Origin of the sequence: Bacillus sp. BHET2 (assembly GCF_005938125.1) — a bacterium.
In the GTDB taxonomy this organism is placed as follows: Bacteria; Bacillota; Bacilli; order Bacillales; family Bacillaceae_B; genus Rossellomorea.
Map to the genome: position 1 here is coordinate 1,035,415 of NZ_VCQN01000001.1, position 115,343 is coordinate 1,150,757.

Sequence of the window (115,343 nt, forward strand, 5' to 3'; positions counted from 1 at the left end):
GAATTTTTGGTGCATGATTCCCTTTTGATATCCTGTTTCTCACTGCCGTTGTGGCAAAGATTTGAACATGTTTTTGAATCTTTGTCACTCCATAGGATAAGAACTCATACTCTAATTCCTCGTTATGTAAAAAATAACCACCTTCTGTCTTACCAAATGAAAACTCCTCCATCCAATCAAGGATAGTATCCTCTTTCTCTACATCACGGATCAGCAGAGATCCTGAAGGGGGTTCCCGATTCTCCAACGGGTGTATAACGACTTGCTCATAATGAAATTCAAGTCCGGCTAACAAGCGATTCTTCACCCTGTCGAGATATAATTTTGCCACAAGGGGAGCCGTTTCCAATCTTCGGGCAATGTCTTCTGATATGTGGACCTTCCCTAATTTCTTCAATCCAACAGCCACTTTCTCAAGGAAAAAGCCAATCTGAGATTGTGGAATCGGAATATAATTTGATTCTGAACTGTCGAGCAGTCTTTTTAATTCAGCTAGCCTCTTGCAGTCCATGCTTTCGAGCCTTGTAATTGTTCCTTCATGTATAACAGTTAGATACTCATCCAGTACAGCGATTTCCCTTAACCCGGATATGTATAGGCGATATCCACCGTGTTTGTCTTGTCCAAATCGGAATTTCAACGGAAGAGGCAGTTCCTTCTCCCTTATGCCCTCAAAAATTTGATCATCTTGCTGTACTTTTACATGATTAGATCGCATCAATAACGGTACAATTTGCTCCCATGATGAGGGAGGGATAAGCAAACATTCACTGCTGTTCTTTTCTTTCGAAGAATCTTTAGACACTTTCACAAGATGTTGAATGACGGCATCGGTTGCATTTTCAAAGCAATGAAATTCCTGATTGAAGATAATGGAGTCTGAAAGATAAAAAGGTTTCCCTTCGTTTATGTTTTTCAGAAACGACCGAATTGGGTACACTTTTTTAGAATCTATTGTGAATTCGATCCCAATCATTACTTCCCCTGTATTCGCGGGTATTATTTTAATCAGGAATTCACCTTGCAGAATCTGTCTGTTTTCAAAATGCCGGAGCTTGCCTGTCGATCGAAAGGACTCCTCCTGAAAAAGGGTGAAAAAGTCTTCCGTCACGTTCTCATCAGCCTTTTTCCCGCTTTTCTGCTGATTCTGGATCATAAATAGGACTGCAGCAATATGCTGGCAATCCCTATCAAAGGATGCAAGCTTCGGACAACTGCAATGGGCTTCTAATTCACCCTTGACATCCACATGAATTGTGACTTGGAAATCTTCCTCCCCTACAACAGTTGCTTCACAATATTGACTAGTCAATTCGTCTATCTGCACTTTATTGGATCGGTAATACGCCTCTCCACGTTTGAAAGAAACGGTACCGCATCGATCTTTTATGAGTTTTTGATTTATAACCTTCAAGAGAATGGTTCCTTCCATAAATATATATCGTTGAGTATTTATTTCACTGTTGATCATACTTATGATAACAACAAAGTGGCAAATTAGAAACATTGAGGCATGATTACTATTTTAATAGAAACGTATATTATCTGGATGATCGACATAAAATAAAGGGGAAGGAATCCCAATAGAAAAAAATCCGCACTATGAGGCCAGTCATAGTCCGGAAAATGTTCATGGAGTTTTCTACTTTTCAATATGATTCAATAACGAAATGATGAAACTGCCCGCTTGAAACATGAGCATGAAAATATAGTAGTCCTCCATGTTCTCACCTCCTTTCAGAGGATCTATGAGAAAATATTTGTCCCCAATTGATATGTATGTAGGATTGACTCATTTCATGCGTTATTTTGTTGCGAATACCTTGTTCTAGTTGGGCAAAACGAAATCCCGGATGATCTTTTTTAAAATCATCCGGGATTTCGTTTATGGAGTGGCATTATTATTGAAATTTATATCTTCTGATGATGGTAATTAGATGCGATGGAACATTATATCGGCGATATTTTCAATTTATCGGCGAAATTCCAATTTTAACGGCGAAATCACGCTTATATCGGCGAACTGGTATTACCAAGCTAGATACAAAACACGAAGTAATTTATGAAAGTTTCGCTTACATCATATTTTCTATTGCATACCATGACTTTTTTATGTAAATTAGTCAAGTATGTTTTAATAGGAGGTATCATCATGAATCACACACAAACCACTCAACGGGTTCAAATAACTGCGGCCGATCCATCCGCGATTGGACTTTTCGGACTGGCTATGGTCACACTCGTAGCTTCTTCGGCAAAACTAGGATGGACAGACGGCGTTTCGTTCGTATTACCCTGGGCTATATTCCTTGGGGGCATTGCTCAACTGATCGCATGCTTTGGAGATGCTAAGCATAACAATACATTCGGATCCACCGCTTTTGGTGCGTTCGGATTATTCTGGCTTGGAGTCGGCACTTCATGGTTGATCTCATTCGGCGTATTCGGGGAAGCAGCAGCTGCCGCCGTCGATCCTCACCAACTGGGAATTGCGTATATTGGTTATCTGATTTTTAGTATTTTCATGACTGTAGGTGCGATGGAGACACATAAGGTATTATTCATAATTTTTGTACTGATTGATTTCTTATTTATCGGCCTTTCCCTCTCTACTTTGGGAATTGCACCTGAAGCTATGCATAAATTGGCAGCAATCTCTGAATTGTTCATCTCACTGTTTAGCTTTTATGGTTCTGCTGCAAGTGTCTTAAATACGCACTTTGGGAAAGAAACACTTCCAGTTGGGAAGCCATTCGGGATATTTAAATAAACACGAATTAAAGAGATAGACGAGTCACATGTCTATCTCTTTTTTTATCAAAAATCACTTTTTATTAACAGGAACCAAGATGTCAATATGAGGATCTGTCTTGCCTCGATCATGGGGATATCGTTCATGCTTGATAGGGAGATCATTGAAATACTCAATGAGGGGGTACTATATGGTTTGTAGCCCCTTCTTTGAACCACTGGTATATTTCCTGTAAATTTTTTTTCATATAAAAAATAACCACCTTAAATAGGCGGTTATTTCATCTCGCTAAGCCTCTTTGGAATGCAGCTAAATGATTCTGTGAAGCATTTCTTAATTGTGTGAAGACGATCATGACATCCTGTGGAAGATTAAAAGTCAAAAATCGATCATACATGGCAATATTATCAACCTCTCCTTTGACCCCTTCACCATAAGCACCTTTTAACGATTCAGGCGTCGTCACATAAGAATGCGATTGATCTTGAGGTAGGGGGATTCCGTATCGTTCGAACAGAGTCTGCAATGCCGTAATATGACGCATCTCTGCTTCTTTTACTTGCAAAAAGGTGCGGATATTACCGAAATTCTGAATGATTCGATCATATCTCGCTTGTGCCAGATATTCGTCCTGCATAGCATATACGAGCATTTGAGGAACCGAAAGTGTTGGCGCAGCGAGAGCACCTTTAGCCCCAAAATCCACTTGTCGCGCAGATCTGCTTCTTCCTTTATTCTGTATCATAAAAAACAAAAACCAAACTGCGTGATTTTGTTCATCTGCAGCTGCCCGCCGGAGTGTATCCTTAATGAATGTTTCTTGCACACCATCTGAGACGCTATAATAAAAATCAACCGTTTCCTGCTCATCCTTCATGGCAAATTCAAGTCCTTTTTTGTAAGAATCGGGACATCCTTCTTGCAATTGAGGACTAGGTTGAACTCCTGTCAGATGTATATAGATATCACTGAATGCCTTATAATGGCGTTTTTCGTCTTTTCGAATTTCAAGAATCCTCTCTCTTTCTTCCTTAGAAGTGGCTAACATAGCAAGTTTTTCATAGCAGGCAATAGCACTGTATTCGCCATTGATGGCCTTTTGAAGATTGTTCACCAGGGTAAGATTCTCTTGAGATCGAACATATCCATCCAGGTAAAAGGGTTTGAATTGTCGGTAAAACTCATATGGATTCATTAAAGGAACCACCTTTTCTTGGTCAGTTATACTCATAATATGAATGACCAAGAAATGGGTGTCTGTACAGGGCTACTGTTGTTCATTCTCCATCAACATAGAATTTTTTATATGAAAAGAGTGGTGTTTCAGTCTTTACCAGAGATCAACCATTCACCAATCTTAACTTCTTATACTTTCTCTTCCCTACTTGCACAACCATCCCATCCACAACGTCTACTTCTGTGTTTTCATCCAATACTTTTTCTGAATTAATCCTGATGCCTCCATTCTTTAACATCCGTCGTGCCTCACTCTTTGAACTTTGCATGTTTAAAGTCACAAGGAGGTCGACAACGGATATTTTCCCTATACCCTTCCACTCTTCTTCTGGAATGTCATTAGGGAGTGCCCCTTTTTGGAAGACTTCCTTGAATTGACTCTCAGCTTGTTCGGCAGCTTTTCTTCCATGGTACATCCTTACAATTGTTTTCCCTAAATGAATTTTGGCGTCTCTAGGATGAAGGGTGCCATCCTCTAATTTATTTGCTAACTTCATCTTCTCTTCTAATGATAAGTCGGTTATCAGATTAAAGTATTTGATAATTAACTCATCCGGAATCGACATCGTCTTTCCAAACATTTGATGAGGTTCTTCATCTATTCCAATGTAGTTATGTTTTGATTTTGACATTTTATTTACACCGTCAAGACCTTCTAGTAAAGGAAGTAATAAGACCACTTGTTTCTCCTGATTGTAATGTTCCTGGAGATGCCTCCCCATCAGGACATTAAACTGCTGGTCTGTTCCTCCAAGCTCTACATCACTCTGGAGGGCAACAGAATCGTACCCTTGCATCAACGGGTAGAACAACTCATGGAGTGAAACCGGTTTTCCTTCTGATAACCTATTAGAGAAATCATTTCGTTCAATTAATCGGGCAACCGTGATCTTCGATGCTAAGTGGATGACATCCTCAAGACTCAATGAAGACAACCATTTCGAATTGTAATGAAGCTCTACCTTTTCTTTATCAAGTACCTTCCCAAATTGCTCAAAGTATGTTTGGGCATTTCTCTTTACTTCTTCATCCGTCAATTGCTTTCTTGCAACCGATTTGCCGGTGGGATCCCCTATTTTACCGGTGAAATCCCCGATAATGAGCTGAACGATATGGCCGTTTTCCTGAAATTGTCTTAATTTATTCAGGACGACTGTATGACCAATGTGAACATCTGGAGCAGTTGGATCAAGACCCAGCTTGATTTTTAAGGGGGTTCCGGTCGAGATTGATTTCACTAGTTTTTGTTTTAATTCTGCTTCAGGAATGATTTCCTGGGCTCCATTTTTGTATTGAGCCAACTGCCTTTCGACTTCAATTTGCTGATTTTCTGAAAGTGCTTCCCACTTGTGATGCATAAAGATTCCTCCTTGTTTGAATGTATTAATTGGTTAGCGAAGTACATTTTCTTCAATTCGCCGATATATTTTGGATTTCGCCGTTAAAATTGAAATTCCGCCGTTATATTTTAGAATTCGCTGTTAAAATGAATATTTCGCCGTTAACTCTATACATCCGCTCATACCTACAAATCGAGCATCTAAAATCAACGCCAAAAAACCACGCCCCCTATAAAAGGGACGTGGTTTACGCGGTACCACCCTCATTGAAGATCACTCTTCCACTCGATTCGGATAACGGACCGGCCGTTCTTTGCTACTAATGCGTTCACAAAGAATGTTCAAGGAGGTAATTCGCGCTTATCTTTGGACTGATTCTCACCAACCATCAGCTCTCTAAACCAGGGAGATAAATCACTACTGATTCCTATCATGACATGTATGATTTTGAATTTTCATTTATTTTACTTAAAAATGCAACAAAACACAATATAAAATTTTATTCTTTAACAATTCCCATTACAAATCCGTCATAGCCTTTTGAGCCTACAGTTTGAACAACCGTTGATTCGATCCTGGTCTCTTTAGAAAGCATTTCGACAAATTGACGGACACCTTGAACACTTTCATCTTCGCTATTCTCATCAATCACTCTTCCGCTTCGAACCACATTATCGGTAATGATGACCGTTCCAGGCACAGATAATCGAAGTGCCCATTCTAAATAATGGACATTGTTTTGTTTATCAGCATCGATGAAGATAAAGTCAAATTCCCCTTCTAAAGTAGGTAATGTATCGAGGGCAGCGCCTATTTTGATTTCTACCTTCTCTGTCAATCCGGCGTTCCGAATATTTTCACCTGCGACCTTTGCATGCTCCTCGCTATATTCAAGGGTAACAATCCGACCATCTGCAGGCAATGCCCTTGCAAGCCAAATCGTACTATAGCCGCCGAGTGTCCCAATTTCCAGAATTCGTTTTGCCCCTTTCATTTGCGCTAATAATGAAAGGAATTTCCCCTGATTTGGTGAGACATCTATTGCTGGAAGTCCTGCTTCACTATTTGCTTTCAGTACAGAATCCATAATTGAATCTGAACTTTGTAGTTTACTAGTATAATAATGGTCTACTTCTGTCCATGTAGTGGCTGATGTCATCATCTTCACTCCTTATATATGTATGAACACATTCCATAATAGCACATTTTTCCATTTAATCAGTACTAATTATTTCACTTTTCTTAAAATTATCGATTAAAAATCAAACTTTCCTCTCAACTCTTCTTTGTGGTCTATTGAAAAATATTAAATGGAAAATTCTTTCGATATGACTACTTTTATAAAGTAATCCTTGGAGGATGAAAAAAATCGTCATTCGAAATTCCTATTGAGGAGAAGAAAAAACCATTCACCTATGTGAACAGCTTCTCCTTCGAACAACAAATTATTTTTTAAATCCTTTATACATCACACTTGCAGTTTCAATAAATATGGTCAGGACGAACCCGATGCGCACCCACTCTTTTGCAGATTCCCACATGCGATGAATCTCTCCTGCATGTGAGTCCAATGAACCCCATTCTCTCAAGCTCAAAAGTTCTTCAACGAAAGAAGGATTCCAGATTGCTCCGTCCCTTAATAGAAATAACCCAAGTAATAGGATAGCTGTGTTAATAACAAGGATAGAGACAGCTAACTTCCCGGTCCACCTTCCGACGACTAGCTTTAAACTTTCTTTTAGGATGCTTAAACCGACCATGATGTAGATTGCAGGAAGAAAGTATTGGAGAAAATCACTATTTAAAAAGAGGGCAACACCTTTTAATTCATCATGTTCAAAGACTAGTATACCGAGGTAACGAGTAAATGACATGAAGGCAATCCATATGAGAATGGAAAAAATGATCCCAAACAAAACTTCCCCCCGTTTAATTTGTTTTTTCTTATCGGGGACCACTGGAAGGTTTTCTGGTTTCCATTTTATAGTTATACCTTGTTTCACTCCTTCAGGTATGAGCTGTTTGTAATCGATCAGGGCAAACACAATTGTAATCCAGGCGAATGTCTGTAAACCAACCTGTACTATCGACCCAATCAATTCAGCAAAATGACCCATGATCGAGACTGGATTCATGATCGTTTCAATCACAAATGCGATGCTCAACCCAATGGTCAGGGAAATCAGTACAAGTTTCAATATGGTCGCATAGGATTGAAACAAAGATGGGCTAATCAGAAATCCTCTACTACCTCGGTATTTATCTGCCATTTCTTTCGGACTGCCGAGTTCCAAGAGAACCTCTCTGATATCCTCATCAGTTTTGCTCTCACCTCTTGCCTCAAGCATATCATGAATTAAGCCTTGCAATTCCCTGCCAATTTCCTCTCGTTGTGATTGAGGAAGTTTGGTTGTAACAGCATAAATATATCGCTCAATCATCTCCATATGTGATTCCTCCCTTATCATCGATTAATACATCCATGCTTTTCACTATCTTTCTCCATTCTCTTAGTAGAATCATATATACTTCTTTGCCTCTGGAACTCAATACGTAATATTTGCGTGGTCGCGCCTCATTTGTGTCCCATTCACTTTCCAGCAGTCCTTGCTTTTCTAATCTGCGAAGAAGAGGATATAACGTCCCCGGTTCTACTGTAATTCCCTTATCACCCAGCATCGTCACCAGGGAATAGCCGTATTGAGGACGGGAGAGCTGACTCAGGACCCCAATGGTTATGGTCCCCCTTCTCAATTCTTGTAATAATTTATCGACTAATTCATTCACATCGCTCATATCATCATCTCCTACTTTTTATTATAGTGTATGGCGCACACTATTGTAAATGATACAACAATATAAAAATAGACATTAATACGTACATTTTTTAATGTGTGTTCCAGTTTGCTTCGATTTTTAAAAATCCCCTTCAATTTTGCTCAATAAAAAAAGCACCCAACCTAAGTCGGGTGCCTCCACACAATTATTTCTCAATCTTATTTCCTTCATAAATCTTAACATCTAATGGAGCAGCTAGATATTCAGGTGCTCTTCCTACAAATGAAGTGAAATGTTCACTTGTATTATGACTTTCAACGGCAGCTGAGTCTTTCCAAACCTCCACCATCGTATAGACACTTTCTCTTTCAGTATCTTTCATTAAATCATATGAAATGTTGCCTTCCTCAGCTCTAGATGATGCCACTAGAGGACGGATCTCTTCTAAAAATGCTGATTCTTTGATTGGGTTAATTTGAAATTCTGCATGTATGATGAACATGTCATTTCTCCTTTTTTAATGTTATTTCCATTCCGTGATGGATTCTACTGGTAAACGGACTGATTTGTAGCCCGCATCTGCCGCTTCCCCGATTGAGATCAGCATGACTGGATAGTAACGTTCTTTGTCCATATTATAAGCTTCGGCAATTTGATCCTTTTCATAGCCACCAATCGGATTTGTATCATAACCGTGAGCTCGAGCAGCAAGCATTAACTGCATGGATACAAGCCCTGCATCAATGAGATTCATCTCTCTAAATTGTTCAGTCGGGATGTTTTCCAACAAACCTTTAATTGCTGGTAGCTGTCTGTCTCTTACTTCAGCAGGCATATATCCTTCATCAACTGCTTTATTATAAATTTTATCTGCATAGTCAAGGCTGTTCATATCTACAAATACAGCAATCACAGCTGAAGATGTTGTGACTTGTGTCTGATTGAATTTTGCAAGCGGTGCAAGGGTTTCTTTTCCTTCAGGGCTGTCAATTACAACAAAACGCCATGGTTGCAAGTTAACAGATGATGGTGCTAGCGTTGCCTCTGTAAGAATTTCGGTCATTTCTTCTTTGCTGATTTTAACAGATGGATCATAGCTACGAATTGAACGACGTCCTGTAATAATTTCATTAAAATCATTGATTTTTGTTTGGTTCATGTTGCATTCTCCTCTTGTGTAGGTTTTTAATATGTTATCTACTTTTCGATTTCCTGAACGTTACCTTGGATACGATTGAGCATCTCCGATAAAGTCGAGCGCTCTTCTTCTGTAAAGTCCTTAAAGACTTTTGAGATGAAAATTTCCTTTTCTTCACGATATGCTTCTATCTTCATTCGCCCTTCGTCACTTAAACGAACAAATGTAAATCGGTTATCATCAGGGTTTTTACGTCTGGAGACCATTCCTTTTCCTTCAAGCTGTTTTAAGTGCCTTGTCACGGCTGCACTATCAATGTTAACTACTTTTTGCAAGGCAGTCTGACTGATTTCTTCGACCTCAAACAATTTGTGTAATAGATCCAGGCGAGATTGACTGATTCCAGTACAGCGCTCAAACTTAGGACTCATTTGCTTATAAATATCATTTAGTTGAACAATGATTTTCTCTTCTTCACTACAATTGTGGGACAAAGCATCCTCCTCCTTTTATTTAATTGAGGGGTCAATCATTGACCTGTCAATTAATATAATACATTTCATTTCGGAAGTCAATCGTTTGAATTCGAAAAAAAAAAGCTAAGTGTAGGGCTTTCCCCTCCTACTTAGCCCTTACTATATCATCGCTAATTCTTCACTTCGCTATATTCTGTACATAGGATTTTCAATTTCGTAATGATGCCCTCTTCATAGTCACCCTTCAATTGGACCTGATCATCAGCAACTTTCGAAAGTTCTTCATGATACCCGATCATGACAGAACGCTTTGCGTTTTTGAACATTGAGACATCATTTGCATCATTTCCAAAAGCTATAAAGTCTCCCTCCCGCACTCCAAGTGTAGATAATGCACTCCATTTATGTATGTTTACCGGACTGATGTCCACAATATTTTCATTTGTATGTAAGTGTACGATTACATTCATTGTAGCCAATTGCTTCGTTAACTCAGGAAAGTTTGTAGACGTTAACAGCAATATCTTCACAATCGATTCCAATGACGTGACAGGGAGTGCTTGAGCAAGATTGGCAGGATCAAGAAAGTTCAGGATTGGGTGGTTATGTGGACCGGTAAAAGCATAATCCCACTCACTATCTATTAAATAAGTAGCCTCAAATTTGTTGATTAGAGAAAAAATCATGTCCAGGTCATTACGGCCAAATGCAGTTGAGTGTATGACCTCCCCATCTTTATAAAGGAGAGAACCGTTCCCTCCAATCAATGGAAATGAATGCAACTTCACATCTAATACGGGAAGCATATCCCGAATGGGTCTTGCAGATGCAAAAATAAGTTCATGACCACTCGACTTTAAATCAAGTAAACATTGCACGATTTTTTCTGAAACAGGTTTTCCCTTAAAGCAAATCGTTCCGTCTAAATCAAATACGAATTTCATGATTTCACTCCCTTTTTATATGTATTATTTTACCATATATAAGGAGTCACTGTTAGTAATTATTCTGCACTCTAGGGTCGTCTTTTGAGCTAATTCACAATAAAAAAAAAAGACTTACTCTTTTGGTAAGTCCAGCGCTTGATAGTCAGCCTGATATTTTCCACCTTCAGCGACTTCCGAATGATAGAGGGCTTTTAAAGCAAATGTACGTTCTAAATTCATTTCATCCATCAGCTCTTTTAAACGATCCTGCAATTCTTTATTATCCCTGATTAATTGTTTCATCTGCGACTTCATGTATTTCATCGGCGTTCTCACTCCTTTTTCTAATCGAACAATTCATAAAGTATAACACTCATACTCACACGACTAAAGGGATTTTTTCTTAAATAGACTACTCCCATCCATCAGTTCGCATTTAGTGGCAAAGAACGTTTTCTACATAGTAGTATGATTCTTAATTGTTCCATCGATATAATAAGTAGCATGAAAGGCTATTTTCAAATAAATTGAATGTCCGTTTACGAAGTACCCTGCTCTTCCACTTGCTTCTTAAACCGGGAATCAAGCTGAAATAAAACAGTCGTCTCTCCTTTTCGTACCAGGTGCTGTATGAGGCATTTTGAAGCCTAATGAGTCAACCATTATTTGTACCACGTCTATTACTTCTTTTCAGCACTTATCGCTACAGCAATACTTCCAAACATACAATAAAAATCGTTATCCATCTCCAGAAACTCATTTCATAACATCCTCCTACTGTAATACATAAATCACTTAAAAATCAAATCACTCGACACTGGTTTTTCTCCTATTTCCCGTGCCCAAACGGATAGTTGTCCAATATGGTGAATCTCATGCGTCACCACATGCTGCATTACCTTTTTATATGAAAAGCTGTATGTCTTACCTGACGGTGAAGTCATTTGAAATTCTTTCTTGTCGTATGCCGGTGTCCATAATGACAGAAAGAATTCTGTTTGCTGACGTGTCATTGCGGAAAATCCGATGACTTCGTCCAGGGTTGATATAGCGTGGAGATCCTTTTTCATTACGGGTTTACCTTGTAGTTGATTCATCCAAATCTGTTCACAATCGGCTACATGAAAGAGATTCTTCAGAATGCTCCCCCTCCCGCCTGTACGCTCCTTCGTAAGTTCTGACTGATTGACTCCTTTGCACCATTCAAACCATTCTTCTCGCACTTGCCAGTTATAAGAAAAGAGCTCCTGCATTTTATGACCCTTCCTCCCATTATTTTATGTATTTCATTTCCACTACTTACTATTAAATGTACACAATCCAAAATGATATCCCCCAACTAATACCGAGAAACAATAGGCTCGCTATCAAATAGGGACTCTTTTTTGAAGAACTTGTTGATTCATATTCATATTTATATTGGTTATTTGTAATGAATTTAGCTGCAGTTCCTGCCTGATTGATTCCAGCTCGTTTTGATATATTCGTGATCCACCCGAGTCCAAAGAAGCATAGGCTTGAAATGAATGCAGTATCCATTAAGTTCCATCCTTTCATTAGACTTATCATCATCGTAGCCCCCGCCATTAACGAAAAGAGGATTACAATAATCGAAAAGGATAAAAACCTAGAAGGAATCAACTTTTCTAGTTGTTTACTGAATTGGTCAATGAAAAATGCCAAACCGGTTCCTACAATCAGGATGACGATTGTTAATAAAACATTAAAATAGTAGTACAATTTGGTTGCCTCCAATCATTAATGATTCCCTTCGTTATTGAATACAAAATTTACAATACCAAGAAGAATAAGATGGCATCGCTTATACCAAGACACAATAAACTAATTAATACGATGGGTTTTCCCCGCGTTTTATTAAAATATAAATATAGCAATCCAAAATAAAGGAAGCCAACTGTGATCAAACATAGAAAAAATCTAAGTATCATTCCCCCATTTAAATGAATACCTCTCACATGAACCCATTCACCGTTTTGGTTGAAATCTAGTGGGACAGTGAAGATCAAGAAGCCCCATCCAATGAAAATGAATACCCCAAGTCGATTTAGCAACGAGTACATTTGCTTTTTCTGATGAATATCTACATTTTTTTCATATTCATACTCTTTTTTTCTGCGATTAAACCCATAAAAAAATTCTTTCTGTGCCTTCTTTTCTACTCATACGAAAGAAAGCTCAGAAAGGTTTCAAATTATTCTATTTTTATCATTTATTGGTAAAATATACTTTTGCAAGGTATTTCCCTACATACACACCGCTTGCAGCTGCCTGTGATAAGGAATGGGTTTCTCCAGAACAATCTCCAATTAAATAAAGGTCTTCTATATCAGTCTCAAAATGTTCATTGGTTCTAATTTTAGGCTCATAAAACTTTGCATCGAGTCCATACAAAAGCGTGTCCCCATGAATAGCTTCCCCTATAAGTCCTTCTAAAGCCACTAAGAACTCCTCAAGTGCTTCACAATACAATTCAGGAACTTCATCCCTCACATTACCACATTCAGCACGGAGGGACGGACCTACCTCATTCCCTTCTACTGTTTCCGTTGTGTGATGAGATTTGAAGTCCTCCAATCGTTGCATGACAATTCGGTCTTTTCCTCCATTAATTCCACCAATGACTTTCAAAGCATGCTCTATTGCCTCATCATGGGATTGAAAATACTCGGGAACGAATAAGCTGAAATTAAGATTGGCACTCGGAGTATCCTCTTCCCGAGCATTTTGCCCGTCAGGCATGACCATTCCAAACTGATGCTTCCTGAGAATTCTCCCACAAGGATTCATGCAATAGGTAGTGGCACTATAGGACTCTTTTTCTATTTTCAGCTTCGTCTCAAAAGTCTCTTTTAAAATCGAGGCTAGCTGGTCACCCTTCATCTCCACTCGAATCCCCAGATCAAGCCGTGTTTCTCCTGGATACAACCCAAGCGAAGTGGTCTGTTTCTTTAACCAACGGCTGCCGCTCATCCCCGTACCGATGACGACTTTATTGGCTGTAAATTCACCCTTATCCGTTTGTAACAGAAAACCTGATTCAATTTCAGAAATCTTATCAACTTTCGTCTCGAAACGGAAAGTAATACGCTCTTTGAGTACTTCATACATTTCTTGGAATACCTTATTCGCTAAGCGAGTCCCTAAATGTCGTACTTCTGTATAAAGCACCTTTAAATCGTAGTGACTGGCCCTGATTGAAAGTGCTTCATTTTTTGTATTATAGGCAGGGACTTTATCACCTCCATATAGACAGAGTATTTCGTCTACTTCCTTCATTAAATTGAGGCTCAGTTCGTCTCCGATCTTCCTTCCTAACTCTCCTCCAAAATCATTCGTATAATTGAACTTACCCTCTGATTTCCCCAAACCTGCGAACCCAGCGTATTTACTGCAAACCCCTTCACATGTGCATTCTTTTCCAGAATCCAAACCGCATACCCGTTCACTTAGTTCCTTACCCAGGTCGATCATATGTATAGATAGGTCCGTGTTCTCTTTCATTAAGGTGTAAGCAAGGAACACACTACTTACACCAGCTCCAATAATCGTAATATCATGATGATTTGATTGCATTCTTTGCCTCCTCACTTAGCTGAAATCGTTCCGATGCCATTTTTCCAACGTCGATTCAATATGATTTCCTTCCATTTCAGTCGAAAATAAAAGGTTTTCAGAAAATTTCCGATGTTCGTTTTCTCTCTAAAAAAAGACAACAAGAATCCATTCTCCCTACAACTACTGTTTATTGTTGTTGACAAATCTTTCGTCCATTCCAATAGAACATAAACGACGCATCTATTCATTCTCCTCACCCAAAAGTTTTCCATTTCCATCCTATCACAAAATAAAAAAGAAAGGTCCGTCCCTTGATAGTAAGAAACCCTGGAGGGACGGACCTCTTTCGTTATTCCTTTAGGCTCCAGTGAAGATAAGGAATGGACGCCAGGGTGGAAATGGCTCCGCCAAGCATGATGGTTGGACCAGTTCCCATTGATTCTGCCAGGAATCCTGCAAGAAATGCAGCGAGTGGCATGAGGATCCATGTCATAAACCTGCTAGTGGCCTGAACCCGCCCTAATAGGTGATCAGGTGTTAGGGTTTGCCGAATCGTAATGATGCACGGACTCATCATTGCTGCAGCATATGTTCCGATTGCGTTCATGATTATGAGCCAAAAATAGGACTCTGCATTCCCAAAAAAGAAGATGGACATCCCTCCGAAGACAGATGAGGTAAATAAGATCCTCCGATATGAAAACCGCTTCCGGAAAAAGGTCACCATGAAAGCCCCTGCAATGGCACCCACTCCCCCCATGGATAATAACCACCCAATGGAAGTCGCACTTAAATTCATTGAATCTTGTAAATGAAATACCATCAACGTGAGAAGCAGGGTCGTTCCGAACACAGACATAATCATTGCAAGATTCGTGAATAGGATCGGCTTCGTTTTAAGTACAAATTGAAAGCCCTCCTGGATATCTCGCCAGAAGGAAAAGGGAGAAGAAACCTTTTCAGCCTTCTTGCTCCGAATACTTAAAATCGCAAGGAATGATAGAAAGAAGCTTAAACTGTTCACCAACAGAGCATATCCAGGATTGAAAAAGGAGATAATCAGTCCACCAACACCAGGTGCTAGAAACAGAGCTAAATTAAAGATACCCGAATTCAATGAATTTACAGCCTGAAGATCTTCCCTTCTAACCATGCTTGGAATCGAAGCGAATTGTGACGTATTGTAAATCTGGCTCTGTACTCCGATACAAAACGCCCCGACATAAAGCATCCACATGTGTAATCCACCCAGAAGGAAAAGGACGCCGATCGCGCCTACTGTCATACCTCTCCCCAAATCGCAAATCAGGAGTAGCTGCTTTCGATTGAATCGATCAGAAAGAATTCCCGTGAACGGCTGCAACATTATCGGTAACCGTTCAAGTCCAGCCACAATCCCCATACTCACAGGGGATCCGGTCATTGAGAGCACCATAAGTGGAATCGCAATTAAATAGATCTGATCTCCGAAAAAAGAAATCATATTCCCTCCCATAAATCGAAAAACAGAATAATTTTGCTTGAGCGGAGGAGTATCGTTCATCGGTTCCTGCTTGATCCCAATCTCTTTCATACCTGACTCCCCTTTTATTCCTCAGTTAAATACTGCATCAATTCATTCGATAATGATTGTACTGCATTCTCTTTCAACCTGTACTTCCCATCTTGTGTTTCGACCAACCGTGCGGAGCGGAGTATTTTCAAATGATGATGAACCGTGGATTTACCCATAGTCAGTTCATTTGTGATTTCCTGGAGGCTGCGTTCGGAACCCTTCAACAATTTAACCATTCGGAGGCGCGCTTCATCACCAAGAGCTTTATGCTTTTGAACTAAGAAATAGCTTGGCATATCCAAATCATTCGGATAAATGCTTTCATTGGCTACAGGGTAATAAAACACTTTTACCCCTTCGACATCTCCTTCCACGTTCCAAGGGCGGTAGACCAACTGGGGAATCAACAGAACAGTATGAACACTCGGCTCCGGCAAATAAGTGATCCCACCGGTTGCCCATTCCACCAGCGCCTCTGGCTTCAATTTTTCACTCATTTTCTTTTTAGCCTGTTTATCCAGTGTAAGAATTCCTGTTAACGTCTCCGCTTGGGGAGCAGTCACTTCTTCATACCAATTAGTCATGACATTTTTTAGATGACTTTTTAACTTTAGAGGGTCAGTTGTACAGATGAATTCAATATAATCAGGAAAAAACAGATTATCTTCCGTCCGTTTCTTTAAGGTTTGACGGGATGCATTATCTCCTCGTGAAGCGAGGGTTCGAAGTTCTTGAAATTTGACACCTATGTAAGGCAGGCAGATATACCTGAATGTCTCATCGTCCAACTCATCCAGAAATGCCATGAACTCAGAAAGCTTTTGAAATTCTTTTTGATGTAACAACAGCAAGAGTGCTTTCCAAGTGTTTTCATTTTCAACAAATGTTAATTCACGTATCAACTGCTTTGAGAGAGACTTTTTCAACTGATCCCATGATTCTTTTGGTTTCTCCAACGTATCTATGAGTCTCTTATTCGTAATAGCTGCAATTCCTAAAGCAGTCTCCCATAAAAGAGAAGCTTCAATCTTTATCTCATATGTTTCTCTTCTTCTACTAGTCATTTGGAGCACATCCATTAAATACACCTCTTTCCCATAATTTTTATTTCTATATATATTCTACATTTATAGAATGCAATATTCAATAAATATAGAATTTTAATCAAAAAAAGCTCTTTTCGCCAAGATTGGTGGTTTCTAACATACGAGCTTCCAAGGCTTTGTCAATAAGTGTGTACGATATATGGTGAAGGTAACGACTCGCTTTTCTTGGACGAACGGCCAAAACCCCTCGCAATCGAAACACCAATCGCTACCTTAAATAGCAACAAAGTTTACGAAAACAGCAAAAAAAGCACACAAACCCCCACAGGAGTTCATGTGCTAATGGTGAATACCTTATGATTTAATCTTATCTTTCTTAATTTGCTTACTTCTTAACTGACCGCACGCTGCATCAATATCTGTACCTTGTTCTACACGGACTCCGCAATTGATTCCGTGTTCAAGTAATGTACCGTAGAATTCAACGATCGCTTCCTTTGTACTTCTTTGATATTGATTGTGTTCGTCAACCGGATTGTATGGAATCAAGTTGACATATGAAAGATGACGCTTGTTTTTCAGGAGTTTAGCTAGCTGAACTGCCTCTTCCTTATGGTCATTCACATCACTTAGGAGAATATACTCGAATGTGATGCGTCGATTCGTCTTCTCCAAGTAATAATCAATGGCCGGCATTAGTTTCTCTAATGGATAAGCACGATTGATTTTCATAATTTTTGTACGAAGTTCATTATTTGGTGCATGCAGTGACACAGCCAGGTTGATTTGAATATTTTCATCGGCAAATTTATAAATTTTATCTGCCAGTCCGCTTGTAGATACCGTAATATGTCGCGCTCCGATTGAAAGACCTTTCTGGTCATTTACCACTCGGAAGAAGTCCATCATATTATCATAGTTATCGAATGGCTCACCGATACCCATTACGACGATGTGACTAACACGCTCATCATTTCCAGCTTCATCAAGATGATGTTGAACATTCATGATCTGTTCGACAATTTCGCCACTACTCAGATCTCGATTCTTCTTCAGTAGTCCGCTTGCACAGAATGTACAACCGATGTTACAGCCGACCTGTGTCGTAACGCATACACTCAAGCCGTAATTGAAACGCATTAGAACTGTTTCAATGAGGTTACCGTCCTCAAGCTTGAATAAGAATTTGATGGTACCATCCTTGGATTCCTGTTTGATTTCCTGGGTGAGTGTGTGAATATAGAAATGCTCATTCAGCAGCTGGACACAGTCCGCGTTTAGATTTTTCATATCCGCAAAGTTTGTCACTCTCTTTTTATATAACCAATCCCATATTTGAGCCGCACGGAACTTCTTTTGTCCGTTTTCAACCAGCCAAGATGTCAGTTGATCTAATGTTAATCCGTATATGGATTTCTTTTCCATTTAAAACCCTCATTTCAAAACTCTACAATTTTCTACTTATCTATACTACTTAAAGTATGGTAATGTTTCAAGGGATTTATAAGTGTTGAGAAGAATTGGAATTCCGTAATAAAGTATATTTACCAAGAAAAGAAGCTGAATATTGGGTCTCTGCCCCCTTTTTTATGATTGAACAGTTGAAAAAATCATTCTGTTTTCTCTTTGCTTTTCATTCCTCTTATGATAAATATCATTTCCCTTTATTCGAGTTGGAAACGTATAAAATCAAAATATGGTATAATCTTCTAAATATTATAAAGGAGAGTGTTTCCATGTTTTCATTCACGGTAGATCCAGATATCTCAATCGAACTATTTCAGCAGCACCATAAAGAAGAGTTATACGAACTGATTAATTCAAATCGGGAGCATCTAAGAAGGTGGCTTCTTTGGGTGGATAAGCGCAGCTCCCCTCAGGATTTGGAACCGATCATCCCCATCTGGATCCGGAATTATGCCGATAACAACGGATTCGATGCAGGGATTCGTTATCAAGGGAAATTGGTCGGTATGCTCGGTCTCCATTATATTGATTGGAAAACGAGTAGTACCAGTATTGGATACCTTCTATCGCAAGAAGCCCAGGGAAAAGGCATTATCACAAGAGCGATTTCCTCTCTATTAAACTATCTCTTCACCGAAATGGACCTCAACCGGGTAGAAATCCAATGTGCGGTCAACAATACAAAAAGCATTGGTATTCCTGAACGATTGGGATTTACGAAAGAAGGGATCACTCGGGAGGGTCAATGGCTGTATGACCACTATGAAGACATTGTGACGTATAGTCTGCTAAAGAGTGATTGGGTGAATGCCTAAATGTAAACAACCAGCTTCGATGATCGAAGCTGGTTGTTCGGTTTGAATGGGCATTTCCCGTCAATCAAAATTCCGCTTTGAAGGTCATTTGAATGCACTAGAATACGTGTTGCGGATCAATTCTCCAATCTCATTCATGACTTTCTCAAGGTCTGTCCACTCAACAGCATCATCTTCACAGTGAAGGAGCCCAATCACTATCAATTTCCTATCAGCAGCTTCTACAAACCCTACATCATTACAAACACCATCTAAACCACCCGTCATATGATACCACTGACCTTCGAAACGAAACCCATCTGAATCTGCCTGTTGTTTCATACCTTCAATGATCGCACCCCTCCCATCCGGATTTAAGGCTTCCCTGGATAAAAGAATGTTCATCAATCTGAATAGACCCTTCGGCGTTCCATTATTATTCACAACATCCCTATTATAAGAAGATATTATACATTCAATATCTAACCCTTTTAAGATTTCATTCAAATGGGAATCGGGAAATACCTTGTTTAATCTCTCGTATGCCGTCCTGGAGTGTTCACTGATGGCCAGAAACAGATCTTTCCTGTCAACTGATCGATTAAGTATTGTAATAACCATTGACGTAATCCATTTTGTTACGCTTGCCAAAGGAAACCAATCATCCTCATTGATCATGATTGTTTTTTTTGATTTAGTGTCATAAAGATAGAAGCCCAGCTTCATATTGTGTGGAATTCGTTTCATTATTTCTTTCCGTAATGATTCAATCCTCTTATGTATCAAACAAGCGACCCTCTAAAGCCATCACATACCGCTCTGCCGACTTCTGCACCCTCTCATGTGCTAGCTTATCCACTACCCGGTGAAAGGCATTATATAAGCGTTCAAATTTCAACCCTTCCACTTTCATTGCCATCTCTTTCACCTTAGTGCCCGGGAGTGGGATCAGATTTGGATAGCTGTACATAAAACTGACCCACTCACAGTCTGCCACGACTTGGATAATATCTCCTGTAAGCAATATGCCCTTTCCTTCAAACCCCGATTTCCATTCAAGCACTGCCCCGCCCTTGAAGTGTCCACCTAATCGATGTATGGACAAGCCGTTCTGAAGCTCAAGGGAGTCACCGGTCCAATATATTATGTGTTCACTTTCTCTCATGACCCATTCCCTATCATCCTCGTGAATATAAATCGGTACTCGGAATGCCTCTGCCCACTCAACCTGAGTAGAATAATAGTGAGGATGAGACAAGGCAATCGCATCAAGACCACCTAGTCTTGTGATTTCACTAATCGTTTCTTCATCCAGATAGGAAATACAATCCCAAAGCAGGTTGAATCCATTTTCTTGAATGAGATAAGCGGTCTGTCCGATCGCGAATTCCGGTTTTGTTTTCACACTATATAATCCGGACTCCTCCAATATTATTGTATTTCTATAGGATTCTCTCTTCATATCCCCTAATGTAGTCCAGGTTTGGCCTGCAGGATTAACATATTGTCTTTCTTCCTCACAAATCAAGCATTGTGAGGGTACTTCAACTAACTCTTCATATTGCACTCCACACGTTTCACATATGTAACGTATCAAATGAAAACCCCCAATTTATAAATTATTACTTCATTATCTAAAGAAAAACCTGCTAAATGATTTTCCTCCTTTTCTTTTAACTTTCAGAAATCATTCCATACACACATGTATCCGTTAACCTTTCCCCGTCAACAGAGAGATCTTCATTTCTGAGGACCCCCTCCAATTCATACCCCAGTTGTTCAGGAATCGCCCGACTCTTCACATTGGTAGATTCACACCTGATTTCGACCCTTTTTCCTTTCAGTTCGGATATCGCTAATTCGGTTAGTCTCCCAACAGCTTCTTTCATGTATCCCTTTCCTCCCATTCGGGTATCAATCCAATACCCAATTTCAAATTTAGGGACACTCCAATCAATATTATGAAAACCTGTAGAACCGATAAATTCATTTGTGCCTTTTCTGAAAATAAGGTATCTCAAACTTTCCCGAGTTAGAAATTTAGCGTGAGCTTCACGGGTGTTGGTCTCTGTGTCTTCCACAGAAGGATCTTCTTGAGCAAACCCCAGCCAAGGCTTCAATTCAGACAAAGAAGCCTTTATGGCACTATTAACTACACTGCCATCACCAGGATTGGGCATCCTTAATTCTAATCTTTCCGTTTCAATCACCGTGGGAATTTCAAGCAATACAGGATTCAACGAAACCACTCCTTCTTGATCATTTAAAAAAACCCCCGTCCTCAAGAAATTAATCTTGAGGGCGAGAGTTTATCTTCGCGGTACCACCTCAGTTTATTGATATGTCACCACATCAACCTTTTCGGATACACGTATATCCTATCTCTATAACGGGAGAACCCGTTGCACTCACTAAAGAAAGCTGCTTCATGCATGGCTCCAAGTCTTTTATCATAATAATCCTGATGGCTCTATTTCAGCAGCTAAGAGCTCTCTGTACATCAATTCTATCAGTATGAATTTCTTTTCAACGCCAAAATGGAAATATTTTAAATTATTGAAATTATAAGGGAGCAATCCACCTTTTGTCAATATGTTCCACAAATTTATTTCTAGTGATTCCCTTCTATACGAAAAAAGATTAATACTCTATAATAAAGGAAAAAGATTCAACTGGAGGATGAAAATGACTTACCATATGATCACTGCATCAATTGGAGATCAATTGATCGAGAGAAAGGGAGAAATCGCAAATACTATTTTTTCCAAACTTTCATCTGCCTACCCTTCCCTTTATGTGGAAGAGAGAAGAAATGATACTCTGCCATATTTTGTTCAGCTAATTGAACTCCTTGGCACAAGTTTACTTAAAGGTGATAGTCACCATGGTGATACTAGGGAATGGGGAAAGGAAGTGGGAAGACTCGCTTCCGGTCAAGGCGTTCCACTCAATATGTCAATCAGTAAGTCCTCACTATATAAAAAAGTAGTATTAGAAGATATCGTCCTTCATAATGATGACTCTTTAACAAAGGACATCCTTCTTCAGGTTACACATGATATTGATCAATCATTTACGACGATGATTTCCGCTTTTTGTGAAGCTTATAGTGATTATGCAGACGAGCAGTTGAAAATTTCAGAAGAAAAGTATTTGTCATTATCCACTCCAGTCGTTCCCATTTTCTCAGATCTTGCTGTATTGCCTCTGATTGGACAGGTTGATGAAGTGCGTGGAGAAATGATGGCAGAACATGTTCTCCTTGAGTGCAAAAAACTTTCCATACACAAATTGATCATCGATCTCTCCGGTGTTTATGAAGTGAACCCATTATTCCAACAAGGAATCATGAAGCTGATTGATAGTTTGAAGTTACTTGGAATCGAGCCTATCTTGTCAGGAATGCGTCCTGAAATGAGCATCGAATTCGTACAAATGGGTATCAGTATTTCAAATATTAAAATCTATCAATCCTTAAACAAAGCAGTTGAAGCTCGTCAGCAGTTTCTAGGATAAGAAAAAGGACTTCTTTGCAGAAGTCCTTTTTCTTATCCTATGTCCCTACTATGATTCATTGGACGAAAGTGTTTGACTCTCCATGGCACTTTCAAACATCCCTACTCACTTGATTTTACTAGCTTTTATGATGAGAAATGACGGCCTCCTTTTCTCATTCTTCAATTTTGGCATTAACTCCAATCCTTCTTGAGTAGGGAGAGGTTCGATCATTTTCTCAACCATGAATCCTGTAGTCGTTATCGTGTTGACCAAGGTTGAGATCGTTCGGTGGTATTTAATTACCCCATCTACATACCATTGCTGTTCCCTTTTTCCTTCTTCCTGATAATGATCTAGTGCCCAATAAAGCTTGTCTCCCTTCCCATCCTTAAACCAATTTCTCATTTCTTTACGAGCTGTTACAATAGGATGTTCAATTGAAAAAATGAACAGTCCATTATGTTTTAGAAAGAGCGATAGTTTTTCCATAAGAGCTGCAAAATCTTCAATATAGTGAATAGCTAAGGAACTGACAATTAAGTCATATGAACCTTTTGGTCTTTCAAACTCTTCGATAGGTGTACATATGTATTCGATTTGTTGATGAGCGTTTTTATTCTTGGCAATGTTGATCATATTTGAAGAGATATCGACAGCATCGACGGAGATGCACCCGTTCTGAATGCAGTATGTTGAAAGGCCACCTATACCACATCCCAAATCCAACACCTTTTTCCCGTTCAGGTTGGGTAATTCTGCTTTCATGGCCGGTTGTTCAAGAAAATCATTATACGTGAGCCCGCTTTCCCGTAAGTTCATATATTCCTTGAAAAAAGTTGGATGATCGTAAATGTTTTGTTTCATTTAATCCCTGCTCCCATTTGTGTCTAGATTGAAAATTCGTTCCCCTGAATTTACTTGTTTCTTATTCTGTCCATTAAACACATACGCGCCTTTTTTGCCTGACACAACTATCATTCCATTTTTGACTTTTACTCCTGTTTCTTCTGGTAGCGCTATAACCGGTCTTCGATTGTTTTCTATAAAGGTGTGGATCATGGAGTCATTTCCCTCCTCGTAATGACACCAAATTGAATAATCGTAAACCATTGAAAGGCCACAGTACGATTCAAGCCGAACAAGATTAACGTCCATATGGGTGCAGGTTAAAATGGATGTACCCATAATGATCGCTCCTGCACTCCCTCCGTAGACAATACCTCCTTCGTTCATATACATCTTCACTAATGAGTAGAAATTCGACCTAAGGAGATCGTTCATCAAGCGAAACGTATTCCCCCCTCCTATATACACCGCAGAGTACTCAAGTAAATCTTCAATGGTCTTGCCACTAAGTTCGGTCCACATCGAAATATCCTTTATTCCGAACGGAGAGAATACATCCTTGATCCATTCGTAACAGGCTTCATAAGAAATATGTTCTTGGTCCATTGCCACCGGAACATAGAGAATCGGTTTCCCCTTATTCACTTCAGCTGCGAATTGTTTATCAATCTCTATCGATTGATCCCGATCTCCGCCTCCTGATAGAAACAACATCCCCATTACAGCGAATCACCCTCTCCGTCATTTACTTCCCCTTACACTTTAGCATAAATTTCCATATTTTTGTAAATATATTTTTATTTGGAATTTCCACCGCATGATGATGAAAATTTTCCAAAAACTCACCCATTTAACCCCATTCTATACCCTCAAATAGTCCTGTATTTTCTCAATACCCACTTCCAAGTTCTTATGATAATCTTAATTTGACTGAATTATTAGAAAAAAAGAGGAGGAATTAGTTTGAAAAAGAAAAAAATCATTAGTGTGGGACTATCAGTAGGTTTATTATCTGGAATGATTACGACTGGGAGTTTGGCGGCACCGACAGACTCATCTCACTTTCAAATGAACAATAAAGCAGGGACACCGGAATTTGTTTCAGGACTTTTATCCTCTCCATCCGGCAAACAGGCAGATACCATCGTACTTTCCTTCTTAGAGAAAAACAAAGCAACATTCAAACTTTCTGACAAAAAATCGAACGAGCAATTTAAGGTTTTGTCTGTTGATAAAGATGAACTTGGCAATACAGTCGTCCGAATTCAACAAACGTATCAAAATGTTCCTGTTTGGGGTTCTACACAATCAGCGGTCGTTAGAAGCAATGGTATACTTCAAGCACTTTCAGGATCGGTTATTGCTGACCTGGATAAAAAAATGACATCATCCAAAAAGAAAATAAATGCCAAAAAAGCTTTATCAATCGCAAAAAAGGACCTAGCCCTAAATCCGACATTAGAAAAAGAGGCTAAACCTGAATTAGTTGTCTATACTGATGGTGATTCTGCGTCCTTCGCCTATTTTGTAAACTTAAACTTTTTATACCCTTCTCCTGGTAACTGGAACTATTTTATTGATGCAAAAACAGGAAAAATATTAAATAAATACAATGATATGCACGAAGTAAATGGGACGAATCAAGTAGGAACCGGTAAAGGTGTATTAGGAGACTCTAAGCCTTTAAACACAACTCTTTCTAGTGGGAAATACTATTTACAGGATAATACAAAGGGGAATGGTATTTATACATACAACATGAATAACCGTACTTTCTTCCCTCAGTTTTTCTTACCGGGAACGCTTTGGTCAGATAGTGATAACGTGCTGAATGCCACTTACGATGCACCTGCAGTTGACGCTCATTATTTCGCCGGGGTCACATACGACTTTTATAAAGACCACTACAACCGTAATTCCTATGATAATCAAGGAGCGAGCTTAGTATCTTCCGTTCATTATAGCAGCGGGTACAATAACGCATTCTGGAACGGGTCTCAGATGGTGTATGGAGACGGGGATGGCACCACTTTCGCGCCACTTTCTGGAGGAATAGACGTTGTGGCTCATGAATTGACCCATGCAGTAACAGACTCCACTTCAGACCTTGTTTACCAAAATGAATCAGGAGCATTAAACGAAGCAATATCAGATATTTTTGGAACACTGGTAGAGTATGAAAATGGGTCGAATCCAGATTTCGAAATTGGAGAAGATATTTATACTCCCGGCATATCCGGTGACGCACTTCGCTCTATGAGTAATCCGGCAAAATATGGTGATCCCGATCATTATTCGAAGCGTTACACAGGAACAAGTGATAACGGTGGAGTGCACACGAATAGTGGGATCATCAACAAACAAGCATATTTATTAAGTGAAGGCGGTACTCATTATGGAGTGACCGTTCCGGGGATTGGTCGTGAGAAACTCGGTGATATCTACTACCGAATGAACACAGTGTACCTTACAGCTTCGTCAACCTTCAGTCAGGCAAGAGCTGCCGCTGTCCAGTCGGCAACCGATTTATATGGAAGCACTTCATCTGAAGTGAATGCAGTGAAACAATCTTTTAATGCAGTGGGGATTAATTAATGCCAAGCCAGCAGGGAAGGATTCCTTGCTGGCTTTTTTTAATCAAGTATTAACGACAGGAAATAAGGCAGAACTTGTAAATCAATTACTCTTCATAAAGCTTAATGCTCCGCCTATTGTATACTATGCAAGCCATAGTTATTCTTTGATTGGAACGGGATACCTGAATGATTGGCTGCATATTTCCTCCTCCATTCAAATGGTATACAGAAAAGTCCTTGATCCATTGACCAAGGACTTTTCATATTTTCACTTAATGGTTAGAGACTTTATCCAATCCACCTGGCTTATTATGAACTGCCAGCCTGTCCATTAACTTATTACTTTCGGTGTTCAAGCCGATCAGATTTACTTTTACACCGTTCTGATGGTATTTAATGACAATTTTATCAATTGCTCCAACAGCTGAATCATCCCATAGGTGGGTATGAGTCAAATCGAGAGTTACCTCTTTAATATCTTCCGTGAAATCGAAGCTTTCGACAAACTCCGTGACAGAAGCAAAGAACAATTGACCTGATACTCTGTACACTTTCTTATGTGTTTCCTCAGATGCCATTGTCGTGATTTTCACTTTTGAAATTTTAGAAGCAAAAAATACTGCGCTTAATATGATCCCCACAAGAACTCCCTTTGATAGGTCATGAGTCAATAAAACAGTTCCTACCGTTACGAGCATAACAAGTGTATCAGTAAAAGGTGTTTTGTGCAGGTTCTTTAACGATGACCAATCGAACGTACCAATCGAAACCATAAACATGACACCAACCAGGGCAGCCATTGGAATTTGCACCAAGAAATCATTCAAGACAAGAATCAACACCATCAAGAATACCCCGGCAACAAGAGCGGAAAGTCTTCCTCTTCCACCTGATTTAACATTGATAACAGATTGTCCAATCATTGCACAACCCGCCATTCCTCCGAAGAAACCTGAAACGATATTGGCCATTCCCTGCCCTCTTGCTTCTTTGTTCTTATCACTCGTCGTGTCAGTCATATCATCAACAATGGAAGCCGTTAATAAAGATTCTACCAACCCAACAATTGCAATCGATAAAGAATACGGAAGGATGATTTGCAAAGTCTCAAAAGTCAGTGGAATATCAGGGATTAAGAAAAGAGGTAGTGTTTGGGTTAATTCCCCCATGTCTCCCACTGTACGGACTCCACTTCCTGTCAACACAGCAAAGACTGTCACAGCAATAATCGCCACTAGGGCAGACGGCACAGCTTTAGTAAAGCGTGGTAAAATATATATAATTGCCAGTGCTCCAGCAACCATAGCATACATAATCCATGACTCATCAACAAAGTGAGGCAATTGTGCCGAGAAGATCAGAATGGCTAACGCGTTTACGAATCCAACCATAACAGAACGTGGTACAAACTTCATTAAACGTCCTAATTTAAGGACACCCATGATAATTTGGATCACTCCTGTTAAAACTGTTGCAGCTAATAGATATTGCAAGCCATGATCAGCTACAAGAGTTGTCATCAAAAGAGCGGTTGCTCCTGTTGCAGCCGAAATCATACCTGGTCGTCCACCTACAAATGCTATGACCACCGCAATACAAAATGAAGCGTATAATCCGATCATAGGGTCTACGCCAGCAATAATAGAAAATGCGATTGCCTCGGGGATCAGTGCCATTGCAACGACCATACCCGAAAGGATATCTCCTCTCACATTACCAAACCATTCATATTTAATTTTTTCACTTAAATTCATAATGCACCTCTTCCTATTAAATTTTGACTTTCAACTCTCATGAAAGTCGGGTCCGTTTAACACAAGGCACATTATATAATGGATCATATGATTTGTGAAATATGAATGAAAGCGTAAACAAATACTTTTATCTTCCTTTTTCTCTCTATTTCATGGATAATCTACTCTATATCAAAAAAGTGTAAAAAAACATTAAATTTCTAAAGAGGAATATGTATAAAAATATAGAACTACATACTAAACGCTTTCAATGGATGGGGGAAAAAAGATGTTCAAAAAAATTCTTCTCGCAACAGATGGTTCCGAACACTCCTTAAGAGCAGGAGAAAAAGCAATCGCTCTCGCAAACTGCCATGAAGGCTCTAAGATAGAAATCGTATATGTTATTGATGGAAAGCAATCGAAAGAAGATGTATTGAATCACTGGGGGCTAGATGCAGCCGATAAAAGAAAACAAAAACTACAAATGATCGAGCAAAAAGCCAAACATGAAGGAATTCAGTATGAAACGATTTTCTTACACGGAGAACCGGGTCCTGCGATTGTAGATTATGCAAATAAACATGGATTCGATGCAGTGGTCATTGGCAGCCGTGGCTTAAATGGTTTTCAAGAAATGGTATTAGGAAGCGTAAGCCATAAAGTGGCAAAGAGAGCGAAATGTCCCGTGATGATCGTAAAATAATGAGCGAGAGTCAGTGAGAGAAAGGGTATTCATCTTTATATGACTGCCTCCTCATATATTCACTCATCCCAGGAATCGCACATCGATACACTCACTTCGGATATGTTCAAAAAAAAGAGAAGCACCTAAATAAAGGCTTCTCAACTTTTGCATTCAATTCACTGACCGTAAACATTACCTGATGCATCAACAAATACAGTTTTAATAAGCGTTCTCTTGTATTTATCTTTGCCTTTTGTTCCTTCTACATCTAGGGTGAGATTATAAACGCCTTCTCCAAGCTTTGGAAGCTTTAACGAATCGTTCTTAACCTTCACTTTACTCTTCCTTAACTTGCCGCTCTGGTAATATTCGACCGTCAAGTCCTGTTTAAGCTTATGTTTATTGTCTTTTGCTTTCAAAATGATGTTATCCTTAGCGAAATGTAAATCCACCTCATCATTCATTACACTTTCAAAGGAAACCTGTAAGAGATATTTTTCAAATGAGGAAGAGGAAGCTTCAATCGTCCACTCCCCAGGTACCGGACCTTGAATCGTAACCGTGTGATGATATGCACCGTTAAAATATCCACTTTCATCCTTTTTCACATTGAAGATTGAGTGAGATTTTCGCTCTGGATCTTTCAACGCTAATTGTGAGGAGGGGCTGTTGCTGATCCAATCAAATGTTACAGCCTGTGCTCCCTGTTCCACCCAGACCGTTTCTTGCTTCTTACCACTGTACTCTCCCCCCCTGACAAAAGAGGAAGCATCTGATGTAACTCCTGAATCTACAACACCTGTAATGTTATACCCAGACATAGGTGGGGCTTCATTCAAATAATCTTTGAACAAGTTAAATGTAGAAGAACCTTCCTTGATGGTCGAATGATTCCACCCCCCCACTTTCAACTCTGTCGCATAAGGAAGTCTTGAACTATTGACTGTGACTGCCCCATCGTTTCTTCCATACGCGCTGAGGTACAACCCTCCCCAATAGAGCGAGCTTCCAAAACTCCCCCATTTATTCCCTCCAAATGTATAGATTGGATTTTTATTTACATTGACATGCTGATCAGTTTCAGAACGAAAATAACTCATATAACCAGTTTGCAGAGAATAAGTGGCATCATTCTTACTTCCAAGTATGCCCGCTAACCATCCCGCCCAACTACTGTAAGCAAGATCTGCCAATTCAGATCCATAATGGGGTGTAGAAAGGGTGATCACCCTTTCCACATACGGATATGCCCCGTAGTGGACTAGAGCTGATTGAGTGTCGATACCTCCTTTACTATGGGCAACGACGACTATTTTTTCACCGTAATAATTGTAGATGTCTCGAATCTTCTGGGCAAGAAGGGCACCGTTATCCCACATATTCTTGGTTGGATACAAATCGACAAAAGCAGTTTCGTAGCCATTTTGATAGGCAGTCTCATACATATTATTTTCATTCCACCATGTGTTAGAAGAACTATTTAATCCATGTACATAAAGAATCGGATGTTTGGAAGGGGCTACATAGGAAGGGGTGGTACCGACATACCACTGGCCGGGAACGCCAGAAGGATCATCTTTACCGAAAGAACCTGCTTTGCTCCATGACGGCAGCAATAAAAAGAGTGCCAAAACGGTGATACAAATCTTTTTAGCCATACCCTCTCTCCTTTTCCAATGAAAATAACTGTAAAGTATATCGACAGAGGATAAAAGATATGACAGGTCATGTGGAAGTTACGAAGAAAGAACTAGTTACTGGAACAGGATATATCCAGTTCCAAAAGGGATAGTAATCCAACCTTATGTATTCCTGTGATAGATTGCATCGTACCATTACCCATCCTTTAAAAAATCATATGAAAGTTGTAGCATGCTAGCTGTTTGCTCGACAATCGTCCAGTGTCCGCTTTTCTCGACTTCAACCAAAATACTACGGTGTAAGTGTGGAATCATTTCCTTTCTGACATATGAAGGGGGTAAAATATCTGCTGACCCTTGAGCAATCATGATTGGAATTTGATGGATGCCTTCGGGAATCGGTATTAAATCGAATTCACAACCCAATTCTCTACTAATCTGCTTATTGGCTTCTCTATTAAACTTGACCGCTGCTTTTCTCTTCAGAGTCTCTTGAGAATAAACATAATGCCGATCAAGTAGTCGGGTGATTTTGTCAAACGGAGTCTTACTCATCCCGTATATACCAAGACGCATCTTATCAACTATGGACATTCTTCCAAGTAAACCACGTTTAAAATCATGATACCCCTGATTGTTTAATCCAATCACCGCTGTTAAGACAATCCTTTCGATGTTCTTCGTATACTTTGCTGCATAAGACAAAGCTAACACACTTCCCCATGACTCCCCGAATATATGAATGGTCTTCAAACCTAACGCCGCTCTCAATAGCTCCAAGTTCTCAATTTCTCTTTCAATCGAGTAAGTTCCATCCACACTGTCATCTGATTTCCCGCATCCGATTTGATCATAAAAAATCAATTGAACTCATTCGCCAAGGGCTCCATATATGGAAGGAAAAATTCATGATTCCCTCCTGGTCCTCCGTGTAAGAAAACGATTGGTTTACCTTTCCCAATAATATGAACAAATATCTTTTGTTCCCCAACATTTACAAACGTTTTCATCTGTAGCGACTCCTTAAAGTGATTAATAATATGATTATTTCAGAATGAGATGGTTTTGCCAATGCTCTATTACCAAATAATTGGAATGGGATGGGGACTAATTGCGAAATCATCGCCCTCTTTTTCTCAATCACTGTTAAAATAATGGTATTAAATTTAAAATGCGAGGAATGTACTATGCCAGATTGGTCCTATCACGGAATATTCAAACCGATTTTGTCCAAAATTCCATCATATATGTCGAGAGAGTTTATCCATAAAGGGATGAGCATTATTGCTTCTCTCCCTCTTGGTCCTCATATCATTAATTTTATAGGTCGGGAAGAATGTTCGCCCCTCCTAAATAAGCAAATTAACGGATTGGATTTGGCTAATCCTATTGGTCTCAGTGGTAAAATTGATCCTTATTTAACCGGTACAACTGCTTTTACCAATTTGGGATTCGGTTTTATTGAAATAGGACCCGTGACTTTACACATGGAAATCAGATCCTCCTACCCCATTGTCAATCATAACGAACAACGTATTGAGTTCTCTAGTCCACTTGAATCAATTGGATTAGAGAGAACAATAGTGAAATTGAAGGAAGTTCGAAAAAAACAGCCACTTATCATAGCATTGTCGGGTAAACCCGAAGAATTATTAGTGATGATGGAAAAATTAGATCCTTTCGCTGACGGGTATGTGATGAATTCAGAAGAATACGATCCTACCATACATATTTACAAACCCATTTTCATTTCAAACCCAACCATCGAATGGGTTCATACCTTGAACGTGAACCATATAACAGGAATTGTTGTCGAAGAAGATGAATTCACCACTCTCTTATCAACTGTCCGTTCATATAAAGAGCATTTCCCTTCATTATCCATCGTTACTTCGGGTGGAATCCATGAACCGTGGCAGGCACTATCTTTACTGAAGATAGGGGCAGAGCTTGTTCTCCTTTCAGATGGATATGTCTTTTCCGGTCCTGGATTAACCAAACGGATTAACGAAGCATTGCTAGATGAGATCAACGAACAGACACCTCCTCAAAAGGGTTGGCTTTCTTACTGGTATTTTGGGCTGTTTATTTTTTTGGGAGGGTTATTCGCTCTTTTATTTAGTTTAACGTCTGTGATTTTGCCCTATGATGAACTCTTCCTCGAAATGGAGAGGAATACGATTGCTGGATTTAATGACCGCATCATGAAATTTATGTCCCATGACCGAATGACGTTAGCAGGTACGATGATTTCAGGGGGGATTGTATATACCCAGCTCGCTTACCACGGAGTAAGAAAACGTCTTTTATGGGCTAAACAATCGATTGACATTGCTGCCATTACAGGTTTTATGGGAATTTTTCTATTTATCGGATTCGGCTATTTTGATTGGCTACATCTATTATTTTGGCTCGCTTTGCTCCCTTTTTATCTATATGGGTGCATTCATACAAAGGAAATCAAAGGCGCGCCTTCATCCACAAATCGAAGAAATCATAAAATATGGTTACAATCCCTCATTGGGCAGCTTGCCTTTGTCGTACTTGGATTTTCTTTTGTGCTAGGAGGGCTTATCATTTCTTATCTTGGTGTCACTTCTGTTTTTGTACCGACAGATTTACTCTATCTCTGTATGCCACCAGCGATGCTAGATGAGTTCAATCAGAATCTAATTCCAGTCATTGCACATGATCGTGCAGGATTTGGCAGTGCTTTATTAAGTGTGGGTTTGCTTGTATTAACTCTTTCTCTGTGGGGGTTCCAACAAGGAAATAAGTGGGTATGGTGGACGCTGTTGATCGGAGGCCTACCTGCATTTATAGCTGGTATCTATATTCATTTTGCTATTGGGTATACCTCGTTCATCCATCTTTTGCCCGCATATTTTGCCATTTGTTTATTTTTGATAGGTTTAGTGAAATCCCATTCCTTTTTTCACAAGAATCAGGATCATTTTTAGCAATATCCGGAATCAGGTATGGCAATTACTTTAATCATTTTCGACTTATTTGGTTCTGTTCATAATAGCCAGTAAATCTGTTTCAAGTAGAATATCCAAACTGACATTTCATATCTTTGCACCCATTGTGCTTTGTGTTATGATCGTTGTATAAAAACCAATATCGATTTCCGATATTGGTTTTCGATATTAGAATCAAGGGGTGTTTTTTTGGAAGATAAAGTATTGCGGAAACTCTTTCTAGGCTTTATCCAAATCCATATTCTCCATCATGCAAAACAAGAGCCCATTTACGGTACGTGGATGTTAGAAGAATTAAAGGAACATGGGTATAGCATAAGCTCGGGAACCCTGTATCCTATTCTTCACTCTATGGAGACTGACGGACTATTAACAAAAGAAGAGAAGAACGTCGATGGCAAAATAAGAAAGTATTATACAACCACCAACAAAGGCAGTGTACTACTGATCGAGGCAAAGAGCAAAGCTTATGAACTTTTTAAAGAAATCAAAGACTAACAAAGAAGGTGAGGAAATGAATAGATTTAAAAACCTAAAGTCCCTCATTGAAATTCTGATCATTTCAACTAGATTAGGTTTTACATCCTTTGGGGGTCCTGTTGCCCACTTAGGGTACTTTCACGAAGAATATATTCGACGGAGAAAATGGATGGATGAAAAAAGCTATGCTGACCTTGTCTCCCTCTGTCAATTTCTCCCTGGGCCTGCAAGTAGCCAGGTAGGAATGGGAATCGGCATTATACGTGCAGGTGTATTAGGAGGGATTGTTGCGTTTCTCGGCTTTACGCTTCCTTCCGTCATCGCATTGATTTCATTTTCCATTCTTCTCCAAGGAGTGAATGTGGCAGATGCTGGATGGATTCACGGGTTGAAAATCGTCGCTGTAGCGGTCGTTGCTCATGCCATTTTGGGAATGGCCCAAAAATTGACGCCTGATTTAAAAAGAAAAGCCATTGCTTTATTCTCTTTAGTAGTCATATTAATTTGGCAAACGGCCTTATCCCAAATCGTTGTGATTCTATTTTCTGCATTTATAGGTTTTTTCCTTTATAAACACCATACTCCAGACGATAGTAAACTTGTTGAATTCCCAGTCTCTCGTAAATTTGCGATGATTTGTTTATCCCTCTTCTTCGGGTTACTAATCCTTCTTCCGATTTTGAGAGGAGTGACTTCCCTTCAATGGGTTGCTCTCTTTGATAGCTTCTACCGATCAGGATCGTTGGTTTTTGGAGGGGGGCATGTTGTATTACCGCTTCTTGAACGAGAATTTGTTCCAACGGGATGGTTATCGGAAGAATCGTTCTTAGCAGGATATGGGGCTGCTCAGGCAGTTCCAGGACCACTTTTCACCTTTGCAGCATATATTGGAGCGGAAATTAATGGCTGGCAAGGCGGACTGCTTGCCACCGTAGCCATCTTCCTACCTGCATTCTTACTCATTTTGGGTACCCTGCCTTTCTGGGATTCACTTCGTCGTAATCCAAAAGTTAAAGGTGCATTAATGGGAGTGAATGCCGCCGTGGTGGGAATCCTCATTTCAGCATTTTATCAACCGATTTGGACGTCATCCATCTTAACCACCATTGACTTCGCCTTCGCCGCGATATTATTCAGCATGTTGGTATATTGGAAGTTGCCGCCGTGGATTGTGGTATTGACAGGTGCTATCGGGGGACTTCTGTTAGGAATCAGTTGACTATCTATGATGTTCCTCCCATTTATGCATGTCATAAATGGGAGGAAACGATTTATTAAACTGTCGAATAAGCAAATGAGCCTGGCGACCACCGCCAGGCTCATTCTCTTATTATTTGTACTGTTGGCCATTACTGTGAAGCTTATCTTCTAATGAATCGATACGCCAGATAGGCAATATACAGCGGAGTTGCAATATAGATTAAATAAGGAAATTCTTCATAAGTACCTTTGTAAATGACATATAATAATGCTCCAATGAAAATCGTCACAATCGTTCCGTATTTAGGCAATGGGACTTCTTTCAGACTAGGAATTCTTATCCTGCTTACCATCAGAAAGCACATCCCAGTAAATATGACTGTCGTCACGATATTGGGAATCCATTCTCCAAACAGGGTTAGTATGGCAAGAATACCTCCAGCAGCCGTAATGGGAACACCAATAAAATAGTGTAGCGACGATTTAGGAGGGCTCGTATTAAAGCGTGCAAGCCGGTATGCACCGAATAATGGAAATAAGCCGGCTACGATAAAACCTAATAATCCGAATTGAAAGAAATATGTATAGTACACAAGGAAGGATGGTGCCACCCCGAATGTCACTATGTCTGCCAGTGAATCCAGTTCTTTCCCCAGTACGCTGTCTGCATTGAGCATTCTAGCGAGTCTACCGTCCATGCTATCAAGCATCATACCAATAATAATTAAGACGGCTGCATTCTTAAACTGTCCGCTTGCGGCGAATCCGATGGATAAGAATCCACAATACAAATTCCCCAAGGTCACCATATTGGGTATTTTTTTCGTAAATTTCATTTTTCATCCTCGCTCTGTTAAAATTTCTATTACTACTAGAATAACATTTAATCGGTACACATGAAGAAATGTTGTGAAAAAAAATTCCTAAAACCATATAAAAAAAGACATTATCCATTTACATTCCTCTAGAATAGCCATACTATATATTAGGACGACATTACCTTGTAGCCCGAATTCAAAATCTCGATAATAATGGTGATGATAATATGATAAGAAAAAAACTGCGGCAATTCAAATGCCTTACTCTAAAACTATTGCGACTTAAAGATAACGCTCATAGTATTGCGCTGGGTTTCACAGTTGGTTTACTCATAAATTTTGTTCCATCCTTCGGTATTGGACCAGTCATTTCTACTGCCTGTGCCAAAATTTTCAAAGGGAATCCATTTGCCGGATTAGTAGGAGGCGTCTCGTTAATATGGGCATTTCCTTTTTTCTTCTACTTAAATCTTGTAGTGGGGCATCTCTTCTACCCTATCGATGTCATCGCCCCTTCCGTCCATACTGTTGACTCCACCAGTCAGGCGCTTGGTGTAGGATTACAATTGGGTAAGGCTTTTTTCACTGGTATGCTCATCAACATCCCTATATTTGGGATTTTAACTTATACCATCATGAATTCAGTTGTAAAAAGATTCCGTGGGACAATGCTAACATTTGTTCAGAGAAAGTGGAATTTATGATCATTTCCACTCTCTCTTTAACAATGAGTTTAAATCATCGTACTCACAGAGATAAAAATGTTATTTTCGGCAAAGCTCATCATTAGTAAACTTCAGCTTCTCAGTAAAAATTTATCAAGAATCCCCATCGACTATAAATCTTACACTCCACCTAACAAAGTTATCTGCTTTCTCTGTACTTGTATATATTTATTCATCATATCGGAAACTCCACACGTTGGCAGCACCTCCGTTAGAACAAAACCAAATAAAATGAAACTCTTTCAAGTCTATATCCGTATATTAATGTATAAAGCTTCTTTATTTAGGGGCACATATTATATACTATTCCAGCTTATATTTTGTTATAATTTTACTATTGATATTGAACATAAACTGGAGATAGAGGAGGATTGCAATGACAGGAACCATTGCTGTTATCATGATTTTTTCCATTCCCATTCTTGGAATTATTACGGACCATTTCCAAAAACAGTCCAAATCGAAACAGAAAATGATAGAAAACCAGCTGGAACTTGAAAAGCTCAAACATGAAAATTTCGTTATCGAAACGCAGAAACTGAGACTTGAACTAGAGCAAATGAAACTCCATGACAATAATGAAAAAACTCAAAATTTATAATTAAAAGCGCCATGGATGGCGTTTTTTATTTATGACTTTATTATCTAATACACAAACACTAGAATTCTTCCGAAGTGGAAAAATCATCTGAAGAAATGAATCAGCAGGGGTAGATTCCAATTGATTGTTCCTGATCAATCTACTAAATCAAATACTCGTCTTCAAGTGCCGGATTGAGGTACCTGGCCATCCCGGTCTTAACTCGCTTCATACCTTGTTTCTTATAAAAAGCCTCATTCCCTGTTGTCGAGATCAACATTATGCACGATACATCTTTCAGTTGTTCCAATAAATCGCTCATGATAAGGCTAGCAATACCTTTCTTCTGATGCTCATGATGGACGACGACATCATAAATCGCAGCATTGAATACACCATCATCTGAAAGGGCTCTTCCCACTCCCACGACTATCTCATCCATAACTACCATTGAGATGATATCACACCTTAGAAATCAATTCAGTCGTATGCTTCTTCCACCCAACCGAATCGTACACAGCTCTTATCTCCTCTAGTTTATCTGGGGAGAATTCGTTTACAATTTTGATCTTCATTTCTCTCTCCACACTTTCATTCTTCTACAGAATGCATCATTTTCATAAATTCGTAACTGCTTCCATTTGTTTGTTGGATGAAAGTTCCCATAGGCATGAATCCCATTTTCTTATATACCTTGATCGCACGCTCATTGAAAGTGGCTACTGATAGCGTGAAGGTTCTAGCAGAAAATGTTGAGATTGCGAAATCCAGACCCGCCTTTATAAACCTTAACCCTTCCCCTTTACCAGTAAGGAATGGCTTCATTCCAAGTCCGATATCAACGTTACCATCAGGTAATAAATTAAATGTGTAGAACCCGATCATTTCATCTTCTTTATGGACTGCATAGGTTGTGTTTCCACGGCGACTTTCATCTACGAATTCTTCTAAGTCTTCTTCATCTGCTGTCATATCATAAAATGCATATTCCCCATCGTACTTCCAAGTGTAGGCTATTTGATAAGCTTGTTTCTGCGTCATGATTTGAAATGTGTAACTCATATCAATCTCCTTTAATTAGAAAAAGTCCTTGCATCGTCTCCATAAATTCTTGTATGCTTTCCATTTGTTCATTGGGTTGGACGGTAAGTAAAGCTCAATGGCTTTCTCTTTATGTTTATGAAGGAGGTTCCTTCTGATGATTCCTGTTTCAGAAGGTCCAAACATCGATTTAATTTCCTCATCCGAAAGACTTTTCCCGTCAAACTCCTTAAACACTTGGTGAAATGCATGAAAACAAAGAGGTAATGTATTCGCTAATGTTCCGTCAAAATCAAATAAAACAGCTTTCATCGCTCTCACTCCTCCATCATTCATGATTGTTATTTATAGTCTTGTCTTTTCATGGTTGATCAGGGTTCCGAGCTTCTGACCAGAACATATTTTTTTCATAATTCCCACTTGACCAAAGTTAAAAATGTGGACCGGAAGCTGATAATCACGAGCTAAAAGGAGGGCTGACTGATCCATAACTTTAATGTTATTCATTACAACATCATCATAATTTAAATTGTGATACATCTTCGCTTCTTTATCCCATTTGGGGTCACTGGTGAATACACCATCCACACCTTGCTTCGCCACAAGAATCGCATCACAATTCGTCTCAATCGCCCGCTGAACACTCGGGTAATCGGTCGTGACAAATGGCTGTCCGTTCCCTCCTCCGAAAATGACAATGTATCCCTTATCCAAATGATGAAGAGCCCGAAGCCGAATATATGGTTCCGCCACTGTTGAGACTGGAATAGAAGTCATAACGCGTACTTCTTTATCCGTCTTACTCTTCAATACTCCCCTGAGCATTAAACTGTTAATAATCGTCCCGAGCGTCCCTATACTATCTGCTTCGACACGCTCAATTCCCCACGTATCAGCCAGATTCCCCCGAAATATATTACCGCCTCCGACAACTACTGCGACTTCCATCCCCATCTCCACGATGGATAGGATTTCACTTGCAATATGTTCAAGCTCTTCTGTACCAAAATTATTGCCTTCTTTATCTGCTAATGCACCGCCGCTTAATTTAATCAACACTCGTTTGTATCCCATATTCATTCCTCCCAAATGACATAAAAATGAACTAAAAGGTAAATAGATTACCCTTTAGTCCATTTTGGGGAGCAATAAATATCGACCTGCCTTAATGAAAAATCATTCATTTACGCTCCTCCTCTTGTAATATTCAGAATTTTCCTCCTGTTAGTGTATAGAAAATTAAGGAAATGGTCAAGTGAATTGTACAATTTTTCTATATACTCAGCCTCTACTGTTTTTGTTTAGGAAAGAGAACAATATTATGGAGTTCCTTTCCTACAACTGGAGATGACAAAAGTCCGCCCTAAATGTGGCAAGCCCGAATGAATGATACCATTTTAATTCATCTCTTTCTGTAATTTCTCTATCACGTCCTTGACCTCAATCATTCCTAGGTTTCCGCCTTTCCTTTTCCGCAGTGATACTGACTCATGCTGGATTTCCTTGTCTCCTATTACCATCATATATGGCACCTTCTGCATTTCTGCTTCTCTGATTTTAAGACCGATTTTTTCTACCCGTTGATCAATTTCCACCCTAAATCCTTCTCTTTCTAATTGAGACTTCACTCTTTGGGCATAGTGCATTTGCGCTTCGGATATAGGGAGGATTTTGATTTGATGAGGAGCTAACCACAAGGGGAAATCTCCTCCAAAATGTTCAATGATGATTGCGAGAAACCTTTCAATTGAACCGTATATGGCACGATGGATCATAATCGGCATTTGTACCCGATTGTCTTCACCTATATACTCACACTCGAACTTCTCTGGCATTTGAAAATCAAGTTGAACAGTTCCACATTGCCAGCTCCGCCCGAGACAATCTAGGATATGAAAGTCAATCTTAGGTCCATAAAATGCTCCGTCGCCTTTATTGATGTGATAATTAATTCCTCTCTCTTTCAATACATTTTCAAGATCTTCTTCCGCCTGGTCCCATAATTCAACGGATCCCATAAAGTCCTCAGGGCGAGTTGAAAGCTCCACCTTATAATCGAAGCCAAATTTACTATAAAACAGATCGATTAGATCAAGTACTTTATGCAATTCAGCACGAATTTGATCTTCTCTTACAAATAGATGAGCATCATCCTGAGTGAATGAACGGACTCTCAATAATCCACTTAACGACCCAGAAAGCTCATGTCGATGCACCAATCCAAGTTCACCATAACGAATCGGTAATTCCCTGTAACTCCGTCTCTTGCTCTTATAAATTAATACGGCACCCGGACAGCTCATTGGCTTGATGGCATACTTCTGATCATCCACTTCTGAGAAATACATATTTTCATGATAATGATCCCAGTGACCAGACTTTTCCCATAGCTCCTGTTTCATCATGATCGGCGTCCTGATTTCCTGATAACCTGCTTTTCGGTGCTCGTTCTTCCAGAAGTCTTCTAATTCATTTCTTAACAACATTCCTTTCGGTAAATAGAAAGGCATTCCTGGGGCTTCCTCCATCGATACAAATAATTCTAGTTCTTGACCTAATTTCCTGTGATTTCTCTTTTCTACTTCTGATTTAATTGACATATCAATTCCTCCTAATAATTTTTATAAAAAAACCGCATTCATCCCTAACCAAGGGACGAATGCGGTCGTGGTACCACCCTAATTCCGAAGTTCTCCATATGAAGTGCTTCGCTCTGGCAAGATAACGGTTTCCCCGATTATGGATACTTTCATGTTCACCATAATAGCTCCAAGGTGGTAAATCATCTTGTCTTCTTCAGGGCTCTCAGCCATTGACCCTGTTCTCTGATAAGAAAGGTAAAGTGATTCATGTCCTCTTCATCGCGCATTATTAAATTTATATAAAAAAACCGCACTCATCCCTAACCAAGGGACGAGTGCGGTCGTGGTTCCACCCTAATTTCGAAGGTAAAGAATATTACTCTTCGCTTAAGTAAGATAACGGTTTTCCCGGTTATGGATACTTTTGTGTTCTCCATAATAGCTCCAAGGTGGTAAATCATCTTGTCTTCTTCAGGGCTCTCAGCCATTGACCCTGTTCTCTGATAAGAAAGGTAAAGTGATTCATGTCCTCTTCATCACACATTATTCAATATATACAAAAAACCGCACTCATCCCTAACCAAGGGACGAGTGCGGTCGTGGTTCCACCCTAATTTCGAAGTGTAAAAAATATAACTCTTCGCTTAAGTAAGATAACGGTTTTCCCGATCATGGATACTTTATTGTTCTCCATGATAGCTCCAAGGTGGTAAATCATCCTTTTCTCTTCAGGGCTCTCAGCCATTGACCCTGTTCTCTGAACAAGAGATGTTGAATGAATCATGTCCTCTTCTTTGCTTTCATATAGTATATTCAATTTTCTTTCAATATGTTATTGAAATTATATGGTAGTATTTTCTAACTGTCAAGGGGTTATCAGTTTTTTCTAATATTAGTGCCAAGTGATAGGTGTTATCTCGTCTTTTGCCATAAGGACCTTGCGCCCCAATCAGAATGTCGCTATGAGCTTGACCATCCAGCACCGCTAGGAATCAAACAAGACATCTACCTCATAAACAAAATTAGTGAATATCTTTTTTCTTGAACCTCCCGCCCCTGACCTCTGCAATATCCGCAATGGCAAGAAAGGCCGCGGAATCATGCTCTGCTACGATATCCTTTAGCTTGGCCTCTTCAAGTCGGGTGATGACACAGAATATCACTTTTTTATCATCACCTGAAAAGGCACCTTCTCCTTTCAAATAGGTCACCCCTCTTCCCAATCGATGAAGGAGGGCATCTCCAATTTCTTCATAATTTTCACTGATGATCCATACAGATTTAGACTCATCCAAGCCCTTTATCGTAATATCGATCATTTTGAATGCTACGTAATAAGCCAGGAGGGAATACATGGCTCGGTCCCAACTAAACACAAAACCTGCACTTGCGAGGATGAAAAGGTTGACGAACATAATGATTTCCCCAACAGAGAAAGGGAGCCTTTTACTTGATAAGATGGCGAGAATTTCCGTTCCATCCAGCGAGCCACCGTACCGAATGACCATCCCCACCCCTATTCCGAGGACGATTCCTCCAAATAATGATGCCAACAATATATCTTGTGTAAAGGCTGCTACCGGATGTAGAAAAGTTGTAGAAATCGATAAAATGATAATGCCATAAAGGGTAGAGAATGCGAAGGTTTTTCCGATTTGTTTATAACCGATGAAGAAAAAGGGGATGTTAAGGATGAATATAAAAAGTCCGAGATTTATTCCGGTTAAATGAGAGAGCATGATTGAAACACCGACTATTCCTCCATCTATGACCTGATTGGGCACTAGGAAAATTTCTAAGCCGACAGCCATGATGACAGCGCCAACTGTGATCAGGACAGCCCGTTTCACCACCTCGTTCAGGGGAATTTTCTTATGCATCACTTTCACCTGCTGCCGCTCGTTTATGATCTGCCCTTCCATCATCTTCATTCCTCCTTATAAGATCAACACCGTGACAGAACGACCACCCCACACCTTCAATCCTGAAAATAACCTGATATATGTAAATAACCTTCATCTAATCCACCAATATCACCTAACGACACAAAAACAGAGAAACAGCTTGTATTCCTTATATATTCTATTCCTATCTTTTTAATTCCTGCTATTTGAGAGGGACGGACCTCGAAAAATCCACTCTCAACTTACATTTCCGACTCAGAAAAAGTGGTTAAACCCGCTATATTACTAAACCGAGCACTGGTTCCCTTGTTTCCATATGAGCCCAAATTCGAGGTCCGTCCCTCAATAAGTAAGATTTGACTAAAACGGGAAAATGAAGTATTTTTAGTATTTGTATGTACATGTTCTGTAAAGGCTGGGAACGTTTGGTGTTCTTAGGTAAATTAGGTTTTGGAGGATTTTCTTTGATTACATTAATCAAATCTCTACTTGTCAATATCACGATTTTGTTTTCTTTCACTTATAATGCTAACGTATTGTTTCCTTTTAAAGAAAAACAGGAAGCATCTTTAAAACACAAAATCACCTATGGACTTGTTGCTTCATTCGGTGCCTTATTATGTATGTTGTATCCAATTGAAACCCTTGGAGAGACTCACTTTGATTTACGGATGATCGCGATTTTGATCGTGACCATCTACGCTGGTTTATTATCGGGTTCTATGGTACTAGGTTGCGTCATTATCTTCCGGTATTTTATCGGGGGTCCTTATGTCATCGTGGGCATTGCTGTTTCCGTGTTGGCGTTTGTGATCGGAATCGTTTTTCGTAAGTTTCTATTGAAAACGCAGTATAAATTAATGGTGAGTACGCTCATTTTCCTTATTCATGCATTGTTTTACATTGCCATCATTACCGTCTTTATACCTATTCTGCATCTCCCTTTTTATTTTACTTATTTTACTGTTTTCTATTTCACATTTCTCGCATTGGTGTTCATTATCGAACATTTAGTTCGCACAAATAAACAAATAGAAGAAATGGTATATCTGGACAAATTAAATATGGTTGGTCAAATGGCTGCGTCTATAGCCCATGAAATACGCAACCCACTGGCAACGGTGAGAGGATTCATTCAACATTTAAGCGAAGATACTAAGGATGAACAATTAAAGAAGTATTCTCCCCTTATTTTAACTGAATTAGATCGTACCAATAAAATCATTACGGACTACCTTAGTGTTGCAAAACCAAGCGAATTCCAGTTATCGACATTGAATCTTGAAAACGTGATAGGGGATTGCGTAGACCTATTGAGCCCTTTTGCGTCATATTCTGGTACATCCATTTTGTTTCATGATTCAGGCACCCATTATATTAAGGGTGATGAGGATCATATGAAGCAAGCCATAATGAATGTCATTAAGAATGGGATTGAATCGATTGAAGATCATGGAGAGATCTCAATTACGTTAAAGGAAGATTCTTTCCCACATTCCATCCTCATAACCATTTCGGATACTGGAAAAGGAATGACTGGGGATGAACTAAAAAAAATCGGATTACCTTTCTATACGACAAAAACCAAGGGTACCGGGTTAGGAAGTATGGTGACGAATAAACTCGTTCGTGAAATGGGTGGCATGATTGAATATGAGAGTGAACTGAATAAGGGAACGGTCGTGAAAATTAGACTTCCCCTCATTTCCAAAGCAGAAACATCAGATAGAGCTTAGGACATTCCCTAAGCTTCTTTTTTTCATGATATCCCTTCACTCCATGGCTTCTATCTATGATAAACTTAATTTATCAAGATTTTCCAAAAATCGAGCTGAAGGGAGACGAACGAACAATGAACATAAGATTGACATTCCTATTTTTATTAACAGTGATTTTAACATTCAGTATCGTGACGATACTTAACAATCCTACTGAAGAAGAATATGTTGATTGGCTACAGGAAGAGTATAATGTCGATTGCAACATAGACTGTTCCATCATAGAAAGCGAGAAAATCGAAGGAAATATAACCAAGCGTATCAAAGTTGCTGTTGCCCCCCCCTCCTATTCTACCGGCCTCTTCACATTAAGTATAAGTGGACAATATAAAAATCTTGATGACCCTGAACATATAGAAAAAATGAATGTACTCGGATTTAACGGTCGATTTTATGTGATGAATTCCGGTGATGTATTGGAATGAAATCATTGAGAAGGATACCGATAAGGTTTACATAATGATATTACCGGTAATTAATTTGAAATTCCTTTTTTCACTTATGAAAAACCCCGCCTCGAGATCAGGAGACGGGGTTTTTCAAGTATGTCTATTCTAAGAACCTCAACAAATCACCATACACGATATCATCAGACATCCGTAATTCTTTTCTAACCGTTTCCTTAAACGGTTCACAAAGTGAATCCCTTGCAGCTTTCTCACTTTTTTTGTCATAGCATACATTATCTTTAAAAATATATTTTCCTGTAATAAAATCTCCATCCCGAAAAATAACAGGGTGATTTTCATCACGTGTGAATAGACTATGTCCAAAAGACAGTGTATTCTTCGTCTTGATTCCCATTAAATGAAGAACAGTAGCCCGAATATCGATTTCTCCACCTATTGTTTCAATCCTTCTTTCCTGCTGACCCGGCACATGGATAATGAGCGGGACCTGCTGTAGCTTGGAGTGATTGACCGGATTATCTTCCTGACCCAATAGCTCAAACACTCCTTCTTCATACTTTTCAGAGATCCCATAATGATCTCCATAAAGGACAACAACCGTATCGTCATACATCCCGTTCTCTTTAAGCTTGTCAAATAACGTCTTGATTGCTTCATCCTCGTACCGTACGGTTGTGACATAGCGATTAACTACATCTTCACTGGTGGCAGCAGCCTCGATATACTGATCTTTTTCCTCAAGTAAGAAAGGAAAATGGTTCGTTAATGTGATGATTCGGGTGTAAAATGGTTGCGGAACCTCTTCCAAATACGACACTGTCTGTTGAAAGAAAGGTATATCCTTTATCCCATAGTTAACAGAATTTTCTTCCGTTACAGAGTAGTCCCTTTTAGAATAGTAGCGATCGTAGCCTAACGAATCATACATCATTTCACGGTTCCAAAATGTCCGGTCATTCCCGTGAAAAACAGCTGCATAATAATCCTTTTCCCTTTTTAAAAGATGTGACAGGCTTTTAAAATGGTTATCAGGCTTTCGGACAAATGCCGATCCACTGGATAACGGGTATAATCCCGTATCAATCATAAACTCAGCATCCGAGGTTTTTCCTTGTGCTGTTTGATCATAGACATTTGTGAAATAAAAGCTCTCCTTGATTAATGAATTTAAAAAGGGGGTAATTTCTTCTCCATTCACTTTTTCATTGATCACGAAGTTTTGGGTCGATTCCATACTGACTAAAATAAGGTTTTTCCCTTTAGCCACACCAAACAAATCTGATTCGTTTTGTTTTTTTGATTTTGTATACTTTATAGATGATTCGGTGTCAGATTCACTTGCCATCATATTTGTAATCGGCATTGTTACTGCGATACCAATATCATAAAGGTGGTAATTGTATGGACCAACAGACTTAACCATTTGTTCCCTGTCGTAAGATTCAGCAAATAAATAAGGTGATTTCAATAATCCCAACCCAATGGTTATGAAGAGTATTAATAAACTTATTCCACTATAAGCGAGCTTCCATCTGCTTGTTACGCACACAGATTCCCTCCACTTCCCCATTACTAACCATCCAAATAGGAAAATATCACTCAACAAAAGTAGATCCCACTTGCTCATCAATTCAAATGTGCTCGGACCAATCCCGCCCACATTTTTAAATTGAAACAAAATCGGAACAGTTACAAAGTCCGAATAAAACCGGAAGTACAATAAATCACCGTAAAGAAGTCCTGTAGCCACACCAATAATGATGACAAGAAGGATCGGTTTAATCCTCTTAAAGAAATAAAAGCTGAACCCCACTAGTAGCATTAATGAACCAATTGGATTAAATAAAATAAGTAATAAATCGAGAAAAGATTCAATATGTAAATTAAACCCGATGAGAGATACAAATACAGTTTTCACCCAAAGGGAGAGCAGGGCGAAGACTATTAATCTATACGTTTTCAAATGAGAGAAGAAATCATTCATCCTGGTCACTATACGACCTTTGGATCAAAAATGCTGTTATATTCGTTGATGAGTATTGTCATAGCTTTCAAAACCTTTCGTTCGTTGTGTGTCCCCATTAGTACTATCTGCACCCAGTTCTTTTCAACTAAATAATCACTTTCATAACTTAATAGGATGCCTTTTTCCTTACAAATGTCACCAAATTCTCTACTATACTGTTCCCTATTTAGGTCAATTGTAATCACTGCAGGAGAATACGAGTCGTCCCCAAGTAGCCGAATGCCTTCTCGAGTTAAAACACCTTTAATATTTTCGGATATCGTTTTGCTCGTTTCATAGTTAATCAAAGTCAAGGCTACTTTCAATGCACCTAAAAGATTAGATGAATGAGTAAAGGGAATACTCCCTTCCATGGCGTACATTCCAACATCCAAATACCTTGGGATCGATGGACTTGGTTTGATCTCATCACGATGGAATATGAGCGCTAAACCAGGGTAAGAACCCAGACCTTTTCCACTTACAGAAGTGGCCATATACAATTCCTTAAAATCAACAGGAATTGTACCGACAGAGCTGCAAGCATCCACACATAATTCCACCTCGTAGGATTGACAAAGGGTCAGTATGGCATCGATGTCAAATAAGTAGCCGGTGGATGTTTCACAATGAACCGTCCATAACCACTTAATGTGAGAATCCTCTTGAAGTAAGGATTCTATTTCCTCTAACTGGATTCCCTGATTCCATTCTTTCTCGATTGTGTGAAAAGATAAGTTGAACCTTTCTCCATGATCAATTAAGCGGTAGCCAAATTCCCCGTTTGCAAGTATGAGCCCTTTACCAGAAAACGCTTTCAACTGGGCTGCAACCATATCATTTGATAAGGTGCCAGTCCCAACTGCCACCTGTACATAATTGGAATTAGTCAATTCACGTAATCTTTGTCTTACTACACCCATTTCATCAATGAACGAGCTGCTTCTATGAGATGTCGCTTCACTTTGGAATTCTGCTTCAACCTTTTTATGTATAGGTACGGGACCAGGTAGAAATGAGTGGAAGTTAGAGTCTCCTCCCTTTCGAATCATTAAACGTTGAAAAGCTTTAGAGGAATTCTCAAAACTTTCTCGAGTCAAATACATGGGTTGGAATTCCGCCCCTTCTTCACCGACAAGATCAGCGAAAGGTTGGAAGCCAATTCTCTTATAGAGTTTGAGCTGTCGAACCGTCCCAGAGATCAACGCAACCGTGTAGCCTTTCTCTAAACAGTACGAAACCAATCTCTCACATAATTGATAAAATACCCTTGTACTCCTATATTCTTCTTTAACTGATAATAATCTGATTTCACAAGGGATTGCATTTCCGGGTAAATAGTCGTCCAGGCCATTCAGTTTTTGATCCAGTGAAAAAGGACGCTTGGCACGGACAGCAATCATTCCAATGACTTCATTCTGTACCTTTGCAATAACATATGTGTTTTCATCATGGAATTTATCCACAAGTTTTTTGTTATCATTGCCTTCATGCTGAGGAATTTCTTCCACGAAGGTTTGATAATTTAATGAGTAGATTTGTTGAAATTCTAGAGGGTTATTTGCAATTTTAAATACAATAGTATGATTATTCATTCTTATACCTCCTATGTATCGACTGATTGATGAAGTGATCGTTTATGCAATAAGAGAACAACCAGAAACAACATTAATAAACCGGTGGAAAGGCTGAATGAACCCTCAATCACATATACCGTAACCGGAATGGTTGTCATTGAAAGGAATCCGGCTAACTTGTACTTCCGGAAAATGCTTAGGGTTATCCCCATAGCAAGGGCGAAAATGGCAATGCTGAAAGGACAAAAAAATAATGCCGTAGCTAAATAAGCAACGACTCCTTTACCACCATGAAATCCAAGTTGGACCGGAAAAACATGTCCCAGCATGACGAATATGGAGCTAAGGACTAAAAAACCTTCCCCTTCTACCAATAGGGATGTAATCGTTAATGCGAAAATGACTTTTCCAGCATCGATCAGGAGAGTCAGTAAAAAACCTTTTTTACCCAACGCTCTCCCTGCGTTCGTCGCTCCCACATTGCCACTGCCTAACTTTCTGATATCCACTCCCGAAAGCCATTTCACTACATAATAAGCTCCGGTTAAACTGCCCAGTCCGTAAGAAAGCAAAACGATGACACTTATGATCATACTTTGACTCAACATATTTACACCCAGCTTTTCTTATATGTTAATAGACGATTGAACCAATAAAAAAGTTTCATAATATTTACATCTTCCCCAACTGCTTCTTCCCAAGAAGAAAAAAAGGGGAATATAGAATTGAAAACAGGATTAAACTGACTCCTTCAAGTGACAAGAGGTACCAAGGATAATCTCCTAAGTAATCGATAGGATTCGTATTATACGGCTTATGTATAAGAAACATATAGTTCGCTCCAAAGGTTACGTCCACCACATATACGATGGTTGCCATCGCATTTAATGCAAGAAACGCCCTTACGAGAGAAGAAAATGTCAATTTGTACCCTTCTATCCACACCATGTACAAACAAGATAGTACAATCACCATATGGGCTAAAAAAAATTGGAAATATCGAAAATGGGGAAAACCAAAAAATAATTCAGGTGTAATAATTGCGATAAACGCACCTGACATACTCACAAAGAAACTGATTTCAAAAACCCTATAGCTTTTTGTTATCAGCATGATTGCACAAAGATATAATGATAAAGAACATAGCTGAAAGGGTAAGTTTATGGTTAGGTCCCACCGATCATTTAGGATATACCACATCTGAAAGGTAAATTCACTCAAAACAAGGAAAACAACCAACATCCATTTCAACATGCTCTTCGTATGTCCTTGTATATTGGACCTAAACACATACAACCCCATCATGCATCCAAAAGAAACTATAATGGCAGCCAAATGAGAAACAGAAAACAACTCAAATGGATACTCATCATACCTGAAATTCATAAACTCTCGAACCACCCTACTCAATCCCCCTCCCTTCACCCATCTATACTATATTCTCTCATCACCCCATCAATTCCTTTAAAGGGACGGACCTCACCTTCATCACCCACTTCCCTTCTATCAAGCCTTTCTTTACTATCCAGTCAGGGACGGACCTTCACTAAACTATTCCAACTCTTAGCTTCATTTTATGTATGAGGAAAAAGTAGATAGCTACGATTTTGTAGTGTCTACCTTTATGAGGACAACATGAGATGAAATTCAAAAAACCTCCCAATTCCAATTCGGAATGGGAGGTTTTCATTCTATTGAACCTTACGCAAAGAAACATCCTGATGAATGAATATAAAGTCAAGGGCAAGTCGATTGAACTCATTTGGCTTTTCCACATTGCATACATGCCCACAACCATCAAGAAATACCTTCGTTGCACCCGTGTCTCCAAATGTGTCCTCCTTTAATGAGCGAACAAACAAGTGATCTTCTTTACCCGATATGTATAGCTTTGGAATATGGGAAGCCCGTTCTTGAACATTAGCATAAGTAGATTTCACATAAGGAGTTAGACGATACCACCCCAGAAAATCTTTCCGCTTCATTTTTTTTGCTTCCCTTATGAATAGCTTCCTAGAAATTTTATGATTACTCTTAGGCATCATCACATAGGCGAATAATTTATATAACCACATAAACGGAACCAGGTTTTTCACTGCATGACCGAGCTTCAACAAAGTGTTTGAAAAAAATGTAAATCGGGTTATACACCCTCCCATGACAGCAGATTTCACACGATGTGGAACCTTTTGCAATAACTCATGGATAACCACAGACCCGAGCGATATCCCGATGAAATGGGCTTTTTCCATCCCGATGTCATCGAGTACATCAACCACTTCACGCACAATTAAATCGATTGTAAACGGCTCATTATATGATTCGATTCCTGGTGAATGGCCATGACCGGGTAAATGAATCGTGACGACGTTATAAAATTCTTTGAAAGTTTCCAGTTGTTTGGAGAAGATCTTTGAATTCCCCCCGATTCCATGGAGAAACACTACATATTCTTTGCCGACTCCCTGTTGAACGTTGTATTCTAGCATTCATTCTCTCCTTAAAAACAGCACAACCTACCAAAAGAATGGAATGGATCAGGCGAGCGACCTATCGCCGTTTTGCTTTCATTAACAAAAACATCAATGAGAAAATCGGTTTTCAATCCGGTCGCATGACACATTCTAAGCTCTTGAAGCCTTACCTTAATGTATCTTACATTCTATCCTATCTGCAGGTGATTTGTCATATAAGTTCTGAAGAATTTCCGAACATTTTGTGATGAAAGAGAGAATACTGGTCATTTTTATTTAGATTTCTTCGACACTGCACGACTGAATTGGCTTAGAGTTTACTGAAATATCCTTCATATATCCAACTAGCTTCTCTTTATCAATAGAGTAATGTAAGAACAAATTCCCGCTCAAGATTTCGTTAAAATTTCCAAACAAAAAGCCCAATTCCAGTAATAGATTTGGACTTCCCTTAAATAACCATATACCACTTACCTTAATAAATAATATGCCGAAACAGCCAGTGATAGTTTATACTTTACGAATATTTCAATTCTACTTTTTATCATATCAATATTAAGTACTGTGAGAATTCCTATTAATAAGAGAACATTTTTACTCCCATTGTTTCTCACTCCCAATCATCCCTCATTCATGTAAATCTCTCCTACTTTTCTGCTGTGGTGGCTGCTCCATCCACCCCCGCTCCACTAAAAGTTTGAGTCCTGCCGATCCATATTTCATGATTTCGGTTACAAACAATGAGTAATGAACGGCTAAGTCCTTTCTCAAAGACATCGTAATCGCATGACAAAGTGTCGAAAGACCTACTGAATTCGATGAGGAGATAATAAAAAGCATAAGCTTCTCTGAAAAAGGGGGAATTGTAGAGTCTGTCACCTCCATTGAAACGGGATAGGTTGGAAACGCATCATCTTTTACCAACACATTATTAAAAGTGGTGATTTGCTTTTCACTAAGCTTTTTCCCTTTTTTAAGATACTCTTTCACTTCCCTGTCTTTCGAGGTTTGGATGAATCCTTTCAATAGAATAATTCCAATACAATTTCGCTCAATCACAAAGAATAATTCACTCTGTTCCAATGCATTAAGTGGCCTTGTTTCTCCAAACCAGTTCTCTAATAGAGAAGGCTGGTGGGATGTGTACTCAATGGAATGAGGATAATTGATTTTGGGTGGGCGATCATAGATGCCTTTTTCCAGCATCAACTTCAATGATCTTTTGTAAATGGATAAATTTTTCTTCAATGCCTCTTCAAAAAGTTCATAAATATCTGTTCGGGCAACCGTGCCCACAAGGGTCGTATAATGGCTATTCGTGACCTGTCCCCCACGATAGACGAAGCTAAGCGCGAATAGGTCCGTGTATAGAGGAGGAGCAGAGGCGTCAATATCCTTATCAGTAAAGCCATTTGGAACCGGAAAGCTTTCAGACATAAAGATGGTTTCAATCTTATTCATTATTTCTACATTAGCGTCTAGACTTTCTTTAGTGATGGATTTAATTCCTTCGTCTAGAAGATATGTAAGAAAATGAGCAAAAAAACAATTTAATGCTGAACACTTAATATAAGTCGTCCACAAAGCGGAGATTTCTGCAGTCGTCAGTCTTATGTCATTTTTCTCCATCTTTCGACTCCTTTTCTTTTTTTCTTAGTGTTATCACGATCTTGTAAGTTATTCCTCATTCATTTAGTTCCCGGCTTTTTGCCCCGTGTCGATAGTCTTACCTGTCATCTTCCTTTAATACAATGTTTACACACCCTTTTCTAAATTAGTGCTTACATTTCATATTCATTTTATATCCTTGAACTGAGCCTAAATCAGAAAGGAGAAAAAAACATGAATATGATTGTCAAAAATGTTTGTTTATCAGCTGCTATTATCGGAATAGGTGCTTCTACTGTTCAGCCGGCCTTGGCACAATCGGGACACCATTCCATGAATGACAACAAGATATTAAATATTGCACACCGAGGTGGATCAGGTTACGCACCGGAACATACCCTTCCATCTTACGAGCTTGGGGATGAAATGGGAGGAGACTACATAGAACTTGATCTCCAAATGACAGAAGATGGCAAATTAATTGCCATGCATGATGAAACCCTTGATCGAACTACGAACGGAACCGGATTAGTAAAGGATCACACACTAGAAGAAATTAAGAAGTTGGATGCAGGGTCTTGGTTCAATGACATGTACCCAGATAAGGCAAAGCCTGAATATAATAAGCTGAGGGTGCAGACACTAGAGGAAATCATTCAACACTTTGGAAAAAACAAACACTATTACATCGAAACGAAGTCACCTGAAGTATATCCAGGTATGGAAGAAAAGTTACTTAAGATTTTGGACGAATATAACTTGACGAGACAAAACGGTCCTTCAAGTAAAGTAATCATCCAATCCTTTAGTGAAGCAAGCCTTCAAAAGGTACACGGTTTGAATGATAATATTCCTCTTGTGCAGCTAATTGATTATAAGAAGGATGCCACCATCACGGATGAGAAGCTTGACCATTATGAGGAATATGCAGTTGGACTTGGTATGAGCTATAAGAAGATTGATCAAGACTATGTGAATAAAGTGCGGGAACACGGTCTACTGATTCATCCTTATACAGTTCTTGAGAAGGAAGATATGAAAAGATTGATTAAATGGGGAGTTACCGGTATGTTCACGAATTACCCTGATCGATTGGACGAAGTATTACACGAGTTGAAAAAGAAACACTGATAGAATCCATTAAAGAGAGCTGCCAATAATGGCAGCTCTCTTTCCTATCCATGTTTATTTTCATATTTCACGAAAAATGGCAGTATCAGTGAAATAACAAATGCCAATAATACAATGAAACCAAAAGTCATCGGCTTTGATAATCCTTGCTCAGGTGCTATCAATAAACCGAACACAACGGCTGGTACAATAATAAGAAAAGAAACGAAGAATTTCGAGGCAAAATTGATGGTATGTCTTTTACCACATTGTTTGCATTCTATTGGTTTATAGGAGCTCCATATAGAGAATAATAACTCTTTCCATTGGAACTGATTCTTACAACTAGCACATTTCTGCAAAGCACTTCCCCCTATGTAAAGCTTCTAACCTTTAATCCAGTTTACCATTTTTAGCACTGGAGTAGTAGATAACCTATTAATTCTCACCTCTTGTTTAGTGACGGGGACCCCAAAGAATAACCGATACACCAATGAGACAGATGAGTGCGCCCAGCCAATCGTAAAGATCAGGCGTTTTCTTGTCTATGCCCCAGCCCCATAAAATGGCCAGTACAATAAATACTCCTCCGTAAGCGGCATAAACTCTTCCGAAAGACGGAAACTTCTGAAGAGTAGGAATGATCCCATATATGACGAGAATAATGCTTCCGCTTATCCCGAACCAATATGGTTTTCCTTCTCTCAACCATATCCATATTAAATATCCTCCGCCAATTTCAGCGATCCCTGCTATTACGAATAAGAGAATTGACATTTTCAGTCTTGATCCTCCTTTCAACGTTCTGTACTTTATATTTTATTCCAATTAGATTGTTAGCGATATTACTTTTCAACACATGTAACATTCCAAGAAAGGATCCGTAACTCCACCTCTGCTGTCCGGTGATGGTTTTCACAGTCTTCAACAGCTTTTTTTAATCCCATTTTATAAAGCAAGATAATGGTGATCACCATTATGAAAGCAAAGAGTAAGAGTATTGACTTTTGATTCATCTTCATTCTTTGAATCCCCCCGGAAAAATCTCTATTATGCTCATTATAGAAAAAAACACCATATTAATCTAGACAAATGGATTAAAAATGGAATATTCAGAAAATACTATTTCTGAAAACCAATCCACCTACAGGTTAATATTTTTATTGAAATTTGGACTGATTTGTAAAACGTTTCCCTGAATCAACTATTTTTGTGCTTAATTAAAAGCAGCAACTTTTAAAAAATACACTAAATTATGACTTCATGCAGGAAAATTGCGCTTTCATTCGAATTATGTATTATAATACTATTTCTTAAGGGGTAACTGCATTGATCCAATCATTTAAATTAAACGTTCAAACATTAGGCCAAAAATTGCCCGTTTATATTTTTCAAGTCGATGATGTTCTAGTGGATACTGGACCGTACAGTATGAAAAATGAAGTTCGTACCATCTTCAAAGAGCTTCAGATTCAAAGAGTCATTCATACCCACCACCATGAGGATCATACTGGCAATAGCTCTTGGATTGAGAGATTCTATTCCATTCCTCAGTGGATTCATCCATTAGGGGTAAATAAGTGCAATTCAAGCACTAAACTTCCTTTCTACCGGGCAATGTTCTGGCATAATCGGCCAGCATTCCATCCTAAGCCTCTAAAGGAAGATGTGTTTGAAACAGAGCACCATTCGTTTCAAATTGTCCATACTCCTGGACACGCTCTGGATCATATCGTTCTGATCGATGAAGAGAAAGAGATCTGCTTTTCCGGGGATTTATACTTATTTCATTCTCCCACCTCGAATTTCTCATTCGAATCCGTACCGGAATTGATTCGTTCCATAAACAAAACGTTGGAGTACTCTTTCAAGGAAGTGTATTGTTCCCATCAAGGATACTTAAAACACGGTAGGGAGCTATTAGAGAAGAAAAGGGACTACCTTCTCCATCTTCAAGAGTCTGTCACCAAAGCGTACATGGAGGGGAAAACACCCAAAGAAATTCGCAAGCATTTGCTTCCAAAGAACAAACTCTTTCAATATATCTCATTCTTTGAAAATTCACCCTCACATACTGTTAAGTCTATTATTAAAGAAATATCCTAAAAAAAGATCCGTCTCTTATTGGAGGGACGGATCTTTCAATTTAATGATCAGCAACATGAGCCATTTTCCCCTTTAAGTCAAGTTTACCGATGATATCAACGATTCTTGTCACCACAAACTGACAGGCAATGGCAAACAGAATGATCTTCAAATCTACAACGATTCCAGTTAAAAGCAATACAGTTCCATTTATAACAAATAACACTTTACCCGGAGCATACCCTTTAAGTTTTGATATGATAAGAGCTAAAATATCCATCCCACCTGAAGATGCCCCCATCCTAAATAGGAGTCCTAATCCAATTCCAAATAGGAGGCTCCCGAACAAAAGATCCACGATTACAAAAGATATAGTTCCTGTAATATAAGGGGATACGACGTTCACGACACCAGATGTGACCGTTACACAGTACATCGTCCACAAGGCATTCTCTTTTCCCAACCATTTAACGGCAGCCCCTAATAAGGCGACATTTAACACCCACAAGGTAATGGCAAATGGGATATGGAGCAAATAATTTAATAGCACACTCACACTTGCAGCACCACCTGAAGGAATCAAATGGGGAAATAAAAACACAGACATGGCGATGCCTTGGGTACTTGCTGCTACTCCTAAAATCGCACCTTTTCTTAATCCATTCATTTATACATTTCTCCTGATTCTCTAAAGGACTCTATTTCATAGTCTAGTAGCTCTTCAAAGAATCTGCAACATCAGAATGATCGAGATTATTTATGGACTACCTGAAACTCTTCACACACTACTAGCATATCTTCATGGAAGATTTGGTTTAATTCTGTTATTTCTGCAGTAAAAAATTCGGTATGTACTTTTCTCCAATAAGATAAAGACAGATCTCCTTCCCCTTCTTTGCTGGCAAAATCGCTATTGACAGCTTTAAACGGTATAATGCTGACATCTATGGTTTTGGTAATCGCTTTAGGAACACCTCCATAATCCGTAATCACATTGTACTCCCCAACTTTAGGAAGTGGTTCATTTTCCTTGCCATACAGTATGAACAATGAAGAGGTAGCGGTTTTCTTACCGTCCATCACAAGACGAGCTAGTTCATCCGCTTCCCCTTCTTCCATACCAAAGTACCAGGATGTATAAGGGATCTCCTTATTGAGATGATTATTCGTGTGGAGAAATTGAGTCCACATTTCTATCACTGATTGTCTTTCCATTTTCATCCCCCTTCAAGCGCACTTTCCATATTTTTACGTGTTTATTGTTTCCTTTCCATCATCTTTTTTTCGTGATCTATCAACCACTTTTTTCTAGCAATACCACCACCGTACCCTGCTAGGTCACCATTCACTCTGATCACCCGGTGGCAAGGTACGACGACGGCAAGTTGATTATAACCATTTGCCCTAGCCACCGCCCTCACTGCAGATGGCTTCCCAATGGATTCTGCGACCTCTGTGTAAGAACGGGTTTCTCCCGAGGGAATTTTCTGAAGTTCTTCCCAAACAGACCTTTGAAATGGAGAACCAATCATATGCAATGGTGTATGAAACTCTAAGGACTCTCCATTGAAATAGAATCTCAGTTCCTCTTCAATCTTGCAAAGAGGCATCGTACTTCCTGGAATGATCGCAGCTTTTGTCTTCTCTCGTAACCTCTCAACTTCGAGCTCAAGCCCACGTCGGTCTACGAATTCTAACAAATATAGAGCCTCTTCATCTGAAATTCCAATCATTGGCCCAAGTTTAGTATCTATCCACGCTGCTTTAAGAACTTGGTTACTTTGAGATAATGCAGGAGATGTTCCCATAATTCGTGAGAAAGCGTCTCTAAACCCGCTGCTTGACTCATACCCTGTCGTAAGTTGAGCATCTAACACCATCGATCCAGACCGGATTTGCTTCATCGCAATCCCCATCCTTCGGGCTCTGGCATATTCAACAAACGTCATGCCGAACCTTTTCTTAAATTGTCGACGGGCAGTGGATGAGTCAATGGATAGGTCTTGGAAATCCTTATCCTTCCAGCGTTTTTCCGGATGTTCTTCCACAGCCTCTACCAACTTTTTCACCACTTCTGATACGCTATTTGGATGCGATAAAGGTTTGCACCTCTTACAAGGACGAAACGATGCGAGAAGTGCCTGTTGAGCTGTTTCATAAAATTCGCAGTTCTCGAATTTCGGCTTTCTGGCTGGACATGTGGGTCTGCAGAAAACTCCCGTCGTCTTAACACCCACATAAAATATGCCCTCATATTCGGTTCTTTTTTTCAGAAGTGCTTGATAATACTCCAATTGTAATTCGTTTGAAACCATTCTCATCCCTCCACATTTTCTTCATAGCTACAGTATAGCTATCAATAGAACAAGATGTCGCCGAAAATCAGGCATCTATTTTTTGTTCTACTTATATAACGTAAGGGTAATTTCTAGAAAACCGCTCTTATTTCTCCACCTCAACTACAATATCCCCAATGAATTCACCTCTATTTTCAATCGTTATCTTCCATATCCCGGCTTTTTCAAATGAGAGAGTAAGTGGAACAGAATAGGCCTCTTTATTGAATGAGACTAGCTTTCCTTCGTCTAAATCAATCTGTTTTCGATTTTCTTCATTTCCTTTTTCCTTGAATACAATTGTCATGTCATCATATTGACTCCAAACTAACAACGACGTCTTGTAATCCTTTTTTGCAATAGGTGTCCCCTCAAATGCTATCGCAACTTTATTCTCTTCACCTTGAAATAGTTCAACATCTCCGTTCTTATCCTCAATCTGTATAATCGCATTTTCTCGCCATTTCTCACCTGCTGACACGAAGTAATTCATGATGAATAGAATACCTGACACCACAGTCAACGCAATAATACTATTTCGAAACGAATTTGTTTTCTTGAAAGAATTCATCAATTCCGATTGCGGGGCAAGCCTTCTAGCTATCAGAAACACTCCCACAATCACCAGCAACAAACACCCCAATACTAAGAACATGTAAAAACCCCCTTCGACAATCCATCTATCATACATACGAGTTCATTCCACTAAACGTTTCACATTTCTTCCATTTAGAGGGACGGACCTTCGTTATTTTTTCTTATTAAAGAAGGGATTTCATTGAAGAATGGAAAATGTATATCTATAGCAACTAAACTAACTATGTAGGGAGTTCTTCATATGAAACTTACCGAACATCAATGGAGTCAAGCAAAAACTTATATCAAAGAACATGCCAGACCTCTTGAACAGAAATTATTCAACTTTTATTTTGAAGAAGGCAGTAAAGAAGAAGCCATTAAAGAATTATCACGCTTCCAGAATCCGGACGGAGGTTTCGGTCAATCCATCGAACCTGATTTCCGGCTGGACATCTCGTCTCCCCTTGCCACCACCATCGGATTGCAGCATGCGAAGGACCTGCAACTATCCATCAGTCACCCTATTGTCCTAAAGGCAATGGATTATTTACAAAACACCTATGATGAAGATATCAAAGGTTGGAACGCCGTGCCAAAAGAAGTCAATTCTGTTCCCCATGCACCTTGGTGGCACTTTGACTTGGAAAAGGGGCATTGTGGTGTTCAAACCAATTGGGCAAACCCAAACGCTGAAATCGTGGGATATTTCCATTTATTTCAGTCGAAGCATCCTCGACTTCAAGAGTGGACTGAAAAAGCAGTGAAAGAACTTTCAACATTGCCAAAACCGATTGAAATGCATGATTTTCTTTGTTATCAACGATTATTACAGGAAGTTAGTGGCGACACGAAATCGTATCTTCTCAAAGTTCTTTCCTCCAGTGTCAGGGGAACGGTTTGCACAGATCCATTACGCTGGCATGAATACGTGGCGAAACCGATCCAGGTAGCAAGTGCACCTTCCTCACCTTTTTATGAATTACTGGAAAATGAAGTATATCTGCAACTGGATAATGAGATAAATACTCAACATGCTGAAGGTTACTGGCAGCCCAACTGGTCCTGGTTTGGGCAATTCGAAGAGACTTGGCCAATTGCTGAAAGGGAATGGAAAGGCATTTTGACCCTGGGGATGCTAAGAGTATTCAATGCTTACCAACTTAAATGAATGACTCGAATTCACCGAAACGTGTAAAGTTCTCTTGATATGTCATAAAGCATATTGTAAAAAATCTCCGGAAGACGTTTCTTCCGGAGATTTTACCACCTTATTGATATTTCTTCCCGAACCATAGCTTCGCTTCATCTACTTCTTCACGGCGAAGTTCATGTCCACCTTCTGTCCAAAACTCTGTAACAGGGGAGTGGGCATTCTGAAGATTTCTTATCAGTTCTTTTGTTTCTTCCATCGGAATAAGGGGATCTCGTTTTCCAGCTCCTACAAATACAGAAACCTTACTTAAGTCAGGCAGGTCGACTCCCCGTATAGGAACCATCGCATGAAATAGGATCCCTCCTCTTAATGCATCTTCTACGTGATACATTAAGCTTGCCGCAATATTGGCTCCGTTGGAATAGCCTAATGCCACAACATTATTGCGATCGAATCCATACTCAATGGCACTTTCCTCAATAAATTCATTCAATTCGTTCGTACGGAATAGTAAATCTTCTTCATCAAATACTCCTTCTCGTAAACGGGCGAAATAGCGGGCCATCCCGTTTTCATCCACATTCCCTTTCACACTTAGTACAGCAGCTTCCGGTGCAATCATTTCGGCTAGTGGGAGTAAATCACGCTCATCTCCACCGGTACCATGGAGTAACAAGAGAGTAGGTAACTCCTTTTTTCCTTGTTTGAAAATATGTTTCAAGTCATCGTCCTCCTTATTCTTTCGTATCCAATGGCTTTAATTTCGCTTCAATGGATTCTCGTTGTGCTTCAAAATAAGGTGGAAGAGATAAATTCTCACCTAATGAATTGAAATCCTCATCCGTTTCAAATCCAGGACCATCTGTTGCAAGTTCAAATAGGATTCCGTTCGGTTCACGGAAATATAAGGAACGGAAGTAGTACCGTTCAACAAAGCCTGAATTCGGTAAGCGGTTTTCTGTTATCCATTTAACCCATTTTTGTAATTCGTTTTCATCCTCCACACGGAATGCAACGTGGTGGACACTTCCTCTTCCTGGTCTTTCCTCTTTTAGATCACTTCGTTCTTCAAGGAACACCTCTGCACCAGTTCCCCCTTCACCTGTTTCAAATACACGAATGTCCGGCTGTCCGGCTATATCAGAAGGAAAGCTTCTTGTCTCTTTAAAGCCTAATACGTCCCTCAGGACAATCGCAGTGTTCTCTGCCACTGAAACAGTTAAGGTGATAGGGCCAAGACCTACCACACCATGCTCTACGGGAACGGGACTGTTATCCCAAGGCTTTCCACCGGGTACCCCTCTGTTTTTTTCATCAGACACAAGCATGAGGCGTTGTCCTTCGAAATCTTGGAATCGTAAGGTTGCACGACCACTTTGGTGTGAAATCTCATCATGCTCAACACCCAATTCTTCAAACCGGCGCTTCCAATAATCCAATGAAACATCAGAGTTCACTCGAAGTGACGTTAAAGAAATACTGTTCGTACCTTTATATGTGTGACCTGCATGCGGGATTTCAAAAAAGGTAAGGTCCGTCCCTGGATTTCCTCTTTCATCAGCATAGAAAAGATGATAAACAGACGTATCGTCTTGATTAATGGACTTCTTCACTAGTCGAAGACCGAGGGTTTTAGTATAAAATTCATAGTTTTTCTTTGCATTTGCAGTAATGGCAGAAACATGATGCTGCCCTTTTAATGGTTTTAAATTCATCGGACATTCACTCCTTAAGTGATAGTATTTCCTTCTAATTTCATCATACACACTTTTTATCTTTAATTCAAGATATTTAATTTCAAAGCTTTTTTTCTGTCGTTTTTACTATATTTAGTCAAAAACATTAGTCATTTCAACAAATAAAAAGCTCTTTTCGCAAAGATTATTGTTATCTATCATAGGAGGTGCCAATGCTCTGTCTATGAGTGATTGCGATAGATGGTGAGGGGAACGGCTTCGCTTTCCGGCGGAGATCAAATAGCACTCGCTATCTTCAATAGCAACAATGTTTACGAAAAGAGCCAAAAAAAAGCACCTATACCTAAAGTACAAATGCTTTTTAAAATGGTTCACTATTCAACTTCATTGTTTTTTATTGTGAGAGCTTGTGACAATGTTGATGTGATTGTAAGATTTTCAAAATTCAAGCCAAGCTGGACAGCTGTTTGGGCAATTTCCGGACGTAACCCTGAAAGAATCGGTTTAACACCGATAAGCTGGAGGGCGTCGATTAATTGAAAAATTTGATGAGCAACCATCGTATCAATTAACACAACACCTGATAAATCGATAAACAGAAGGGACACTTCTTTATTGACACATTGTTCAAGAGCATTCTCTAAAATCAGTTCTGCTCTCGTTGGATCAATGTTACCGACAAGGGGTAATAGTGCAGTGTTGGAATTCAAGCTAATAATCGGGGAGCTTAATTCATTTATCACTTCCTGCTGTGATTGAATTTGCTGATCGACTACCTCAGTCTGAAGTTCCACATATCGGAGCATCACACGGTCGAAGGCTTCTATTATGACATTGTTCCATATGTTGAATTGTTCAAATATGTTTTCCTCCAAATGAGTTTTGGCATATTCCTTCAAGAACTCCAGGTATTGATTTCTCACCCGCATGAACTCTTTAAGAATAGAGTGATTGGGAGTATTCAAATGTTCTTTATCAGTAGCGATGGATAACACCCATTCATCGATTTTCTGATTAAAGGTTTCTTTATCCTCCGCAAAGACGTTGCAAAGAATTCCATGAAATTCGAAGTTTTGATTTTTCAATGTTTCAACCACCTTTGGATCAGTGGATGAATACACACCTGTTGCTGCATTTTTATCAAGTGAATCATACCATTCGTCTGTTAACTGACGGGCTTTACTCAATAAATATGTATATAAGTCTTTATTTCGATGCATGTATGATTCCTCCTATGATTTCCATCCAATTTATCAACTTTCTTCCCTATTTCACGTTATGTGTAGTCGGGAAATCATACTCTAAACCAAGTGACGCTTTAACTTATCATTTAGTCCTCAAGAATCTTTTGACATTTCTCATGCCAACCACCATTATATAACACTTACATACGTCATTTCCATTCAGAGCGTTTATAATTACCCAACCTATTCGATGAAGTATAAAATAGCCTAGGTAAGAAATTCAGGTCCGTCCCTCAAATAACAATTCCATTTTCTGAATTCCCATTTCTATGGATGTTTCTATGTAACCTATTATTTGTTGGAGTGTAAACACAGTTAATGGCGCCTGTATTTCCCTTTCATTGTAGGACATATCTTCTTTAAGAGAAGGGATAAAACCTTCCACCATATGTCTGCTTACATTTGTCACATCTAGGTATTTAAAGGGTTCATCTACTATCTGTAGGAGTTCGTTTTTTAACCCATAGTAGTGAAGCAATTGTCCATTCAGCATTTTGAAATCTCCGTGATATCTTTCATACAAAGAGGAATCAGCGTTCATTCGATTTTTCAACCATGACAAATAAAATCCTTTTAACCAAAGATCGTCGGCGACTAAATGTGTGTAATAGCCAAGGATAAAGGGAGAAAGTTTAGGATTCGTTTGGCTTCGTAGAAACCGCTCCGGATCTATCCCCCTTGTGAAATCCTGAACGTCTCCATAATAGTAATGAGTTAACTCCTTATCATTGACTGCATCTGGTGCAATCCCCCCCATAACAAAAGAGGCTCTATCCTCCAACTCAAAATGCTGTGCTAGCCTGTAAGCAATAATACTATGCATAACTCTAGATCCCATATTATTTAATTCCTCCTTCAAGTGATTGCTCCTGAACACAATCATCGATCCTTAATTTTGATTATATATGAAGAACCGATAATAATAAGTGAATTCTAAATATTCTATAAAATAATGCTAATCCCTCTCTACAATTCACAATATAAAGTGTATAATGAGCATAATAATAAGAAAAGCAAGATGCCTGTGTTTTAATCTACGATTTTAATACGAAGAAGCTCCTTCTAGGATTCAACCATAATCTTATACAATGTCGTAACCCTTGTCCTTAGTTATTATAGTTGGGAGCTGATGAAAGAGTGAAAAACAAACTGTCAAGACGATCTATTGAAACCCTTAGTATTCAAAGTGCCTATCATTTTTGCAGTTCGATAGGAATCAAACCCAGTTTAACAAATTTATCAATGGTCACGGGCTTTTCAGATGAACGAATACTTGAAATATTGGAAACAAACTTTAATAATCAAAGTGTTAATACAGTGAATTACACGTTTTAAATGCTGTATTTACCCCTTTATTAGTCTTCAGGTTCCATTACCCTTCTTCCATATTGAAATAATCCTTAGCTAAACACCCATTTTTTGTAAACAAGTAAATTTTATGCTTTTCAGAATGTCAGTTCAGGCATGACTATGAGCTTATCCATATGAAAAGACCACACAGAAAAAGGCAAACCCCTTAATAATTTTGGGATGCCTTTTTCTGAATTCTCTATAAAACATTAAAGTATCTAGCTTCTGGATGAGCAAAGACCATTGCTGTAACCGATGCCTCTGGTTCCATCATGCACCCTTCGGTTAATTGAATTCCAATTTTTTCAGGCTGAATGAGCTTGAACAGCTTCTTTTGATCATCAAGTTCCGGACAAGCAGGATAACCAAATGAAAAACGCTGACCTTGATAATGTGTTCTAAACCTGTCTTGTATCGTAAGATCAACGGGATCAGGAAATCCCCACCTGCTTCTCATCATTTCATGAACTCTTTCAGCCAGTCCTTCAGCGGTTTCTAATGCCAGAGCCTGTATCGCGTGACTTTCAAGGAATCTGCCTTCATTCTTTAGTTCAGTTGCCCATTTCCTGATTTTCACACCGGCAGTTACCGCAAAAAATCCGACATAGTCCATTTCTCCACTATCAACGGTTCGTAGATAATCGGCTAAACACAAATGCTGATTCCCTGATTGCCTCGGAAAGTGAAAACGTTCAATTTCTGTTGAGAAATCCTCAGGATGATAAATCACCACATCATCACCATCAGATTGCGCAGGAAAGAACTGATATCGTGCAGATGCCTGGATCATACCTTGCATTTTGGCTTTCTGGAATAATTTATCGGTCACAGCTTTAAGACCTACCGTTCGCTCGTCTCCTTCGTCTAACAATCTACTGATTTTTCCTTTAATCCCTAAATGATGCCCCAACAGCATTTGTTGATTAATATAGGGATGAATCTGATCGAGTGAAAATTCCTTTATCGTATGTGGAATTAAGTCTGAAGGTACATGAACCCTTACATTTTTTGCAACTTTCGATCGTTCTTTCACAGCAACAGATGTTGTATTTCGATTTGGTGTGTCTTCAGTTGAAACTACCTTACTTAACTTTTCTCGACTTTCTATTTCCAACTGAAGCCTTGTTTCATCATGTTGAATTCCATTCATGATGGAGAGTCCGTCCATGGCGTCTTTCGCATATAACACCAAGCCATCATATTCCCGGCCAATTTTATTCGTTGTGAATTTCCTGGTAAGGGCCGCCCCGCCTACAACGAGAGGGACCGATATTTCGGACTGCTTCAAATCTTGAGCGGTAATCACCATTTGTTGAGCAGATTTCACAAGAAGGCCGGACAAGCCAACGATATCTGGCTTTTCTTTCCGAATGACTTCGATCAGTTGTTGAGGTGTAACTTTAATACCTAAATCAATCACTTTATAGCCGTTATTACTGAGTATAATATCCACGAGATTCTTTCCAATATCATGAACATCTCCTTTAACCGTCGCTAAGATTACTTTGCCTTTTGAAGATGAACTTTCACTTTGGTCCATATGCGGCTCTAGATGAGCAACTGATGCTTTCATGACTTCAGCACTTTGCAACACTTCTGCTACAATCAGCTGGTTATCATTAAATAAACGTCCGACTTCACTCATTCCGTCCATGAGAGGTCCATTAATGACATCGAGAGGAGCATCATATTGTTCGAGAGCCCGATTTAAGTCATCAATTAGTCCTTCCTTCGTTCCCTCCACAACATAATGAGACAATCTTTCTTCTAAGCTCATCGTGTTAATGGGAACTTTAACTTCTTTCTTTTTGCCTCTATAAAAGGCTGTAAATTCAGCCAGGGTTTCATCATTCGTCTCAAATAACAGCTTCTCTGCCATTTGTACTTCTGCTTCAGGTATTGATGCAAACCGCTCTAATTTCTCCGTATTGACAATGGCATAATCCAGTCCTGCTTTCGTACAGTGATACAGGTACACCGCATTAAGGACCTCTCTTCCTACAGGAGGCAATCCAAAGGAAACATTGCTCACCCCTAGCATGTGAGGACATTCCGGCAAAGCTTCTTTTATACGTCTAATCCCCTCAACGGTAGCACTTGCTGATCCAATGTATTGCTTATCACCTGTTCCTACTGGAAATACTAGTGGATCAAATATGATGTCTTCTGATGCGATCCCATATTTTTCAGTTAACAGCTGATGAGATCGAAGAGCGATGTCTATCTTACGTTCGACCGACACTCCCATCCCCTTTTCATCGATCGTTCCAACTACAACCGCCGCTCCGTATTGCTTCATCAGTTTTGTTACTTTATCAAAGCGTTCTTCCCCATCCTCAAGATTAATCGAATTAATGATGACTTTCCCTTGGGAATATTTCAAGGCAGTCTCAAGCACCTTTTCATCAGTAGAATCAATAACAAGGGGAACTTTTACTTTCTTAACCACTTCTTGTATAAATACATTCATATCTTCTTCTTCTTCACGATCGGGATCGGCAAGACAAATATCAATTACCTGGGCTCCATTTTTCACTTGAGCTCTCGCAATCTCTGAAGCTTCTTCAATTTTATTCTCTGCAATCAATCTCTTGAATTTACGGGAACCGATGACATTCGTCCGTTCACCGACCAGTATCGGTCTTCTGTCTTCGTCTTCATAAACGAAAGCCTCAATTCCTGACACCGCATGTGGATGGGACTCTTTGGGATGACGAGGGGGTAATCCCTTCACAACTTCCGAGAGGGCACGTATATGATCCGGTGTCGTCCCACAGCACCCGCCAACCAAATTGAGCCAACCTTTATCCGCAAATCCTTTCATTTTTAAGCTTAGTGAATCCGCGGTTTCATTATAATTCCCCTCTTCATCCGGTAAGCCAGCATTCGGATAACAGCTTACATAGGTAGTGGCTAAATTCGATAAGGAACGGATAGGGTCTCGCATGAATTCTGGGCCAGTTGCACAGTTTAGACCTACAACCAATGGATTTAAATGTTCCAGTGATAAATAAAAGGCTTCGATATTCTGACCTGCGAGTGTCGTCCCCATAGGCTCAATGGTTCCGGATAGTAAGATGGGAATCTCTCTTCTTCGGGATTCAAAAGCAGATCGAATCCCGAGATTGGCGGCTTTTACATTCAATGCATCCTGACTCGTTTCAAGTAGCAGTACATCAACTCCCCCATCGAGTAAACCTTCTGCTTGAATCCGATAGTTGTCTGCCAACTCATCGAAACTTATTCCACCGGTAACCGATAACGTTTTTGTTGTTGGCCCGAGCGATCCGGCTACAAATCTTGGCCACTCCAATGTTGAAACGCTTTCTACTGCTTTTTTGGCGATTTCGGCTGCTACTTTGTTGATTTCATATGCTTTATAACCTAAATCATATTCATCCAGTACAATGGGAGTGGCTCCAAACGTGTTCGTTTCAATCACATCGGCTCCTGCTTCCAAATATTCTAAATGGATGTGATGGATAACCTCTGGTGTCGTTAACACAAGATTTTCATTGCACCCTTCAAGCTCTTCTCCTCCGAAATCATCCGGGGACAAGTTTGCCTGTTGAAGCATCGTTCCCATTGCCCCATCAAGTACGAGTATTTTTTTCCTAAGTTGTTCTTCAAATAATGTGATGGCCATAGGGAACCTCTCTTTCTGTGTTCGTTTTCTCTTGTATATGATGAATCAGTTCTATACTCATATCGTATCGGACAAAAGGAGTGATAAGATAAATCCCATTGAATAGTTCTAATGCGGTTTCAAGTAATTCTTTAGCCATTTCCATTCCAACCGCCCGTGCAATGACGGGATCCGTTCCCGCTTCTCTCATTCTTTCCCTTGTCATTTGAGGGACATTGATTCCAGGTACCTCATAATGAAGAAACTCTGCATTTCTCGAACTAATTAATGGCATGATACCAATGAAGAGTGGCACATCCAGATGTTTCGTGGCTTCATAGACTTGAATTAGTTGTTCCTTTCCGAAGATTGGTTGGGAAATGAAATAGTCGGCACCTGCTTTCTTTTTCTTCTCCAACCTTTTTACCGAAGCGTCTAAATGGCGAAAGTTAGGATTGAAGGCTGCGCCTACAGAGAACTGAGTCCTTTCTCTCAGTGATTTCCCTGAAAATGAGGTCCCTTCATTGTTCTGTTTTATCAACTCTATTAACTCAAGTGAAGATAAATCATATACTGATGCCGCACCTGGAAAATCCCCAATCTTGGCAGGATCACCAGTAATAGCCAAAATATTATGAATACCCAATGTATGAAGACCCATCAGGTGGGACTGAAGTCCAATCAAGTTTCGATCACGACATGTGATGTGAACCAATGGTGTGAGATCATACTTGGATTGAATAAGGCTCCCGATCGCGTCATTGCTAATTCGAGGAGATGCAAGTGGATTGTCCGCAAGCGTAAGTGCGTCGATTCCTGCATCTTTAAGAGCCTTTGCCCCTTGAAAAAATAGCCTTGTGTCTAGATGCTTAGGTGGATCAAGTTCAACAATGATGGTCTTCTTTTCTTTTACTTGCTTATGAAGCAAACTCCCCTTAATTGATGGTGACGATAACTGAACAACTTTTTTTGTTTTCACCACTTTTTCTTTCACTGGCTCTCTGCTCTTTAACTTCTCAGCTACAGAACGAATGTGATCAGGGGTCGTTCCACAGCAACCTCCAATGATTCTCGCACCTTGCGACCTTAGTTCATTGCTTATATCTCCAAAGTAATCCGGTTCTGCAGAGTAATAGAATCGACCTTCCTCATAGTTTGGCAAACTTGCATTGGGATAAACGGATAGAAAAGCTGTTTTAGGTAAAGGGACTTCCTCTAATGAGTTCACCATATGAAATGGTCCCATGCGGCAATTAATCCCCACTACGTCTGCCCCCAATAACTCGAGTTGTTGAAGAGCATCCCCTACCTCCATTCCATTTTGAAGTACGCCCGTTTCATGAAGTGAAACCTGAGCGATGACAGGAATATTGGCTTCACGTTTAGCAATTTTCAACACTGTTATTAATTCCTCGAAATCATAATACGTTTCAAGTAGAATCCCATCGACGCCCTCTAATAATAAACAGTATAGCTGTTCACGGAAGCTTCTTTTGATTTCTTCTAGAGGAACGTTTTGTTTGATCGCTCTAATTCCTCCAACGGTACCAAGGATATAGGTATCTTCCCCTGCTGCTTTTCGGGCTAGACGAACTGCTGCCGTGTTTATTTCTTTCACTGAGTCTTCCAATCCGTACCTGGAAAGCTTTTGATAATTAGCTCCGTACGTATTGGTTTGTATTATATCTGCACCAGCATCAATGTATTCTTTATGAACCTTCACTACTTCATTTGGGTGAGAAAGATTCAATTCTTCAAAGCATCTGTCCACACCATATGAATACAATAAGGTACCTATGGCTCCATCTGCTATTAAAATTTTCTCATTAAGTTCTTCCAGAAGCGGATTCATGATCTTCCCTCCTTTTTTATAAATTTATTACGTTATGTTTCCGAATTTCTTGTAAACTATCTAAACCTTGTTGAAGGTCTTTTATTAGTTCATCGGCGTTCTCAAGACCGACGGATAGTCTCAACAATCCTTCTGTAATGCCCCTTCTTTCCCTTTCAGCTTTCGGCATGGAGGCGTGTGACATTCTTGAAGGGTAGGAGAGGATTGATTCAACTGCCCCAAGGCTGACCGCGAAAACAGGGATGTTTATGTTCTGAATGAGACACTTCACTTCTTCTTCTCCTTTTAACCGAAAGGAAAGAACTGCACCAGGACCCTCTGCTTGTCGAACTTGAATTTCACGACCTGGGTGATAGCTTAATCCAGGGTAGTACACCTCTTCCACTTCTTTTCTCTTTTCCAGGAAACTTGCGATTTTATAAGCCGATTCCGATGATTCCTTCAGTCGTACATGAAGGGTTTTCATCCCTCTTAATAGAAGCCAGCAATCCTGTACCCCAAGGACCGCTCCAAATGAATTCTGTAAGAAAGAAAGTCTTCTTGCAATCTCTTCATTTCCCGTTACAGCGAGGCCAGCAAGGACGTCACTATGGCCAGCAAGAAACTTTGTCGCACTGTGCAGCACAACATCTACACCTAAACTGATTGGTCTTTGGAGCAAAGGGGTCATGAACGTATTATCAAGAAACGTCAAGCAGTCATTCGCCTTTGCAAGCTTTACCACTCCTTCTATATCCGTGATGTTCAGGAGGGGATTCGAAGGTGTCTCCATATAAATCACTTTCGTATTGTCCTGGATGGAACAAGCCACTTCGTGCAAATCCTTCATGTTCACAAATGAATACTGGATTCCAAACTTAGTAAGGACTTCGGTAATCATCCGATACGTTCCACCGTACACTTCTTCAGATACAAGTACGTGGTCACCATTTGATAATAAAAAAAAACTAGTAGAGATTGCGGCCATCCCAGATGAAAAGGCAAAACCCTTCACCCCTCCTTCCAGCTCAGCTATGGTTTCCTCGACTGTTTCTCTCGTTGGGTTTCCCGATCGGCTGTAGTCATACGTCCCATACTGATCAAAATCCTGCTGATGAAAAGTAGTCGCATTGTGAATCGGTGTAGAAACTGCCCCTGTCTCTTTATCAAATCCATGAGAATGAATGAGTGACGTCTGAAGTGAAAATGGTTTTTTACTCATACGTAAGCACCTCTTTTTCCAATTGATGAAAAACATTCTCCAAGTCTTCAATCAGGTCATCGATATACTCGATTCCAACCGAGAATCGCAGTAACCTGGTACAGATACCCAACTTGTTTCGTTCTTCCTCAGGAATATCTGCATGGGTCTGGGTCGCTGGATACGTGATAAAGCTTTCCACCCCTCCCAAACTTTCAGCAAAGGTTATGATCTTTAAATGGCGCAGGAACGGAGCAATCCATTCCTCCCGGGCTATGCGAAAAGAAAGCATGCCCCCTTTTCCCGGATACAAAACATCTGTGACCAATTCACGTCCTTCAAGATACTTTGCCAACGCTCTCGCATTTTTTTCATGCTGAGCCATCCTGAGACTAAGAGTTTTCATCCCTCTGAGTAAGAGCCAGCAATCAAATGGGGCAAGAACGGCACCGATTGAATTTTGAACAGTGTAGATTCTTTTTCCCAGGTCCTCGGAATTAACGACCACAACACCAGCCAGCACATCATTATGCCCTCCTAGATACTTTGTGGCGCTATGAATCACAATATCTGCTCCTTCTGTGAGGGGCTTCTGCAATACCGGTGTATAGAAGGTATTGTCAACAACTAAAAGCAAGCCTCTATCCTTTGCAAGTTTAGCAACATCTGAAATGACCGCTTCATTCATTAAGGGATTGGTAGGCGTTTCAAGAAAAATCGCTTTGGTATTTTTCGTAATAGAGTTCGAAATCCTTTCTACATCACTTGTATCCACAAAATGAAACTTGATTCTATACTGTGCTTCATATTGAATGAATAAACGGTAGCTCCCCCCATAAAGATCCTTTGAAACAACCAATTCATCTCCATCTGAGAATAAGCTTAGAATGGCCTGGATGGCTGCCATCCCCGAACTAAAGGCAAATCCTCTGTGCCCCTCCTCCAATTGGGTTATTGTTTCTTCCAAAGTGAATCTCGTTGGATTTCCTGTTCTCGTGTAATCATAGCCTGTCGATTGCCCGATTCCTTTATGTTCAAATGCGGTCGATAAATGAATGGGTAAGCTCACAGCACCCGTTGTAGGGTCTTTCCGGTTTCCTGCCTGAACAAGCAAGGTATCAATATGTTTTTTCAACATTCTTCTCTCCTTTTCTTTCCTCGAAAACGAAAAGGGAAAAAACAAAAAACCTTCTTATAAACATAAGAAGGTTTTGTCAATTCGTTCTCCCTCTTATCGTCCAAGTTGATATCAACTTGCTGGAATTAGCACCATACCTGTAACTTTGGCTGGTTGCTGAGGTGTCTTCGGGCCAGTCCCTCTACCTCTCTTGATAAGAAACTATGTGGTTGTATGATTAATAACTTTCCAATAACTTATAACAAAGCAAGATAAATGTCAACGAGATTTACGAATAATTAGAAAAATAAAAATCATTAAACGTTGTTACTCGGCTTTTTGGCTCTCTTACTACAGAGTTTACATTATTTATTGTATTTTTTAACATGCTGTTGTTGGATGCATGTATTTTTACGATTTAATATCAAGAATAAAAATTTCGTGAAGAGAACTTTTTATTTAATGAGATATGCCCATTTTCTTTTTTATTTCTTTCATGAATGGAATCGTTTTCTGTCTTGCTTTTTCTGCTCCATCTTCTAAGATGGCATCTAGAATGTGTGGATTCGCCATCAGCTCTTCATATTTGGAGCGTGGTCCTTCGATAAACGAATTCATTACTTGAAAGAGCTCTTTTTTCGCTTCTCCCCATCCAATTCCATCTTGGAATTTCCTTCTCATCTCTTCTATTTGATAGGGAGCTGCAAATTCTTTATAAAGAGAAAAAATGACGGAGGATTTGGTATTCTTTGGTTCTTCTGGTGGTGTAGAATCTGTTTTGATTTTATTTAGTAGTTTTTGAAGCTTCTTTGGTTCTTCAAATAATGGGATTGTATTGTTATAGCTTTTACTCATTTTACGGCCATCAAGTCCTGGAAGAACTGCTGTCTCTTCCTGAATCCTATACTCGGGTAGGACAAATGTTTCACCGTAGTGCTTATTAAAGCTTTCAGCAATATCTCGAGCAATTTCTACATGCTGAACCTGATCTTTACCGACTGGCACCATTTTCGATTGAAAGAGAAGAATATCCGCTGCCATCAAAATCGGGTAAGTGAATAATCCCATATTCACTCCCATATCAACATCCTTGCCGCCATTTTGATTCTCCTCTACGATTGATTTGTACGCATGTGCACGATTCATTAATCCCTTTGGTGCAAAACAAGCCAAAATCCAGCTTAATTCAAAGATTTCTGGAACATCTGATTGTCGATAAAATATCGCTCGGTCCGGATCTAACCCAAGCGCTAACCAGGTTGCGGCCACACCATAGGAAAGTTCTTTCATTTCTTTCTGATCATGAACCTTTGTCAGTCCATGATAATCAGCAACAAAGTATGCTGTATCGTATGATTCATTCTCTGCCAGTTGTAAAGCTGGTTTGATTGCACCGATGTAATTACCCAAATGGATACGGCCTGTTGGCTTAATGCCAGTCAATACTTGTTTTTTCATAGCGATTCCCCTTATTCATCGTTTTTATGAACGCAAAAAAGGGCTTCTCATCCTGTTAAAAAGGACGAGAAACCCGTGGTGCCACCTTCATTCGTTTACGACGTGTAAACGCACTTCTTATGTACAGAAGTCGAGACTTCAATACATTGGCTCTTCTATCGGTGAGCCTTTCCGCCAAAGCCTACTCCTAATTCAGCATGGATGCTCTGAAGTCCATTCAACCAGTATCCTACACTGATTTCCACCTACCATCAGCTCTCTTTAGTATTCCTCCGGTTTACTTCTCTTCATCATTGCATACCCATATTCATTCTTTTCCATTATTTTAATGTAAAGGGAAATGATGGTCAAGGGGCAGTTACCTATTTTACATTTCTTTTGATGACAAGGGAAGGAAGAGCTTAATCCCTCTTTTATTAATAGGCAGTATTTTCATATCGCCAATCAAGTGACTGCCATACCCGATCACACACGCTTCAAATACCCCTTCGATCATTAGGGATGCCTCTAAATAATAGGCTACAAAGGAGTAATATACGATACCAAGAAACGAGTGGGTATAGCTCCGGTGAGAAACGAATGAGGCAATAAGAATAAATATGCCTAACAACCATAGCCAAGTTTCATTTAACTGCCATCCGCAAGCCGTTACCCCGATGCCGGTGATTGAAAGCATCCTTCTTTGGGTAATGAATGTCGAAAGGGCAATCATTCCTGCTCCATAGCTTATTCCCAGCCATTGTTCTTTTCCTGTACCTTCGAGATAGCTATAAACCATCATAAGAAATCCAATGATTTGAGCAACTGCTCTTATCATCTTGGACGAAAAAGTTAACCTGTTACTGAGTTTGCCGTCAATATCCATATCCGGCATGAGAGCGGAAATACCGCCAATAGCGACTAGTGTGGCTGTAATATCCGGACCTGATCCAAACGAGTTGGCCACCATAAACCCTGTTGCTGCTCCAATTGCCATATGAGATGTTCCGTTCAAGTGAGTCCTCCTACTTTCATGCATATGTATGTACTAAATGAATATCATACCCTTTTTACCCCACCCATGACTATGGGAATGAAGCATTACTTTCTTAAAGATGAGCTTTGATACGTTTAAGAACTTCAAGTAGATAAGATCTTTCATGGGGAACAAAATGGTGAAATCCCACCACTTCCGATGTGAATTCCTTCTCACCAACCTCATTGATCTGAAACCCTTCTACTTTGATTTCAGTTTTGTATTTTTGGATAAGTGCTTTGAAATCCTCAAAGGAAGAACGAAACACACCGGCTACCTCCTCCAACTGCAGATGAAAATCATCATACGTAACAGGATTTGAGTAGAGGAAAACGTTCGTTAATTCTCGATCAACCATACCGTCTTGATGGAGTTCCCCTTTTATGATTCCAAGTGATTCTAATGATTCAATCGGAACATAGAGACCTAATTCTTCGTGAAGTTCTCTCACACCTTCTTCAATTGTTTCAGTGGATAAAATGTGTCCTGCAGCCGTAATATCCAACAGGCTTCGATAGTCCTTCTTTTTGTCACTTCTCAATTGAAAATAGATATAGGTTTCCTTTCTGCCCTCATCATGATGTGCAAGCCAGCAGTGAAACGTTTCATGCCAATATCCTTTCGCATGGACTTCGGAACGGCTCGCTGTCCCAAGCCTGTTTCCCCTTTCATCAAATACAGACAATTGCTCGTTCTCCACCTGAATCCCCCCCTGTCATTCTGTTGCTAATTTCTCCATATATTCTTTGATTTCAATCAGATCATCAACCACGATATCAGCCTGGAGGAGCTCCTTGTCTTGAGAAAAATCAAAGGCACATCCTATTGAAAGAAAGTGATTCGCTTCTGCACCCTTGAAGTCAGATAGCCTATCACCAACCACGATTCCATGGGAAAGATTGTGATCCTCCTTAATTTGGCGGATTAAATCCGCTTTATCCTCAGATTGAATTTCCTGAATGCTGTAGCAGGTTGAAATCCATTCACCCAACGAATGGGACTCCACAATAGCCTGTAAATAATGTGGGTAACCGTTACTCGCCACAAAAATGGGAAACCCTCTGTCAGATAAATATCCTAAGAGTTTTTCCGTATTCGGGTAGAGTGCACCGTTCCCTTTTTGAATATTGCCAATCAATTGTTCGTGAAACACATCATTCATTTGCCGGCGTACTTGTATAGAATGATCGGGTAAAAGGGTACTCCACACCACTGAAAGGGGGGCGCCCATCATTTCCCGATATGTTTCAATAGGTGTACGTCCTTTCCACAATCCCTCATCTCGAAGATAGTGAAAGGCATCTCGAAGTGAAGCTTCAAGTATACGATTCGTTTGAAATATTGTTCCATCCATGTCAAAAATTATTGCAGCTTTCATCCGTATTCTCCTTTATTGCCATTCGTCCAATCAGTATCTTAGAGACTGATGCTTTCTTCCTATATGAATTCATTCATCTATTTCATTATCATATCAAACTTTCTCTCACTTTAAAGCAATGAACGCCTTGAGTTGCACACAAAACGTCTGACTTATCAACATCATCAAAAAAAGACACATGAGATTTAATTTCTCCTACGTGCCTTTTCAAAGTACTATATACTTTTGATTCCTTCTCAATTTTTCACTAAGATGCGTTGGGAAGGTAAAAAAAGACCGTCAACATCATACCGATTAAAGAAAAAATGACGATACTGACTGCCACGGATTTGTGATACTTTGAAACATGTTTCTTCTTTGAAATGTTAAAAAATGTGAATGCCATTAACGAAAGAACAAACATTGCAATAAACAGGAGCTCGCTCATGAACAATCCCTTTCTTTGAGAAGAGGTGGTTACATCTTTAATATATGAGAACACTTTACCATATTTCCGTTTTCAACAAAAATTTTTTATCCTAACCCATTTTTTCGATTTCCTTTTCATTTTAAGCATCGGATTTAATATGCATCCTTTAAAAATAGTAATAAAGCCATTTCGGCGTTTTTCGTAAAGCTATTTCCCAGAATGGTAATTCATCAAATGCTTTCTTGGTGAGTTTTTCGCTATCTTGTATATCTTGATCAATTAGTCTTTCTAACTCACGGGCAACTTCAACGTCCTGAACGATTGCGTTACTCTCGTCATTTAAATGAAAACTTCTCGGATCCCAATTGGCTGTCCCTACATCTGCCCATTCATGATCGATGACCATCACTTTGCCGTGAAAGAAACCTTTTTCATATAAATATAGATTCACACCGTTATCTAATAGACTCTTCTCAATCCGGTAACTCGGTGGTTTCGTAAACCATGCATCTGTATCATCAGGTACAAGGATATTCACTTTAACACCACGATTCACAGCGTCTTTTAATGCTGATGTTAATTTTACATTTGGAATAAAGTACGGAGTAGTAATGGTTACACTCTCTTTAGCTTCATTAATCCAATGGATGGTTTTATCAACCAGGCCGTCACCGGTTGAAAACAAGAAGTGTACTCTGCTTCCATCCTTTTTAGTTGTTGCATGAACTGGAAAACTAAGCTTGATACTCTCCCCACCATCTTCTTCCCAGTCCCTCTTGAACTGCTGAGATATTTCACCTACAGCTTCACCGAAAATCCGAATATGATAATCCCTCCAATACCCAAGCTTTGGATCTTTCCCTAGGTATTCATCTCCCATATTGAATCCCCCAATATACCCTATTCTCTGGTCAATGGAGATCAGCCTGCGATGGTTCCGATGGTGTAAGGAATAGAAGACGTTGTGCATGTTTAGTGGCCTGCTCTTAACAACCTTAACCCCTCCTTCTTCCATTTTCTTTACTGTTTTCTTCTGAATATCCGATCCTAGATAGTCTACAGACAACCGGACATCTACACCTTCCTGGGCTTTTTCAATCAGCATCCCAAACAGTTCTTTGGTGATTTCGTCATCTCTGATAATAAAAAAATGAATCCAAATATGTTCTCTTCCTTGTTTAATATCTTCGAACAGTTTTTCATAAAAGCTTTCACCTGTATTGAAAATGTCAATTGAACCTTTTCGAGAAAGTGTTTCAGAAACGGGGTGAGTCCGGGTATAATTTTTAACGCCTTGTTTCACATCCCAGTGCATAATGAGGAACAATAGCACACTAATTGCTGCTGCTATTAGGAATCCCTTAAATCCTTTTATCAACAAGAGCACTCACCACCTTTATTGTACTGTTATCTTTTGTTTAAGAGTGAGGACTATACATCATGATTGAGATTTCATCCAGTATCTGTGAAATAAAAAAAGAGCATCAACGTAACGTCAATACTCTCAGTTCAGCTTCTTATTTATTTTCAAAAGCGTATAAATGAATCGGACAACTACAAATATTAATCCTCCGATACAGGAACCTAATGTATTCATGATCCAGTCATCAATATCTGTCGCTCTTCCCAACGGTAGGTAAAATTGTGCAAACTCAATGCCACTGGAAAACATCGATCCTAAAAAAGTAACCATTAATATAAGCTGTTTCGAATGCCTCATCCACCAAGCCAAGAAAAAGGTGAATGGGATAAACAACAAAATATTGGCTAATAGATTTCGAATCGGAACATCCAAATGATTTCGGTAGATCAAATTTAATTTCAGATTCGAAAAGGGATCAAAATTCACCGAGCCATCGGCGACGTTTCCTGAAGAAACGGGGGTTAACGTAATTAAACAGATTCCTCCAATAGAAATAAATGTAAATAATACAGGGAGCAGGTTCATCCATCTTCCCTTTCCCCTTCTTTTCTTCCAAAAGGACACTGCAAAGATAAGGGAAATCGTCACAACGATGAGAATTGGAATGACCCAGCCAAATGCGCTCCATAATTCTTTCATAAATGCTTATCCTACTTTCCTTTATGCTTCAAACATATGTTGTTTAAAGGGATCACGAGTGATTCTGTTTGGCACACATTACAATTTAAGCTACTTATTCTAATCCTGTCATTTTCATCTTCATTTGTTTACCCTTTATCCTCGAGATTCAACCCACTTTCGATTCCCATTCATTCGAATCGAAAGTCCTTCCTTATCAAGCCTTTCTAATAGAGGGATTGTGTACTTTCTGGATGTTCCCAAAATCTCCTTCGCTTCTGAAATGTCGAATGTATCCCCTGTATGTTCCTTTAATTGGCGGATAGCATTATGAAACACTCCATATGAATACGCCTTCCGGTCATCCAAAGGGACAACTCTTTTCTCTTGAACGAAAAAATGAAAAAAGTCCGAATGGAACTGCTCCGGTATACCTACTTGATAAAAATAGTCTTCCATATCCTTCACTTTGGTATCATCATTTTCTAATAAAGATAGAAGCTGATCGCCTCGTTTTTTCCATTCCGTTGGCAAATGAGGGGTAAAACCTTCTAAATAAACAACTGCATTCCCCTCTATCCCAGAGCTATTTTCAATCACATAGTCTACAAGAGCTGATGGATACTCATTTATGGATTGCTTCATCTCACCACGGTTAATTCCTTTTAATAATGGGGATTTCATATGAAATTTCTTTAGTCGATCTTCTATCGCCTTTCTGCACTCGTCTACCATAATTTCATGAGTGACCACTGTAGAAGAAATATGGATCCACTGTTCATTCTGGAATAATTCATAGAGGGTTTCCTCAGAAAGAGAGGTTTCTCTCATCAGGCACGCTTTCTCAATCGATTTAGAGGTTTCAAGAATTCTCAACACCCTCTGCTCGGGTGTCCCTTCCATCTCAGCTTGAAGAAGATCGATGGTCTTTGCACCAAAGCGATAGTTACCGCCCTTCGGCTGAATAATCCAACCTCCACCGATTGTTTCCATAGGTGATGGTCTTCTGATTATAAATCGATCCCCCCTTTTAACCATGAGAGAATCCTCTAGCTGGATCTGACATAGAATCACACTTGATTCCGATTCAACTTTGTTTCGATCGAAGAACACAAGCTTCCCCATAACTTCAGACGTACCTGAATGAACCCTGACTGGCATCCGCTGCTTGACTTCATGTCTGATAGAATGTAACACGGTAAGACATACGTCTATTGTGTTTGATCGTGACAAATGGGGAGTGGTCACAATTACATTACCACGCTTTAGCTCTTTGTAGCCCACTGCGGAAAGGTTAATCGCAACCCTTTGTCCCGCATGTCCAGAACTTACCTTCTTATGATGAACTTGAATTTGTTTCGCTTTCGTATGTACCCCTTGTGGTAATAGGAATAGTTCATCACCTGTTTCAAGTCTTCCTTCATAGATGGTCCCTCTTACGACTGTCCCCTTCCCCTTTACCGTGAAAGCATGATCAATGGGTAATCGAAATTGACTAGAAATCCTTCTTGAAGGCATTCTCTTCAGGGAAGAAATTATTTCACCTTTCAGAGTCTCTACTCCATTTCCTGTCAAACTATCTGCTAAAAGAATGGGTGCATAAGCGAAAACCGTATGTTTCAACTCTTCGGTTACTTCTTCAAGTGCCAACTCTATTAGTTCTTCTTCTACTTTTGCAATTTTCGTTAAGACAATAATAGCTTCCGTAATCCCCAGAAGAGAAAGAATTTCCAGATGTTCCTTCGTTTGCGGCATAACGCCTTCATCTGCTGCAACGACGACTACAACAAGGTCAATACCCGCAACACCTGCGATCATCTGTCGTATAAACCGCTCATGTCCAGGTACATCCACAACCGATATTTCAATGTCCTCATCTTGATACATCGGCGCGTAACCAGGTTCAATCGAAATGTTGCGTTCCTTTTCTTCTTTTAGCTGATCCGTATCCACTGAGGTTAGAGCCTTCGTGAGAGTGGTCTTTCCATGGTCAATATGCCCGGCCATCCCAATCGTATAATATCTCTTTTCCATCCTCTCACCTACTCTTTACATGCTCTTCTTAAACCTGAACAATAATACTCCGATCATGATTGCGAAACAGCTGAAAAATACGGTTCCTCTCCATACCTCCCCGTCCATAAATGACTTCACGACCCATATCAATATAAATAATGTGATAGTTACATCAAATATCAGCATTCCTTTAGAGTTTCGAATACGTCTTCACCTGCTGCTTTCGATTTGTTTTGTTTCTCTCAGTTTATCATATCCCTTCTTTACAGCTCCACCAGGTCTATATCTAGCCATGCAGCACTCCCCCACATATTGACCATTTTGTATGATGGAACCATGTTTGAATCCTTCATCCTCAAATCCTATTCGCTCATATAATGCTTTTGCCCGTGTATTGGACTCTATGACTGTTAATTCAATCCTTTCAATCATTAACCAGTTATCAGCTAAATCGATTGCATTTTTAAGGAGTCTTGTCCCAATTCCTTGAGCATGATAGTTTTCATCTATGAATAAAAAGAGAGACCCTGTATGTGCGCGTCGACCAATTCCTTGAGTTAATCCGCATAGACCCACTACCGTTCCGTCTACCTCCGCTACAAAGTCATGCTGATCAGAAGAGGGATTCTGTAATCTGCTCTCAAATTTCTCTACCCTTAAGCTTGGCAAGGCTATGATATTAGGTAAAACTGTCTTTTGTCGCATAATCCCCACAATTCTTCCAGCATCTTTTACTTCTATCGGTCTGATTTTCATTGAGCCGTTTCCCCCCGTATCTTTTTTTATCATTATAATCCTTATTACCCTTATATTGGAATATAAATTCAGCATCCACATAAAAAAGAGAATCACCTGACATCAGCGATTCTCCTTTTAAACAACTCTGTTTAGGTAATAAGGACTAAAGCTACAATGAACCTGGTTGAATACTCCAACAAGTTCTCTTTGGTCTCTATTTAGATCCTTCTTTAATTAATATTTTCATATCGTCAACTATTTCATCGTAAGGAACATCACTATTTCCACTGTACGTTTTGACGACTGTCCCTTCTTGATTGACGAGATAGAAGCTCGTACCATGAATCATTTGATCAGAATTAGGGTCGTCTGCAACAATTGAGCGAAAGGAATGTTCTGCAAGGTCCTTCACTTCATCGAATTCATATCCTGTGAGGAGGTCCCATTTACTTGTGTCTGCTTCAAAGTTTGAAATATATTCACTTAATGCATCGGGTGTATCCGTTTCAGGATCCACGCTGAAAGAAACGATTTTGTAATCCTCTACACCCTCTTCTTTAAGCTTATCTTGAAGCTTTGTTAAATTAAATGTCATTGGCGGACAAACAGTTTCACAGCTGGTGAAAATGAAATCAGCAATCCAGACTTGCCCCTTCAAATCTTTTAAACTGACTTCCTGTTTTTTTTGATTCGTATAAGAAAAGTCCTTCACTTCATAATCTGTTTCTGCTTGAAAGTCACTATTGCTGCAACCTGCAAGGAGAATACCCATGATGATCATTACCACTGCAAATGGTTTGGTTTTTGCCATCTTTATCTCCTCCGACTTTATGTATCTCTCTACTCTATGTTAGTAAAAAGAGGATAAAAAAACAATTCCTCAAGGGAAGATTCATTGTCTATTTTGTGAATGTACTCCATCGATTCCTAAATGATATGCCCCTAAACACCCTGCGAAGGATCCTCTCTCCGGAAAAACAGCAGTATAGGAAAGTATATCTTGGAATTGCATTAGAACTTCTTTCAAAGCTCTATTCCCTTCCAATGCACTCCCAACAAACACGAAATGTTTAATTTGATGCTCACTGGCTGCTTGTGTAGCGAGAAGGATGATGGTTTCCCCTATCATATTCGTTAAAGCTCTCAGCTTGTCTGCTTTTTGAGAATCAGCAGACACTTTCCCGAAATTAGCAGCGGTCAAATTATCAGGAATTAGTGAATGCCCCTCCTCATAGATATCTCCTACCAGGAGATCCACTTGCTCTCTTTTGCCCATTCCGGATAAAGAAACGAGTTCGATATAGTCTGAAACCCCCGTAAGTATTGAACCCAAGCCCATGAATGTCCCACCGCCTAAACCACTGCCAAGCAGTCTGGCGCTTCGATTTTTATCAATCTTAAAAAAGGATGTCCCTGTCCCAATATTAATGAGAATAAACGGTTTCAGTTCAAGTTTTTCTTCTTTAAGGAGCATCTCGGTTCCCTTGAATACCGAATCAAATTCATCCACGATGTATGCTTGTGGAAACGTTTCTTTCCATTTCCATGCCTTGCCTCCAGTCAGATATAGCTTATTGTTTGAATTTAAAAGAATGAGCCACTTCTGTATTTCCTTATGATTTTTACTTGAAAAGACTTTGAAGTGCAGCCTACCCTTTTCTTTATAAACGATTTTGGTTAGCGTTCCACCGGCATCGATCCCCATGACACTCATTCTTCACGTTCCTGCATCTTTTTTTTAGAGAACAAATAATGCAGAGTAAACCCATGTACGACCATAATGATAAGAAAGGCAATAAAATAATAGAACACGCCTATTAATCCGTCAGAAATATCCTCTGTTATGAGCCACCATACTGATGCAAACAGAAGGAAAAGGAACTGAAGTGCCACTCCTTCAAAAAATGGTTTCTTATACGTGTTAAAATCTAATAGTCTCTTCCAACTCCAACCGATTGCTACAACAGCAGATACTATTAATAACAAAATATATATGCTTATCTTCATAGAGGTTATTCCTCCTTCTTCTTTTAGCTATCTTCATGATATGCAATCAAATGGAAAAATGAAAGAGAATAGGGAAAAAACCCAAAAATATTGTATTCCCTATTAGGATTCTGCCAATTATTAATCTTCTTTAATATATCGATATGCATTGAAGTGTTTAATATCCACTTTCACCTTTACTTGTTTTAAAGAATCATGTGTAAGGTAAAACATATCGCCTCTTTCATCCAGTTCTTTAAATTTCTGGGGATGAAAGCGATACCATCTTTCCCCGACATCAAGAAGGTCCATTTGTTTCTCGATCCCTTTTTTATATACTTTTGTTATTTTTTCTTCCAACGATTTTTGAAGAGTTGCCTGTAATTCATTGTAGGGCATATTGTTTATCTTTTCTATCAACTCTGCTTCAACACTTACTTCCAATGAAAATTCCGGAAAATTCGAGTGATCTTTATTATATTTCACCTTAGGTTCATCAGCTGTTAATTTAAAAGTGGACAATATTTCATCTTCTTTATATAAGGCATAGTCTAGTGAATTTTTTTTGTTTTTGAGCCAATCCACCGTCATGGAATCATTTGCCGAAATATCCCCTTTAAAGGTTGAATCCTGGAAGACACTATATCCATCTAAAAAAAGAGAAGTAACCTCTTCGCCAGCACGCCAGGATTGATGGTCAATTTTTATGTTTGGAATCAATGCAGTACCCATAGGCTCATAATATTCCCTTAAAAAATGCATCAAGCTTGTAGAATCAATTTCATTTTGGATCCCCTCTGATTTTTCTTCAGTCAGAAGAACGGTATAAACAGGAGGATAATCAAATAATCCTTTTGCGTTAAAAATTTCTTCTATGCTCATGTCCGTCACAAATACCTGGAGGCTCGGCCTCAAGGATCGGTTTCTGCCAATGTCCTCCAAGACTTCTTTAAATTTATACTTTAATACGTTCTTGGATAAAACCAGCGTCTTCGTATGACCAAAAAACAATGGTGGTCTCGAAACCTTATATAATTTACTAACGGCCATGTTCAAGGTTTTCCCTTTAGCAGAACCAACAAATGTAGGAATCGGTTCAGTTGGTCTACTTCCTTCTTGCTTCGCCACATTTGCAAAATTAAGCCCCTGGAGAAAAGCCGAATATTCATCTGTTGTTTCATCATAATCCAAACCAATTGATACAATATAAGTTAAGTCCTGAATATTTTTCGACCCCGTACAACCTGTTAAAGGAAGGACCGAAAGAATGATCATGAATTTAGTTATCTTGTTGTTCATGCTTATCGTTTCCTTTCCTTGATTGGTCTTGAGGGTTAGTTGAATCTGTACGCTGTTTGTAGAATTGGATTGGCAGCCGGAACAAGGATCGAATTGCTTCTTTCCAGCTAATAGGAGCAAGCGACCCTAAGTATGGAGCACCGAACGATGAGAGGGTTGATAAATAAATGGTCGTCAGGATGAAAGTCATGATCACACCAAACAAACCAAAAAACGTACCCACGAATAACACAATAAACCTGAGTACCGTTGTACCATATTTCAAGGATTGATTTACGAGAGTAAAGGACGAAATATAGGTGATGGCCCCAATGACCAGCATAGTAGGAGAGGTCAGTCCTGCACGGATGGCAGCATCCCCTACAATCAAGCCACCCAGGACGGAAACGGTTTGTCCGATCGCCCTAGGAAGGCGTACACCCGCCTCATTGAAAAATTCGAACAAAAATAGGACAATAAACATTTCTACTGGTGCCGACAAGGGTAATCCGAACCGTGACATCGAGATTGTTGCCACCAATAGATAGGGAATTTGTTCAATATTATAGGAAGAGATTGCCACCCAAATGCCAGGTAAGAATGCAGATATTAATATTCCGATCATCCGGATAATTCTTTCTAAAGACACATACACATAATTGATGCTTGAATCTTCAGGTGACTTTATTTGCAACAGTAAATTTACTGGAGCTATGGAAACAGTCGGGAATCCATCTACAATTAAAGCAAACCTCCCCTGGTTTAACGAATCTACTATAAAATCCGGTCTACCCGTGTAGTCAAAACTGGTAAATATAGAATAGGGGTTATCATCAAGTAGAGACTCAAGGTGCTGGTTGCCTGTTAGAACATCAATATCGATTGCTTCCAGCCTTGTATATAATTCATTTAGCACATGGTTATCAATGACATCAGACAGATACATAATGGCAATATCAGTATGTGACCTAGTCCCAATTTTGAACTTCTCCACACACAGAGAGGGGGTGAACAACCTTCTTCTTATTAAAGAAATATTTGTATTTAAGTCTTCAACGAAACCGTCTTTTGGTCCTCTTATGGATGTTTCCAATGAAGATTCTTCAGGCTGCCTTTTCGGCATATTCCCTGCATGAATAGTTAGTATTTTATCTTCAACAAAGAAAAGAACATAACCGGAGAATAGAGCAGACGTAATATCATCAATCGATTGATTCGTTACATCCCCCGTTTGAAAGCTACTCATGATTTTTTCTATAAAAGATTCATTTGATGCTTCCTCTAACTTAAGAAGAATAAATTGATCTAAATAATGTCGATCCACTAGGCTATCAAAATAAACTAACGTGATCTCCTTTTCTTTAAAGAAATGGGGCTTGATCATTAAATCTTGACTGCGTGTAAATAGTTTTCTCGCTTCTTCCAAAATATCTACTTTTGCTTCCTCGTTGGTATTTTCATTAGAAGCTTTCTTCATAAAGAACATCCTTTACTTTAATCGCTCTGTTGTTCATTACGGATTCTATTTCTTCTTTCTTGATATCCAGTTATCAAATCCTATTTAATAAACCGAAGAATAATGGACGAAACGATAATTTGCACCATGAAAAGGATGACAGTCGACGGAAAAAAAATATCAAACAAAAAAATATAGAAGTTATATGTATCAACATTCAATAGCGTTAGTCCAAAAAACAAAATGAATATCGGTACCAATACCTTTAATGATATCTGATGTTGATTTTTCTTTTTAATCAGAAGTGCTCCCAGTAGGAACATAAACAGACTAATTCTTATAAGCGCTCCACTTAACCACTGATAGAGTGCAAAGAAGTCCAAGTGGGTGATGAACTCTCCAATTGATAAAATTCTCCATTGTTCATATGCCGGGTATCGCAAATTCGCAGATTCTATTGGACCGAATTCCATAATGGATGCCGTAAGTGGACCGAACATTAACCCCATAAAGATTAAGCCAAGTACGATTAAATGATGAAACTTTATTTTCCCTTCACTATAGGGTTGAACCAATACGATTAAATATAATTCGAGTAGACCACTCAATACATAAATTATCCCCTTCATGACGGGATCAAACCCATTACTCAGAATGGGAAACAATAAACTGGGATCCTTCAAATTTGAATTTGTAACCGCAATGAAAAAACCGAATATCATGACAGATGGCAATAAAATCCCGCTTGCAATCGCCATGTGTTTAATTCCTGCCCAAGTGATCAGAAAGCAAATAAGCAAAATGCCACCCACAATAATGAATGAAGGTACGTCTGCCAGGAAATATGCGCTTAACCATAGTATTAAATCAGCAAAGGTTATATATGCACTTGATAGTAAAAATAAGCCGATTGGTAGTGAAAATAGAAGTACTGCCCATCTTGGCCATTTCTGTTGAAGCAAATGATAGAAACCTTCCTTAGGAGAGTTCTTGATTATGTAAAAGATCAATAGCGTCATGAGAAAAAGGATAGGATACGCCGCAAGGATACTAACCCATCCATCCCGGCCGGCAGCCAGCATAATACTTGGTAACAGCATGACATGATTTAATAAGCCTGTTGAGAGAATCAACAATAATAGTAATTGTCTGGGAAGTAGGATTTTACGAATACTCTTCATTAGAAATCTCCGCTTGTTTAGTCGTTTTATCTCTATTTATGTCCTAGTTCCCTGAATTAAAAACATCGTGTACATATCCGCTTGTCAAAATTCCCTAGCAAAAAAGGCCAAGGTTGATTATCCTTGACCTCTTTAAAGAGAGAATAGATTCTACGCTAAGAATTGAAATTCTGTAGTACTTCCCCTTTGTGAAGAAATGACCTCTAGTCGTGCATCAATTCTTTCCTTCAGCTCGGGCACATGTGAAATTAATCCTACTAATCGTCCACTGCTTTGGATATCCATCAATGCTTCGATAGCATTGTCAAGTGATTCTGGATCGAGAGTACCGAACCCTTCGTCAATAAACATCGTTTCAAGGGAAACTCCCCCTGCATACTGTTGCACAACATCAGCAAGACCGAGTGCTAAAGCCAATGAAGCTTTAAAACTTTCCCCTCCTGATAGAGTTTTGACGTGTCGTTCCTGCCCTGTATACTGATCAAAGACAAGAAGTTCCAATCCACTTTGTACATTCCCTTTGCTTCGATCCGTTTTTCGGATCAGTTGATATCGACCTGACGTCATTTTCACCAAACGCTCATTCGCAACATGAAGGATGTCCTCAAGGAAGGAGGCTAAAACATATCGTTCAAATGTAATACGATTTGCATTCTGTCCACGGGCCACTTCTGCAAGATGACCGACCATACGATATATTCCCTCTAATTCCTTAATTTCTTCATTTATCGATGTGACTCTGGAAAGAATTCGGGTATTGTCTTTTCGATTCGACTTTATCTTATTGAGTGCATCAATGACATTTTCCAATTCAGCTGACACTACTGATATATTAGTCTTAATACTATTCAAATCAGGCTTTTGTTTATCCTCTAAGTGATGATCGATATCGGATAGTCGATCGGAAACCGAGCGAAAATCTTCTCCGTATTTCTTCACTCTCTTCTGCAACGTCATAATTTCAGCTTCAGATTTCTTCGCATCTTGGAAAACCTTATAGTGGGAAAAACCTTGTTCTGCAAGTAGGGAAAGAAATGCTTCCCGTTCTGTTTTCATTTCTACTTCAATTTTTTTCATTTGTGCTTCTTTCTCTTTCACTTGGGATTCCTTTACACTATTTTGGTTCTCAAGTTCGTAATATTGCTTCTGGGCACTGTCAAATGATGCCTTTAATTCTTCTGTTCTTCGCTTCGTTTCCAGGAACACTTGTTTAAATTCCGCTTTCGTTCTGAGGTCATAAGGAATAGATTCTTTCACTTTTTCAAGAGTTGTATTCTTTGTGAGAAAGAAAGTATTAAGTTCTTGAAGCAACTCTTGATTCTTCACTCTGGAGTCTTCAAGTTCTACCAGTTTTTCTTTTCCTTTTCTTACCTCTTCCCTCATTATCTTTATTTGTTCCACTTCTTCTTTCTTGCCTGATATATCTTGTCTAAAGGTTTCGATTTCCTTCTTCAATTGAGAAAGGGTGGACTCGATTTCGCTTCGATCAAAATCTTTTTTCTTCTCCTTTACTCTTCTTGAGAGTTCTTCAATTCGTTCCTGAATGCTTTGCATTTTTATTTCTTCCTGTGCGATGACCAAGCTCAACTCTTTCTCTTCACGTTCGAGTTCCTGTTGTTTGCCTTTCGCTACTTTCAGGTCCTTTTCAGAAGGTAATGAGACAATATCATCGGCTGGTCGTGGATGATGCAGAGAACCACAAACGGGACATGGAGAGTTATCAGTTAATCCTTTCGCAAGTATGGCAGCTTGAGCAGATTGCCACTTTTCTTCTAAATAGGCTAAAGTCGCTATAGCATCCTTAATATGCTGCTGAAGCTTAGTGTATTGCGCTTTTAATTTTTTGTCGTTAGTTAGGAAACTCTGAAGTTCCTGATTCGATTTTTGTATTTCACTAACATGGTCTAAGAGTAAGAGTTTTTCCTGCACCGATTTATCCAGTTCAAATAGATCCCCTTGAAGTCTCTCACCCTTTTCAATATTATTCTCCCGTTTTTTTATACCTTCTTGCAAAAATGTGATTTGTTCCGTCAGTTTTTTCACAACCACCTGTTGCCTATCATATTTTTCTTTCAATTCATTCGTATCTTTCGTCAACTTATCCAATGAATCTATGTCTTGTTCCATATTTTCAAGTCGAGTGACTTTCTTGGCAGATTCAACACGGAGATTTTCCTTTTCTGTTTCTTTTTTTAGTGTTTCTTTCGCTAAATTAAGCTTTTGTGATACTTCTTGTTTTTCCTCAGTCAGTTTTGCTAATTGGTTATTCAACTCATTTAGATTTCGGCTAAGTCTGTGGCAATATTCATCCTGTTGAACTAGTATGGAAGCTCGCTGGGCCAGGAGAATTTCTTTCTCAATTGATTCGATTTCAGGTTTTACTTTTAATAGGTCTTCTTTTTGATTCACAAGCTTTGCTTGAAGCTCGTATTGCTCAACCAAGCTGTTTGCTTCTGCTAAGTCCTTTTGAAGACGATCTCTTTTCTCCTGAACGGTTTCATAGTTCTGCTGCAGTTGCATTTCCTTCTTTTCCATCTCCTCGATGTGAGCCGGGAGTATCTGAAGAATCAGATGATCATTCAACGGACTTTCCATTAACAAAGCTTGAATCTCCTCTTGATCTTCTGAATGAATTCGCAGTAGTTCTCTCGTTCTTTCTTCCATTGAAGTTTCGACAGACTTTCTTAAGTCGTCTGCCTCTGACTTTAACTTCTCTTGAATGCTTTTATAAATTTCAGTATGAAACAACCTCTGCAAGATAAGCTCTTTGTCTTTACTATCTGAGGTGAGAAGCTTTCGAAACTCACCTTGCGGAATCATAAGGATTTGCCTGAATTGATTGGCGTCTAGTTGAATCAGACTCTTGATCTGCTCATCTACTTCCCTAACATTTGCTGCCAGAAGCTGTTCTTTGCCATCTTCATCATATACATATAATTCAGATCGGGCGTTAATGGTTGTAAAACCATCGCCCCTCGCCTTCTTTTTATCCTGTTGGGGGGAACGCCAAATACGATAAGCTTTTCCACGTAAGCTGAAAATAAGTTCAACTTCCGTTATATCATCATTATTAGCAAATTGACTTCTTAATTCAGACGGGGTCCGATCCTCACCACTCGCCTTGCCGTAAATCGCATAGGAAATTCCATCAAAAATCGTTGTTTTCCCAGAACCGGTTTTACCAGAAATCACAAACATTGTCCGATTCCCCAATGAGCGAAAATCAATCGTTTCTCTTCCGGCATATGGTCCGAATGCTTGCATCATTAATTGAAGTGGTTTCATGCAGGATCGACCTCCTTTCTTGCTTTCTCAATCACATTTTGTACCGTTTCCTTCTTATCATCGGTGAATACACCAGTTGTCATATCATCATAAAACTCCTGAAACAAATCCAATTCCGACCTCTTCTTATCCTCAAGTACTCGAAATGAATTTTTCTTTATTGCATCGGTCATGTCCATTTTCCGTTCTAGATGGAGGACGTTTGGATAGACCTGTCGCAGCTGATTAATTGGATCGATTAACGCACCTTGGTCATGGAGTGTGATTTTCAAATAATCATTCACCTTTTGTGTTTGATAAAATAATGGATCAAGAAGTTCCTCCATGTATCCCCCAAGTTCTCTCATATCATGTTTTGGTTGGAGTACTTTTTCTCGTATGTTGAAAGAGCCGTCATCTTCCATTTCGACAATAGTGACTGTTTTCCGTTGCTTTGATTCAGAGAAAGAGTACTTTAATAATGAGCCTGAATATCGAATTGTTTCATGTTTAATGGCATCTGGACTATGAAGATGTCCAAGCGCAGTGTAATGGAAAGGATGGAAAACCTCAGCACCGACACAACCAGACCCTCCAACTGAAAGAGTCCTTTCAGAATCTGTCGTCTTGCCTCCTAGTACAAATGCATGACCTACAAAGACATGTGGTTCATTGGGATTCATGTTTTCCTCGATTTTCTTTACGATGGCTTCCATCGCCCCGTGATGACTGGTAATTGAATCGTCTTCTAGCACTTGTCTGACCACTCCTGGTTCCGCATAAGGAACACAGTGGAAGTTCACCCCTTTTATCGTGACCGGAGTAAAGTCATTTGTGATCTTCCCTTTTAAATAGAAGTGACTATGCTTGTACCAGGACGAGCCGAAGGATAATCGTTCAGCACTATCATGGTTTCCTGACACCGCTATAATTGGAGTGTTCAGCTCCACATTAATGCGGAATAACACTTCATCTAATAGCTCCACGGCTTCCGTAGGAGGCACCGATCGATCATAAAGATCTCCTGCAATGACGACCGCATCCGGTACTTCCTCTTTTACGAGGTCGATAAACCCCTCTAATATGTATCGTTGCTCTTCTGTCATATATATCCCGTGCACCAATTTACCCAAGTGCCAATCTGCGGTATGAATGAATTTCACTCCAAACATCTCCTTTCCGATCACTAAGTATCTTACTAGATTATATCAAACTCGTAAGTTATACGTATAAGGAAATGATATCATCAGAACATTCGTTCGTAATCCTCCTAATATAAAGAACGAGAAGAAGGGAGACTGCCTACCCATGGCTGCCTCCCTTCCCTTATTCTTTTAGTTGCTGGGGTAGTGTTTGTATGGACGTGATGACGGCATCTAGCTTCGTCTCAATTCTATAAAGAAGATACATCGTGACCACAATCGGAAAACCTACTTCAGAAACAAATGAAATAATCGTCTCCATCCTCTCCCTCCTCTCATCCTCTATATAGGCAATGGAAGAGAAAAAGGATACTCTATCAAAATCTGTTTATGTACAAAACCTTTGTTTGTATAGAAGAACTCTGTTTGAAATTACCGGATAAAAAAAGCAAATCCATTTAGGAATTTGCTTTTTATTTCGGATTACCCGTTTAGATCGCTGATTAAGCTTGAGCTTACTAAACCTGCATCATCAAGGATTGCTTTGATTTGGTTTTCAGCTTCGTTTAATTTTTCATCTGCTGCAGTGAAGTCTGCTTCGCCCTCTTGAGTAAGAGCTTCAGCTTTCATATTATAAGATTCTGTAAGAGTCGATTTAAACGATTCTACTGCTTCTTTTTGATCACCAAGTCCTTCAGGGATCTCCATACCTTCAACTGCTTCAGCAGCTGCTGTTGCTGATGCAGCAGCAGATTCTTTCAATTTTGCTAATTCTTCTCCCGCTGGAGGCTCATCTCCCGCCATCGCTGCTTCATAGCCATTAAGATCGATGTCAACACCATTAACGGTAGTTGTTACATTTAAGTAGAAATCCATTAATTCTCCCGCAACGTCTGTGTTCTCTTCAGTTGCATTTGTTGCTTCCTCTTTATTAGCTTCGTCAGAACCTGAATCAGAACATCCAACCAATGCTAAAGATAATCCTAGACCTAGAAACCATACTTTTTTCATACTTATTTTCCCCTCTCAGTCTCTATCAATATGTTCACGTATTATAGGTAAGCAATTCTTAGAAGAAATCGCTTACTTCACCTTTAATAAGCCGGCAAAAAGTATCTTATCACGGTAATATTCTGTTGGTAAAGAAATATTTGCAGATTTCTCCAAAGTTTAAATCTTATAAATATTTCAAAAAATGCGCATATTATCCACTAATAAACAGTACTTTACTCATAGGTCATTGGTGTATGTATCAAACGATTTGAACAAGTTGTGTTCCCATGGTATAACTGTTATATACTTCAATTCGGGGCTGATTGTTTAGCTGGTGCTTACCTAGGTCTTCAAAACCTCTTGGGAGGCGCGTGCCGTCTCCGCTGGGTTCGATTCCCAGGCAGTCCCGCCAACCTGGATATAACAGTGGATGCTTCGCTGGAATGGCATATGGCCATTTCGTTTTTACCGGATTTTCATCCCTTACCTTTTTGATTTTCTATCTTTCTACCTTTACTGTATAAACTTCTAATCATTTCATTTTTAATCACCACCAATCGTGGTTCAACTACCCTTCATAAATTTTTACAAGATATCTTCTTTCGTCTTTCTTACCTTAATTGTTTTTTTCCATAATAAAAGAGCCTCCTTTTTCTTAAGGGGCCCCTCCAACAATCTAAAATTTCGTTATAGAAAATCAGTCTGCGAAATGAACCCTTTGAAAGATTAGATAGGCTCGAGGATTTGGTGCTACTTTAGCCGTTAAAAGGATGAATATTGATACATCTACACTCAATAAATCACATCATTTTCAAACCATTCAAATTCAATCTGTGATTCGGCATATGTTTCACTATACACAAAAAACATAGCATTGGTCCCAGGTTCAATAATTAATCGACCATCGACCCTGAATCCCAGGTGAGAAGTCAATGGAGTTAAAGCTCTTGTTCCAACGATCTTCCCCCCACAAAAAGTTCCTGTAACTGTTGGATTGTAAAAAATCTTTCCTATTGGTTTTTCTTTTGAAGCTAATTTCAAAACACTCACTTCAGATGATTCTATACGATTCCCAGGAGGATCAGCATTGACAACAAAATCTGCCTTCACCAGTTTAATTGAAAAATTGGTTAATGCAAAAAAAGAAACATACAAATTCACGTTAGATTCTTCTGGATTTACGAGCTGAGCCCATGCATGTTTTCTTGCACTTGTCTTTAATAACCCTGATGTTCCAGCGAATAGTCTTGCCTTAGTACTTTGAAATACAGGATTTATCACATCTATTGTTGGTTTTTTTTCCATATTCCTCCCCCTTACAAGATGGTACCTTCACAATATATATTCATTAGAACCGCACATATTCCCGTTTTCTACATTCCTTGTACGGCTCGCACCGTCTTTACTAAATTCGCATTCCAGCTACTCCCCTATTTCAATAATTATTTCCTATACAAGAGAACCCTCATGCAAGCATGAGGGTTCTCTTTTTCATTGATTTTGTACCATTTCCCGCCTTTTTCTCTCTGAGGTCTGCACACCATCGAACTTAATATGGAAGGTCGTCCCTTCTCCCTGTTCGCTTTGCACACGGATATCCGCTCCATGATCACGAAGGATCCTCAGACATATTGTAAGACCCAAGCCTGTACCTTTCGTCTTCGTAGTGAAAAAGGGCTCCCCTAGTTTATCTAGAATTTCCTTTTTCATTCCAACTCCCTCATCTTTGAAGGTCAGTTGAACTTTGTTTTGAGTAGTGATGTTTGCATGTATGGTAATCGTGCCACCGTGAGGCATAGCTTCGATAGCATTTTTGATCAAATTTATAAAGACTTGTTTTAACTGATTTTCATCGCCACGGATATACAGCTCTTTTTCATGGAAATCAGTTTGAATTTCGATATTATATAAAATGGCATTCGTATTTAATAATTGCGAGACGTGGTCGAGTGTCTCTATAATATTAATTCGCTTATATGTAACGGATTGGGGTTTTGCAAGGATCAATAACTCGCTTAGAACAAGTTCAATCCGCTTAATTTCTGAAAAGACAATCCCTAAGTATTCCCTTGTCTTTTCATTAGCATCATCCCGTAATAACTGAAGAAATCCATTAATTGACGTCAACGGGTTCCGGACCTCATGTGCAATCCCGGCTGCTAATTGGCCGGCAACGGATAGTTTTTGAGACTCGATTGCCAAAGTTTCGTTCATTTCAATCAATTCTTCCTCATTATGTACTCTTTCAGTTATGTCTGAAATTGTTCCGACTGTCCCAAGTAGCTTTCCATCCCCATTATAGTTCAACTTAATATTTACTTCTCCCCAACGAAACTGGCCGTCTCTTCTCTGGTATGAGAAGTCCATTTTAGTTTTCTCTTTTTTTAAACTTGCACTCTGTCTTACTAATCGGAGGATTTCATGACGTTCATTTAGAGAGATGAAATGCAGAGCATTCTTACGTATACTTTCTTTAACCGTATAACCTGTGAAGTCTTCCCAGGACTGATTGAGGAATTGGAATTCACCCTTTTCATTTGTGTGAAAGACTACCTCATCAATACTCTGAAGAACATGATGCATTTCTTCATTTAATATTTTTACTCTCTCTTCACTTTTTCGTAACGCCTCTAGTGTCTTATGACTGCTGTCATAAGTCTTTCCCATATAGTAACTTACAAAGAGAATCAACAGAGTAAATACAATATCCACCTTTATATCTATAGGATAATGCAATACAAAGTAATAAATGAAATCCCACGTAATAACTAATAAAAGTCCAGTGAGTACTGATATGACTCTACCCCTATAAGTCATCTTATTAGCCCCCTATCCATCCAAGCTGAGAATCATAATAGTAAGAATTTTCATGCTATTTGTTATTTATTAGTATATCATTTCTAATTAAGAACAGTATAGACTTCTTTTGTAAAATCATCGATATTCTTGTCACAGGCTACTCCCTTGTCTATAATGAATACGATACATGTTTTGAAAAATTGAGGTGAAAGCATGCTTGAAGGTTGGTTCTTATATTTCATACTTTTTTGGGTCGTTTTTTTAGTGGCATCCTTTGCCATTGGTGGATTCTTTATGTTCAGGAAATTCTTAAAAAGGTTCCCTAAAGAGGACGGGAAGTCTGACTTGGATTGGGAAGAACATTATGTGAATGAAACCATCCACTTATGGGACGATGATGAGAAAAAAATGCTCAATGAATTAGTAACACCCGTACCTGAATTATTTAGAGACGTAGCGAAGCAAAAAATCGCAGGAAAAATTGGAGAATTAGCTTTAAAGGAGAGGGCTAATGCCATTTCGCAGGAATTAGTCATCAGGGGCTATATATTAGCAACTCCAAAGCGGGATCATAAGTTTCTGAGGAAAAAACTGAATGAAATGCATATAGATGTGACCCCTTACGAACATTTATTTTAAATTGAACAGGCAGGGATCTAATTGGGGACGATTATAATCATACCGATTGTTTTATATTTAATTTTTATCATTGGCGCTGCCTTTCTATTTATCAAATGGAAGAAAGGAAAAAAAGGTAAACGTTAGCCGTTTACCTTTTTTATATACACTGTATTATTAATCAATGGGATCTTCTGCTTTACCAAATCGGATTACGTCCAGAATCGCCTGTCCATCACTTGGTTTGCCCTCTCCGTTTCGAAATGGAAACAAGGAGAAGAATATAAAGTATACCGAGAAGTAAGCAAATTGATAGAAAAAAATGTGAACAGGTATGACACCTTCATAGATCAGATAGTTAATCAATAATATTGCCAATAAGTTAAATATACTACCTGAAAGATAAATAAGTACATGAACCCACACCTTGTTGTACTTTAATTCTCTATACTGGCACCAACCCTCCATGAAATACATCCTCTTCACTTCCAGAGGCCCTATATTGATTAAATGCTTCCCTGTCCCAATCGTAAATTTGATCTTGGCACCAAAGATTCTTGCTATAAGAATATGCCCAGCTTCATGGACGATCGTGACCAATGGTAAAGTTAGAAAAAATGCGAGAAAAAAGGTCCAGATGTCTGCTAACGTAAACAATGATTATCCCACCAATATCTTATCGTTTTGTTTTACTTCTCTCTCTTTGCCCCAAATGAACGATCGTTAAGCTACAATATCCCCTTTGTAAAAAAATTGTAATGTGACTGAAAAATCACCATATTAAAATGAGCAGAGTGACATCGGTCACCCTGCTCATTAGGAAGTATATCAAATTGACTTCGTCGTTAAATCTTTATTCTCACCGTGTAGTTTTCTATATTGAACATACATGGCAATCCTCCATGGTACGATCATTCCAAACGCAAGGATCCAGAACATCCCGCTCAGCTCTCCATAATCAATCGACGTACTTAATATGGACTTCGCCACAATCCGGATTAAAAGCAAGCCGATTAAAATGAATGCGAACGCTTTAGAGCGCTTTAAATAAATATCATTTTCTCGAATTTCAAACTTGGAAGTCTTTATCAATAATAATGAAAATATCATCCCAACCGTAATGGCTTCTAAAAACTCTCCTACATTGACTCGGAAAATAGGGAATAAAAACATCAATGCCCCCGTACTCATGAATAATGGAGGTAGAATGATTTTCTTTCCGCTTACCGGTCTTTTCTGAGCTTTCATCCTGATAAATATCACCATAAACCCCATACAAATCGCTACAATGGATGAAGCAATCATCATAAACCATCATCATCCTTTTATATCATACTTTAACCATTCCTATTATAGCTCAAATGAAGAAAAAACAAAAACACAAAAAAAGAGAGTATGAATAGTCGCATCAAGCCCTCTTTCACTTTATCATCCTAGTACACGTTTGATCGCTTCGTCCACTCGAACCTCATCAAAGGGTTTCACAATAAAGTCCTTAGCACCGGCTTCGATCGCTTCCACAACTACCTTCTGTTGGCCCATTGCTGAACACATAATGACTTTTGCCCGAGAGAACTCAGCTAGAATCTGTTTAACTGCCTCTATGCCATTTAGCTCGGGCATTGTAATGTCCATCGTCACTAAATCCGGCTGAAGTTCACGATACTTTTCCACGGCAATAAGTCCATTCTCAGCTTCCCCTACGACTTCATGCCCGCTAGATGAAAGCATGTTTCCAAGTGTCATTCTCATAAATTTCGCATCATCTACTACAAGTATCGTTGCCACAGATGTTTCCTCCTCGTATACACTATCGCTGTCCATTGTGTACTATTTCCTTATTCATCCACCTAACTATACCATAAAACGTAAAATTCATTCAATTTATTCTGTACATTCGAACCTTTTAGTCTATCTCTAAAATCCTTTAAAACCTCCAAAAATAGACGTGAAATACGCAAGTATGACGGTCATCCAATCAAAGAATAGCATAATCCCTACAACAATCATGATATATCCCCCTGCTTTCACAATCTTTCCACTGTTTTTCCTAATCCACTTCATTCTCCCAATGAAAAATGAAAGGATGAAAAACGGTATAGCAAATCCTAATACATAAGCTGTCATATACATGACGCCTGATCCAGGATTGGAAGCAGCTAGGGCTAAAACGGAAGCAAGGATAGGCCCTGTGCATGGTGTCCAGCCGGCAGCGAATGCCATTCCGATTAAGATTGATCCCATGAACCCTGCCGGCCTATTCTTAAATTCAAAGCGCCGGTCTTTCATCAAGGTTTCAGGAGTAAAGACTCCTATTACGACAAGTCCGAATAAAACGATAAATATCGCGCCTAACTGTCGGATGAGGTCCTTATAATCTAAAAAGAAGTTACCTATAAGTGAAGTCCCAAAACCAATCGCGATAAAGATGGCTGAAAATCCGATCAGAAAAAAGAACGTATGAAGTAAACTTCTCCTTTGTAACATTGCATTATCCGTTTTCAGTTCGTTGACGCTCATCCCTGTTATATATGAAAGAAAAGCGGGGTACAGCGGCAGACAACACGGAGAGATAAAACTAAGAAAGCCTGCACCGAATGCTAAAAAAATATTTATATCAGACATTTTGTCATCTCCTACCTTTTAGTATCTATTTCTATTCTATCAGACTCAACTTCAAACTATGAGGAATGATTATGTGAAAGATTTGTGACCATTTCATTACATATTAGCTCGACTCTTTCAAATATGTTAAAGTCTCTTTTCTTTTCTTAAAACTGTTAATTTTACTTTGAAAAATAATGATTAATTCGTTATACTAATTAAAAGTTACAGTTATTACTAGTTTTGTATTCCGTTTGTAAGGACGTACAAAAGAAAGGAAACAGCCGTGTCTAAACAAGAGCTTCTCAAACGAATTGAAAATAAGCGTGCTCAATTGATTGATATTGTTGCTGAAAATGGACTCACGTCACCTCAAGCTATTCAATTTAGTCAGGAACTTGATCGTCTGTTAAATAGCTACAACTCCTTATACATAAAAAAATGCACTCCTCAAATAAGCTGACATTTTTCTTTCATATCATTTTTTTTCACATATAGAATCTACCTTTTTGCAGCAACATTATCTGTCAAAATGAGAACCAGAATCCAGTTCAAATTAGGCATACAAAAAAGCATCTTTTATTGTATAAAAGATGCTTTTTTGTATGGAATTAAAATGAATTAATGAATTTGAACAAACGGCTCTTGGTCTTCTTCTTTCACGATGGTCGCTTTAAGTCCCTTGGGCGTTTTGACGTAGAGGTATACTGGTGTATGAGGGAAATAATCGACTATTTCAGGACCTATCGCCTGTGCAAAGCCAATTAACTCTGTTTCTTTCACCATGCCTGTATGTACATCAATCACCAATTTATTCAACGTGTCCTTCTGGTATAAACCTTTTCCGACAAACTCAATATCCTGATGTGAGAAGAATTTCGAAACATAATCTTCCAAGTCCCGAATTCGATTATACAGGTCCCTGTCCTTCTCTTCTCCTTCATCACTCGGGAAGTAAAAATATTTGTCCGATACATCATCCCATTTTTTAATTTTCGTATCATTTTCGTCTAGGTAGGCAGTAGATATGTAATTACCTGATACAACACTGTTTAAAGGTTGAAGCTTATAAATTGAGATCATTATGGGCACATTTTTCAATTCTTTGTTTGCTCTTACCCGGCTGATGACAGAACCGGCTACCTTCTTGCCGTATTCCTTCATCATTTTCTCATCGATTTTAACTTCATCAAAATGCATCAGCTTTTTATCATCTTCCACTCGTATATAATCAACGGTGTTCATGGCAAGTCCAAGGGAAATTCCTTTTACTTTCCCATCAGTATCTACATAGTTTTGCTCATGGATATATGCAAGGTACATTGGATTCTTTTTCTCAAGCTCCATTTGCTTTTCCCAGTCCATATCATCCGTAATCTCCAAAGCCGGATTAAGACCCGATTTATTCGAGTCAGATTTTCTACCTAACCATGTACTGATTTTCTTTAAATATTGTCCCTCTTGATACACATAGTCATCAGGAGAAAAATGCTCGGTGGACATTGACATAAGTCCTGTTTCAATTTCATCCATATCACTGCGGTTATTGATCATCATCGTGATCAGACCACGATTCACTGATTTTTTTTCTTTGTTTATTTTATAGTTCAAATATTCCCGCGCGTCACCTGCAGCACTATTTTGAACTTCAAGCGTTTCTTCATCTATCACTTCCTGAGGCTTATTGCTACATCCTGCAACAAGAATCAGAAGAGATAATGAAACAATCATCCATTTTTTCATATGACTCCCTCCGGATTATATTCTATCATATATTCAATTTCATTCTGACAGATAACCTTTAAGTTTTTATGAATTCATAAAAATAATTATATTTTCCTACTTTCATCCAGTATCATTCTTCTACTATCAGGGTATCCGATAAATAGAAAAAGCACTCATCAACTGAGTGCTTCCGCCTATTACTTCGTGTTTTTATTCATTGCATTCATCATTTGATTGATTTTCTTCTGGGATGGTTTTTGACCCATCTGCATCATCATCATGCGTAACATTTGCTCGTTGATTGGTGGATTTTTCTTAAGATAGCTCATCATATATTTACGAGCAATGAAAAATCCTAGTGCAACTCCAGCAAGTAATGCCAGAACTCCTACTAGAATAAGTAACCCAGTCGTTCCCATACTCTTACTTCCTCCTTCATGTTGTCCTTATAAAAGTGTACTAAACCCTGAAACATTATACAATATTTCTGTCATAAATTCTTATTAATATATAAATTTTCTTTGTTTAATCGGTTTTAACCAACCATAACGTTCATTTTGAACATCAATTGCCAATAGTTGACCCATATTTCTTCGCAAAATTTCAAAGAAGATATATTCTGATTCATCGTGCCCCCATGAATTCAATGTCAACCACTTTTCATTTAAAATGAGGGAAGCCTTAGAATCCAGCCGTTCAATGCTTGCAACTGAATCAACCCAGAAAGCTCCTTCAGTTTTCATGAGCTCTTGCTTTAATAGTCTTTGAGTAGGAAGGTATGGTATGGGTTTCGTAATGTAGTCCACTTGTTTCGAGATGATTTCATGAAGCTCTCCTGAACTCACTTCCCAATCGGAAAACAATTGATAGAACATTCTTTCTCGACCATAATAGTGCTGGACAAACGTCTCTTCAATCCAATAGATTTGATAATTTCGCACATTTTCTCCCTCCTACCTTTCTTTCATTCAGTATAAATCAACTAGAAGGGAGTCATTGTCATAAATTGTTGAAAATCTTCACTAGTTTTGTCGAACGCCATCTATCAACCCTAATCTGGATGGGACCTCACATCATACGTACTATACCTTTCAATTAAATGACCAAAAGGAAAAGGTCAACTCCTCAAAGAGTGCAAGGAGCTGACCTCTCTTCATTTTTCTATTACTGAATCAAAGCTTTAATTCTTGATGCAACATTTTCCGAAGTAAAACCATACTCTTCCATGACTTTTTCTCCAGGAGCAGAAGCACCAAATCCATCAATGGCTAGAATGTCTCCTTCGTCACCTACATAGCGATCCCATCCCATTGGAGATCCCATTTCAATAGCGAGACGTTTTTTCACACTCTTAGGTAAAATCGATTCCTTATATTCTTTTGATTGTTTTTCAAAACGGTCCCAAGACGGCATACTTACGACAGAAACACTGATACCGTCTTTTCCAAGTACATTCTGAGCCTCTACAGCCAAGTGTACTTCTGATCCGGTGGCAATCAGTATCGCATCAGGCTGTTCTTTCCCTGAAGCAGATACAACATATGCACCTTTATTTACTCCATTGTACGCCTTATCAGCAGTACCTTTAAGAGTAGGAAGATCCTGACGAGAAAGAACTAACATCGTCGGCTGATCTTTTGACTCTAAAGAAAGTTTCCATGCTGCAGCTACTTCATTTCCATCCCCAGGACGGATGACAGATAGATTTGGCATAGCACGTAGCGAAGCAAGCTGCTCGACAGGCTCATGTGTAGGCCCATCTTCTCCAACAGCAATGCTATCATGAGTGAAAACATACGTTACTGGTAAGCCCATTAGAGCAGCCAGACGGATTGCTGGTCTTAGGTAATCACTGAACACGAAGAATGTTCCACCGAATACGTGGAGGCCACCATGAAGGGCCATACCGTTCATTGCGGTACCCATTCCAAATTCACGGACTCCAAACCAGATGTTGCGTCCTTCATAAGATTCAGGCATAAAGTCTCTCTCATCTTTAATCATCGTTTTGTTTGAGCCAGCTAAGTCAGCAGACCCACCGATGAATGATGGAAGATTCTTTGCAATCGCATTTAATACTTCTCCAGAAGAAGCTCTGGTTGCAAGTGCTTTTCCTTCTTCGTATACAGGGATGTCCTTGTCCCACCCTTGTGGAAGTTCTCCTTTTATCGCCGCTTCTAATTGTGCCGCAAGTTCTGGATGATCTTCTTTATATTTAATGAATTGTTTAGCCCAATCTTCTTCCTTTTGAGAACCAACCTGTTGAATTTTCTCCTCAAAGCGTCCATAGACTTCATCAGGTACATGGAAATCCTCATCGAATGTCCACTTATAAGCTTCTTTCGTAAGCTTCATCTCATCTTCTCCGAGTGGGGCACCATGAACAGCAGATTTACCTGATTTATTTGGTGCACCATAACCGATGACTGTTCTCACTTCAATCATAGTTGGACGGGTAGTATCCCCTTGCGCCTCTTCAATCGCTTTCGAAATTTCATTCAGGTCGTTTCCGTCTTCTACGCGGATATATTGCCATCCGTATGATTCGAAACGGCCTTCAACACTTTCAGAGAAGGATTTATCCAAATCACCATCCAATGAGATATCATTGGAATCGTATAGGACAACAAGACGGCCTAATTTTAAATGAGCAGCCAATGAAGCTGCCTCAGAAGAAACACCCTCCATTAAGTCCCCATCTCCACAAATGGAATATGTAAAATGATCGACCATATTGTATTGGTCTTTATTGTATGTAGTAGCTAAATGCCTTTCAGCCAGAGCCATACCAACAGCCATACCAATACCTTGTCCAAGTGGTCCAGTCGTTGCTTCTACACCGGATGTGTGTTTATATTCCGGATGTCCAGGAGTTTTACTACCCCATTGGCGGAATCCCTTCAGGTCATCCATTGAAACATCATAGCCCGATAAATGAAGAAGGCTGTATAATAGCATGGAGCCGTGTCCAGCAGACAAAACGAAGCGGTCACGATTGAACCAATCAGGGTTTTTCGGATTATGGTTCATAAATTTCGTCCAAAGGGCATAAGCCATCGGAGCTGCTCCCATAGGCATTCCAGGGTGTCCGGAACCCGCCTTTTCAATTGCGTCAATAGATAATGTACGGATTGTATTAATTGCTAATTGATCTGTGTTATCAAACATAAGTCAGACATCCTTCCTTTTAATGTACCTTATTAATATTAATCTTCTTTGGCAGTTTATACAACTATCTTGAATAATAACATGACTTCATCATCCTTGAAAATTAAAAACCCTTGTAGTATTTGATATTTTCACATTTCAAAATGTACAGATAAGTCGTATGCAACCTCATGTTGAAATGTCACTGGGTAAATTAATAACCTGTTCTATAACCATGTATATTAATAAATACAGCTTATTTCAATTAAGATCCATTCTCGTAATATCTCTTGATAACTATTGATGTAGTTGTAACCTCTGGCACTAATATACCCAGTCCCTTTGACAACTTGACGAAAAAAACTGTCTGGCCATATCGAAGACCAGACAGTTTTTTTATTAGTTCATTTTCTTTTTCGTTTGGATATCTTGAATCTTCTTGGGGGTTACTTCATTTCCCTCTGGATCAAAGATTCTTGTGTTTTCAATTGTACCTTTCATCGATTGACGAAAGGTTGCAAGATATTCTTTTCTAAGATTGGTCTGCTCTTTTGCTTCTTGCTCCGTTAGACCGCTACTTTTGGACTTCTTTGCAAGTTCATTGATTCGATTCATTTTTGTCTTTGAAAGCATCTATAAAAACTCCTTTTAATGCATAGTCAGCAAACTCTAAAACTACTGATAGTGGACCCTAATACTACCGTCATGTTACTAGATTAGCGAAGATAAAACAAGAGTTACGCATTTTCGGGAGCTTTCATAAATTCTTTGAAACGTCTATGTACCGTGGCTTTTGAGACATCATAACCAAATCCTCGAAGAGTAGCTGCAATCTCAGCAAAGGTTAATTCGTTTTTCCTTAAACGGACGATCTCTTCTACTGGTACTTCGATACGCTCTCTTCCTTCAACGTTCCCTTTATTTTTTAAATTTTTATGTGGTTGAAATCCATTTTCAACAGCCCTTTTCATCCCTCGTTTAATTTTTAAATTATGAAGTTTTCTTTGGTATTCCTCAACCATACTTACGATATTGATGACCATTGAATCAGATTCTGATAAGTCCAGCTCTCCATTATGAGTTTGACTCATGATCTTTACTTCCTCTTTTAAAAGGCAATGAATAAGTGCAATCTTGGCGTTCCCTCTTCCAATTCTGGTTTCATCTTGTATGAGTACAGCATCAATCGACTCATCTTTAATTAAATCAAGTAGCTCAAGTACACCTGGACGATCTAATTCAAATCCACTGGCCTGGTCTTTAATGATCGCTTCTACTTCGTAATGAAGATCCTGGGCTAATTTTACAAGCTCCTCTTCTTGACGCTCTAATGATGTTTCCTGCGTATCCTTCTTTGTACTAACTCTGCAGTAGATTACTGCCTTCATTATCTATCCCTCTATTCTCTATTCATTACCAACTCATAATCCGATTGTGTGGATATTGTTGGATTTTCTATCGGTAAGACAAGTGATTCACCGGGCTTGATCGAGAAGGTTGTTAGATTGTTTTCCTCCCCTACCCAGGCAATAAATTCTTCCACTGTCATAGAATATTCTTCATTGTACTGTTTGGCAATAGTCCAGAGACTGTCTCCGTCCTTCACTGTTATACTCTGATAGGAAGGCTCACTTGTCATAGTGACTAATAGATATGCTGCAGATAAAAAGACTAAAACAAATAATATAATTATGTAAGAGAATCGGCTCCAAATATGTGTTAACATGATATAACCCCTCCATGCGAATGTGTGTTCTGTTTCGTTACATTCATTCTAATACGAACATTCGTTTGGTGTCAACTAATATTCGAACTTATGTTTGTATCAGTTGGAAAGACATGCTATAATGGGAACATAAGATCTATAAATAGAGGTGCGTGAACATGACAAAATTGTCTAAAAGACAGCAGGACATACTCGAGTATATTAAAGTCTCAGTAAGAGAAAAAGGTTATCCACCTTCCGTTCGTGAAATTGGGGAAGCTGTAGGTCTTGCTTCTAGTTCTACCGTACATGGACATTTAGCTAGATTAGAGAGCAAAGGCCTCATTCGCCGTGACCCTACAAAGCCAAGAGCCATTGAAATCTTAAACCTTGAAGAGGACACGATCCCACGACAACGCGTTGTGAACGTACCTTTAATCGGTAAGGTTACAGCAGGTCAACCTATTACGGCTGTAGAGAATGTAGAAGAATTTTTCCCTCTCCCTGAGAGGATGGCTCCGTCAGATGAACAGGTCTTTATGTTAGAAATCATGGGTGATAGTATGATAGAGGCCGGAATACTAGATGGGGACTTTGTTATTGTGCGACAACAACAAACAGCGAACAACGGAGATATTGTCGTCGCTATGACAGAAGAAGATGAAGCAACGGTCAAGCGTTTCTTTAAAGAGAAAGATTATGTTCGCCTTCAACCTGAGAATTCAACAATGGCCCCAATCATTTTGAGAAACGTTTCGATTTTAGGAAAAGTAGTCGGTGTTTACCGACAAGTGCATTGATGAATAACCGCTATGCAGGTATGCATAGCGGTTATTTTTCTATTATCCCTATCCTCTTCTTGATAAAACGAGAAAAAAGCCTACGTTCCCGGCAATCCTGCTGGAAACATAGGCTTTTGATTATGCATTTTTAATACATTTGAATGTATTGCTCGCGCTCCCAAGGATGTACTTGTGTACGGAACATATCCCACTCGATTTCTTTCGCTTCCACGAAATGTTCAAAGATGTGTTCACCTAATGATTTCACGATTACTTCATTGGTTTTAAGGTTTTCGAGTGCAGCGTATAATGTTGCCGGAAGATCGACAATCCCAGCTTCTTCTCGTTCTTTCTTATCCATTACATAGATGTTTCGGTCAATCGGCTTAGGGGCAGGCAGATTGTTTTTGATGCCATCAAGTCCAGCCGCAAGTAATACTGCCATTGCAAGATAAGGATTAGCCGCTGGGTCAACACTGCGCACTTCAACACGAGTGCTTAATCCACGTGACGCAGGGATACGGATTAATGGACTGCGGTTGCGGGCAGACCAAGCAACATAACATGGTGCCTCGTATCCAGGAACTAAACGTTTGTATGAGTTGACAGTCGGGTTCGTGATGGCTGTAAAGTCAGTAGCATGTTTGATGATACCTGCAAGGAATTGGCGAGCTGTGTCACTTAATTGTATATCTCCTTTTTCATCAAAGAAAGAATTTACACCGTTCTTAAATAAGGACATGTTACAGTGCATCCCGGAACCGTTCACACCGAACAATGGTTTCGGCATGAAGGTTGCGTGTAAACCATGCTTACGCGCAATTGTTTTTACTACTAGTTTAAACGTCTGTATATCGTCACATGCTCTTAATGCGTTTGCATATTTGAAGTCGATCTCATGTTGCCCCGGAGCTACTTCATGGTGAGATGCTTCGATTTCAAAGCCCATCTCCTCTAGTTCTAAAGCAATGTCACGTCGGCAGTTTTCCCCTAGATCAGTAGGAGCTAAATCAAAGTAGCCACCGTTATCGTTTAACTCTAAAGTCGGTTCGCCATTTACATCTAATTTAAAGAGGAAGAATTCCGGCTCAGGCCCAAGATTGAAGTCAGTAAACCCTAGTTCTTCCATTTCACCTAAGATACGTTTTAGGTTATTACGGGGGTCACCTTCGAATGGAGTGCCATCCGGATTGTAAATATCACAGATTAATCGGGCTACTTTTCCTTTTTCAGCTGTCCATGGGAATACTAACCATGTGTCTAAATCAGGGAAAAGATACATATCTGATTCTTCAATACGTACGAATCCTTCAATTGAAGATCCGTCAAACATCATCTTGTTATCCACTGCTTTCTCAAGCTGACTTAGAGGGATTTCCACGTTTTTGATTGTCCCTAAAATGTCAGTAAATTGCAGTCGAATGAACTTGACACCTTCTTCATTCGCTAATCGTAAAACGTCTTCCCGAGTATACTTTGCCATTTACGTAATTCCTCCTCAAGTTTATTAAAGGTATTATTTAATGAAAAAAGCGAGACATGTCACCTTGACGGAGAGATGCTTTAGTAAATCGACCAGAGTGCATTAATTCATTTCTGAGTAATTTACGAAGCTCGTCGTCGGATAAATCCTGTCGTGCTTTTTCTTCCTTTTCACTACTTACGTCAGATACTACTTTACTTTCATTATGGCTTGACACAGAAAAGATTTTCTTTATGCCGGCCATGTTGATACCTTGATCTAACAGATCCTTTATTTCTAATAACTTATCAATGTCATTCAAGGAAAAGAGCCGCCGGTTCCCCTCAGTACGTGCAGGGATAATCAACTCATGCTCTTCATAGTATCGAATCTGACGAGCCGTTAAGTCCGTGAGCTGCATGACAATACTGATAGGAAACAATGCCATCGTTCTACGAATTTCACTTCCGCTCATCTTGATTCCTCCCTTTGGTTTCCTTCTTGATTTTATTATATGTAATGTAAGGAGTTCTGTCAATCCTATGTTAGATTTTCTTACATAAAAAATCAAAACAAAAGGATAGTCGAGTATAGACTATCCAATTACTTCTTTATTATCCTTTTTAAATAGTTATTAAACCTTTTTCAATCAAATCATCGACTGCAGAGCAGATTGCAATTTTCACATGTGAATATGTTAACCCACCTTGAACATAGGCAATATATGGTGGCCTTAACGGGCCATCTGCAGATAATTCAATGCTCGACCCTTGAATGAATGTTCCCGCCGCCATAATGACATCGTCCTCATATCCAGGCATATAGTCAGGGTATGGGGTGAAATGTGAATTAATCGGTGACGCAAACTGGATTGCCTGACAGAACGCAATCATCATTTCCCTGTCATTAAATTGTACAGATTGAATCAAGTCAGTTCGTACAGCAAGTGGTGAAGGATTCGTATCCATCCCAAGATCTGTTAGAAGAGCAGATGTAAATACAGCACCTTTTAACGATTGTGCCACTACATGAGGGGCCAGGAAGAAGCCTTGATACATTTCTTGTAAGCTGTAAAGGGAGGCACCGGCCTCTGCCCCGATCCCAGGTGATGTCATTCGATATGAACAAGCCTCAACAAGGTCTCTCTTTCCAACAATATATCCACCGGTCTTGGCAAGACCACCGCCAGGATTTTTGATGAGTGACCCAGCCATCAGATCAGCCCCTATATGACAGGGTTCTTTCTCTTCAACAAATTCACCGTAGCAATTGTCTACAAATACAACGATTCCCGGGTTTATTTCTTTAATGAATTCAATCATTTCCTTTATTTCATCTAAAGTGAAGGAAGGGCGATTCGCATATCCTTTAGACCTTTGAATCCCCACCATTTTCGTCTTAGAAGAAATCGCCTTTGCCACTTCTTCATAATCAACCTTTCCAGTCCTGTCTAAATCTACACTTTGATAATCAATATGAAAATCTTTAAGAGAACCGGTACCCTTTCCACGGATCCCCACTATTTCCTCCAGCGTATCGTAGGGTTTACCTGTTATGTACACCAGTTCGTCCCCAGGACGGAGTACTCCAAACAAAGCGATGGAAATCGCATGGGTACCAGAAATAATTTGAGGTCTTACCAGTCCTGCTTCACCTCCGAATACATCGGCATAAATGCTTTCTAATGTGTCTCGCCCCGCATCGTCATACCCATATCCTGTGGAAGGGATGAAATGAGAGTCACTTACACGGTGCTTTTGAAAGGATTTCAGAACGCTGAACTGGTTATTCTCCGCTCGTTTATCTATTTGTGAATGTATGTTTTGGATGCTATCTTCCACTCTAGTTATTATATTTTTCAATATATTCCCATTTATTAATTGTTCATACATGAGGCCGCTGATTCCCTTCTATCTGTGAAATTTCTTGATGTTACCTGCAATAGGATGATCTTCTAGATGAAAGCCAGTTAAATCATATGTTTGACTTTCTTCTATGAATTCTAATTTTCTTAAAATGGTCTCATTTTTCAATTGTGACAAGAGCTTCCCTTCACTTGCCGGGATGATGACATGATAGGGTATCATATGTTGTTTCACGATTTCTTCTATCTTCACCAATAGCTTTCCACGGTCATCTTCATTTAAAGCGCTGATCAGAACCCGATCCCAATCGCTGCTTGGGACGAAGTCCCGGTCCATCATATCCCGCTTATTATAAACCGTTAACTGCGGCAAGCCATCCATATCCAAATCCTTCAATAATGATTGAACAGTCTCTTCATGCTGACTATAATCAGGATTCGAACTATCCACAATGTGAATGAGCAGGTCCGCCTCTTTCACCTCTTCCAAAGTTGATCGGAAAGCCGCAACCAGGGTGGTGGGTAAATCTTGTATAAATCCAACAGTATCTGTAAGCAACGTTGAGTAACCACTTGGTAAAGGCATCTTACGGGTCAATGGATCCAATGTCGCAAATAACTGATTTTCTTCATATGAATCGGCGAATGAAATTCGGTTGAACAACGTGGACTTACCCGCGTTTGTATAACCGATGAGCGCAATCTGAAATGCCTTGTTTCGCTTTCTTCTCTCCCTGTACCTTTCTCTATGCAAGACAATGGTTTGAAGCTGTTTCTTAATATCATCGATTCTCCGGTGAATATGTCTTCGGTCACTTTCGAGCTTTGTTTCACCAGGTCCCCTCGTTCCAATCCCCCCTCCGAGTCTTGAAAGGGAAGCACCCTGGCCAATAAGTCTAGGCAGCAGATATTGTAGCTGTGCAAGTTCCACTTGCAACTTTCCCTCTCTGGAACGGGCGCGCTGAGCAAATATATCCAAAATTAATTGAGTACGATCAATCACTCTTGCATCTAGTTCTTTCGACAAGTTCCGTATTTGACTCGGAGATAATTCATCGTTGAAAATGATGATATCCGGTTCAAATTGATCTTCCAAGAGGGCAAGCTCTTCCACTTTCCCCTTCCCTATATAGGTACCTGGATGAACGCCGTCCCTTTTTTGAGTGAGAGTAGAGAGAACCTGTCCTCTAGCCGTTTCAGTCAGTTCTTCAAGCTCACTCAGGCTATATTGAAAACGTAAGTCATCTTCTTCTAATTGACACCCAACGAGTATGACTTTTTCTTTCGTTTCATTCTTCAATATACATCCTTCTTTCTTTCCTATTCATCATATTCTTCATCATATCAAATTCGCTTCGTAATCTCTATGTAAAAAGCTATGAAAAATGGTTGCATTTAAGTGCATACATGTTAAAATCAGTATGCTTGATTAAGACATAACACTACTTCAAGATTCTACATAATGGCATGTAGCAATTTGTAATAGGGTTAGGAGGAATGTGTATGACATGGGAAGTACTGAGTATTATTGGTACCATTGCTTTTGCTGTTTCAGGTGCTATCATTGCCATGGAAGAGGAATATGATATTCTAGGTGTTTATATATTAGGAATCGTTACTGCATTCGGTGGAGGAGCTATTCGCAATTTATTAATCGGTGTCCCTGTTTCAGCCTTGTGGGAGCAGGGAATGCTGTTTCAGATTGCTCTTCTTTCGATTACAGCAGTCTTTCTTTTCCCTAATAATCTCCTCAGGCATTGGAGAAGATGGGGGAATTTTTTCGACGCGATCGGTTTATCGGCTTTCGCTATCCAAGGGGCGTTATATGCATCTGAAATGAACCATCCGATTAGTGCGATCATCGTCGCCGCGGTCTTAACCGGAAGTGGAGGCGGAATCATACGTGATCTTTTGGCTGGACGGAAACCATTAGTTCTGAGATCCGAAATTTACGCAGTGTGGGCTGTACTATGCGGAGCGGCAATTGGACTCGGAATTGTCCATACAGCATTTGAACTCTACTCTTTATTTATTATTACCACAGCTTTGCGTGTCCTTTCCTATCTATATAAGTGGAGACTGCCAAACAGGAGTCTGCGGGCACATGCTTAACAAAAAAATGCATTCATATGAATGCATTTTTTTGTGGTTCTATTTTCCCTAAGTGTGTTCACTCAGAGGCACTTTTTGTAAACACAAGATCGTTGCTTCGAATCGTCAATAAATCGTGTCTATCAAAACAGTTTTCCATGAGTAGCCTCATCGCCTGAGCACGGATCGACTTTTCCAATACATTTCGCACATACCGCCCGTTGGAAAACGCCATGGGTGATAAGGAATTCTTGGCAGTATGCAGATGATCCCTTATTTTTCTTTCGGCGTCGTGACTTAACAGATACTGCTTCTCATCCAACATTCTTCTGCCGATTTCCATCAACTGATCTACAGAATAATCCGGAAAATGGAACACAAGTGGAAATCTTGATTGGAGACCAGGATTAAGGGTTAAAAAATGCTCCATTTCCCTTGAATACCCAGCCAGGATCAGAATGAAATCATGTTGCTTATCTTCCATATGTTTGACAAGCGTATCGATGGCTTCTTTGCCAAAGTCCTTTTCTCCACCTCTTCCCAATGAATACGCCTCGTCGATGAACAAAATGCCGCCAAGAGCCTTTTTCACAAGATCTCTTGTTTTTTGAGCCGTATGACCTATATATTCACCAACCAAATCAGCCCTCTCCGCCTCTATTAAATGTCCTTTCGTTAGAACATTCATTTTTAAGAATAGTTTACCTATAATTCTTGCCACAGTCGTTTTTCCTGTACCGGGATTACCCTTGAACATCATATGAAGAGCTTGCTTCCCTGCCTTTAGTCCCATTGCTTCACGCTTTTTATTTACATATATCCATGCATAAATTTCCTTCACCATTTTCTTCATTTCTTCCATTCCGACAAGAGATCCAAGTTCTTCTTCTATTTCTTTCAACGCTATGTGCTCTTGAGGGAGAGATTGTGGAATCGAATCTAACGTTTCCCGTACTGAACTTCGCTTTTGGGAATTCAATACGATACTGATCTGACCATTATTTTTCATTCTCATTGGTTGATCCAAAGATTTCACCTCACCATTCTAAGGACAGTATTCGCTCCTCTGGGTTTAAGAGTGATAATCGCCTCTATTCACCTGAAATTTTTCGACATTAAAGAAGAATCCTGTCTATTCCTGCGCTTTCCCGAGAAATAAATAGAATTACGCTGCCATTTTAATTTGCATATGTTCCATTCTTCTTGACGTGAGGGAAAGCTAAACTTTTATCCTGCTCCTTCTGGTCATGCACAGGTACTATCCCTGTTCAAATTGAAAATGTATGCCTCTTTAAAAAAAGCCTCTCATATTATCCTATTCAACTACTTTTCGTTTCATTAATTATTCTTGCAACACTCCTACTTGATTTTAATATGTTGTAGCCCATATTAATTTGGAAAATCTGTCGACCACTTACTTATAAGCTATACACACGAAGTTTCTGATGCTTTATACAATGATGTTTCTTAAAGGAGTAAGATCGGTGTAGTAATCGATTTGTAGAAACACATGCTAAGTAAATATCCTATTATAAACAATAAAAAAGCTGCCCCTTAAGGCAGCTTTTACAAGTAAGATTAACTGTTTGTTTCTTCAAAATTTATTTGAACATTTCGCTGTGGAGCGAATGTTGAGATGGCATGTTTATAAACCAGTTGCTGTTTACCTTCCGTTTCAAATAGTACTGTGAAATTGTCAAACCCCTTCACTTGACCACGGATTTGGAAGCCATTTAAAAGGAATACCGTTACGAGTGAACTGTCTTTTCGCAATTGATTAAGGAATTGGTCTTGGATATTAATGGATTGTTTCATGGTTAGTCCTCCTCTTCTATCTCTACATTACTTATTCGACTTTAATTGAAGCTTTCCTGCAATAAATTCTGAAATATCCTCAATATTTTTAGAATGCCGGCTCTTATCTGTTACATCGAACCAGGCTACATCCATCTTATTTCTGAACCATGTCAGCTGACGCTTTGCATACCTTCTTGAATTTTGTTTTAAGTTTTCGATTGCTCTTTCCATACTAATTGTACCATCAAAATAACCGTAAAGTTCTTTATATCCGATGGCTTGCACAGACTGAACGTCCCTCAAACCCGCGTCATATAAACCTTTAACCTCTTCAATTAGTCCTTGGTCGATCATCAGGTCCACACGAAGGTTGATTCTGCTATAAAGTTTTTCCCTGTCCATGGTCAAACCAATCAGGACTGCATTGTACTGCAGATCATGTGATTGGGTTTGCTGATACTCTGTCATCGTCTTCCCTGTACAATGATAAACTTCCAATGCTCGGATTACACGTCGTGTATTGTTGTGATGGATATTCATAGCTGCGACCGGATCGATCTTTACAAGCTCTTTATGAAGCCATAGGGAACCATTCTTTTCACACTTCATTTCTAATTCATTCCGATAGTGTTCATCAGCCGGAGTTTCCGTGAATTGATAATCATATAATACAGCCTGAATATATAGCCCAGTTCCACCCACTATTAAAGGAGTTTTTCCACGGGAATGAATGTCTGATATCTTCTTTCTCACAAGCTGTTGAAATTCCGCAACAGAAAAAGGTTCTTCAGGATTTTTAATATCAATCAAGTGGTGAGGAACACCTTCCATTTCCTCAGATGTAACCTTTGCAGTGCCAATGTCCATTCTTTTATAAATTTGCATGGAATCACCACTAATGATTTCCCCATTGAATTTCTTAGCCAGCGCTATACTTGTATTGGTTTTCCCTACAGCAGTGGGACCAATAAGGACAATCACTTTTTCTTTCTCCAAACTTGTCATATGTTCACTGCTTTCTATGTAAATGATTCTTTACATATTATCGTACCATAATAATAAAAGGGATTAAATCACATCTTGTCAGTATCTCCATTTCTTTTTATGATTATGCATGATAAAAAGCATTTTCCCCTTCCCTCGTCTTTGAAGTGAATGTACCCGTTTCTTCTATTGTTAAAACTAATACCTGTAAGGATGAAAATGGATTTTCCTAATCTCCTTTTCACTTTCATCGAAGTCGATAATGGGTAAACTGTGCATATCAACCGGCAAGAGCAGTATTCACCTCGGTGTCAAGGCTTTAGAAGTTCCTAGATTCATTCTCTTATTTTCTTATAACCTATTTAGAAAAGACCGCTTTACTATCAAATGCTTTTTAAAATGGAACAGCTCAAAGGTAGGTCCTTCGAGCTGTTTCATTTTTTTATTCCGCTTTTAGGATCAATCGATCTCCTCTCGAGCTGTTGATTGAGGTCTCATGATAGTTTCCATCGATCCATGAGTCGATTTGATTTTGATACCACTGGCTTTTATAGTGACCCGCCTGTCCAGGACCGACAATATGATAACCCTTCATCATGTCCTCTGTATCGATGACGAATCGCCATGAAGCACCATGATTGACGATTCCTTCCTCATTATAGCTTGCAGCTTCTACCGTTACCCTGCTACCACCAACAGGAATAGGGTCCCTGTCATTCAAGAATTTCTTTAAGACCTTAGAGGCTCCTGATAAAGGATGTTCAAAGTATACCTTATGATACATCCCCCACTCCCAATCATCCATTGAAGATCCATATGCTTTCTCCAATTCCGCCAAGGCCTGTGTTAATGAGGAAGTCAAAAATGTTTCGTAGCCCCCTACATCCACAAACCATTTTGACTCATCTCCATTGTGTGCTTTCCGAATAAGTTCATCTACGACACTTTGGCGCCCTTCAAATAATTTCATCATTTCCTTTGGTACTTCCTTTTCAAACAGTCCTGACGATATTTCGTTCATCCATTGATGAAAAATCAGGGGACCAGCAGATTGTTTATCATCCCGATAGTTCCATGACTTTATTATATTGATTGCCTTTTTCTCTTTAGTCGTAAATCGCCCCTCATCGAGATCTCCTGAAATGATTGGAACAAATTCCCTTGCTTGTAAATTCAATTGATCCATTTGAAGTTCTTCCATATCTGAAAGAGTCAAATCACTCTTACCTTCCAAGAATTCCGAAATTCTCATGTACCGATACGGCTGTGCCCAGTGATGACTAATATGATAGGGATATTCATCCGAAACCACTTTGTTATTCGCTGTTGCCACAAAGCCAGATTCAGGATTGATCACTTTCGGAAGCTCTTCAAACGGAATAAAGCCCTGCCATTCATAATCAGGGTCCCATCCAGGAACGGGAAGAAGTCCGTCCCCTTTCTTTCTGATTGGAATTTTCCCATTTGCTTTGTATGCAATCGTTCCATCATTCGAAGCGAATACGAAATTTTGGGTAGGAACATGAAAATCCTTTAATGCTTCCTCAAATTCAGCCCAATTCGTTGCTTTATTAATGTTTATAATGGCTAGTAGTTCAAGACTCGGATCAAGGGCTGTCCACCTCATGGACATCACATTCTCACCCTCATTCTGGTGAGCGAACTCTGAAATCACCGGTCCATGCCTTGTAATTGTTACTTTATAAGGAATGGTATCACCATCCTTCACTTGAATCGGTTCTTCAATGATCGTTGCCTTTTCCCATTTATCATCATATAAAAACAGATCGGGATCTTCTTCATTTCGTTTCTCTACGTATAAGTCCTGAACGTCAGGACCCGTATTAGTGACCC

General features: G+C 39.3%; 113 protein-coding genes, 1 tRNA gene, 1 riboswitch and 5 other annotated features (2 of these 120 only partly in view). Of the genes, 20 read left to right on the top strand and 94 right to left on the bottom strand.

Annotated features, from left to right (window positions below; genetic code table 11):
- Together FGG79_RS05430 and FGG79_RS22410 are read right to left on the bottom strand one after the other, a co-directional pair.
- A protein-coding gene (locus FGG79_RS05430) for a DEAD/DEAH box helicase (protein WP_346764021.1) crosses the window boundary here: on the bottom strand, positions 1-1,414 show its beginning. Its footprint begins 1,751 nt before the window's first position; 1,414 of the gene's 3,165 nt are visible here — the first part of the coding sequence; it begins with the start codon at positions 1,412-1,414; the stop codon falls past the left edge of the window.
- Positions 1,415-1,642: 228 nt separating this feature from the next.
- Complete coding sequence (locus tag FGG79_RS22410; protein WP_481747266.1) at positions 1,643-1,723, bottom strand: putative holin-like toxin; 81 nt, start codon at positions 1,721-1,723, stop codon at positions 1,643-1,645.
- Between the two features lie 429 nt (positions 1,724-2,152).
- Here FGG79_RS22410 and FGG79_RS05435 point away from each other — a divergent pair, with 429 nt between their 5' ends.
- Entirely contained in the window at positions 2,153-2,770 is a 618-nt protein-coding gene (locus FGG79_RS05435) for an acetate uptake transporter (protein ID WP_138776715.1), read from the top strand.
- 262 nt (positions 2,771-3,032) lie between these two features.
- Here the strand turns inward: FGG79_RS05435 and FGG79_RS05445 are convergent, their stop codons facing one another.
- The 16 genes from FGG79_RS05445 to rlmN form a co-directional block, all read right to left on the bottom strand.
- Positions 3,033-3,947 carry a DUF2202 domain-containing protein gene (locus FGG79_RS05445; RefSeq protein ID WP_138776716.1) on the bottom strand — a complete coding sequence of 305 codons (915 nt, stop codon included), beginning with the start codon at positions 3,945-3,947 and terminating at the stop codon, positions 3,033-3,035.
- Between the two features lie 145 nt (positions 3,948-4,092).
- Complete coding sequence (gene tyrS, locus FGG79_RS05450; RefSeq protein WP_138776717.1) at positions 4,093-5,346, bottom strand: tyrosine--tRNA ligase; 1,254 nt, start codon at positions 5,344-5,346, stop codon at positions 4,093-4,095.
- 215 nt (positions 5,347-5,561) lie between these two features.
- Positions 5,562-5,771, bottom strand: a binding site (T-box leader).
- A 56-nt stretch (positions 5,772-5,827) separates the two neighbouring features.
- Complete coding sequence (locus FGG79_RS05455; RefSeq protein WP_138776718.1) at positions 5,828-6,487, bottom strand: O-methyltransferase; 660 nt, start codon at positions 6,485-6,487, stop codon at positions 5,828-5,830.
- Between the two features lie 286 nt (positions 6,488-6,773).
- Positions 6,774-7,775 carry an HAAS signaling domain-containing protein gene (locus FGG79_RS05460; protein WP_138776719.1) on the bottom strand — a complete coding sequence of 334 codons (1,002 nt, stop codon included), beginning with the start codon at positions 7,773-7,775 and terminating at the stop codon, positions 6,774-6,776.
- Positions 7,762-8,124: a PadR family transcriptional regulator gene (locus FGG79_RS05465; RefSeq protein WP_138776720.1), complete on the bottom strand. Its 363-nt coding sequence runs from the start codon at positions 8,122-8,124 to the stop codon at positions 7,762-7,764. Before FGG79_RS05465 ends, FGG79_RS05460 begins: the two co-directional genes overlap by 14 nt.
- 187 nt (positions 8,125-8,311) lie before the next feature.
- The gene (locus tag FGG79_RS05470; RefSeq protein WP_138776721.1) at positions 8,312-8,608 is read right to left on the bottom strand and encodes a putative quinol monooxygenase; all 297 of its coding nucleotides are present in this window, start codon (positions 8,606-8,608) and stop codon (positions 8,312-8,314) included.
- 21 nt (positions 8,609-8,629) lie between these two features.
- Positions 8,630-9,265 carry a nitroreductase family protein gene (locus FGG79_RS05475; protein WP_138776722.1) on the bottom strand — a complete coding sequence of 212 codons (636 nt, stop codon included), beginning with the start codon at positions 9,263-9,265 and terminating at the stop codon, positions 8,630-8,632.
- A 38-nt stretch (positions 9,266-9,303) separates the two neighbouring features.
- Positions 9,304-9,738 (bottom strand): MarR family winged helix-turn-helix transcriptional regulator, encoded by a 435-nt coding sequence (locus FGG79_RS05480; protein WP_171050812.1) that lies wholly within the window; start codon positions 9,736-9,738, stop codon positions 9,304-9,306.
- Between the two features lie 152 nt (positions 9,739-9,890).
- A complete protein-coding gene (locus FGG79_RS05485) occupies positions 9,891-10,664 on the bottom strand; it encodes an HAD-IIB family hydrolase (RefSeq protein WP_138776723.1) in 774 nt (257 codons plus the stop codon).
- Positions 10,665-10,778: 114 nt separating this feature from the next.
- On the bottom strand, positions 10,779-10,970 hold the full coding sequence (locus FGG79_RS05490; RefSeq protein ID WP_138776724.1) for a hypothetical protein: 192 nt from the start codon (positions 10,968-10,970) through the stop codon (positions 10,779-10,781).
- A 467-nt stretch (positions 10,971-11,437) separates the two neighbouring features.
- Entirely contained in the window at positions 11,438-11,899 is a 462-nt protein-coding gene (locus FGG79_RS05495) for a DinB family protein (protein ID WP_138776725.1), read from the bottom strand.
- A gap of 52 nt (positions 11,900-11,951) precedes the next feature.
- A complete protein-coding gene (locus FGG79_RS05500) occupies positions 11,952-12,386 on the bottom strand; it encodes a hypothetical protein (RefSeq protein ID WP_138776726.1) in 435 nt (144 codons plus the stop codon).
- A 486-nt stretch (positions 12,387-12,872) separates the two neighbouring features.
- Complete coding sequence (locus tag FGG79_RS05505; RefSeq protein ID WP_138776727.1) at positions 12,873-14,240, bottom strand: NAD(FAD)-utilizing dehydrogenase; 1,368 nt, start codon at positions 14,238-14,240, stop codon at positions 12,873-12,875.
- Positions 14,241-14,571: 331 nt separating this feature from the next.
- Entirely contained in the window at positions 14,572-15,795 is a 1,224-nt protein-coding gene (locus FGG79_RS05510; protein ID WP_138776728.1) for an MFS transporter, read from the bottom strand.
- A 14-nt stretch (positions 15,796-15,809) separates the two neighbouring features.
- Positions 15,810-16,856 (bottom strand): ArsR/SmtB family transcription factor, encoded by a 1,047-nt coding sequence (locus FGG79_RS05515; RefSeq protein ID WP_138776729.1) that lies wholly within the window; start codon positions 16,854-16,856, stop codon positions 15,810-15,812.
- Positions 16,857-17,177: 321 nt separating this feature from the next.
- On the bottom strand, positions 17,178-18,248 hold the full coding sequence (gene rlmN, locus FGG79_RS05520; protein ID WP_138776730.1) for a dual-specificity RNA methyltransferase RlmN: 1,071 nt from the start codon (positions 18,246-18,248) through the stop codon (positions 17,178-17,180).
- A 311-nt stretch (positions 18,249-18,559) separates the two neighbouring features.
- Here rlmN and FGG79_RS05525 point away from each other — a divergent pair, with 311 nt between their 5' ends.
- Positions 18,560-19,105, top strand: coding sequence for a GNAT family N-acetyltransferase (locus FGG79_RS05525; RefSeq protein WP_138776731.1), 546 nt, complete (start codon positions 18,560-18,562; stop codon positions 19,103-19,105).
- Positions 19,106-19,189: 84 nt separating this feature from the next.
- Here the strand turns inward: FGG79_RS05525 and FGG79_RS05530 are convergent, their stop codons facing one another.
- The 3 genes from FGG79_RS05530 to FGG79_RS05540 form a co-directional block, all read right to left on the bottom strand.
- Positions 19,190-19,870 (bottom strand): serine hydrolase, encoded by a 681-nt coding sequence (locus FGG79_RS05530; RefSeq protein WP_171050813.1) that lies wholly within the window; start codon positions 19,868-19,870, stop codon positions 19,190-19,192.
- Complete coding sequence (locus FGG79_RS05535; protein WP_138776733.1) at positions 19,860-20,681, bottom strand: MBL fold metallo-hydrolase; 822 nt, start codon at positions 20,679-20,681, stop codon at positions 19,860-19,862. Before FGG79_RS05535 ends, FGG79_RS05530 begins: the two co-directional genes overlap by 11 nt.
- A gap of 76 nt (positions 20,682-20,757) precedes the next feature.
- Positions 20,758-21,324 carry a GNAT family N-acetyltransferase gene (locus FGG79_RS05540; protein ID WP_138776734.1) on the bottom strand — a complete coding sequence of 189 codons (567 nt, stop codon included), beginning with the start codon at positions 21,322-21,324 and terminating at the stop codon, positions 20,758-20,760.
- Between the two features lie 445 nt (positions 21,325-21,769).
- On the opposite strand from FGG79_RS05540, the gene FGG79_RS05545 reads away from it, so the two are divergent.
- A complete protein-coding gene (locus FGG79_RS05545; RefSeq protein WP_171050814.1) occupies positions 21,770-22,600 on the top strand; it encodes an STAS domain-containing protein in 831 nt (276 codons plus the stop codon).
- 105 nt (positions 22,601-22,705) lie between these two features.
- Here FGG79_RS05545 and FGG79_RS05550 read toward each other — a convergent pair whose 3' ends face one another.
- A complete protein-coding gene (locus FGG79_RS05550; protein ID WP_138776736.1) occupies positions 22,706-23,446 on the bottom strand; it encodes a class I SAM-dependent methyltransferase in 741 nt (246 codons plus the stop codon).
- Positions 23,447-24,148, bottom strand: a complete 702-nt coding sequence (locus FGG79_RS05555) for a Type 1 glutamine amidotransferase-like domain-containing protein (RefSeq protein ID WP_138776737.1) — start codon at positions 24,146-24,148, stop codon at positions 23,447-23,449.
- Positions 24,149-24,391: 243 nt separating this feature from the next.
- On the opposite strand from FGG79_RS05555, the gene FGG79_RS05560 reads away from it, so the two are divergent.
- Positions 24,392-26,023: a M4 family metallopeptidase gene (locus FGG79_RS05560; RefSeq protein ID WP_138776738.1), complete on the top strand. Its 1,632-nt coding sequence runs from the start codon at positions 24,392-24,394 to the stop codon at positions 26,021-26,023.
- Between the two features lie 253 nt (positions 26,024-26,276).
- On the opposite strand, the gene FGG79_RS05565 is transcribed toward FGG79_RS05560, so the two are convergent.
- Complete coding sequence (locus FGG79_RS05565) at positions 26,277-27,758, bottom strand: SulP family inorganic anion transporter (RefSeq protein WP_138776739.1); 1,482 nt, start codon at positions 27,756-27,758, stop codon at positions 26,277-26,279.
- A gap of 268 nt (positions 27,759-28,026) precedes the next feature.
- Here FGG79_RS05565 and FGG79_RS05570 point away from each other — a divergent pair, with 268 nt between their 5' ends.
- A complete protein-coding gene (locus FGG79_RS05570) occupies positions 28,027-28,443 on the top strand; it encodes a universal stress protein (protein WP_138776740.1) in 417 nt (138 codons plus the stop codon).
- A 158-nt stretch (positions 28,444-28,601) separates the two neighbouring features.
- Here FGG79_RS05570 and FGG79_RS05575 read toward each other — a convergent pair whose 3' ends face one another.
- The 3 genes from FGG79_RS05575 to FGG79_RS21690 form a co-directional block, all read right to left on the bottom strand.
- The gene (locus FGG79_RS05575; RefSeq protein WP_138776741.1) at positions 28,602-30,083 is read right to left on the bottom strand and encodes an esterase/lipase family protein; all 1,482 of its coding nucleotides are present in this window, start codon (positions 30,081-30,083) and stop codon (positions 28,602-28,604) included.
- A gap of 177 nt (positions 30,084-30,260) precedes the next feature.
- Positions 30,261-30,929 carry an alpha/beta fold hydrolase gene (locus tag FGG79_RS05580; RefSeq protein ID WP_138776742.1) on the bottom strand — a complete coding sequence of 223 codons (669 nt, stop codon included), beginning with the start codon at positions 30,927-30,929 and terminating at the stop codon, positions 30,261-30,263.
- On the bottom strand, positions 30,926-31,075 hold the full coding sequence (locus FGG79_RS21690; protein ID WP_171050815.1) for an alpha/beta fold hydrolase: 150 nt from the start codon (positions 31,073-31,075) through the stop codon (positions 30,926-30,928). Before FGG79_RS21690 ends, FGG79_RS05580 begins: the two co-directional genes overlap by 4 nt.
- Positions 31,076-31,252: 177 nt before the next feature.
- On the opposite strand from FGG79_RS21690, the gene FGG79_RS05585 reads away from it, so the two are divergent.
- The 3 genes from FGG79_RS05585 to FGG79_RS05595 all read left to right on the top strand — a co-directional run bounded on the left by FGG79_RS05585 (position 31,253) and on the right by FGG79_RS05595 (position 34,745).
- Positions 31,253-33,025, top strand: coding sequence for a dihydroorotate dehydrogenase (locus tag FGG79_RS05585; RefSeq protein ID WP_138776743.1), 1,773 nt, complete (start codon positions 31,253-31,255; stop codon positions 33,023-33,025).
- Between the two features lie 210 nt (positions 33,026-33,235).
- Entirely contained in the window at positions 33,236-33,544 is a 309-nt protein-coding gene (locus tag FGG79_RS05590) for a PadR family transcriptional regulator (RefSeq protein WP_138776744.1), read from the top strand.
- Between the two features lie 16 nt (positions 33,545-33,560).
- A complete protein-coding gene (locus tag FGG79_RS05595; RefSeq protein ID WP_138776745.1) occupies positions 33,561-34,745 on the top strand; it encodes a chromate transporter in 1,185 nt (394 codons plus the stop codon).
- Positions 34,746-34,887: 142 nt separating this feature from the next.
- On the opposite strand, the gene pssA is transcribed toward FGG79_RS05595, so the two are convergent.
- Complete coding sequence (gene pssA / locus FGG79_RS05600) at positions 34,888-35,562, bottom strand: CDP-diacylglycerol--serine O-phosphatidyltransferase (RefSeq protein ID WP_138776746.1); 675 nt, start codon at positions 35,560-35,562, stop codon at positions 34,888-34,890.
- Positions 35,563-35,771: 209 nt separating this feature from the next.
- On the opposite strand from pssA, the gene FGG79_RS05605 reads away from it, so the two are divergent.
- Positions 35,772-36,248, top strand: a complete 477-nt coding sequence (locus tag FGG79_RS05605) for a DUF2062 domain-containing protein (RefSeq protein ID WP_138776747.1) — start codon at positions 35,772-35,774, stop codon at positions 36,246-36,248.
- Between the two features lie 397 nt (positions 36,249-36,645).
- Positions 36,646-36,870 (top strand): hypothetical protein, encoded by a 225-nt coding sequence (locus FGG79_RS05610; protein WP_138776748.1) that lies wholly within the window; start codon positions 36,646-36,648, stop codon positions 36,868-36,870.
- 142 nt (positions 36,871-37,012) lie between these two features.
- Here FGG79_RS05610 and FGG79_RS05615 read toward each other — a convergent pair whose 3' ends face one another.
- The 6 genes from FGG79_RS05615 to FGG79_RS05640 all read right to left on the bottom strand — a co-directional run bounded on the left by FGG79_RS05615 (position 37,013) and on the right by FGG79_RS05640 (position 42,352).
- A complete protein-coding gene (locus FGG79_RS05615) occupies positions 37,013-37,300 on the bottom strand; it encodes a GNAT family N-acetyltransferase (protein ID WP_346764022.1) in 288 nt (95 codons plus the stop codon).
- A gap of 140 nt (positions 37,301-37,440) precedes the next feature.
- Positions 37,441-37,911 carry a GNAT family N-acetyltransferase gene (locus FGG79_RS05620; RefSeq protein WP_138776749.1) on the bottom strand — a complete coding sequence of 157 codons (471 nt, stop codon included), beginning with the start codon at positions 37,909-37,911 and terminating at the stop codon, positions 37,441-37,443.
- A 15-nt stretch (positions 37,912-37,926) separates the two neighbouring features.
- Complete coding sequence (locus FGG79_RS05625) at positions 37,927-38,202, bottom strand: HAD family hydrolase (protein ID WP_138776750.1); 276 nt, start codon at positions 38,200-38,202, stop codon at positions 37,927-37,929.
- Between the two features lie 33 nt (positions 38,203-38,235).
- Positions 38,236-38,964 carry a UMP kinase gene (pyrH, locus tag FGG79_RS05630; RefSeq protein WP_138776751.1) on the bottom strand — a complete coding sequence of 243 codons (729 nt, stop codon included), beginning with the start codon at positions 38,962-38,964 and terminating at the stop codon, positions 38,236-38,238.
- 323 nt (positions 38,965-39,287) lie between these two features.
- Complete coding sequence (gene thrS / locus FGG79_RS05635; RefSeq protein ID WP_138776752.1) at positions 39,288-40,490, bottom strand: threonine--tRNA ligase; 1,203 nt, start codon at positions 40,488-40,490, stop codon at positions 39,288-39,290.
- A gap of 48 nt (positions 40,491-40,538) precedes the next feature.
- Positions 40,539-40,761 (bottom strand) — a binding site (T-box leader).
- A 35-nt stretch (positions 40,762-40,796) separates the two neighbouring features.
- Positions 40,797-41,018 (bottom strand) — a binding site (T-box leader).
- A 34-nt stretch (positions 41,019-41,052) separates the two neighbouring features.
- Positions 41,053-41,276: a binding site (T-box leader), on the bottom strand.
- 218 nt (positions 41,277-41,494) lie between these two features.
- Complete coding sequence (locus tag FGG79_RS05640) at positions 41,495-42,352, bottom strand: YitT family protein (protein WP_481747267.1); 858 nt, start codon at positions 42,350-42,352, stop codon at positions 41,495-41,497.
- A 488-nt stretch (positions 42,353-42,840) separates the two neighbouring features.
- Between FGG79_RS05640 and FGG79_RS05645 the strand changes: the two genes are divergently transcribed.
- Both FGG79_RS05645 and FGG79_RS05650 read left to right on the top strand, forming a co-directional pair.
- The gene (locus tag FGG79_RS05645) at positions 42,841-44,112 is read left to right on the top strand and encodes an ATP-binding protein (RefSeq protein ID WP_138776753.1); all 1,272 of its coding nucleotides are present in this window, start codon (positions 42,841-42,843) and stop codon (positions 44,110-44,112) included.
- Between the two features lie 116 nt (positions 44,113-44,228).
- Positions 44,229-44,579, top strand: coding sequence for a hypothetical protein (locus tag FGG79_RS05650; RefSeq protein ID WP_138776754.1), 351 nt, complete (start codon positions 44,229-44,231; stop codon positions 44,577-44,579).
- A gap of 124 nt (positions 44,580-44,703) precedes the next feature.
- Here FGG79_RS05650 and FGG79_RS05655 read toward each other — a convergent pair whose 3' ends face one another.
- From FGG79_RS05655 to FGG79_RS05680, 6 genes are all read right to left on the bottom strand, one after another.
- On the bottom strand, positions 44,704-46,548 hold the full coding sequence (locus FGG79_RS05655) for an LTA synthase family protein (RefSeq protein WP_138777613.1): 1,845 nt from the start codon (positions 46,546-46,548) through the stop codon (positions 44,704-44,706).
- A gap of 8 nt (positions 46,549-46,556) precedes the next feature.
- The gene (locus tag FGG79_RS05660; RefSeq protein WP_138776755.1) at positions 46,557-48,164 is read right to left on the bottom strand and encodes an aminotransferase class V-fold PLP-dependent enzyme; all 1,608 of its coding nucleotides are present in this window, start codon (positions 48,162-48,164) and stop codon (positions 46,557-46,559) included.
- A gap of 11 nt (positions 48,165-48,175) precedes the next feature.
- Positions 48,176-48,754: a glycerol-3-phosphate acyltransferase gene (locus FGG79_RS05665; RefSeq protein WP_138776756.1), complete on the bottom strand. Its 579-nt coding sequence runs from the start codon at positions 48,752-48,754 to the stop codon at positions 48,176-48,178.
- A gap of 64 nt (positions 48,755-48,818) precedes the next feature.
- Positions 48,819-49,532: a YwaF family protein gene (locus tag FGG79_RS05670; RefSeq protein ID WP_138776757.1), complete on the bottom strand. Its 714-nt coding sequence runs from the start codon at positions 49,530-49,532 to the stop codon at positions 48,819-48,821.
- Positions 49,533-49,837: 305 nt separating this feature from the next.
- Complete coding sequence (locus FGG79_RS05675) at positions 49,838-50,635, bottom strand: alpha/beta fold hydrolase (RefSeq protein WP_138776758.1); 798 nt, start codon at positions 50,633-50,635, stop codon at positions 49,838-49,840.
- Positions 50,636-51,247: 612 nt separating this feature from the next.
- Positions 51,248-52,249 (bottom strand): DUF3231 family protein, encoded by a 1,002-nt coding sequence (locus FGG79_RS05680; protein ID WP_138776759.1) that lies wholly within the window; start codon positions 52,247-52,249, stop codon positions 51,248-51,250.
- A gap of 213 nt (positions 52,250-52,462) precedes the next feature.
- Here FGG79_RS05680 and FGG79_RS05685 point away from each other — a divergent pair, with 213 nt between their 5' ends.
- Positions 52,463-53,359, top strand: a complete 897-nt coding sequence (locus FGG79_RS05685) for a glycerophosphodiester phosphodiesterase (RefSeq protein ID WP_171050817.1) — start codon at positions 52,463-52,465, stop codon at positions 53,357-53,359.
- A gap of 44 nt (positions 53,360-53,403) precedes the next feature.
- Here FGG79_RS05685 and FGG79_RS05690 read toward each other — a convergent pair whose 3' ends face one another.
- From FGG79_RS05690 to FGG79_RS21695, 3 genes are all read right to left on the bottom strand, one after another.
- Positions 53,404-53,700 carry a TIGR04104 family putative zinc finger protein gene (locus FGG79_RS05690; protein ID WP_171050818.1) on the bottom strand — a complete coding sequence of 99 codons (297 nt, stop codon included), beginning with the start codon at positions 53,698-53,700 and terminating at the stop codon, positions 53,404-53,406.
- A gap of 94 nt (positions 53,701-53,794) precedes the next feature.
- Positions 53,795-54,115, bottom strand: a complete 321-nt coding sequence (locus FGG79_RS05695) for a YnfA family protein (protein ID WP_138776761.1) — start codon at positions 54,113-54,115, stop codon at positions 53,795-53,797.
- Positions 54,116-54,183: 68 nt separating this feature from the next.
- Positions 54,184-54,360, bottom strand: a complete 177-nt coding sequence (locus FGG79_RS21695) for a hypothetical protein (RefSeq protein ID WP_171050819.1) — start codon at positions 54,358-54,360, stop codon at positions 54,184-54,186.
- Between the two features lie 307 nt (positions 54,361-54,667).
- On the opposite strand from FGG79_RS21695, the gene FGG79_RS05700 reads away from it, so the two are divergent.
- Positions 54,668-55,444, top strand: coding sequence for an MBL fold metallo-hydrolase (locus FGG79_RS05700; protein WP_138776762.1), 777 nt, complete (start codon positions 54,668-54,670; stop codon positions 55,442-55,444).
- Between the two features lie 40 nt (positions 55,445-55,484).
- On the opposite strand, the gene FGG79_RS05705 is transcribed toward FGG79_RS05700, so the two are convergent.
- The 4 genes from FGG79_RS05705 to FGG79_RS05720 all read right to left on the bottom strand — a co-directional run bounded on the left by FGG79_RS05705 (position 55,485) and on the right by FGG79_RS05720 (position 58,414).
- Positions 55,485-56,090, bottom strand: a complete 606-nt coding sequence (locus FGG79_RS05705; protein WP_138776763.1) for a YitT family protein — start codon at positions 56,088-56,090, stop codon at positions 55,485-55,487.
- Between the two features lie 86 nt (positions 56,091-56,176).
- Positions 56,177-56,638, bottom strand: a complete 462-nt coding sequence (locus FGG79_RS05710) for an ASCH domain-containing protein (RefSeq protein ID WP_138776764.1) — start codon at positions 56,636-56,638, stop codon at positions 56,177-56,179.
- 41 nt (positions 56,639-56,679) lie between these two features.
- Positions 56,680-57,738: a bifunctional transcriptional activator/DNA repair enzyme AdaA gene (locus FGG79_RS05715; RefSeq protein WP_138776765.1), complete on the bottom strand. Its 1,059-nt coding sequence runs from the start codon at positions 57,736-57,738 to the stop codon at positions 56,680-56,682.
- A 127-nt stretch (positions 57,739-57,865) separates the two neighbouring features.
- Positions 57,866-58,414, bottom strand: coding sequence for a hypothetical protein (locus tag FGG79_RS05720; RefSeq protein ID WP_138776766.1), 549 nt, complete (start codon positions 58,412-58,414; stop codon positions 57,866-57,868).
- A 183-nt stretch (positions 58,415-58,597) separates the two neighbouring features.
- Between FGG79_RS05720 and FGG79_RS05725 the strand changes: the two genes are divergently transcribed.
- On the top strand, positions 58,598-59,506 hold the full coding sequence (locus FGG79_RS05725) for a hypothetical protein (RefSeq protein WP_138776767.1): 909 nt from the start codon (positions 58,598-58,600) through the stop codon (positions 59,504-59,506).
- A 100-nt stretch (positions 59,507-59,606) separates the two neighbouring features.
- On the opposite strand, the gene FGG79_RS05730 is transcribed toward FGG79_RS05725, so the two are convergent.
- From FGG79_RS05730 to FGG79_RS05855, 26 genes are all read right to left on the bottom strand, one after another.
- Complete coding sequence (locus FGG79_RS05730; RefSeq protein ID WP_138776768.1) at positions 59,607-60,212, bottom strand: alpha/beta hydrolase; 606 nt, start codon at positions 60,210-60,212, stop codon at positions 59,607-59,609.
- Between the two features lie 13 nt (positions 60,213-60,225).
- Positions 60,226-61,206 (bottom strand): ring-cleaving dioxygenase, encoded by a 981-nt coding sequence (locus FGG79_RS05735; RefSeq protein WP_138776769.1) that lies wholly within the window; start codon positions 61,204-61,206, stop codon positions 60,226-60,228.
- Between the two features lie 356 nt (positions 61,207-61,562).
- Complete coding sequence (locus FGG79_RS05740) at positions 61,563-62,408, bottom strand: STAS domain-containing protein (RefSeq protein ID WP_138776770.1); 846 nt, start codon at positions 62,406-62,408, stop codon at positions 61,563-61,565.
- Between the two features lie 244 nt (positions 62,409-62,652).
- Positions 62,653-63,270, bottom strand: a complete 618-nt coding sequence (locus FGG79_RS05745; protein ID WP_138776771.1) for a zinc dependent phospholipase C family protein — start codon at positions 63,268-63,270, stop codon at positions 62,653-62,655.
- A 711-nt stretch (positions 63,271-63,981) separates the two neighbouring features.
- A complete protein-coding gene (metH, locus tag FGG79_RS05750; RefSeq protein ID WP_138776772.1) occupies positions 63,982-67,428 on the bottom strand; it encodes a methionine synthase in 3,447 nt (1,148 codons plus the stop codon).
- Positions 67,409-69,259, bottom strand: coding sequence for a bifunctional homocysteine S-methyltransferase/methylenetetrahydrofolate reductase (locus FGG79_RS05755; protein ID WP_138776773.1), 1,851 nt, complete (start codon positions 69,257-69,259; stop codon positions 67,409-67,411). The genes metH and FGG79_RS05755 overlap by 20 nt, the downstream gene beginning before the upstream one ends.
- 16 nt (positions 69,260-69,275) lie before the next feature.
- Positions 69,276-70,460, bottom strand: coding sequence for a cystathionine beta-lyase (metC, locus tag FGG79_RS05760; RefSeq protein WP_138776774.1), 1,185 nt, complete (start codon positions 70,458-70,460; stop codon positions 69,276-69,278).
- Entirely contained in the window at positions 70,453-71,577 is a 1,125-nt protein-coding gene (locus FGG79_RS05765) for a methionine biosynthesis PLP-dependent protein (protein ID WP_138776775.1), read from the bottom strand. The genes metC and FGG79_RS05765 overlap by 8 nt, the downstream gene beginning before the upstream one ends.
- Positions 71,578-71,667: 90 nt before the next feature.
- Positions 71,668-71,777, bottom strand: a riboswitch (SAM riboswitch).
- Between the two features lie 238 nt (positions 71,778-72,015).
- Complete coding sequence (locus FGG79_RS05770) at positions 72,016-73,014, bottom strand: tryptophan--tRNA ligase (RefSeq protein WP_138776776.1); 999 nt, start codon at positions 73,012-73,014, stop codon at positions 72,016-72,018.
- Between the two features lie 57 nt (positions 73,015-73,071).
- Positions 73,072-73,317: a binding site (T-box leader), on the bottom strand.
- Positions 73,318-73,381: 64 nt separating this feature from the next.
- A complete protein-coding gene (locus FGG79_RS05775) occupies positions 73,382-74,008 on the bottom strand; it encodes a metal-dependent hydrolase (protein WP_138776777.1) in 627 nt (208 codons plus the stop codon).
- A gap of 94 nt (positions 74,009-74,102) precedes the next feature.
- On the bottom strand, positions 74,103-74,729 hold the full coding sequence (locus FGG79_RS05780) for an NUDIX hydrolase (RefSeq protein ID WP_138776778.1): 627 nt from the start codon (positions 74,727-74,729) through the stop codon (positions 74,103-74,105).
- Positions 74,730-74,744: 15 nt separating this feature from the next.
- Complete coding sequence (locus tag FGG79_RS05785) at positions 74,745-75,407, bottom strand: HAD family hydrolase (protein ID WP_138776779.1); 663 nt, start codon at positions 75,405-75,407, stop codon at positions 74,745-74,747.
- Between the two features lie 575 nt (positions 75,408-75,982).
- Positions 75,983-77,197, bottom strand: a complete 1,215-nt coding sequence (cls, locus tag FGG79_RS05790; protein WP_138776780.1) for a cardiolipin synthase — start codon at positions 77,195-77,197, stop codon at positions 75,983-75,985.
- 123 nt (positions 77,198-77,320) lie between these two features.
- On the bottom strand, positions 77,321-77,878 hold the full coding sequence (locus FGG79_RS05795) for a VanZ family protein (RefSeq protein WP_138776781.1): 558 nt from the start codon (positions 77,876-77,878) through the stop codon (positions 77,321-77,323).
- 135 nt (positions 77,879-78,013) lie between these two features.
- Entirely contained in the window at positions 78,014-79,891 is a 1,878-nt protein-coding gene (gene selB / locus FGG79_RS05800) for a selenocysteine-specific translation elongation factor (protein WP_138776782.1), read from the bottom strand.
- Positions 79,892-80,083: 192 nt separating this feature from the next.
- Positions 80,084-80,629 carry a GNAT family N-acetyltransferase gene (locus tag FGG79_RS05805; protein ID WP_240794204.1) on the bottom strand — a complete coding sequence of 182 codons (546 nt, stop codon included), beginning with the start codon at positions 80,627-80,629 and terminating at the stop codon, positions 80,084-80,086.
- Between the two features lie 196 nt (positions 80,630-80,825).
- Positions 80,826-81,422, bottom strand: coding sequence for an SCO family protein (locus tag FGG79_RS05810; RefSeq protein ID WP_138776784.1), 597 nt, complete (start codon positions 81,420-81,422; stop codon positions 80,826-80,828).
- 81 nt (positions 81,423-81,503) lie between these two features.
- Positions 81,504-82,325, bottom strand: coding sequence for a type II pantothenate kinase (coaW, locus tag FGG79_RS05815; protein WP_138776785.1), 822 nt, complete (start codon positions 82,323-82,325; stop codon positions 81,504-81,506).
- Positions 82,322-82,618, bottom strand: a complete 297-nt coding sequence (locus tag FGG79_RS05820; RefSeq protein ID WP_138776786.1) for a hypothetical protein — start codon at positions 82,616-82,618, stop codon at positions 82,322-82,324. Before FGG79_RS05820 ends, coaW begins: the two co-directional genes overlap by 4 nt.
- Before the next feature lie 120 nt (positions 82,619-82,738).
- Positions 82,739-83,896, bottom strand: a complete 1,158-nt coding sequence (locus FGG79_RS05825) for a Ger(x)C family spore germination protein (RefSeq protein WP_240794205.1) — start codon at positions 83,894-83,896, stop codon at positions 82,739-82,741.
- Complete coding sequence (locus FGG79_RS05830) at positions 83,877-85,352, bottom strand: spore germination protein (RefSeq protein ID WP_138776787.1); 1,476 nt, start codon at positions 85,350-85,352, stop codon at positions 83,877-83,879. Before FGG79_RS05830 ends, FGG79_RS05825 begins: the two co-directional genes overlap by 20 nt.
- Positions 85,353-85,432: 80 nt before the next feature.
- Positions 85,433-86,512, bottom strand: coding sequence for an endospore germination permease (locus tag FGG79_RS05835; protein WP_138776788.1), 1,080 nt, complete (start codon positions 86,510-86,512; stop codon positions 85,433-85,435).
- 150 nt (positions 86,513-86,662) lie between these two features.
- Positions 86,663-89,797 carry an AAA family ATPase gene (locus FGG79_RS05840; RefSeq protein WP_138776789.1) on the bottom strand — a complete coding sequence of 1,045 codons (3,135 nt, stop codon included), beginning with the start codon at positions 89,795-89,797 and terminating at the stop codon, positions 86,663-86,665.
- Positions 89,794-90,939: an exonuclease SbcCD subunit D gene (locus tag FGG79_RS05845; RefSeq protein WP_171050820.1), complete on the bottom strand. Its 1,146-nt coding sequence runs from the start codon at positions 90,937-90,939 to the stop codon at positions 89,794-89,796. The genes FGG79_RS05840 and FGG79_RS05845 overlap by 4 nt, the downstream gene beginning before the upstream one ends.
- Before the next feature lie 163 nt (positions 90,940-91,102).
- Positions 91,103-91,240 carry a YvrJ family protein gene (locus tag FGG79_RS05850; RefSeq protein ID WP_113968090.1) on the bottom strand — a complete coding sequence of 46 codons (138 nt, stop codon included), beginning with the start codon at positions 91,238-91,240 and terminating at the stop codon, positions 91,103-91,105.
- A gap of 161 nt (positions 91,241-91,401) precedes the next feature.
- The gene (locus tag FGG79_RS05855) at positions 91,402-91,929 is read right to left on the bottom strand and encodes a hypothetical protein (protein WP_138776791.1); all 528 of its coding nucleotides are present in this window, start codon (positions 91,927-91,929) and stop codon (positions 91,402-91,404) included.
- A 297-nt stretch (positions 91,930-92,226) separates the two neighbouring features.
- Between FGG79_RS05855 and FGG79_RS21700 the strand changes: the two genes are divergently transcribed.
- Positions 92,227-92,323 (top strand) — tRNA-Sec (locus FGG79_RS21700).
- A gap of 380 nt (positions 92,324-92,703) precedes the next feature.
- On the opposite strand, the gene FGG79_RS05860 is transcribed toward FGG79_RS21700, so the two are convergent.
- Both FGG79_RS05860 and FGG79_RS05865 read right to left on the bottom strand, forming a co-directional pair.
- Positions 92,704-93,216 carry a DUF6143 family protein gene (locus FGG79_RS05860; protein ID WP_138776792.1) on the bottom strand — a complete coding sequence of 171 codons (513 nt, stop codon included), beginning with the start codon at positions 93,214-93,216 and terminating at the stop codon, positions 92,704-92,706.
- Between the two features lie 186 nt (positions 93,217-93,402).
- Positions 93,403-94,728: an ATP-binding protein gene (locus tag FGG79_RS05865; RefSeq protein WP_138776793.1), complete on the bottom strand. Its 1,326-nt coding sequence runs from the start codon at positions 94,726-94,728 to the stop codon at positions 93,403-93,405.
- Between the two features lie 195 nt (positions 94,729-94,923).
- Here FGG79_RS05865 and FGG79_RS05870 point away from each other — a divergent pair, with 195 nt between their 5' ends.
- The gene (locus FGG79_RS05870; protein WP_138776794.1) at positions 94,924-95,349 is read left to right on the top strand and encodes a DUF2621 domain-containing protein; all 426 of its coding nucleotides are present in this window, start codon (positions 94,924-94,926) and stop codon (positions 95,347-95,349) included.
- A 156-nt stretch (positions 95,350-95,505) separates the two neighbouring features.
- Here FGG79_RS05870 and FGG79_RS05875 read toward each other — a convergent pair whose 3' ends face one another.
- The 4 genes from FGG79_RS05875 to FGG79_RS05890 all read right to left on the bottom strand — a co-directional run bounded on the left by FGG79_RS05875 (position 95,506) and on the right by FGG79_RS05890 (position 97,953).
- Positions 95,506-95,985, bottom strand: coding sequence for a site-2 protease family protein (locus FGG79_RS05875; RefSeq protein WP_138776795.1), 480 nt, complete (start codon positions 95,983-95,985; stop codon positions 95,506-95,508).
- 171 nt (positions 95,986-96,156) lie between these two features.
- Positions 96,157-96,636 carry a CcdC family protein gene (locus FGG79_RS05880; RefSeq protein WP_138776796.1) on the bottom strand — a complete coding sequence of 160 codons (480 nt, stop codon included), beginning with the start codon at positions 96,634-96,636 and terminating at the stop codon, positions 96,157-96,159.
- Between the two features lie 120 nt (positions 96,637-96,756).
- Complete coding sequence (locus FGG79_RS05885; RefSeq protein ID WP_138776797.1) at positions 96,757-97,116, bottom strand: response regulator; 360 nt, start codon at positions 97,114-97,116, stop codon at positions 96,757-96,759.
- A gap of 129 nt (positions 97,117-97,245) precedes the next feature.
- The gene (locus tag FGG79_RS05890; protein ID WP_138776798.1) at positions 97,246-97,953 is read right to left on the bottom strand and encodes a cytochrome c biogenesis CcdA family protein; all 708 of its coding nucleotides are present in this window, start codon (positions 97,951-97,953) and stop codon (positions 97,246-97,248) included.
- 265 nt (positions 97,954-98,218) lie between these two features.
- Between FGG79_RS05890 and FGG79_RS05895 the strand changes: the two genes are divergently transcribed.
- Positions 98,219-98,395, top strand: a complete 177-nt coding sequence (locus FGG79_RS05895) for an aspartyl-phosphate phosphatase Spo0E family protein (protein ID WP_138776799.1) — start codon at positions 98,219-98,221, stop codon at positions 98,393-98,395.
- Between the two features lie 158 nt (positions 98,396-98,553).
- Here FGG79_RS05895 and FGG79_RS05900 read toward each other — a convergent pair whose 3' ends face one another.
- The 7 genes from FGG79_RS05900 to yneA all read right to left on the bottom strand — a co-directional run bounded on the left by FGG79_RS05900 (position 98,554) and on the right by yneA (position 104,530).
- Positions 98,554-99,675 carry a CamS family sex pheromone protein gene (locus FGG79_RS05900; protein WP_138776800.1) on the bottom strand — a complete coding sequence of 374 codons (1,122 nt, stop codon included), beginning with the start codon at positions 99,673-99,675 and terminating at the stop codon, positions 98,554-98,556.
- 179 nt (positions 99,676-99,854) lie between these two features.
- Entirely contained in the window at positions 99,855-100,076 is a 222-nt protein-coding gene (locus tag FGG79_RS05905) for a YneF family protein (protein WP_138776801.1), read from the bottom strand.
- A gap of 84 nt (positions 100,077-100,160) precedes the next feature.
- Complete coding sequence (sirA, locus tag FGG79_RS05910) at positions 100,161-100,598, bottom strand: sporulation inhibitor of replication protein SirA (RefSeq protein ID WP_138776802.1); 438 nt, start codon at positions 100,596-100,598, stop codon at positions 100,161-100,163.
- Positions 100,599-100,821: 223 nt separating this feature from the next.
- Positions 100,822-102,825, bottom strand: a complete 2,004-nt coding sequence (gene tkt / locus FGG79_RS05915; RefSeq protein WP_138776803.1) for a transketolase — start codon at positions 102,823-102,825, stop codon at positions 100,822-100,824.
- 378 nt (positions 102,826-103,203) lie between these two features.
- Positions 103,204-103,437 (bottom strand): DUF896 domain-containing protein, encoded by a 234-nt coding sequence (locus FGG79_RS05920; RefSeq protein WP_138776804.1) that lies wholly within the window; start codon positions 103,435-103,437, stop codon positions 103,204-103,206.
- A 104-nt stretch (positions 103,438-103,541) separates the two neighbouring features.
- Entirely contained in the window at positions 103,542-104,192 is a 651-nt protein-coding gene (locus FGG79_RS05925; RefSeq protein ID WP_138776805.1) for a YneB family resolvase-like protein, read from the bottom strand.
- An 11-nt stretch (positions 104,193-104,203) separates the two neighbouring features.
- The gene (gene yneA / locus FGG79_RS05930) at positions 104,204-104,530 is read right to left on the bottom strand and encodes a cell division suppressor protein YneA (protein ID WP_138776806.1); all 327 of its coding nucleotides are present in this window, start codon (positions 104,528-104,530) and stop codon (positions 104,204-104,206) included.
- Positions 104,531-104,688: 158 nt separating this feature from the next.
- Here yneA and lexA point away from each other — a divergent pair, with 158 nt between their 5' ends.
- On the top strand, positions 104,689-105,309 hold the full coding sequence (lexA, locus tag FGG79_RS05935; protein WP_138776807.1) for a transcriptional repressor LexA: 621 nt from the start codon (positions 104,689-104,691) through the stop codon (positions 105,307-105,309).
- 130 nt (positions 105,310-105,439) lie between these two features.
- Here the strand turns inward: lexA and glnA are convergent, their stop codons facing one another.
- From glnA to hflX, 4 genes are all read right to left on the bottom strand, one after another.
- Complete coding sequence (gene glnA, locus FGG79_RS05940; protein ID WP_138776808.1) at positions 105,440-106,774, bottom strand: type I glutamate--ammonia ligase; 1,335 nt, start codon at positions 106,772-106,774, stop codon at positions 105,440-105,442.
- Between the two features lie 37 nt (positions 106,775-106,811).
- Positions 106,812-107,228, bottom strand: a complete 417-nt coding sequence (locus FGG79_RS05945; protein ID WP_138776809.1) for a MerR family transcriptional regulator — start codon at positions 107,226-107,228, stop codon at positions 106,812-106,814.
- 148 nt (positions 107,229-107,376) lie between these two features.
- Positions 107,377-108,645: a methionine gamma-lyase family protein gene (locus FGG79_RS05950; protein WP_138776810.1), complete on the bottom strand. Its 1,269-nt coding sequence runs from the start codon at positions 108,643-108,645 to the stop codon at positions 107,377-107,379.
- 18 nt (positions 108,646-108,663) lie between these two features.
- Positions 108,664-109,920 (bottom strand): GTPase HflX, encoded by a 1,257-nt coding sequence (gene hflX, locus FGG79_RS05955; RefSeq protein ID WP_138776811.1) that lies wholly within the window; start codon positions 109,918-109,920, stop codon positions 108,664-108,666.
- Positions 109,921-110,120: 200 nt separating this feature from the next.
- Between hflX and FGG79_RS05960 the strand changes: the two genes are divergently transcribed.
- Positions 110,121-110,729: a trimeric intracellular cation channel family protein gene (locus FGG79_RS05960; protein ID WP_138776812.1), complete on the top strand. Its 609-nt coding sequence runs from the start codon at positions 110,121-110,123 to the stop codon at positions 110,727-110,729.
- Between the two features lie 58 nt (positions 110,730-110,787).
- Here the strand turns inward: FGG79_RS05960 and spoVK are convergent, their stop codons facing one another.
- From spoVK to FGG79_RS05980, 4 genes are all read right to left on the bottom strand, one after another.
- Entirely contained in the window at positions 110,788-111,735 is a 948-nt protein-coding gene (spoVK, locus tag FGG79_RS05965; protein ID WP_138776813.1) for a stage V sporulation protein K, read from the bottom strand.
- A gap of 551 nt (positions 111,736-112,286) precedes the next feature.
- Entirely contained in the window at positions 112,287-112,523 is a 237-nt protein-coding gene (gene hfq, locus FGG79_RS05970; RefSeq protein ID WP_138776814.1) for an RNA chaperone Hfq, read from the bottom strand.
- A gap of 27 nt (positions 112,524-112,550) precedes the next feature.
- Entirely contained in the window at positions 112,551-113,510 is a 960-nt protein-coding gene (miaA, locus tag FGG79_RS05975) for a tRNA (adenosine(37)-N6)-dimethylallyltransferase MiaA (protein WP_138776815.1), read from the bottom strand.
- A gap of 421 nt (positions 113,511-113,931) precedes the next feature.
- Positions 113,932-115,343: the 3' portion of a penicillin acylase family protein gene (locus FGG79_RS05980; protein ID WP_481747252.1), read on the bottom strand. 973 nt of this gene lie beyond the right edge of the window; 1,412 of the gene's 2,385 nt are visible here — the last part of the coding sequence; its start codon lies off the right edge, out of view — the gene reads right to left on this strand; its stop codon occupies positions 113,932-113,934.

Excerpts from the sequence above, each read along its gene's own strand:
- FGG79_RS05820 (WP_138776786.1), bottom strand. The coding sequence starts at position 82,618 with ATGAAGATAAGCATATATATTTTGTTATTAATAGTATCTGCTGTTGTA.
- FGG79_RS05555 (WP_138776737.1), bottom strand. The coding sequence starts at position 24,148 with ATGGGGATGTTGTTTCTATCAGGAGGCGGAGATCGGGATCAATCGATA.
- hfq (WP_138776814.1), bottom strand. The coding sequence starts at position 112,523 with ATGAAACAATCCATTAATATCCAAGACCAATTCCTTAATCAATTGCGA.
- FGG79_RS05835 (WP_138776788.1), bottom strand. The coding sequence starts at position 86,512 with ATGAAGAGTATTCGTAAAATCCTACTTCCCAGACAATTACTATTATTG.
- tkt (WP_138776803.1), bottom strand. The coding sequence starts at position 102,825 with ATGTTTGATAACACAGATCAATTAGCAATTAATACAATCCGTACATTA.
- FGG79_RS05515 (WP_138776729.1), bottom strand. The coding sequence starts at position 16,856 with ATGGATGTGCTCCAAATGACTAGTAGAAGAAGAGAAACATATGAGATA.
- FGG79_RS05460 (WP_138776719.1), bottom strand. The coding sequence starts at position 7,775 with ATGGAGATGATTGAGCGATATATTTATGCTGTTACAACCAAACTTCCT.
- FGG79_RS05920 (WP_138776804.1), bottom strand. The coding sequence starts at position 103,437 with ATGCTTTCAAAGACAAAAATGAATCGAATCAATGAACTTGCAAAGAAG.
- FGG79_RS05610 (WP_138776748.1), top strand. The coding sequence starts at position 36,646 with ATGACAGGAACCATTGCTGTTATCATGATTTTTTCCATTCCCATTCTT.
- FGG79_RS05755 (WP_138776773.1), bottom strand. The coding sequence starts at position 69,259 with ATGAATCCGCTTCTGGAAGAACTTAATGAGAAAATTTTAATAGCAGAT.
- yneA (WP_138776806.1), bottom strand. The coding sequence starts at position 104,530 with ATGTTAACACATATTTGGAGCCGATTCTCTTACATAATTATATTATTT.
- FGG79_RS05495 (WP_138776725.1), bottom strand. The coding sequence starts at position 11,899 with ATGCAGGAGCTCTTTTCTTATAACTGGCAAGTGCGAGAAGAATGGTTT.
- FGG79_RS05890 (WP_138776798.1), bottom strand. The coding sequence starts at position 97,953 with ATGTCTGATATAAATATTTTTTTAGCATTCGGTGCAGGCTTTCTTAGT.
- FGG79_RS05805 (WP_240794204.1), bottom strand. The coding sequence starts at position 80,629 with ATGAAAATCAGACCGATAGAAGTAAAAGATGCTGGAAGAATTGTGGGG.
- FGG79_RS05595 (WP_138776745.1), top strand. The coding sequence starts at position 33,561 with ATGAATAGATTTAAAAACCTAAAGTCCCTCATTGAAATTCTGATCATT.
- FGG79_RS05545 (WP_171050814.1), top strand. The coding sequence starts at position 21,770 with ATGACTTACCATATGATCACTGCATCAATTGGAGATCAATTGATCGAG.
- FGG79_RS05435 (WP_138776715.1), top strand. The coding sequence starts at position 2,153 with ATGAATCACACACAAACCACTCAACGGGTTCAAATAACTGCGGCCGAT.
- FGG79_RS05740 (WP_138776770.1), bottom strand. The coding sequence starts at position 62,408 with ATGCATCGAAATAAAGACTTATATACATATTTATTGAGTAAAGCCCGT.
- FGG79_RS05445 (WP_138776716.1), bottom strand. The coding sequence starts at position 3,947 with ATGAATCCATATGAGTTTTACCGACAATTCAAACCCTTTTACCTGGAT.
- FGG79_RS05605 (WP_138776747.1), top strand. The coding sequence starts at position 35,772 with ATGATAAGAAAAAAACTGCGGCAATTCAAATGCCTTACTCTAAAACTA.
- FGG79_RS05860 (WP_138776792.1), bottom strand. The coding sequence starts at position 93,216 with ATGGAAAAAAAACCAACAATAGATGTGATAAATCCTGTATTTCAAAGT.
- FGG79_RS05615 (WP_346764022.1), bottom strand. The coding sequence starts at position 37,300 with ATGGTAGTTATGGATGAGATAGTCGTGGGAGTGGGAAGAGCCCTTTCA.
- FGG79_RS05950 (WP_138776810.1), bottom strand. The coding sequence starts at position 108,645 with ATGTATGAACAATTAATAAATGGGAATATATTGAAAAATATAATAACT.
- tyrS (WP_138776717.1), bottom strand. The coding sequence starts at position 5,346 with ATGCATCACAAGTGGGAAGCACTTTCAGAAAATCAGCAAATTGAAGTC.
- FGG79_RS05715 (WP_138776765.1), bottom strand. The coding sequence starts at position 57,738 with ATGGTTTCAAACGAATTACAATTGGAGTATTATCAAGCACTTCTGAAA.
- FGG79_RS05810 (WP_138776784.1), bottom strand. The coding sequence starts at position 81,422 with ATGGCAAAAACCAAACCATTTGCAGTGGTAATGATCATCATGGGTATT.
- pssA (WP_138776746.1), bottom strand. The coding sequence starts at position 35,562 with ATGAAATTTACGAAAAAAATACCCAATATGGTGACCTTGGGGAATTTG.
- thrS (WP_138776752.1), bottom strand. The coding sequence starts at position 40,490 with ATGTCAATTAAATCAGAAGTAGAAAAGAGAAATCACAGGAAATTAGGT.
- FGG79_RS21690 (WP_171050815.1), bottom strand. The coding sequence starts at position 31,075 with ATGAAAACGTTTGTAAATGTTGGGGAACAAAAGATATTTGTTCATATT.
- FGG79_RS22410 (WP_481747266.1), bottom strand. The coding sequence starts at position 1,723 with ATGGAGGACTACTATATTTTCATGCTCATGTTTCAAGCGGGCAGTTTC.
- FGG79_RS05485 (WP_138776723.1), bottom strand. The coding sequence starts at position 10,664 with ATGAAATTCGTATTTGATTTAGACGGAACGATTTGCTTTAAGGGAAAA.
- FGG79_RS05680 (WP_138776759.1), bottom strand. The coding sequence starts at position 52,249 with ATGGAGAAAAATGACATAAGACTGACGACTGCAGAAATCTCCGCTTTG.
- selB (WP_138776782.1), bottom strand. The coding sequence starts at position 79,891 with ATGGAAAAGAGATATTATACGATTGGGATGGCCGGGCATATTGACCAT.
- FGG79_RS05795 (WP_138776781.1), bottom strand. The coding sequence starts at position 77,878 with ATGAAAGAATTATGGAGCGCATTTGGCTGGGTCATTCCAATTCTCATC.
- coaW (WP_138776785.1), bottom strand. The coding sequence starts at position 82,325 with ATGAGTGTCATGGGGATCGATGCCGGTGGAACGCTAACCAAAATCGTT.
- FGG79_RS05705 (WP_138776763.1), bottom strand. The coding sequence starts at position 56,090 with ATGAATGGATTAAGAAAAGGTGCGATTTTAGGAGTAGCAGCAAGTACC.
- FGG79_RS05685 (WP_171050817.1), top strand. The coding sequence starts at position 52,463 with ATGAATATGATTGTCAAAAATGTTTGTTTATCAGCTGCTATTATCGGA.
- FGG79_RS05720 (WP_138776766.1), bottom strand. The coding sequence starts at position 58,414 with ATGTTCTTAGTATTGGGGTGTTTGTTGCTGGTGATTGTGGGAGTGTTT.
- FGG79_RS05620 (WP_138776749.1), bottom strand. The coding sequence starts at position 37,911 with ATGAGTTACACATTTCAAATCATGACGCAGAAACAAGCTTATCAAATA.
- FGG79_RS05945 (WP_138776809.1), bottom strand. The coding sequence starts at position 107,228 with ATGAGCGGAAGTGAAATTCGTAGAACGATGGCATTGTTTCCTATCAGT.
- FGG79_RS05770 (WP_138776776.1), bottom strand. The coding sequence starts at position 73,014 with ATGAAAAAACAAGTATTGACTGGCATTAAGCCAACAGGCCGTATCCAT.
- FGG79_RS05525 (WP_138776731.1), top strand. The coding sequence starts at position 18,560 with ATGTTTTCATTCACGGTAGATCCAGATATCTCAATCGAACTATTTCAG.
- FGG79_RS05870 (WP_138776794.1), top strand. The coding sequence starts at position 94,924 with ATGCTTGAAGGTTGGTTCTTATATTTCATACTTTTTTGGGTCGTTTTT.
- FGG79_RS05465 (WP_138776720.1), bottom strand. The coding sequence starts at position 8,124 with ATGAGCGATGTGAATGAATTAGTCGATAAATTATTACAAGAATTGAGA.
- FGG79_RS05505 (WP_138776727.1), bottom strand. The coding sequence starts at position 14,240 with ATGCAATCAAATCATCATGATATTACGATTATTGGAGCTGGTGTAAGT.
- lexA (WP_138776807.1), top strand. The coding sequence starts at position 104,689 with ATGACAAAATTGTCTAAAAGACAGCAGGACATACTCGAGTATATTAAA.
- FGG79_RS05825 (WP_240794205.1), bottom strand. The coding sequence starts at position 83,896 with ATGAACAACAAGATAACTAAATTCATGATCATTCTTTCGGTCCTTCCT.
- FGG79_RS05695 (WP_138776761.1), bottom strand. The coding sequence starts at position 54,115 with ATGTCAATTCTCTTATTCGTAATAGCAGGGATCGCTGAAATTGGCGGA.
- FGG79_RS05905 (WP_138776801.1), bottom strand. The coding sequence starts at position 100,076 with ATGGGAACGACTGGGTTACTTATTCTAGTAGGAGTTCTGGCATTACTT.
- FGG79_RS05455 (WP_138776718.1), bottom strand. The coding sequence starts at position 6,487 with ATGACATCAGCCACTACATGGACAGAAGTAGACCATTATTATACTAGT.
- FGG79_RS05840 (WP_138776789.1), bottom strand. The coding sequence starts at position 89,797 with ATGAAACCACTTCAATTAATGATGCAAGCATTCGGACCATATGCCGGA.
- miaA (WP_138776815.1), bottom strand. The coding sequence starts at position 113,510 with ATGACAAGTTTGGAGAAAGAAAAAGTGATTGTCCTTATTGGTCCCACT.
- FGG79_RS21695 (WP_171050819.1), bottom strand. The coding sequence starts at position 54,360 with ATGAAGATGAATCAAAAGTCAATACTCTTACTCTTTGCTTTCATAATG.
- FGG79_RS05880 (WP_138776796.1), bottom strand. The coding sequence starts at position 96,636 with ATGATGATTGCTTCATCCATTGTAGCGATTTGTATGGGGTTTATGGTG.
- FGG79_RS05865 (WP_138776793.1), bottom strand. The coding sequence starts at position 94,728 with ATGACTTATAGGGGTAGAGTCATATCAGTACTCACTGGACTTTTATTA.
- FGG79_RS05475 (WP_138776722.1), bottom strand. The coding sequence starts at position 9,265 with ATGAACCAAACAAAAATCAATGATTTTAATGAAATTATTACAGGACGT.
- rlmN (WP_138776730.1), bottom strand. The coding sequence starts at position 18,248 with ATGGAAAAGAAATCCATATACGGATTAACATTAGATCAACTGACATCT.
- pyrH (WP_138776751.1), bottom strand. The coding sequence starts at position 38,964 with ATGGGATACAAACGAGTGTTGATTAAATTAAGCGGCGGTGCATTAGCA.
- FGG79_RS05660 (WP_138776755.1), bottom strand. The coding sequence starts at position 48,164 with ATGAATAATCATACTATTGTATTTAAAATTGCAAATAACCCTCTAGAA.
- FGG79_RS05675 (WP_138776758.1), bottom strand. The coding sequence starts at position 50,635 with ATGCTAGAATACAACGTTCAACAGGGAGTCGGCAAAGAATATGTAGTG.
- metC (WP_138776774.1), bottom strand. The coding sequence starts at position 70,460 with ATGAGTAAAAAACCATTTTCACTTCAGACGTCACTCATTCATTCTCAT.
- FGG79_RS05765 (WP_138776775.1), bottom strand. The coding sequence starts at position 71,577 with ATGTTGAAAAAACATATTGATACCTTGCTTGTTCAGGCAGGAAACCGG.
- FGG79_RS05710 (WP_138776764.1), bottom strand. The coding sequence starts at position 56,638 with ATGGAAAGACAATCAGTGATAGAAATGTGGACTCAATTTCTCCACACG.
- FGG79_RS05925 (WP_138776805.1), bottom strand. The coding sequence starts at position 104,192 with ATGAAGGCAGTAATCTACTGCAGAGTTAGTACAAAGAAGGATACGCAG.
- FGG79_RS05570 (WP_138776740.1), top strand. The coding sequence starts at position 28,027 with ATGTTCAAAAAAATTCTTCTCGCAACAGATGGTTCCGAACACTCCTTA.
- FGG79_RS05830 (WP_138776787.1), bottom strand. The coding sequence starts at position 85,352 with ATGAAGAAAGCTTCTAATGAAAATACCAACGAGGAAGCAAAAGTAGAT.
- FGG79_RS05575 (WP_138776741.1), bottom strand. The coding sequence starts at position 30,083 with ATGGCTAAAAAGATTTGTATCACCGTTTTGGCACTCTTTTTATTGCTG.
- FGG79_RS05725 (WP_138776767.1), top strand. The coding sequence starts at position 58,598 with ATGAAACTTACCGAACATCAATGGAGTCAAGCAAAAACTTATATCAAA.
- FGG79_RS05655 (WP_138777613.1), bottom strand. The coding sequence starts at position 46,548 with ATGAATGATTTCTTCTCTCATTTGAAAACGTATAGATTAATAGTCTTC.
- FGG79_RS05510 (WP_138776728.1), bottom strand. The coding sequence starts at position 15,795 with ATGAAAGAGATTGGGATCAAGCAGGAACCGATGAACGATACTCCTCCG.
- FGG79_RS05785 (WP_138776779.1), bottom strand. The coding sequence starts at position 75,407 with ATGAAAGCTGCAATAATTTTTGACATGGATGGAACAATATTTCAAACG.
- FGG79_RS05625 (WP_138776750.1), bottom strand. The coding sequence starts at position 38,202 with ATGAAAGCTGTTTTATTTGATTTTGACGGAACATTAGCGAATACATTA.
- FGG79_RS05735 (WP_138776769.1), bottom strand. The coding sequence starts at position 61,206 with ATGAATTTAAAACCATTAAAAGGGCAGCATCATGTTTCTGCCATTACT.
- FGG79_RS05490 (WP_138776724.1), bottom strand. The coding sequence starts at position 10,970 with ATGAAATACATGAAGTCGCAGATGAAACAATTAATCAGGGATAATAAA.
- FGG79_RS05650 (WP_138776754.1), top strand. The coding sequence starts at position 44,229 with ATGAACATAAGATTGACATTCCTATTTTTATTAACAGTGATTTTAACA.
- metH (WP_138776772.1), bottom strand. The coding sequence starts at position 67,428 with ATGGCCATCACATTATTTGAAGAACAACTTAGGAAAAAAATACTCGTA.
- FGG79_RS05470 (WP_138776721.1), bottom strand. The coding sequence starts at position 8,608 with ATGTTCATCATACATGCAGAATTTCAAATTAACCCAATCAAAGAATCA.
- FGG79_RS05565 (WP_138776739.1), bottom strand. The coding sequence starts at position 27,758 with ATGAATTTAAGTGAAAAAATTAAATATGAATGGTTTGGTAATGTGAGA.
- FGG79_RS05670 (WP_138776757.1), bottom strand. The coding sequence starts at position 49,532 with ATGAATTTCAGGTATGATGAGTATCCATTTGAGTTGTTTTCTGTTTCT.
- FGG79_RS05960 (WP_138776812.1), top strand. The coding sequence starts at position 110,121 with ATGACATGGGAAGTACTGAGTATTATTGGTACCATTGCTTTTGCTGTT.
- FGG79_RS05640 (WP_481747267.1), bottom strand. The coding sequence starts at position 42,352 with ATGCATAAGAAAATTCCCCTGAACGAGGTGGTGAAACGGGCTGTCCTG.
- FGG79_RS05745 (WP_138776771.1), bottom strand. The coding sequence starts at position 63,270 with ATGGGATCTAGAGTTATGCATAGTATTATTGCTTACAGGCTAGCACAG.
- FGG79_RS05855 (WP_138776791.1), bottom strand. The coding sequence starts at position 91,929 with ATGAAAAAAGTATGGTTTCTAGGTCTAGGATTATCTTTAGCATTGGTT.
- glnA (WP_138776808.1), bottom strand. The coding sequence starts at position 106,774 with ATGGCAAAGTATACTCGGGAAGACGTTTTACGATTAGCGAATGAAGAA.
- FGG79_RS05850 (WP_113968090.1), bottom strand. The coding sequence starts at position 91,240 with ATGGAGACGATTATTTCATTTGTTTCTGAAGTAGGTTTTCCGATTGTG.
- FGG79_RS05900 (WP_138776800.1), bottom strand. The coding sequence starts at position 99,675 with ATGAAAAAATGGATGATTGTTTCATTATCTCTTCTGATTCTTGTTGCA.
- FGG79_RS05665 (WP_138776756.1), bottom strand. The coding sequence starts at position 48,754 with ATGTTGAGTCAAAGTATGATCATAAGTGTCATCGTTTTGCTTTCTTAC.
- FGG79_RS05585 (WP_138776743.1), top strand. The coding sequence starts at position 31,253 with ATGCCAGATTGGTCCTATCACGGAATATTCAAACCGATTTTGTCCAAA.
- FGG79_RS05550 (WP_138776736.1), bottom strand. The coding sequence starts at position 23,446 with ATGAAACAAAACATTTACGATCATCCAACTTTTTTCAAGGAATATATG.